This window comes from Streptomyces sp. NPDC031479, from assembly GCF_055581065.1.
Map to the genome: position 1 here is coordinate 1 of NZ_JBVIKC010000029.1, position 94,425 is coordinate 94,425.

General features: G+C 70.5%; 91 protein-coding genes and 15 pseudogenes. 44 read left to right on the forward strand and 62 right to left on the reverse strand.

The window, feature by feature from the left end:
• Positions 1-455 precede the first annotated feature (455 nt).
• The 6 genes from ACZ5D2_RS27015 to ACZ5D2_RS27040 all read right to left on the reverse strand — a co-directional run bounded on the left by ACZ5D2_RS27015 (position 456) and on the right by ACZ5D2_RS27040 (position 6,971).
• Positions 456-989: an RICIN domain-containing protein gene (locus tag ACZ5D2_RS27015; protein WP_371681436.1), complete on the reverse strand. Its 534-nt coding sequence runs from the start codon at positions 987-989 to the stop codon at positions 456-458.
• A gap of 796 nt (positions 990-1,785) precedes the next feature.
• Positions 1,786-2,880, reverse strand: a complete 1,095-nt coding sequence (locus ACZ5D2_RS27020; RefSeq protein ID WP_468932739.1) for an integrase — start codon at positions 2,878-2,880, stop codon at positions 1,786-1,788.
• A 449-nt stretch (positions 2,881-3,329) separates the two neighbouring features.
• Complete coding sequence (locus ACZ5D2_RS27025) at positions 3,330-3,707, reverse strand: helix-turn-helix domain-containing protein (protein ID WP_468932742.1); 378 nt, start codon at positions 3,705-3,707, stop codon at positions 3,330-3,332.
• A gap of 13 nt (positions 3,708-3,720) precedes the next feature.
• Complete coding sequence (locus ACZ5D2_RS27030; protein WP_468932744.1) at positions 3,721-4,785, reverse strand: tyrosine-type recombinase/integrase; 1,065 nt, start codon at positions 4,783-4,785, stop codon at positions 3,721-3,723.
• Positions 4,786-4,889: 104 nt separating this feature from the next.
• Complete coding sequence (locus ACZ5D2_RS27035; RefSeq protein WP_468932747.1) at positions 4,890-5,306, reverse strand: ATP-binding protein; 417 nt, start codon at positions 5,304-5,306, stop codon at positions 4,890-4,892.
• Positions 5,307-5,309: 3 nt separating this feature from the next.
• On the reverse strand, positions 5,310-6,971 hold the full coding sequence (locus ACZ5D2_RS27040) for a Mu transposase C-terminal domain-containing protein (protein ID WP_468932750.1): 1,662 nt from the start codon (positions 6,969-6,971) through the stop codon (positions 5,310-5,312).
• 274 nt (positions 6,972-7,245) lie between these two features.
• Between ACZ5D2_RS27040 and ACZ5D2_RS27045 the strand changes: the two genes are divergently transcribed.
• Positions 7,246-7,482, forward strand: coding sequence for a DUF3027 domain-containing protein (locus ACZ5D2_RS27045; RefSeq protein WP_331737768.1), 237 nt, complete (start codon positions 7,246-7,248; stop codon positions 7,480-7,482).
• Between the two features lie 335 nt (positions 7,483-7,817).
• Here the strand turns inward: ACZ5D2_RS27045 and ACZ5D2_RS27050 are convergent, their stop codons facing one another.
• From ACZ5D2_RS27050 to ACZ5D2_RS27060, 3 genes are read right to left on the reverse strand one after another with little or no spacing between them, the layout of a single operon-like run.
• Positions 7,818-8,084, reverse strand: coding sequence for a dihydrofolate reductase family protein (locus ACZ5D2_RS27050; RefSeq protein WP_468932752.1), 267 nt, complete (start codon positions 8,082-8,084; stop codon positions 7,818-7,820).
• Positions 8,081-8,434 carry a dihydrofolate reductase family protein gene (locus ACZ5D2_RS27055; protein ID WP_468932754.1) on the reverse strand — a complete coding sequence of 118 codons (354 nt, stop codon included), beginning with the start codon at positions 8,432-8,434 and terminating at the stop codon, positions 8,081-8,083. The genes ACZ5D2_RS27050 and ACZ5D2_RS27055 overlap by 4 nt, the downstream gene beginning before the upstream one ends.
• Positions 8,431-9,234 carry an alpha/beta fold hydrolase gene (locus ACZ5D2_RS27060; protein WP_468932757.1) on the reverse strand — a complete coding sequence of 268 codons (804 nt, stop codon included), beginning with the start codon at positions 9,232-9,234 and terminating at the stop codon, positions 8,431-8,433. The genes ACZ5D2_RS27055 and ACZ5D2_RS27060 overlap by 4 nt, the downstream gene beginning before the upstream one ends.
• A gap of 139 nt (positions 9,235-9,373) precedes the next feature.
• Here ACZ5D2_RS27060 and ACZ5D2_RS27065 point away from each other — a divergent pair, with 139 nt between their 5' ends.
• Positions 9,374-9,982 carry a TetR/AcrR family transcriptional regulator gene (locus ACZ5D2_RS27065; RefSeq protein ID WP_468172998.1) on the forward strand — a complete coding sequence of 203 codons (609 nt, stop codon included), beginning with the start codon at positions 9,374-9,376 and terminating at the stop codon, positions 9,980-9,982.
• Positions 9,983-10,323: 341 nt separating this feature from the next.
• Here the strand turns inward: ACZ5D2_RS27065 and ACZ5D2_RS27070 are convergent.
• Positions 10,324-10,695, reverse strand: a pseudogene (locus tag ACZ5D2_RS27070) (transposase); the annotation flags it as partial.
• Positions 10,696-10,809: 114 nt separating this feature from the next.
• Here ACZ5D2_RS27070 and ACZ5D2_RS27075 point away from each other — a divergent pair.
• On the forward strand, positions 10,810-11,310 hold the full coding sequence (locus tag ACZ5D2_RS27075; protein ID WP_331737778.1) for an RICIN domain-containing protein: 501 nt from the start codon (positions 10,810-10,812) through the stop codon (positions 11,308-11,310).
• 549 nt (positions 11,311-11,859) lie between these two features.
• Here the strand turns inward: ACZ5D2_RS27075 and ACZ5D2_RS27080 are convergent.
• The 4 genes from ACZ5D2_RS27080 to ACZ5D2_RS27095 all read right to left on the reverse strand — a co-directional run bounded on the left by ACZ5D2_RS27080 (position 11,860) and on the right by ACZ5D2_RS27095 (position 15,171).
• Positions 11,860-12,114, reverse strand: coding sequence for a GNAT family N-acetyltransferase (locus tag ACZ5D2_RS27080; RefSeq protein WP_468932762.1), 255 nt, complete (start codon positions 12,112-12,114; stop codon positions 11,860-11,862).
• A 226-nt stretch (positions 12,115-12,340) separates the two neighbouring features.
• Entirely contained in the window at positions 12,341-12,856 is a 516-nt protein-coding gene (locus ACZ5D2_RS27085) for a transposase (protein WP_468932901.1), read from the reverse strand.
• Positions 12,784-13,020: a hypothetical protein gene (locus tag ACZ5D2_RS27090; protein ID WP_371681536.1), complete on the reverse strand. Its 237-nt coding sequence runs from the start codon at positions 13,018-13,020 to the stop codon at positions 12,784-12,786. The genes ACZ5D2_RS27085 and ACZ5D2_RS27090 overlap by 73 nt, the downstream gene beginning before the upstream one ends.
• Before the next feature lie 804 nt (positions 13,021-13,824).
• Entirely contained in the window at positions 13,825-15,171 is a 1,347-nt protein-coding gene (locus ACZ5D2_RS27095) for a hypothetical protein (protein WP_468932764.1), read from the reverse strand.
• A gap of 57 nt (positions 15,172-15,228) precedes the next feature.
• On the opposite strand from ACZ5D2_RS27095, the gene ACZ5D2_RS27100 reads away from it, so the two are divergent.
• Positions 15,229-15,927 (forward strand): hypothetical protein, encoded by a 699-nt coding sequence (locus ACZ5D2_RS27100; protein WP_468932767.1) that lies wholly within the window; start codon positions 15,229-15,231, stop codon positions 15,925-15,927.
• 1,991 nt (positions 15,928-17,918) lie between these two features.
• On the opposite strand, the gene ACZ5D2_RS27105 is transcribed toward ACZ5D2_RS27100, so the two are convergent.
• On the reverse strand, positions 17,919-20,744 hold the full coding sequence (locus tag ACZ5D2_RS27105; RefSeq protein ID WP_468932770.1) for a hypothetical protein: 2,826 nt from the start codon (positions 20,742-20,744) through the stop codon (positions 17,919-17,921).
• A 42-nt stretch (positions 20,745-20,786) separates the two neighbouring features.
• Between ACZ5D2_RS27105 and ACZ5D2_RS27110 the strand changes: the two genes are divergently transcribed.
• The 3 genes from ACZ5D2_RS27110 (at position 20,787) to ACZ5D2_RS27120 (ending at position 24,319) form a co-directional block, all read left to right on the forward strand.
• A complete protein-coding gene (locus tag ACZ5D2_RS27110; protein ID WP_331737790.1) occupies positions 20,787-21,341 on the forward strand; it encodes an FmdB family zinc ribbon protein in 555 nt (184 codons plus the stop codon).
• Positions 21,342-22,068: 727 nt separating this feature from the next.
• Positions 22,069-23,811, forward strand: a complete 1,743-nt coding sequence (locus tag ACZ5D2_RS27115) for a type IV secretory system conjugative DNA transfer family protein (protein ID WP_468932774.1) — start codon at positions 22,069-22,071, stop codon at positions 23,809-23,811.
• Positions 23,804-24,319 (forward strand): hypothetical protein, encoded by a 516-nt coding sequence (locus ACZ5D2_RS27120; protein ID WP_331737796.1) that lies wholly within the window; start codon positions 23,804-23,806, stop codon positions 24,317-24,319. The genes ACZ5D2_RS27115 and ACZ5D2_RS27120 overlap by 8 nt, the downstream gene beginning before the upstream one ends.
• 32 nt (positions 24,320-24,351) lie before the next feature.
• Here ACZ5D2_RS27120 and ACZ5D2_RS27125 read toward each other — a convergent pair whose 3' ends face one another.
• From ACZ5D2_RS27125 to ACZ5D2_RS27155, 7 genes are all read right to left on the reverse strand, one after another.
• Entirely contained in the window at positions 24,352-24,864 is a 513-nt protein-coding gene (locus tag ACZ5D2_RS27125) for a hypothetical protein (RefSeq protein ID WP_468932777.1), read from the reverse strand.
• 302 nt (positions 24,865-25,166) lie between these two features.
• Positions 25,167-26,720, reverse strand: a complete 1,554-nt coding sequence (locus tag ACZ5D2_RS27130; RefSeq protein WP_331737802.1) for a type VI secretion protein — start codon at positions 26,718-26,720, stop codon at positions 25,167-25,169.
• Positions 26,720-28,246, reverse strand: coding sequence for an SCO6880 family protein (locus ACZ5D2_RS27135; protein ID WP_285543545.1), 1,527 nt, complete (start codon positions 28,244-28,246; stop codon positions 26,720-26,722). Before ACZ5D2_RS27135 ends, ACZ5D2_RS27130 begins: the two co-directional genes overlap by 1 nt.
• Entirely contained in the window at positions 28,247-30,079 is a 1,833-nt protein-coding gene (locus tag ACZ5D2_RS27140; protein ID WP_371681443.1) for a hypothetical protein, read from the reverse strand.
• 85 nt (positions 30,080-30,164) lie between these two features.
• Positions 30,165-30,965, reverse strand: coding sequence for a hypothetical protein (locus ACZ5D2_RS27145; protein WP_331737812.1), 801 nt, complete (start codon positions 30,963-30,965; stop codon positions 30,165-30,167).
• Positions 30,962-31,267, reverse strand: a complete 306-nt coding sequence (locus tag ACZ5D2_RS27150) for a hypothetical protein (RefSeq protein WP_285543551.1) — start codon at positions 31,265-31,267, stop codon at positions 30,962-30,964. Before ACZ5D2_RS27150 ends, ACZ5D2_RS27145 begins: the two co-directional genes overlap by 4 nt.
• A 12-nt stretch (positions 31,268-31,279) precedes the next feature.
• Positions 31,280-32,119, reverse strand: a complete 840-nt coding sequence (locus tag ACZ5D2_RS27155) for a hypothetical protein (protein ID WP_371681444.1) — start codon at positions 32,117-32,119, stop codon at positions 31,280-31,282.
• 366 nt (positions 32,120-32,485) lie between these two features.
• On the opposite strand from ACZ5D2_RS27155, the gene ACZ5D2_RS27160 reads away from it, so the two are divergent.
• The 3 genes and pseudogenes from ACZ5D2_RS27160 to ACZ5D2_RS27170 all read left to right on the forward strand — a co-directional run.
• The gene (locus tag ACZ5D2_RS27160) at positions 32,486-33,562 is read left to right on the forward strand and encodes a C40 family peptidase (RefSeq protein WP_371681445.1); all 1,077 of its coding nucleotides are present in this window, start codon (positions 32,486-32,488) and stop codon (positions 33,560-33,562) included.
• Positions 33,563-33,594: 32 nt separating this feature from the next.
• Positions 33,595-34,239: a hypothetical protein gene (locus ACZ5D2_RS27165; RefSeq protein ID WP_468932783.1), complete on the forward strand. Its 645-nt coding sequence runs from the start codon at positions 33,595-33,597 to the stop codon at positions 34,237-34,239.
• A gap of 80 nt (positions 34,240-34,319) precedes the next feature.
• A pseudogene (locus ACZ5D2_RS27170) lies at positions 34,320-34,768 on the forward strand (transposase); the annotation flags it as partial.
• A 6-nt stretch (positions 34,769-34,774) separates the two neighbouring features.
• Here the strand turns inward: ACZ5D2_RS27170 and ACZ5D2_RS27175 are convergent.
• The gene (locus tag ACZ5D2_RS27175; protein WP_468932786.1) at positions 34,775-35,965 is read right to left on the reverse strand and encodes an IS110 family RNA-guided transposase; all 1,191 of its coding nucleotides are present in this window, start codon (positions 35,963-35,965) and stop codon (positions 34,775-34,777) included.
• Positions 35,966-36,207: 242 nt separating this feature from the next.
• Here ACZ5D2_RS27175 and ACZ5D2_RS27180 point away from each other — a divergent pair, with 242 nt between their 5' ends.
• Positions 36,208-36,615 carry a transposase gene (locus ACZ5D2_RS27180; RefSeq protein WP_468932903.1) on the forward strand — a complete coding sequence of 136 codons (408 nt, stop codon included), beginning with the start codon at positions 36,208-36,210 and terminating at the stop codon, positions 36,613-36,615.
• Between the two features lie 652 nt (positions 36,616-37,267).
• Here the strand turns inward: ACZ5D2_RS27180 and ACZ5D2_RS27185 are convergent.
• Entirely contained in the window at positions 37,268-37,867 is a 600-nt protein-coding gene (locus tag ACZ5D2_RS27185) for a hypothetical protein (protein WP_468932789.1), read from the reverse strand.
• Positions 37,868-38,202: 335 nt separating this feature from the next.
• Positions 38,203-38,646 (reverse strand): hypothetical protein, encoded by a 444-nt coding sequence (locus ACZ5D2_RS27190; RefSeq protein ID WP_468932791.1) that lies wholly within the window; start codon positions 38,644-38,646, stop codon positions 38,203-38,205.
• Between the two features lie 338 nt (positions 38,647-38,984).
• Here ACZ5D2_RS27190 and ACZ5D2_RS27195 point away from each other — a divergent pair.
• Both ACZ5D2_RS27195 and ACZ5D2_RS27200 read left to right on the forward strand, forming a co-directional pair.
• Positions 38,985-39,470 (forward strand): annotated as a pseudogene (locus ACZ5D2_RS27195) (transposase); the annotation flags it as partial.
• Between the two features lie 293 nt (positions 39,471-39,763).
• Positions 39,764-39,907, forward strand: a complete 144-nt coding sequence (locus ACZ5D2_RS27200; RefSeq protein WP_468932916.1) for a hypothetical protein — start codon at positions 39,764-39,766, stop codon at positions 39,905-39,907.
• 6 nt (positions 39,908-39,913) lie between these two features.
• Here the strand turns inward: ACZ5D2_RS27200 and ACZ5D2_RS27205 are convergent.
• Positions 39,914-41,122 (reverse strand): annotated as a pseudogene (locus ACZ5D2_RS27205) (IS3 family transposase).
• 107 nt (positions 41,123-41,229) lie between these two features.
• Here ACZ5D2_RS27205 and ACZ5D2_RS27210 point away from each other — a divergent pair.
• The 3 genes and pseudogenes from ACZ5D2_RS27210 to ACZ5D2_RS27220 form a co-directional block, all read left to right on the forward strand.
• A pseudogene (locus ACZ5D2_RS27210) lies at positions 41,230-41,376 on the forward strand (aminotransferase class V-fold PLP-dependent enzyme); the annotation flags it as partial.
• 110 nt (positions 41,377-41,486) lie between these two features.
• Complete coding sequence (locus ACZ5D2_RS27215; RefSeq protein WP_468932906.1) at positions 41,487-41,942, forward strand: aminotransferase class V-fold PLP-dependent enzyme; 456 nt, start codon at positions 41,487-41,489, stop codon at positions 41,940-41,942.
• A 105-nt stretch (positions 41,943-42,047) separates the two neighbouring features.
• Positions 42,048-42,173, forward strand: a complete 126-nt coding sequence (locus tag ACZ5D2_RS27220) for a hypothetical protein (RefSeq protein ID WP_468932794.1) — start codon at positions 42,048-42,050, stop codon at positions 42,171-42,173.
• Between the two features lie 64 nt (positions 42,174-42,237).
• Here the strand turns inward: ACZ5D2_RS27220 and ACZ5D2_RS27225 are convergent, their stop codons facing one another.
• Both ACZ5D2_RS27225 and ACZ5D2_RS27230 read right to left on the reverse strand, forming a co-directional pair.
• The gene (locus tag ACZ5D2_RS27225; protein ID WP_468932797.1) at positions 42,238-42,732 is read right to left on the reverse strand and encodes a barstar family protein; all 495 of its coding nucleotides are present in this window, start codon (positions 42,730-42,732) and stop codon (positions 42,238-42,240) included.
• Positions 42,720-46,256: pseudogene (locus tag ACZ5D2_RS27230) on the reverse strand (RHS repeat-associated core domain-containing protein); the annotation flags it as partial. The pseudogene ACZ5D2_RS27230 and the gene ACZ5D2_RS27225, both read right to left, overlap by 13 nt.
• Positions 46,257-46,389: 133 nt before the next feature.
• On the opposite strand from ACZ5D2_RS27230, the gene ACZ5D2_RS27235 reads away from it, so the two are divergent.
• A complete protein-coding gene (locus ACZ5D2_RS27235; RefSeq protein WP_468932799.1) occupies positions 46,390-46,584 on the forward strand; it encodes a hypothetical protein in 195 nt (64 codons plus the stop codon).
• A gap of 125 nt (positions 46,585-46,709) precedes the next feature.
• Here the strand turns inward: ACZ5D2_RS27235 and ACZ5D2_RS27240 are convergent, their stop codons facing one another.
• Positions 46,710-47,279, reverse strand: a complete 570-nt coding sequence (locus tag ACZ5D2_RS27240; RefSeq protein WP_468932802.1) for a hypothetical protein — start codon at positions 47,277-47,279, stop codon at positions 46,710-46,712.
• A gap of 268 nt (positions 47,280-47,547) precedes the next feature.
• Between ACZ5D2_RS27240 and ACZ5D2_RS27245 the strand changes: the two genes are divergently transcribed.
• From ACZ5D2_RS27245 to ACZ5D2_RS27260, 4 genes are all read left to right on the forward strand, one after another.
• Positions 47,548-47,718, forward strand: coding sequence for a hypothetical protein (locus tag ACZ5D2_RS27245; protein WP_468932805.1), 171 nt, complete (start codon positions 47,548-47,550; stop codon positions 47,716-47,718).
• A gap of 226 nt (positions 47,719-47,944) precedes the next feature.
• Positions 47,945-48,283 carry a hypothetical protein gene (locus ACZ5D2_RS27250; RefSeq protein ID WP_468932808.1) on the forward strand — a complete coding sequence of 113 codons (339 nt, stop codon included), beginning with the start codon at positions 47,945-47,947 and terminating at the stop codon, positions 48,281-48,283.
• Between the two features lie 181 nt (positions 48,284-48,464).
• On the forward strand, positions 48,465-48,938 hold the full coding sequence (locus ACZ5D2_RS27255; RefSeq protein ID WP_468932811.1) for a hypothetical protein: 474 nt from the start codon (positions 48,465-48,467) through the stop codon (positions 48,936-48,938).
• A gap of 120 nt (positions 48,939-49,058) precedes the next feature.
• Positions 49,059-49,364 carry a DUF6233 domain-containing protein gene (locus ACZ5D2_RS27260; RefSeq protein ID WP_468932814.1) on the forward strand — a complete coding sequence of 102 codons (306 nt, stop codon included), beginning with the start codon at positions 49,059-49,061 and terminating at the stop codon, positions 49,362-49,364.
• A gap of 34 nt (positions 49,365-49,398) precedes the next feature.
• Here ACZ5D2_RS27260 and ACZ5D2_RS27265 read toward each other — a convergent pair whose 3' ends face one another.
• The 4 genes and pseudogenes from ACZ5D2_RS27265 to ACZ5D2_RS27280 all read right to left on the reverse strand — a co-directional run.
• On the reverse strand, positions 49,399-49,758 hold the full coding sequence (locus ACZ5D2_RS27265; RefSeq protein ID WP_468932817.1) for a hypothetical protein: 360 nt from the start codon (positions 49,756-49,758) through the stop codon (positions 49,399-49,401).
• A 114-nt stretch (positions 49,759-49,872) separates the two neighbouring features.
• On the reverse strand, positions 49,873-50,745 hold the full coding sequence (locus tag ACZ5D2_RS27270) for a hypothetical protein (protein ID WP_468932820.1): 873 nt from the start codon (positions 50,743-50,745) through the stop codon (positions 49,873-49,875).
• Positions 50,675-51,151 carry a DUF5954 family protein gene (locus ACZ5D2_RS27275; protein ID WP_468932909.1) on the reverse strand — a complete coding sequence of 159 codons (477 nt, stop codon included), beginning with the start codon at positions 51,149-51,151 and terminating at the stop codon, positions 50,675-50,677. The genes ACZ5D2_RS27270 and ACZ5D2_RS27275 overlap by 71 nt, the downstream gene beginning before the upstream one ends.
• Positions 51,152-51,383: 232 nt before the next feature.
• Positions 51,384-51,878, reverse strand: a pseudogene (locus tag ACZ5D2_RS27280) (DUF5954 family protein); the annotation flags it as partial.
• Between the two features lie 263 nt (positions 51,879-52,141).
• On the opposite strand from ACZ5D2_RS27280, the pseudogene ACZ5D2_RS27285 reads away from it, so the two are divergent.
• Positions 52,142-52,255 (forward strand): annotated as a pseudogene (locus tag ACZ5D2_RS27285) (IS5/IS1182 family transposase); the annotation flags it as partial.
• A 154-nt stretch (positions 52,256-52,409) separates the two neighbouring features.
• Here ACZ5D2_RS27285 and ACZ5D2_RS27290 read toward each other — a convergent pair.
• From ACZ5D2_RS27290 to ACZ5D2_RS27310, 5 genes are all read right to left on the reverse strand, one after another.
• On the reverse strand, positions 52,410-53,012 hold the full coding sequence (locus ACZ5D2_RS27290) for an alkaline shock response membrane anchor protein AmaP (protein ID WP_331737845.1): 603 nt from the start codon (positions 53,010-53,012) through the stop codon (positions 52,410-52,412).
• A gap of 68 nt (positions 53,013-53,080) precedes the next feature.
• A complete protein-coding gene (locus ACZ5D2_RS27295; RefSeq protein ID WP_468932824.1) occupies positions 53,081-53,779 on the reverse strand; it encodes a DUF6286 domain-containing protein in 699 nt (232 codons plus the stop codon).
• A 35-nt stretch (positions 53,780-53,814) separates the two neighbouring features.
• Positions 53,815-54,219, reverse strand: coding sequence for an Asp23/Gls24 family envelope stress response protein (locus tag ACZ5D2_RS27300; protein WP_468932827.1), 405 nt, complete (start codon positions 54,217-54,219; stop codon positions 53,815-53,817).
• The gene (locus tag ACZ5D2_RS27305) at positions 54,216-54,395 is read right to left on the reverse strand and encodes a DUF2273 domain-containing protein (protein WP_328923429.1); all 180 of its coding nucleotides are present in this window, start codon (positions 54,393-54,395) and stop codon (positions 54,216-54,218) included. The genes ACZ5D2_RS27300 and ACZ5D2_RS27305 overlap by 4 nt, the downstream gene beginning before the upstream one ends.
• Positions 54,396-54,457: 62 nt before the next feature.
• Positions 54,458-54,937 (reverse strand): Asp23/Gls24 family envelope stress response protein, encoded by a 480-nt coding sequence (locus tag ACZ5D2_RS27310; protein WP_468932830.1) that lies wholly within the window; start codon positions 54,935-54,937, stop codon positions 54,458-54,460.
• 212 nt (positions 54,938-55,149) lie between these two features.
• Between ACZ5D2_RS27310 and ACZ5D2_RS27315 the strand changes: the two genes are divergently transcribed.
• From ACZ5D2_RS27315 to ACZ5D2_RS27345, 7 genes and pseudogenes are all read left to right on the forward strand, one after another.
• Positions 55,150-55,758, forward strand: a complete 609-nt coding sequence (locus tag ACZ5D2_RS27315) for an RNA polymerase sigma factor (protein ID WP_468932833.1) — start codon at positions 55,150-55,152, stop codon at positions 55,756-55,758.
• Positions 55,749-56,408: an Asp23/Gls24 family envelope stress response protein gene (locus tag ACZ5D2_RS27320; RefSeq protein ID WP_331737851.1), complete on the forward strand. Its 660-nt coding sequence runs from the start codon at positions 55,749-55,751 to the stop codon at positions 56,406-56,408. Before ACZ5D2_RS27315 ends, ACZ5D2_RS27320 begins: the two co-directional genes overlap by 10 nt.
• Positions 56,409-56,415: 7 nt before the next feature.
• Positions 56,416-56,778: an Asp23/Gls24 family envelope stress response protein gene (locus tag ACZ5D2_RS27325; RefSeq protein ID WP_468932836.1), complete on the forward strand. Its 363-nt coding sequence runs from the start codon at positions 56,416-56,418 to the stop codon at positions 56,776-56,778.
• Between the two features lie 758 nt (positions 56,779-57,536).
• Positions 57,537-58,082: a hypothetical protein gene (locus tag ACZ5D2_RS27330; RefSeq protein WP_331737855.1), complete on the forward strand. Its 546-nt coding sequence runs from the start codon at positions 57,537-57,539 to the stop codon at positions 58,080-58,082.
• A 415-nt stretch (positions 58,083-58,497) separates the two neighbouring features.
• Positions 58,498-58,796, forward strand: a pseudogene (locus ACZ5D2_RS27335) (IS110 family transposase); the annotation flags it as partial.
• A gap of 413 nt (positions 58,797-59,209) precedes the next feature.
• Positions 59,210-59,554, forward strand: a complete 345-nt coding sequence (locus tag ACZ5D2_RS27340) for a helix-turn-helix transcriptional regulator (RefSeq protein WP_331737859.1) — start codon at positions 59,210-59,212, stop codon at positions 59,552-59,554.
• Positions 59,555-59,626: 72 nt separating this feature from the next.
• Positions 59,627-60,103, forward strand: coding sequence for an STAS domain-containing protein (locus ACZ5D2_RS27345; RefSeq protein WP_468932840.1), 477 nt, complete (start codon positions 59,627-59,629; stop codon positions 60,101-60,103).
• Positions 60,104-60,404: 301 nt separating this feature from the next.
• Here ACZ5D2_RS27345 and ACZ5D2_RS27350 read toward each other — a convergent pair whose 3' ends face one another.
• The 5 genes from ACZ5D2_RS27350 to ACZ5D2_RS27370 all read right to left on the reverse strand — a co-directional run bounded on the left by ACZ5D2_RS27350 (position 60,405) and on the right by ACZ5D2_RS27370 (position 63,771).
• Positions 60,405-61,220: a hypothetical protein gene (locus ACZ5D2_RS27350; protein WP_468932842.1), complete on the reverse strand. Its 816-nt coding sequence runs from the start codon at positions 61,218-61,220 to the stop codon at positions 60,405-60,407.
• Positions 61,221-61,315: 95 nt separating this feature from the next.
• Positions 61,316-61,771 carry a helix-turn-helix domain-containing protein gene (locus ACZ5D2_RS27355; protein ID WP_468932912.1) on the reverse strand — a complete coding sequence of 152 codons (456 nt, stop codon included), beginning with the start codon at positions 61,769-61,771 and terminating at the stop codon, positions 61,316-61,318.
• An 8-nt stretch (positions 61,772-61,779) separates the two neighbouring features.
• On the reverse strand, positions 61,780-62,562 hold the full coding sequence (locus ACZ5D2_RS27360; protein ID WP_331737863.1) for an SDR family NAD(P)-dependent oxidoreductase: 783 nt from the start codon (positions 62,560-62,562) through the stop codon (positions 61,780-61,782).
• Positions 62,559-63,260, reverse strand: a complete 702-nt coding sequence (locus tag ACZ5D2_RS27365) for an SgcJ/EcaC family oxidoreductase (RefSeq protein ID WP_468932846.1) — start codon at positions 63,258-63,260, stop codon at positions 62,559-62,561. Before ACZ5D2_RS27365 ends, ACZ5D2_RS27360 begins: the two co-directional genes overlap by 4 nt.
• 58 nt (positions 63,261-63,318) lie before the next feature.
• Positions 63,319-63,771 carry an SgcJ/EcaC family oxidoreductase gene (locus tag ACZ5D2_RS27370; protein ID WP_331737865.1) on the reverse strand — a complete coding sequence of 151 codons (453 nt, stop codon included), beginning with the start codon at positions 63,769-63,771 and terminating at the stop codon, positions 63,319-63,321.
• A gap of 96 nt (positions 63,772-63,867) precedes the next feature.
• Here ACZ5D2_RS27370 and ACZ5D2_RS27375 point away from each other — a divergent pair, with 96 nt between their 5' ends.
• Positions 63,868-64,359 carry a MarR family winged helix-turn-helix transcriptional regulator gene (locus ACZ5D2_RS27375; RefSeq protein ID WP_331737867.1) on the forward strand — a complete coding sequence of 164 codons (492 nt, stop codon included), beginning with the start codon at positions 63,868-63,870 and terminating at the stop codon, positions 64,357-64,359.
• An 18-nt stretch (positions 64,360-64,377) separates the two neighbouring features.
• On the opposite strand, the pseudogene ACZ5D2_RS27380 reads toward ACZ5D2_RS27375, so the two are convergent.
• A pseudogene (locus ACZ5D2_RS27380) lies at positions 64,378-65,226 on the reverse strand (IS5 family transposase); the annotation flags it as partial.
• Positions 65,227-65,385: 159 nt separating this feature from the next.
• The gene (locus ACZ5D2_RS27385) at positions 65,386-65,652 is read right to left on the reverse strand and encodes a hypothetical protein (RefSeq protein WP_331737868.1); all 267 of its coding nucleotides are present in this window, start codon (positions 65,650-65,652) and stop codon (positions 65,386-65,388) included.
• Between the two features lie 662 nt (positions 65,653-66,314).
• Here ACZ5D2_RS27385 and ACZ5D2_RS27390 point away from each other — a divergent pair.
• The gene (locus tag ACZ5D2_RS27390) at positions 66,315-67,094 is read left to right on the forward strand and encodes an ISL3 family transposase (RefSeq protein ID WP_468932852.1); all 780 of its coding nucleotides are present in this window, start codon (positions 66,315-66,317) and stop codon (positions 67,092-67,094) included.
• A 9-nt stretch (positions 67,095-67,103) separates the two neighbouring features.
• Here ACZ5D2_RS27390 and ACZ5D2_RS27395 read toward each other — a convergent pair whose 3' ends face one another.
• Positions 67,104-67,427, reverse strand: a complete 324-nt coding sequence (locus ACZ5D2_RS27395) for a hypothetical protein (RefSeq protein ID WP_331737872.1) — start codon at positions 67,425-67,427, stop codon at positions 67,104-67,106.
• Between the two features lie 102 nt (positions 67,428-67,529).
• Entirely contained in the window at positions 67,530-67,718 is a 189-nt protein-coding gene (locus ACZ5D2_RS27400; RefSeq protein WP_371681453.1) for a hypothetical protein, read from the reverse strand.
• A gap of 497 nt (positions 67,719-68,215) precedes the next feature.
• On the opposite strand from ACZ5D2_RS27400, the pseudogene ACZ5D2_RS27405 reads away from it, so the two are divergent.
• From ACZ5D2_RS27405 to ACZ5D2_RS27415, 3 genes and pseudogenes are all read left to right on the forward strand, one after another.
• Positions 68,216-68,626, forward strand: a pseudogene (locus ACZ5D2_RS27405) (ATP-binding protein); the annotation flags it as partial.
• Positions 68,627-69,623: 997 nt separating this feature from the next.
• Positions 69,624-70,631 carry a DUF2278 family protein gene (locus tag ACZ5D2_RS27410; protein ID WP_468932857.1) on the forward strand — a complete coding sequence of 336 codons (1,008 nt, stop codon included), beginning with the start codon at positions 69,624-69,626 and terminating at the stop codon, positions 70,629-70,631.
• 103 nt (positions 70,632-70,734) lie between these two features.
• Positions 70,735-71,183 (forward strand): annotated as a pseudogene (locus tag ACZ5D2_RS27415) (transposase); the annotation flags it as partial.
• A gap of 296 nt (positions 71,184-71,479) precedes the next feature.
• Here the strand turns inward: ACZ5D2_RS27415 and ACZ5D2_RS27420 are convergent.
• Together ACZ5D2_RS27420 and ACZ5D2_RS27425 are read right to left on the reverse strand one after the other, a co-directional pair.
• Positions 71,480-72,013, reverse strand: a complete 534-nt coding sequence (locus ACZ5D2_RS27420; protein ID WP_468932860.1) for a hypothetical protein — start codon at positions 72,011-72,013, stop codon at positions 71,480-71,482.
• Between the two features lie 263 nt (positions 72,014-72,276).
• Entirely contained in the window at positions 72,277-72,555 is a 279-nt protein-coding gene (locus tag ACZ5D2_RS27425; RefSeq protein WP_331737891.1) for an antibiotic biosynthesis monooxygenase family protein, read from the reverse strand.
• A 91-nt stretch (positions 72,556-72,646) separates the two neighbouring features.
• Between ACZ5D2_RS27425 and ACZ5D2_RS27430 the strand changes: the two genes are divergently transcribed.
• The gene (locus ACZ5D2_RS27430; RefSeq protein WP_468932863.1) at positions 72,647-73,219 is read left to right on the forward strand and encodes a TetR/AcrR family transcriptional regulator; all 573 of its coding nucleotides are present in this window, start codon (positions 72,647-72,649) and stop codon (positions 73,217-73,219) included.
• A 165-nt stretch (positions 73,220-73,384) separates the two neighbouring features.
• On the opposite strand, the gene ACZ5D2_RS27435 is transcribed toward ACZ5D2_RS27430, so the two are convergent.
• Both ACZ5D2_RS27435 and ACZ5D2_RS27440 read right to left on the reverse strand, forming a co-directional pair.
• Positions 73,385-73,696, reverse strand: coding sequence for a hypothetical protein (locus ACZ5D2_RS27435; protein ID WP_331737893.1), 312 nt, complete (start codon positions 73,694-73,696; stop codon positions 73,385-73,387).
• Positions 73,693-73,908 (reverse strand): hypothetical protein, encoded by a 216-nt coding sequence (locus tag ACZ5D2_RS27440; RefSeq protein WP_331737895.1) that lies wholly within the window; start codon positions 73,906-73,908, stop codon positions 73,693-73,695. The genes ACZ5D2_RS27435 and ACZ5D2_RS27440 overlap by 4 nt, the downstream gene beginning before the upstream one ends.
• 799 nt (positions 73,909-74,707) lie before the next feature.
• On the opposite strand from ACZ5D2_RS27440, the gene ACZ5D2_RS27445 reads away from it, so the two are divergent.
• The 4 genes from ACZ5D2_RS27445 (at position 74,708) to ACZ5D2_RS27460 (ending at position 77,694) form a co-directional block, all read left to right on the forward strand.
• A complete protein-coding gene (locus tag ACZ5D2_RS27445; RefSeq protein ID WP_331737899.1) occupies positions 74,708-75,382 on the forward strand; it encodes a hypothetical protein in 675 nt (224 codons plus the stop codon).
• A gap of 225 nt (positions 75,383-75,607) precedes the next feature.
• A complete protein-coding gene (locus ACZ5D2_RS27450) occupies positions 75,608-76,459 on the forward strand; it encodes a heavy metal-binding domain-containing protein (RefSeq protein ID WP_331737901.1) in 852 nt (283 codons plus the stop codon).
• Between the two features lies 1 nt (position 76,460).
• A complete protein-coding gene (locus ACZ5D2_RS27455) occupies positions 76,461-77,309 on the forward strand; it encodes a heavy metal-binding domain-containing protein (RefSeq protein WP_468932868.1) in 849 nt (282 codons plus the stop codon).
• Positions 77,302-77,694 carry a hypothetical protein gene (locus tag ACZ5D2_RS27460; protein ID WP_468932870.1) on the forward strand — a complete coding sequence of 131 codons (393 nt, stop codon included), beginning with the start codon at positions 77,302-77,304 and terminating at the stop codon, positions 77,692-77,694. The genes ACZ5D2_RS27455 and ACZ5D2_RS27460 overlap by 8 nt, the downstream gene beginning before the upstream one ends.
• A gap of 1,075 nt (positions 77,695-78,769) precedes the next feature.
• Here ACZ5D2_RS27460 and ACZ5D2_RS27465 read toward each other — a convergent pair.
• Entirely contained in the window at positions 78,770-79,429 is a 660-nt protein-coding gene (locus ACZ5D2_RS27465) for a DEAD/DEAH box helicase family protein (protein ID WP_371681457.1), read from the reverse strand.
• A 72-nt stretch (positions 79,430-79,501) separates the two neighbouring features.
• Positions 79,502-80,266: pseudogene (locus ACZ5D2_RS27470) on the reverse strand (IS5 family transposase).
• Positions 80,267-80,376: 110 nt separating this feature from the next.
• Between ACZ5D2_RS27470 and ACZ5D2_RS27475 the strand changes: the two are divergent.
• From ACZ5D2_RS27475 to ACZ5D2_RS27490, 4 genes and pseudogenes are all read left to right on the forward strand, one after another.
• Entirely contained in the window at positions 80,377-81,099 is a 723-nt protein-coding gene (locus tag ACZ5D2_RS27475) for a hypothetical protein (protein ID WP_331737914.1), read from the forward strand.
• Between the two features lie 444 nt (positions 81,100-81,543).
• Positions 81,544-82,476, forward strand: a complete 933-nt coding sequence (locus ACZ5D2_RS27480) for a hypothetical protein (protein ID WP_371681458.1) — start codon at positions 81,544-81,546, stop codon at positions 82,474-82,476.
• A gap of 45 nt (positions 82,477-82,521) precedes the next feature.
• Positions 82,522-82,725, forward strand: a pseudogene (locus tag ACZ5D2_RS27485) (IS630 family transposase); the annotation flags it as partial.
• 15 nt (positions 82,726-82,740) lie between these two features.
• Positions 82,741-83,612 (forward strand): annotated as a pseudogene (locus ACZ5D2_RS27490) (IS630 family transposase).
• 238 nt (positions 83,613-83,850) lie between these two features.
• Here ACZ5D2_RS27490 and ACZ5D2_RS27495 read toward each other — a convergent pair.
• From ACZ5D2_RS27495 to ACZ5D2_RS27520, 6 genes are all read right to left on the reverse strand, one after another.
• Complete coding sequence (locus ACZ5D2_RS27495; RefSeq protein WP_468932875.1) at positions 83,851-85,239, reverse strand: ATP-binding protein; 1,389 nt, start codon at positions 85,237-85,239, stop codon at positions 83,851-83,853.
• Complete coding sequence (locus ACZ5D2_RS27500) at positions 85,236-85,964, reverse strand: response regulator transcription factor (RefSeq protein ID WP_468932878.1); 729 nt, start codon at positions 85,962-85,964, stop codon at positions 85,236-85,238. The genes ACZ5D2_RS27495 and ACZ5D2_RS27500 overlap by 4 nt, the downstream gene beginning before the upstream one ends.
• Before the next feature lie 38 nt (positions 85,965-86,002).
• On the reverse strand, positions 86,003-86,662 hold the full coding sequence (locus tag ACZ5D2_RS27505) for a hypothetical protein (RefSeq protein WP_468932881.1): 660 nt from the start codon (positions 86,660-86,662) through the stop codon (positions 86,003-86,005).
• A gap of 8 nt (positions 86,663-86,670) precedes the next feature.
• A complete protein-coding gene (locus ACZ5D2_RS27510) occupies positions 86,671-87,486 on the reverse strand; it encodes a thioredoxin family protein (RefSeq protein ID WP_468932884.1) in 816 nt (271 codons plus the stop codon).
• A gap of 388 nt (positions 87,487-87,874) precedes the next feature.
• The gene (locus ACZ5D2_RS27515) at positions 87,875-88,447 is read right to left on the reverse strand and encodes a hypothetical protein (RefSeq protein ID WP_468932887.1); all 573 of its coding nucleotides are present in this window, start codon (positions 88,445-88,447) and stop codon (positions 87,875-87,877) included.
• Positions 88,448-88,667: 220 nt separating this feature from the next.
• Complete coding sequence (locus ACZ5D2_RS27520) at positions 88,668-89,588, reverse strand: CAP domain-containing protein (protein WP_468932890.1); 921 nt, start codon at positions 89,586-89,588, stop codon at positions 88,668-88,670.
• Between the two features lie 475 nt (positions 89,589-90,063).
• On the opposite strand from ACZ5D2_RS27520, the gene ACZ5D2_RS27525 reads away from it, so the two are divergent.
• Complete coding sequence (locus ACZ5D2_RS27525) at positions 90,064-90,417, forward strand: hypothetical protein (protein WP_468932893.1); 354 nt, start codon at positions 90,064-90,066, stop codon at positions 90,415-90,417.
• A 273-nt stretch (positions 90,418-90,690) separates the two neighbouring features.
• Here ACZ5D2_RS27525 and ACZ5D2_RS27530 read toward each other — a convergent pair whose 3' ends face one another.
• From ACZ5D2_RS27530 to ACZ5D2_RS27540, 3 genes are read right to left on the reverse strand one after another with little or no spacing between them, the layout of a single operon-like run.
• Positions 90,691-91,830: a GNAT family N-acetyltransferase gene (locus tag ACZ5D2_RS27530; RefSeq protein WP_331737937.1), complete on the reverse strand. Its 1,140-nt coding sequence runs from the start codon at positions 91,828-91,830 to the stop codon at positions 90,691-90,693.
• A complete protein-coding gene (locus tag ACZ5D2_RS27535) occupies positions 91,827-93,104 on the reverse strand; it encodes an ATP-grasp domain-containing protein (protein WP_331737939.1) in 1,278 nt (425 codons plus the stop codon). The genes ACZ5D2_RS27530 and ACZ5D2_RS27535 overlap by 4 nt, the downstream gene beginning before the upstream one ends.
• Positions 93,101-94,333 (reverse strand): MFS transporter, encoded by a 1,233-nt coding sequence (locus ACZ5D2_RS27540; protein ID WP_468932898.1) that lies wholly within the window; start codon positions 94,331-94,333, stop codon positions 93,101-93,103. The genes ACZ5D2_RS27535 and ACZ5D2_RS27540 overlap by 4 nt, the downstream gene beginning before the upstream one ends.
• Positions 94,334-94,425: the final 92 nt, after the last annotated feature.

Here is a 94,425-nt window from a genome sequence, read left to right on the forward strand (position 1 = left end):
CCCGCGGAGCGGGTACCTGAGCGCTGCGCGCTCAGGAGAGACCGGCTTCGCTGCGCTCAGCCGGGGCGCCTTCGGCGCCTGCTCCTCCGCTTCGCTCCGGAGCAGTGAAACGCCTCGCTGCGCTCGGCGAGGCTCGGCTTCGCCAAGCCAGGGTAGGGACTGGCCGGGCTCGCTGCGCTCGCCCGAGCGAACTACCTCGCTGCGCTCGGTAGGGGCTGCTTCGCAGCCTGGGGCCGGCCTTCGGCTGGTGGCTCTCCCGCTGCGCTCCGGGCTGCTCTAGTCCCCGTAGGCCCGCTATGCGGGCCGGAAGTCCCTCGCTTCGCTCGGGAGTGACCCCGTTTCACGGGGTACTCCTGGCCCGGCCACAGCCCTGGTGCGCGTGCATACGCACAAGGGCCATGCCGACCGTCACTCGGAGCAGCTGAGGCACAAGTCAGCTGGCCCGAGCCCGATTATTATCCCATGAAGTAGTTCCAGGTCTGGTTGGCGCCGCCGTTACAGCCCCACTGGCTGGCCTGCGCGCCCCAAGCGGTGCTGAAGCCAGCTATCTCCAGGCACTGACCGCTGTTCTCATTCTTGATCGGCACGGGCGGCATCGAGGAGTCATGTTCCCGCACATCCCAATGCTGGTTGGCACCGCCGGTGCAATCCCACTGCCGGGCCGACGCGCCGTAGTTGGTGCCCCAGTCGGCGATCTCCAGGCACTTGCCGCTGTACTGATTCCTGATCACAGATACCCCGCTTGGGTAGATCCCGATCCAGGTGGGCACAATGTCCCAGCGCTGGTTAGCGCCACCGGTGCATTGCCACTGCCGAACCGGCGCGCCGTTGTCAGTGCGCCAGTCCGCGACCTCCAGACACAGCCCGCTGGCACCGTTCCTGATCGTGGTGTGGCCTTCCGCATACGCCGACGCCGGAGTGGCTCCCAGGCCAAACACCAGCCCAGCCGCCACAGTGACGGCGGCGACTACCGATTTAGCACGATTCATACGCATAATTTCCCCCGTTTCGTTGGTGCGGCTCGCAGGTAGCGACTGTCACTACGAACTTGCTTGGAAAGCCCGACAGTTGACTCCCACCCCGGGACCCTTCTGACCCCGGCAAGCCGCCCGTACAGTAGATCATAAGTTCGATAGCCCTGTGTCACCGAACTTGCCCAACTGCCACCGAACTTGCCCAACTGCCCCTGAAGTTGGACCACTGCACGGTTCGTGCCAGAACGTTGACTCCATTAACCCGAACATCAATGAGCAGTGCCACAACCCTGCTGAACAATCGGGCATGCTAACGGCGACCAACGAACACGCCATGAGGAGAAACGCCCTCCCAGGCTGGCCCGCAACCAGGGCCGACCACCAGTCAATGACTCAATCTTCTACCCGGATGAACTCTAGAACCGAGGTTGAGTAGCAGATACCACGACTCAGCATTTATGTCGCGGATCAGTGAAACTGCACATTGAAGCGCATGCGGGAGGAACTGGCTGCGACACCGCGTCTCCCTGTCCAGCTCAACTCATCCCGGTGACACCACTTGCACCGCATCGCACTGTCCCCACGAGCCGCCCCTCACCAGCATGACCAGCATGACCAGCCCAGAACCGAACACTGCCCGGAAGGACACCAGCTGCGGCCTGCTGGACAACCAGCCGCGGTGTCGCACCAACCTGCGCAACCAGGCCCCGAACTCAAGACTCCGCAGGTCAGACAGCTGGCATCCCCGGACTCTGCGCAGCTTCACTGATCGGCGACAGGTGGGGTCAGAGCGTGACAGGAGCTCAGAGTGCTACTGGTAGTGCGCAGTTCCGCCGTAGGACATGCCCAGGGCCACGGTGAGCTGCTTGATGTCGAGTTCGTCGGCAAGGGTGAGCAGCCGCGTAGAGCGCAGGATCCGAGGGAGGAGGCCGACCGGTGCGAGGCTGTCTCGGATGTGGGCTGCGCCGGCGGGGTTGGTGGTGACTCTGGTGAGCCGGGTGACCAGCACGTGCGGGTTGTCGGTGTGGAGGGCCTGGCGGTGGGTGAGACAGGCTTCCAGAGCGCGCCATGTGGCGTCATCGAGGGCGAGATCGACGCTGCGTCCTGGGAAGCGGACTGTTCGGGAGGCTGTGGTGATGTCCGTGAGGGTGAGGTGGCGGAGTTCGGTGGTGGTGGCAGCGTGCAGCAGAGCCGCCAGGCCGATGAACGCCTCGTGCGGCAGGACACCTTCGCCGGCCCTCCAGCGGCGGTAGAGGACACGCTGCTCGTCGAGGGTGAGGGTCGAGCCGCTGAAGCCGCGTGGCTGCGGGGCCTGCATAGCCGCGGCGGGATCGTGGAGCACCAGGCCGGTCCGGTGGGCGTGGGCGAAGAACTGCCTCAGCCCCGCGAGCCAGGAAGCCCGGCGGGCCGGATTCCGGGCCAGGAACGCTTCAAGATCGCCTGCGTTCACGCCCGCCCAGGTGGTGTGACCCTTCGCGTGGAGGTGGAGCGCCAGGTCCCGGACGGTGTCGAGGCGGATCTCGATGGTCTTGAGCTGATTCGGTCGCAGCCCAAGATTCTCGGCATTCTCCCGCCGGGCCACCAGCACGTCCGCGAACGCACGCACGGCGGGGCGCAGCGGGGCGGGGACGGCCGCGATCCGGCGCTCACGACGGACCGCGGCCCGCGAGCTCAGGATGTCTGCGGGGGCTTCGAGGAGGTCGTGGGTGTGGAAGAAGCCCGCGAGCAGCCGGCCGAGCCAGGGGCGCGTGCGGCGGGCTTCGGTGAGCAGATCGTGCGGGTCGGTTTGGCCTGTGTCGATGACGAAGCGGGCCGTGTGAGCGAGGGTGTCCGCGCCGTAGAAGACGTTGCGGTGCGTTGCCAGGTGCGCGGTGAGCGCGTCCCACCAAGCCGGCGTGCAGGGCATCCTGCGGGCCCAGCCTGCCGCGCGGGTTCTGACCGTGTGCGGCGAGTATTCGTAGCAGCGCTTGCACATGCCCCGCGCCCACTGGGACGCCACGCCGCATCCCGTGCAGGCCTCAGGCGGCCGGGCCCTGGCCGGATCGGAGCACGGACGGCACCACTGGGTCGCCGCGTCCGGAATCCGCCGGCGCCCGCATCGCCGACATGGGCCGAGCGCCGGCCTTCCCGCGGCCCGGCGCCGGCAAGCAGCGCACATCTCCTCCGCAGGGCGTCTGCCAGCCCCGCAACCAGGACACGTCCGTAAGCACCAGGCACACAAGCCCGATCCTGGGCGCAGCCAGCGCAACTTCGTACAGCCAGGACAGCGGCCCTGCACGGCGCCAGGAACAGACGCTGACATGGATCTTGAACCCGCCAAGTAGGTGGAAGGACGGCCGACGAAGAGCCGCAGGGTCAGAGGGGAGGCAGTGACCGTCTCCCGGCTACTCGCGACGGACCGGGCGATGGCCTCCCGCCTGACAGCCCTGCCAGCGCGGTTCCCGAGGCCGGTACCGGTGCTGCCGGACCGAGCACAAGTAGATCTCCAGGAGCACAGTCCAGGGCCGTACACAGCGCGGCCAGGGTGGACAGCTTCACCTGGGACGGCTGCTTGGTGAACAGAGCCGACACCGAGGCTGCGGACAGCTCCAGTCCCGCCTTCTCAACCAGTAGCCGCCGTAGCTGGGTCCCGGTCCACACACCGCGCTCCGCCGCCGCCATCCGCAACCGCCACTGAACGCCTCCCGGAGGGTCCGGGTCCGCAAGCCCGGGTCCTGGTGGGGTCATGTCCATCGCCCCTCTCCGGTCAGACGGCCAGGGCGCGGACGGCCGAGTCGGTGGCCCGCTTCCAGGCGTCCTCGACGAACCGCTGCGACGGCTTCACGTACGCCATCGTAGAGGCGATATGCCGATGCCCGAGAAGCTGCTGGACCGCGATCAGGTCCATGCCGCGCTCGTACTGGTGCGTCGCGCACGCCCGACGCAGCGCATGAGGTGTGAACCGCTCCTCCCAGACCACACCCTCAAGATCAAGAATCCGGGCCAGGCGATCCCGGACCGTCCCTGTCTTCAGCGGCTCGCCTTCGTCGTCACAGAACAGCGCCGGGCCGACGGGGAACAGCGGCCGAACGTCCTGCAGATACCAGGCCAGGATCCGGTCCAGGCCCTCCAGCATCGGCGCCCACCGCGGCCGCGGCCCCGACGTGTTCGCTGCCTTACCGAACCGCACATGCAACTTCCCCGACGGCCCGAGCCGCGGATACACATCCGCCTGGTCCAAGCGCACCAGCTCACTCACCCGCACCCCGGACAGGTACGGCGTGCGCAGCATCGCGTAGTCCCGCGCCGCGAACCGGTATTCGGAAGCGACCGCCACCTGGGAACGGACGAAGGAGAAGAACGCCTCCAGCCGCTCCCGGCTCGGAGGTGGACCGACCGCCGCGTCGTCACTGGCATGCCGCACGCGGTTGAACCGGTCCAGCGCGCTCCCGCTGACCGGCACCCCGAACAGGGCCCGGACCTGGGGTCCGTACCGCAGCGCGACGAAAGCATGGAAGTCACGGAGCATCTGCAGGTACTGCCGGCGCGTCCCCGCCGCCAGACCCGCCACTGCCAAAGCGTGGAGCATCTCATCGACGTCCTCGGCCTCCACCGCCCACACCGGACAGTCGAAACGCCCCAGCACACGAGACAAGAGCGAGCGGTAACCACGGACCGTCGACAGAGCGAACCCCCGCACCACCCACGACCTCGCGAACGCCTCAGCACACTCAGCCTGGAACACCCACGGATCCGCCCCAGCATCCGGACCAGCCAGCCCGCCACCCACGAGGCGCAACCCGCCCCGCTCCCCCACAGCCACCAGCCACACCCCGAAGCTCGTCAGTTAAGGCAGCACCTGAACAACCACGCCACCACCGACAGACCCAACGAGACACCGCAGGAAAAGCAACCGCTGCCAGCGAAACAACCGGCTCATCCACACCACATCTTCGACAGCCACTGCGCCTCGTCACAGACCAGGACATGCGTCTCCTCCAAGGCGCCGCGCAGCATCCGGTCGAACTCGATCGGCTGCCCCGGAGGACGGCCCTGCAGACCCAGAGCGTGGAACAGCTCGTGGCGCAGGTCGCGGGTCGAGGGGCGGGAGCGGAACTGGATCCGGCGTGTCAGCTTCGGCGCGAGCTCGCGCAACGAGGTGTTCACCGCCAGCGACTTGCCACGGCCCGCCTGCCCGTAGATACAGATCATGGCTCTGGCCTCGATCGCGGCACGGATGTTCTCCCGCGCCATCAGCAGGGCACGCGTGGAGACGACCTGGGCGCCCGGCAGGCGCATGAAGTGGTCCTCCCGCTCACGCGGCAGCCGTCCCTGCCGCTCAGCAGACACCATCGCTCAACACTCCCCGCTGTCGTCACGCACACCAGCCGCTCCAGGCGGCCCGCCATCGGCTGCCTCCGCCTGCCCGGCGTCCGCCTGCGCGCCGGCCGCCCTGCGAGGGCGAACAACCGGACGCGCCCAGGAAGCCGGGGGTTCACGGGGAGGGATCAGGTCCGGGAGCGCCCGGGCCGCCAGATCCACGCCCCTGGCCCGGGAGATCTCCGCCTCTGCCTGAGAAGCCGTGACCGTGTGCCGCGGGCGGGGCACGGCAGCCGTGGTCGTGGCCGTGTAGCGGGTCTTGCGCAGCTTCTCCGCCGCCTTCAGATCCGCCTTCAACTGCCGGGCCTTCTTCTCCCTGACCGAACTCAGCGCACGACGCTGCTCCGCCGTCGCCGCCTGGGCCAGATAGGCGGTCCCGAGGTGCCGGCCCCACTCCTCGGTGGAGAACACCTCGATCTGCCCGTCGTAGTGCGGCAGATACCTCAGCCGGACCCGCATGCCGACGTGCCCGACCATCCACGGCGCGATGTAGGCACGACGTCGCCAGCTGATCCCGTTCGTGGTGATCTTCCGGACCCGGCCGTCGTCCTCCAGCGCGAAGAACGCCAGCCGCTCCTCCGCCACGTCCTCGACCGGCGCCGGATCCGCCTCCCATGCCGCCAACGGCGTCATCCCCTTTGCGAGGCCCTCGGGATGGTGGCTGGTGTTCCACCCCCGCACCCACCTCAGCAGGGCCTCGACGAACTCCGGATACGACATGAGGTCCTCCACCCGGTCCGGACGGTGAGCACCGACCGGCCGGGCCCTGCGGGTATAGCCGGGCAGGGAGACCAGGAACATCTCCTCGACCGCATCGTTCAGCGCCTCGATGGTGCCCTTGCGGTACGGCTTGTACGCAGGCAGATCGTGGACGGGGACCGCGAAGGCGCCCAGAGCTCGCTCCACCGTCCGACACAGGAACTCCTTGCCCCGGTCCACGCGCACCACCCCGGGCAGGCCGCCGAACGGGCCGTACGGCTCGGTGCGGCTGATCCCCGTGCGCAGCGCGGCCAGGACCGCGTCCCTCGCCGGCTGATGCGGGGTAACCGCCACGCCTACGATCGCCTTCGTCGCGACATCGATGAACCACGTCACCCACGGACACACCACAGAGCCTTCGACGTCCACACGTACTGGGATCCGCTTGTGATCACCCTCCCAGCAGGCGTTCCGGTGCGTCCGCGGACGCTTGCCGTACACGTCATACCGACGACGAGCTGCTTCACCGCCCTTCAGGCCCGCCCGCTCCCCCACCGACAAGTCCTGACGCACGGCACGCTGCAGAGCACGAAGAGAAGGAACCGAATCCGCGACACCGGCCTTCGCCGCCTCGGCGAGCAGCTCGCGGTGGACCGCGGCCACATTCCCGCCCCACACCGCAAGACGCGCGCGGACATCCGCGCTCACACCGGCCCGAGCCGGCGGCCGGGCCGACAGACGCCCCTCACGCCGGGCCACCGACAACCAGCTCCACACCGTCCGCTCGGACACGTCCAAAGCCGAAGCAGTCAACCGCACATGAGCAGAAGCAAGTTCGCCACGACCATCGAGGGCCATCAGGCGCGTGAGTGCCGCCTCCCGCCCCACACCAGCCGACACCACCCAATCGGTGAAGCCACCGGCATCGCTGTCCGCCATCAGCCCCTCCCGCAGACGCCCATCCCCGCCCCGGAAACGCTGTCCACGACCACGCACCTCAAGCCGACACGCCGCACCGCATCCCACCAACGAGTGACTGCCCTGTGCGACTGATGCCTACGACAGCCGGCAGTGGTGCGCCGGGCGTCGCAAAAATCGGCTGGCGGCCCCCTCTCGGCTCGGTGCAGATTGACCTTGCGAATCCGGGGAGAGCGTTGGGGGTCGGGTGATGGGTGGCACACCTTGGACGGGTAACGACCGTGGCCACAACGATGTGGTTCACGGGCGCTGGCTGCGGCTGCTGAACCGGTCCACCGCAGAGCCCGGCTACCGGGACGAGTGGTACTACGAGCAGTGCGGTGGGTGCCGGTTCTGGATCGCGCTCAGTGGAGAGCTCGGCCAGGACTGGGGCGCCTGCACCGACGCCGGGTCAGCCTTCGACGGGCGGCTGCGTTTCGAGCACGACGGCTGTGAATCCTTCACCGACCGCGAGGACGGAACATTCGGCTGACCACTGCATCTGAGCCGCAGTGGCCTCGGCCGCGTGAGACCACCCGTCGCAAGCCCTGCCGCACTGTTGACATACACGCCCGCAACCTTCGCCTTCAAAGGACAGCGGCGGCCCAACAGGCCGAGCAGTCAGGCCCTCCCACAAGCCCACACACGCGACAGCAAACCTTCAGCGGGAAACGACACCGGCCTTCAGTAGAAAAACGACACCCCACAACCCACCCACCAGCCAAAACAACCTACTGAAAACCCTGTCGCCAACCACTGCAACCCACACGTCGCGCATCATGACCCCATGGACGGCCAAGCGCGGCACAGCAGCCGTCGAGTAGCGGTCTAGGACGGTGTGATCCGGTACGTGAGGTGAGTTACCTGGGGGGAGTCGACCACCCGTGTGGGCACGAGGCTGAGATTCGGTGAGACGCCGTCGAAGAGGCGGACTCCCGAGCCGAGTAGGAGGGGTGCGAGGTGGATCTGGAGCTCGTCCAGCAGCCCGGCGGCGAGGTACTGCCGTACGGTGTCCGCACCGCCGGAGATCTGTACGTCCTTGTCCCCCGCGGCCTTGCGCGCCTGGGCCAGCGCGCTGTCGATCCCTTCGGTCACGAAGGTGAAGGTGGTGCCGCCCTGCCGCACCCACGTTCGCGCGGGGTGTGGGTGAGGACGAAGACGGGGGCGCGGAAGGGCGGCGGGTCGGGCCAGCCGACCTCACCTTCGGCGAACATCTGCCGCCCCATGATGTAGGCGCCGGCGCGGGTGAAGTTCTCCTGGACGATGTCGTCGTCCTGGTTGGTCTCCCCGCCCTTGATGCTCTGGCGCTCCCGCCAGCTCTCGACGCCGAAGACCCACTCGTGGATGCCCATTCCGCCGTCACCAAGCGGGTTGTCGGGGTGGGAGTTGGGCCCGGCGATGAAGCCGTCCAGAGACATGCCCAGACTGGCGAAGACATTGCTCACGCCTGCTCCCCCGTGGTGAAGAAGCCGGTCAAAACGGGGGCGAGGACCTCCGGGGCGATGCCGTGCTCCTGGCCGGGGAAGACCTGCAGCGTGAAGTTGTCGGCCAGTGACGCGAGTTCCCGCGCCCCGTCCAGCATGTGCGGTGCGCCCGCGTCCCCGCTGCCCACGAGGACAGGCACCGTCACGGACTGCCAGCGGTCGGCGGGCAGCGGCCGGCCGGACATGGTGTCGCCCATGACCTGGCCGTCGTAGGGCAGGGTGCGTGCGTTGGCCTCCATGCCGGACCAGAAGGGGGCCTGGCGCATTCCGGCGACGGCCTCGGCGGGCATGCCAACGGCCGCGGTCATGAAGTAGGCCACGGCATCGCCGTACGCCCCCTGCCCCACGAGCTCCGTCAGGTGGGCGACGTAGTCGACGGGAAGCGGCGGGCGGCTGTCGTCGGTGATGAAGGGCGGCTCGTACACGGCCAGTCGGGTCACGGCGCTGCCCCGGGCCACGGCTTCCAGGGCCAGCACGGCGCCCGAGGACATGCCGAAGAGCATCGCCTCGCCGCCCACGCGCTCGATCAGCGCGTCCAGGTCCTCCACCTCGCGCTGGACGTCGTACGCCGCGCTGTCACCGCTGTCGCCGCGGCCCCTGCGGTCGTAGGTGATCACGGTGCAGTGCTCGGCCAGCAGGCCGGCGAGGGCGGCGGAATCGCCGCGCGTCATGAAGGCGCCGCCGACGAGCACTACGGCAGACCCTGCGCCTTGCTGCTCATAGGCGATAGCCGTGCCGTCTGCGGAGAACACCTTGTCCATGAGAAGCCACTCCAAATGTCTGCGCGGTACGCAGGGCCAGAAACCCTGCGTTCGGAACTAGACGGTACAGTACCCATATGAGTACTGGTCAGTCCAGTACTCTTCTGTGGGGGCGAGACGGATGGAGAAGGAGTCGATGATGGACAGCCGTTCAGCGCGCAAGCACGAGGCGATCCTGGAGGCCGCGACCAGCGTCTTCCTCGACAAGGGGTACTCGGGGACGAGCATGGACGACATCGCAAAGCGGGCCGCGGTGTCCAAGCAGACCGTCTACAAGCACTTCGCGGACAAGGAGAAGCTGTTCGCCGAGATCGTCCTGGCCACCACCGACCGGCTCGACACCACCATCGACCTGCTGGCCGGCATCCCGACCGACGCCGCCAACCTGGAAGAGAGCCTCACCCGGCTCGCCCGCCAATTCCTGACGACCCTCACCCACCCCCAGGTCATCCAGCTGCGGCGCCTGATCATCGCCAACGCCGACGTCTTCCCCGACCTGGGAACCGAATGGTACGAGCGGGGCTTCCAACGAGGGCTCGCCACTCTCGCGGCGACCTTCCAGCGACTGGCCGACCAGGGACTGCTCCGTATCGAGGACGCCCTCCTGGCCGCTAACCACTTCTCCGGTCTCCTGCTGTGGATCCCGGTGAACAAGGCCATGTTCACCGGCAGCGCCCAGCACACCGACGCCGACCTCGACCATTACGCCGCAGCCGGCGTACGCGTCTTCCTCGCCGCCTACCGCTGACCCCGCAAAGCCCCCATCCGACCACCTCTTGAGAGAAGGCCGTATGACCTGGTCCGAACGCACCGTCATCCGCGACGGCGTCCGCATCTTGTGAACTGGCACGCCCATGGCAGCCGGTCGTCCTCCTGATTGGCACCGGACGGCAGCAACTTCGTCACCTCGTGACAGCCATGATCACTACAACCGCCCAGGCTGAGCAGGAGACAGTCATCCCGCCCTGGCTGACGCCGATCCAGTGCCACCGCCGCACCCATTCACAGGTGAGCAGCCGTGTGGAGCGCAGGACGCGCGGGAGGAGACCGACCGGGGCAAGGCTGTCACGGACACGGACCGCTCCCGCCGGGCCGGTGGTGACGGCCTCTGGCCGCCGGCGCCTTCCTCGCGCCGACGGCACGCTGGTGGGCACGCACGGCTGTCGAGTCCACCGAGACGTCCCAGCCGATCCGGCCCGCGGCGTCCTCGACCGCCTGGATCCGAGACAAAAGCATCGTCCACGTTCCACCAGCTGACCAGCAACGATGCCGTTTTCAGACCGTCTCCCACGGCCCGAACCACTCCGGCAGATCCCGCCACTGCACACCCGTCCGGACCCGATAGAGCACCCCGTTGATCACCCGACGGTGCTCTCTCCACCAGCCCGCACGAGCACCACCGGGAGGTAAGAACGACTCCAGCCACTCCCACTCCGCGTTCGTCAGATCCGCACAGCCCATACAACCAGCCTGACCCCAACACCCCACTCACATAAGGAGATCCGAGAAAGATCGCCTAGGCTTGCTGACCGGGCCAGGTACACCGGCCCGATCGTCACTCATGGGGGAAGTCGTATGAAGAAGATCCTCACCACTGCCGTGGCAACAGGCCTGGCGCTAGGGGGTTCCTTGCTGGCCGCACCCACGCAGGCCTCCGCAGCCTCTTGGCACCACATCGAGAACATCAACGGCCGGTGCCTGGAGGTCGAGAACGGCTCGAAGGCAGACGGCGCCCGCGTGCAGCTCTGGGACTGCGTGGGGCAAGCCGCAGCCAGCTGGCACCTCGTACCGACCGGATACGAGTCAGGCTGGTACTACATCGTCAACGACGCCACCGGCAAGTGCCTGGAGATCGAGAACGACTCGTGGAAAGACGGTGCCCGGGCACAGCAGTGGACCTGCAACGGGCAGAATGCAGCCAAGTGGTCCTTCTCGTGGAAGGACGGCCACTACCTGATCGGGGGCCTCTCCAACGATGAATTCCTGGAGGCCGAGAACTCCACCAGCTACAACGGCGCCCGTGTGCAGCAGTGGAGCCTGGAGGGCCAGCGCGGGGTCTACTGGAATCTGACGTGAGCCTGCCCCGCCGCCCGTGATCCACAGCCCTCACGGCACGCCGACGCCATAACCTCCGGTCAGCAACAGGACCTGCCGTCAGAATGATCTTGAGTTGTGGATCATGGTGCCGTGATACGTCGCCATGAACTGTCCGATGCCGAATGAGAACTCGTACAGCCGCTGCTGCCCCGGCCTGTTCTGGGGCAGCAGCGGCCAGACAACCGGACAATCCTCAAAAAAATCGCGTAGAAGTTCCACACCGGGCCGGAATGGCAGGACGTACCCGAGCGATACAGCCCGTGAGCCAGTCTCCACACCCATTTCCACCGCTGGGCAGCGGACCGAACCCCACAAACCTATGGCCCGCCAACCAGAAACAACACCGTGACCTGCCGGAAGTCCGGGCAGACCCTGGGCGGGACAAGCCCCTACACCGGTACCGGACTCACCGGCCGACCTCGCCGGAGCCCCCTTCGGCCGGCTCGTACCCGGAGCGGCCACCCGGCCCGAACAGACTGCCTCCGAACGGGTGTCCTCCGGCCGTACCCGGCGGACCCACTGGCGGCGCTACACAGTGGCGCGCCATTCGCCTTCGAGGCTGCTGAAGATCATGGAGTCGCGCCAGCCGTCGGGAAGCAGCGCCGTGTCGCGCAGGCGTCCCTCATACGTCATACCGATCTTGGACAGCACTCGGGAGGAGCCGAGATTCCTCGGGTCACAGGAAGCATGGATCCGGTGAAGCCCCAGCTCGCCGAAGCCGTGCGCGAGCAGCTGCCGACTGATTTCCGTGCCGATACCCTGCCCCCATACGCGGGAATGCACGATGTATGAGATCTCGCCCTGGCACTGCTTGTGGCTGCGAACATCAGCTCACCCATGCCCACCACATCCCGCCCGACGCGGGCGACATAAGGAAACCGGCGCTGAGGGATGTCCGACCAGGCCTTGACCGCGCAGTCCACGAAGTCCCGCGTCTGGACCTCCGTGTTCGGCCCCCAGGACTGATAGCGAGGGCCTTCGCCCGTGAAGGTGGACACGCGGTTGGTTGTCACGCGGCGAGCATGAGCTTAGCCGTGTGGTGTCGTCGCTCGTATTCGTTCGGGCTGAGGTGGCCGTTGGCGGAGTGCCGGCGGCGGGTGTTGCAGCGAGTCAGCCAGGCGAAGACGGTCCTCCTGCAGGCGACGGGGTCGCCGTAGCCGTGGGCGCCCTGGAGGGTCTCGCGCTTGAGAGAGGCGTGGAAGCTCTCGCAGGCCGCGTTGTCCGCGCTGCTGCCGACAGTGCCCATCGACCGGGTGACTCGCAGATCCGAGCACAGGTCGGCGAAGGCCCGGGACCCGTATTGCGCCCCGTGGTCGGAGTGGAACATCGCGCCGTCCAGGCCGCCTCGGGTCGCGGCCGCCATCCGCAGCGCGTCGGCGACCAGGTCGGTGCGCATGCGGCCGGAGCGACAACGACATGCACAACCGACAGGCCCGCAGCGCGCCGTCCGGGTCAGTGCCCCTCGCGGACTTCGAAAACGCCGCTGTCCCAGTACACGGACGGCTCCTCGGCATCGCTCGGCCAGTCGCTCTGCAGATGGCGGCGGCCGTGTCCCAGGGCCCCTACCCGGTGCGGGCTCAACCGCCCCGCCACCAGGTCGTCCGCCTCGGCGTCCGTGATCGGCAGCACGGTGCGGTACTGCGCGTCCTGCGAGGCGACCCCGTCGATGTACTCGGTGAACACGCTCACGAAGGCCTGCGAGCACAGGCCGCACCGCTGAACAGAGACGATGAAATGCGAGTCGTCCCGAATCATCCTCTCGAGCCGAACCCCGTCGCGGCTGCTGTGGTGCGCCCGCGCCACCGCAGCGTCCTCGGCGCAGCATGCCACGCACCCGAAACCCGCACGGTCACTACCGTCTTGCGAACCCATGGATCCCCCACCCCTTAGCCGTCCCTGACCGGCCCCCCACCCTAACAACCCACAGTGAGGCCCGGCCGCTGAACCAACGAGCATGCGCCGCCCGACCTGCGGGCAAGCAAGCCGTCTGGCGAGGCCGGACAAGTTCGCCGGCGGAAGCTGGACTTCTTCGAGAGCCCGCGGCCCGGCAGCGCTTCCACGGAAAGCTGCTCCTGGTCGGATGCACAGCGGCGGCCGCGCGTGGCGATACGCGCGGCCGCCGTGAGTGCGACGCGGTGACGTAACGCAACGCCCGACACCGCGCGGAGACGCCCCAGGTCAGCCGTTCCGCCCGTCGGCCTCGTGGCGCCGCCGACGTGGCGGACATTACCGAGCTCTCCCCCACCGAGGGCGACCCGGGACGGGGGTGCAGCCGCATCGCGGCTCGCGCCAGCGGAGCCAGCTCGGGAAACACCGCGGTGACATCGACCGGCCGCGGCGGTGTGGTCCGTGCGAAATCCATACTGTCGATCTTGTCACCGGCCACCGACAGCCCCGGCCGCCCCAACCGACGCCCACGCTCGACCGGCCGGGCAAGGCACGCTCGCTCGCTCGGTCACGGTGACGACGAGCCCGCCTGTGCGGCGACTGCCGTCAGGCCTCCCCCGTGAGCCGGAGGTGGGTGCGTGCGGCCTCTCTCAGGTGGTAGTCGCGGCCGCGTCCGCCGTGCCAGTCGAGGATCCGGCGTTCGGAGCCGGCCCAGGTGCGGAGGTGGGGGCGGATCCCGTCCGGGGTGATGCCGAGTTCGGCGAGCGTCGCCAGGGCTGTCGGGGAGGGAGCCCCGCAGCCGTCGTCGGCAAGTTGTTCCCGTACGAGGTCGAGGAGGACCGGCACACACCGTGCCTGCGGGTCCTCGGTGATGCGGTGATGGGCTCGCGCCGCCGCGAGGCGGGGTGCGGGCCAGGGGCTCGCCAGGGCGGCCTCGACCCGTGGGAGGAGGGGACGGGCCGCCGGTCCCAGGAGGGCGACCGAGCGGAGGTGGGAGGCCGGATCGGGATCCGCCGACAGGAGGGCGATGGCGCGGTCGGCCGGGCCTCCGACACGGGCCAGGGCGACGGCCGCCGCGACGGCGTTCCCGGCGGTGGACTGCCCACTGTGCCGATGTGCCATCAGGTCCCAGAAGTTGTGCTCGTCGGCCGGCGGCTCGTCGCCGTCCTCCTCGTGGGCGATCTCCCTCAGTGCCGCGATCGTTTCGGGGTCGGCCGATCCCGCGTCCCCGAGGGCCCGTGCCACGTCCGTTATGTGCTCGCGTGCGCGCAGCAGACGTCCGAGTTCCGGGTGGAGCCGCGGTGTGACGGCCGGTGTGAGGCGGGTGAGCGCGCGGTTGTCCTCGGTGAGGTACGGGGACCTCAGGACGGCCCGCCAGAGGTCGAAGCGCCCGGTCGAGGCGGCCAGGGCGCCGAGGGCGTCGGTCTCGTCCTCGCCGTCGGGATCGGTGACGAACTCCGTCAGGCGCTCGTCACCGAGCAGTCCGAGGATGAGCCGGGGGGCCCGGGGGGAGTGCGGTCCCGTGCCGGCGGCGAGGGGAAGCAGGGCGGCGGCGAGCCCGGGGTGGGCGGGCCGGCGGGTGAACGGCAGGAGCGCTTCGAGACTCCGGAACGTGGTCGGCCGCGCGTGGGGGACGGCGGCGCGCAGCAGGTCGACGGCTTCGTCCTCGCGGTCGCGCCATCGGGCGGTGAGCCGCCACGCCTGATCGGACCCCCGGCCGTGCCGGTCACCGGCGGCGATCCGCTGCCGGGCCACGGTGACCAGGGCCTTCGGGTCCGCGTCGAGGACCCTTGCCCCTCGTCGGCCGTGGTCGGGGAGGCCGACGAAGCGGGTCCGGTCCCGGCCCGCGCGGCAGCCGTGGGCACCGGCCTCCGCCAGAGCGCCGACCAGCCGGTCCGGGTACGGGGCCCCGGCTTCCTCCATGAGCAGTACGGCGGCCGCTTCCCGCAGCACCGGCTCGGGATCCGCCAGGGATGCGGCGGACCACCGCCGGACGGCGCGCTGCTCGGTGTGCTGCCGCTGGACGTCAACGAGCGGCTGCGCTCGCTCAAGGGGCGCAGCCTCACCTTCGACCGCACCGCGCCGGAGACGGCCCGTACGTACGCGCTGGGCCACAAGGTGTTCCACGACGCCGCCGTCGCACAGATCGGAGATCTCGCCCCGTACGCCCGGCGGTTGCACGACTGGGCCGACGACTACCGGAGCCGCGGCTGGCCGGCGGACACCCCTTCCTATCTCCTGCACCACTACACCGCCGCTCTCCTGCACTCCCCCGGCACCGCGGACCGGCTGGCCGCCTTCGCCCTGGACCCGCGGCGCCGGCACCGGCTCCTCGCGGGCGCCGCCATGGACGTCGCGCTGGCCGACCTGGACCGGGCGGCCCGCGCCACCCCGGGCTCCGCCCCCGCCGACCTCGAAGTCCTCGCCGCGGTGGCCGCGTCCCGCGAACTCGTCAGCGCCGGGTCGCGGCCCCTGCCCCGCACCGTCCTGCGGGCCTTCGTCGGCCTCAGTGACACCCGCCGGGCCCGTGGCCTCGCCCTGGCCTCCCGGTATCCGCAGACCAAGGCCTCCGCCCTGGCCGACGTCGCCCGCGCCCTCACCGCCGCAGGCGATCCGGACGCCCCGGCCGTCGCCCTTGAGGCCCGCGCGTGGGCCCTGGACGCCCTCATGAAGTCGCATCCGGCGGACGGGGGGCGAGGAGATGTGTGAATGGGCCGCCGCCGAAACCGCTGTCGCACTCGTCGAGTCCGGGCAGGGGAAGGAGGCCATGAGGCTGCTCACGCGGGGCGGCTGCGATCCCTTCGACTTCATCACCGCCGCCACCTCCTGTCCGCCACAGGACGCCGTGCTGAGGGGTGAGCTGCTGGACGAGGCGGAGTCCCGGACCGGGCGCACGCCGATCGGAGCCCTGCCTGTGCCAGGGGTAACGAGACTCGAAGCCTCGGCGCTCATCGCGCGCGTCGCCCCGGACCGGGCCGAGAGGATGTACGAGCGGATCGCGCGGCAGATGCTCTCTTCCGAAGCCCGGGCGGAGCAACTCGCCATCGCCGCCTCCGCCCTGGCCACGGCCAGACCCGCCGAGGCATCCGCCTTCGCGGAGCGGGCCCGCGCCGGGGTCACCGCCATGCTCCGTGCGGACGAGGGCGTCCCCGATGACGGGTGGTTCCCGTACGTCCTCGAACGGGTGGTCCGGGCCCTGCGGGACACCGGGAACGAGCACCTGGCCGAGCGGCTTCTGGAGGATGTGCCGCCGGAGCTCCTCGCCGGTCCCGTCGACACCGGATTCGACCTCGCCAATGACGCGGACCACGACGATCCCGCCGTCGAGGCACTGGCACATGAGGCACTCGCCCGGGCCGAGCGGGGCAGGGGGCCGGAAGCGCGGGAACTGCTGGATGAGGCGCTGCACCGGCATGCGCGGGGAGGTGATCCCGGCGGTTCGGGCCGGGTGCGCTGGCCGGTGTTCCTGGCCGGTGCGCTCGCCGCGGCCCGGCCCGTGGAAACGGGCGGAGATGAGCCGGGGCAGCCGATGGGCAGGCGTACGTACCGTGTGGGCGACAACCTGGACGCCGACGTCCGTGCGCTCGCCTCCGCGCTCCGGGATCCGGTGGAGCGGACCACGTCCTACGCCTTCGCCTCGCTCGTCCGCTCGGCGACCGGGCGGCCCGGCTCCGCCGCACGCCTGGCGCGCGCCGCCGCGTCGGCCGCGCGTGCCCTGCCCGTCTCCGTTGGGGCGGGGGACGCCAGGGCCCTCACCGCCCGGGCGCTGGCCCACACGGGCGACGGCCGGGGAGCGGCGGAGATGCTGGAGAGGGCCGTCACACCCACTGAGCGGCTTCTCCTCGCCCAGGCTCCGTACCGTCGCCGCCGGCTCGCGGTGCCGGCCGGGCTGGGCATCCACCTGCCGAACGAGGTCAGCCGGAGGATCGACGCGGAGCGGGAGCGGCTCACCGCACGGGCAGCCGCCCTCGGGCCCGGCCGTGCCGACCTTCTGCCGTGGCTCGGCGAGCTGCTGACGGCGGCCCCGGCCTCCGTGCCCGGCTGCCGGGAGCGGCTCCTGCGGGCCGTGCGCGAGACGGACCCGCCGACGTCGGAGCCCGCCTCGCGTTGGCTGCCCGACAACGACCTCACCCTCGCCCTGCTGGAGGCGGACCGCACGACGGATCGGCGTGCCGCGGTCCTCGACCGGCTGGACCGTGCGCAGCGGTACGCGGGGCGGGTCGACCCCGACCTCGCCGCCTTCGCCGGGTTCGCCCTCGTCCGGGCCGCGCTGGGCGACCTCGACGGCGCTCGGGAGGCAGTGGACCGCATGGTTCCCTCCCTGCGGGCGGAGGCCTGCGCCGTCGTGGCGGGACTGCTGGCCGGGCTGCCCGCGCACCTGCCGACCGGGGGCGCCGAACCTCCGCGGTACCCGTACCTTCCCGTACTCCGTTCCCTGGCGGAGGCAGCGGGGCCGGGGGGCGGCCCCCGGCCCCGCCGGCATCCGCGCCGCCCGGGCCTTCGCCCGGGACGCCCTGACCGCGGACCACGGCTGGTACCACGCGCTGCCCGTACTGGCGCTGCTCGCCCCCGGGGCGGTGCTGCGGGTACGGGACCTGTTCCTCGACCACGGGGGCGGTGCGGAGGAGCAGGGGTTCAGCGGGTGAAGCGCACTCCGCGGCCCGGCCGCCATGGCCCGCCCGACGGCCCCGGATCGCCCCTCACGTCGCCAGGCGCGCCCCACGGGCCGGGGCGGGGGCCGGGATCGCGACGCCGGGTGTCGGGGCCGCCGCCCCGGGGGCCGGCGGGGGGCCGGGCTGGGTTGCCGACAGGCGCGCCGCGTGGGTCTGGGCCGCGCGGGCCATCGTGTTCAGGGCCGTCACGTCCTCGGGGGCGAAACGGCCAGAGGTGACAGCGGCCGTGACCGCGGCGCCGGCCCGCTCGGCCACCGCCCCGTACGGCTGCGCCGCACGGCCGGGGCCCTCGGGGAGGTCGTGCGGGGGCAGTTGCCTCCAGGCCTCGCGCAGGGCACGAATGCGGGGGTGGTCCGAGCCCGCCAGTTCCCGGCCCATGTCGCTCTCTATCCAGGTCCGGAAGGAGCGGGTCACGTCCTCGCCGGCCCGGACCGCTTCCCGGGCCGTGGCGTACGGGGACGGAGCCGCGGGCTCGTCGTGGCGCCGGGGAGGGCCCTGGGGGCCGGGCTGCTCGGGGGTGCGGCCGGTGAGGCCCCGGCCGTCGTCGTCCGGGGGCCGGTGGGCCTCACGGTGGCGGGCGAGCTGGGAGCCCTGGAGGGCCGTGGCCATGAAGCCGGCGGAGACGTTGCCGCTCTCCGGCGGGGCCACCTTGGCGTCGAAGGCGGCCAGGCGCCTCATGTCCTCGCCGTCGAAGACGTTCCCGGGGAGCATGCGGGAGGCGGCGCCGGTCACGTCGACGGTGTGCCGGCGGCCGTCCGCTTCGAGCTCCAGCCGGTAACCGAGGTACTGGCGGTGGTCGTCGAAGACCAGCTCGCCCCGCACCGTACCGCCGGCCGTGCGGACGGTGGACTCCATGGAGTCGAGCGCCTGCGGGAGGCGGGAGACGCGGCCGAGGCAGGCCACGTACGCGTCGCCCTCGATGCCGAGGGAACGGCCCTCGTTGTCGAGTGCTTCGAGGCGGACCCGGCCGTCGGGCGCGGTCACCGTACCGACGGCCCCGAGGTAGCGGCCGCCGTGCGTCACGAGACGGCCGTCGCCGCCGTACTCGGCGTCGTGCGCGCGGCGCAGGGCGGTGTACTGGGCGTCGTTGTGCAGGACGAAGGGCGCGTCCTTGCCGACCATGAAGACCCTGGCTTCGGGGTCGGACTGGAGGATGATCTCCGCGTTGGCGATGGCGGCGCCGCCGACGCCCGCGATCACCCAGTCCTTTGCGACGGTCGGGTCGTAGTCGCCGTCGCCGATCTCGTCGCCCATCAGGACGCGGCCGGGCGCGACGGCGCAGGCCTGCTCCCAGGCCGCGGTGGCCCGGAGGGTCTCGGTCGCGCCCGCGACGCGCGGGTCCCGCGAGGCGTCCAGGGCTTCGTAGACGTGCGGGTCGGCGAGCAGTCCGAGGCTCGCCGCAGCCCGGCCTTCGCCGTCGGGGAGCGTGAGGAGGCGGTCGCGGGCCGCCTCGGCTTCGGGGGTGCCGGCGGCCGTGAGGGCTTCGGTGAGGACGTCGGCCGCTTCGCTTGCCGTCGGCACCCGGCGGTCGGCGCCAGGGATGATTTCGGGCGGGATGCCGGTGGCGACCAGTGGGGTGCCCTGGACCTCGACCTTCACCGGCGGGGAGCCGTCGGCCGGGATGATCTCGGCGATGAGGCGGCCCTCCGCGCCGATGCTCAGCTCGGCCCGTCCGTCGATGACGGGGCCGCGTGCGGCGGCGGTGTCCTCCCAGAGCTGGAGCGCGGCGAGGGGGACCCGGTCCTTCGGGCCGGCGAACTGGTAGGGGTCGCCCATGCCGCTCTGGCGGAGGTGGCGGACCTGGTCGGCGGACTGGACGATCGCGACGATGGGGTCGACGTGCCAGCGGCCGCGGGCGTCCACTAGCAGGGCGCCGGGGTCGCGCCCGGCGAGCGCGGCACCGCCGCCGATCATGATCTCGAACCGGGGGTGGCGGCCCTCGGGAAGGGCCGCCTGCCGGGCGCGGAGCTCGGCGAGCGTGCGGGTGCTGAGTTCGGTGCGCTGCCGGGCGGCTTCGGCGGCCGCCTGGTCCAGTTCCTCGCGGGGGACGGGTGTGCCGTCGGGGCGGAGGCCGGGCATGGGGTACTCGCCCAGGGCGGCCGCCGGCGGGGTCTGTGCGCGGGCGGCCCGGGCGGCCCGGGCGTCCCGCAGCGCCTGTGCGTCGGCCGGGTCGAGCCGATCGACGGGTACGGCGAGCACGTCCATCGCGTGACGCGCGTCCCCCTGCAGGTACGGACGGACGAACCTCAGGCGTGCCGTGGCCGCTTGCTGCTCGGCGATACGGCTGTACGTGTCGTCCGCCGCCGGGTCCGGCCTGAGCCCGGACTCGTCGACGAGGAGGGAGAACCGGTCGCGGGCCTCCTGGCGCTCGGGGGCGGTGAGCCCGGCGTCGGCCATCCTGTGCGCCAGGTAGTCGAACTCGCCCACCCGGCCGCGGTCCGCCTCCGACAGTTCGAGATGCGCGGGCAGTGCGGTACCCGCGGCCAGCAGGTTCTCCAGCGGGGCTCGCCCGCCCACCGCGGCCCGTTCCCGCACGGCGAGCAGTTCCCCCAGCTCGCGGGCCAGCAGCTGCCCGGTCTGTTCCTGCCGCAGCGTGTCCGCGAGCTGGACGACGTACCGGTCGGTCGTGGTGTTGGTGAAGGTGCGGGACGCCAGCTGCTGCGGCAGCGCCGCGGTGTCCAGGCGCAGCTCGATGGGCTTGCCGGCCGGGTCGCTCAGGAGGAAGAAGCGCCGGCTGTCCTGTTCGGTGAGGGTTCCGCCTCGCAGCTGTGCGGAGTAGAGGTCCCTCAGGACCGCGGGCATCGCTGCTTCGGCTGCGGCGAGCAGCCGCCCTTCCCCGGTGCTCAGGTCCACTGATCCCCCCGTTTGACCTGCCGATTCCGGTATGATCATGCCATGTTGATCACTCGTTCGGCGCAGGAATCGCACCTGTACATGGATCTGCATCCCTGTGGGTGCGGTGCGAACCGGTTCGACCGGGAGCACCGCGTGGAGGACCACGAGGGCGTCCTGGTCAGCGTGTACGAGGGCGCCTGCCCGGAGTGCGGCAGTACGCGCGTGTTCGAGTTCGTGTTCTCCGACGACCGGCCGGTCGCGCCCCCGGCCTTCGGCGGCCCCGAGCCGTCGCGGATCATCGATCCGGGGGAGTTCCTGTGGGTCAGCGAACGGCTCTCGACCGAGTCCAGCCTGCGGCTGTTGAACACCCCGCCCGCCGAGCAGCGCGAAATCCGTCCGAGCGTCGCGTACGGAGCCGCGGCCCTGGAGGAGGTCATCAAGTTCCTCCCGGAGGGCGCCGACCGGATCCCGCGGGACCTGTTCACCTCCAATCTCGGGCGGGAGAAGTACGAGAAGGACCCGTCACGGTTCACACTCAAGGACCTCACCGCCGCCCTGAAACTGGACAGGGACGTCCTGGCCGGCATCGACCACCTCAGCCCCCCGCTGGGCTGAGAGCCCTCCCGCGAGGCCGAAGGTCGCTGCCGCTCCGTCGGGGAGCGGCCTTCGACGCAGGCCCCGAGCCCGCCGCCGAGGCCATCGGACGCCTCCGGGATCCGCGGGCGGCGTGCCCGGCAGGTCCGGCCGGGCCGGCGGTATCCGGATCGGCCGTCCCGGTACCGCGACGCGCACACCGCCACGGAGGTCATCCCCTCCTCCGGCACCACCGCCCCGGCCCTGGTGACGCCGCAGGCCACCGCCGTGTTCACCGGCACCGTCACCGAAAACTCGGCCGACGCTGCCGCTCGGCGGTGGTGTGTCGGCGCAGGCGTGGCCGAAGGGCGGCTCCCCCGGCCGGCACCAGGTTCGTCAGTCCGGTTCCGCCCGGGTGCGCCCGGCACGGGCGACGCGGGCGCGGTCTCCGCGGCGGGTGGAGCACCGGTGGCGGCGGCCGTGGCGCAGCGGGTAGCGGTTGCAGGGGGCAAAGCAGCAGGTCGGCGGCGCGTGCCACGAGCACGCGGTCGAGGATCTCGTGCGCGGGAAACGGCCCGGCGCCCGGACCCTGCCCGCATCGGGTTGCGGCCCCGGCCGATACCCTCGCAGCGGGCTACAGGGCCTCGGCCAGGGCCAATTGAGGCCCGCGCCGCCCGTCGCGGCCGGGGCGGGGCCGGACGTCGCCCCCTCCGGTGCACCCGCCGCCCGGAGGAGTCCGCAGAAGACGAAGAAGAGGATGGTGGCCCGCGTGGCCGAACACAGGACATCGGCAACCGCCGGACTCGACGACAACTCCGTGCTCGCCCTGTACGGGATCGGCGCCGTGGCGGTGGTCGGTGGGGCCAGTCTGCTCGCGGGGCCGCTGGCCTCCTTCCTGTCGGGCCGCGGTTGGGCCCGTGCCACCGAGGACCTGCCCACGACCGCGCTGTCGGCGCTGGTCAAGGGACCGGCCAGCGTATACCAGCCGGCTCCGCCGAGCTGGCTGTTCTACGCCCTGATGGTGGTTCTGGTCCTGGTCCCCTTTCTGGTGTTCCTCAGGATCCTCAGGCTGTTCGGCTCGCGCGGCAGCACGGGCGGCGCGCAGTGGGGCGGCCCCGCCATCGAGCGCCGACTGGCCGCACCCGCGGACCCGTTGAAGCGGGCCAACCGGATCACGGCCGGCCGCGGCATGCGCACCAAGAAGATCCTGGCCGCGCAGCCCAACATCTCCGCCACCGTGTTCGGCGTGCCCGGCTCGTCGAAGACGACCGGACTGGTCCTGCCCAACGCGGCCGAGTGGCAGGGCCCGCTGGTCGTCACGACCACCAAGGCCGCCGACCTGGACGTCATCTATGCCCGCCGCCGCGCGTTCGGACCGGTCTGGGTCATCGCTCCGGCCGGCATCCCCGGCCGCGCCACCGACCACTGGTCCCCGGTCGACTACTGCACCGACGCAAAGGCCGCCGACCGCATGGCCTCCTGGATGGCCGAGGCGTCCGCCTCCGGTGACGACCAGCGGGCCGCACCCTGGATCGACCAGGCCAAGAACGTCCTCAAGGGCGTCCTGCTCGCCGCGAACCTCTCCGGCACCGGCATCAACGGCATGCGCCGCTGGCTCTCGCTCGGCAAGGACGCCGTCGACCACGTCCGTGCCGTACTCCTCCAGCACGGCTACGCCGAGGTCGCCGACGACTACGCCTCCCCCTGGCTGCGCCTGCACGAGGACGGAGTCGGCTCCATCCAGTTCAGCCTCAACGTCCTGGCCCGCGTCTACGCCGACGAAGAGGTACGGGAAACCTGCGCGTCCTCCGACTTCACCGCCGAGCAGTGGCTCGACCGGACCGGCACCATCTGCCTCATCGCCTCCGAAGCCGACGCCGACCGGTTCGCCCCGCTGCTCACCTCGCTCATCGCCTCCGCCATCCACGGCGCCGAGGCCCGCTACAACGCCACAGGCAAGACGCTCGACCCGGGTGTCGGGGTCCTCGTCGACGAGGCCGGCAACATGCTGCGCTACCCGCGGCTGCCGAACATCCTCACCACCGGCCGCGGCATGGGGATCACCGTGCTGACCGTGTGGCACGACCTGTCCCAGCTCCGCGACCGGCTCGGCGTGCAGAAGGCCAACACGGTGCTCTCGGCGTCCGGGCTGAGGATGCTGCTTCCCGGCTGCGGGGACCTGGAGACGCTGAGGTACTTCTCCGGCCTGTACGGGCGCACCGAGGTGCTGAAAACCTCCCACGGCCTGTCCCGGGGCCAGCGCTCCACCAACACGTCCTCGACCGAGACCGACCTCGCACCCGTCCACTCCCTCCAGCAACTGCCGGACTTCACCGCGATCGCCCAGTACACGAACCTGCCGCCCGTCAAGGTCCGGATGCGGCTGACGTTCCGCGACAGGGACGTCAAGAGGCTGCTGGCAGTCCCCGCGCCCACGCCGCCGGCCGAGGCCGTCGACCTGACCAAGGCGCCCGCGCCCGCCGCCGCCCCCGAGGAGTCCCGCCGTGTCTGAGCCGCCGATCCATCCCGCCGACCTGTGGGCCGCGCCTCCCGCCGGGCAGCGGAGCGGACCGCAACGATGGGTCTGGTCGGCCATGGAGCCGCCCGAGCGCCGTCTGCGGATGCGCGAGCTCGCCGAGTGGGTCGGCTGGCTGCGCGCGACGTTCGAGCTGCACAACCAGATCACCCACTGCTGGTACCTGCACCCGGTGGTCGTGGAGCACCTGACGGCCCTGTACGCGGCGTGGACGCGTACGTACGCCGACGAGCAGGAGCCTGCCCGCGAGCTTGCCGAGGCGGACTGGATCAACACCCTGCACGCCTTCACGCCGCGGTTCCAACTGGCCGCGTGCGCGACCGGCCGCCACCAGGAGGCTCCGCCCGTCCTTCCCCCGCCGCCGGGCGCCGACGACGCCTTCGAGGCGTTCCTGTCGGTGTCCGCGACGATCACGGCGCCCGCCGCGCATCCGGCGGCCGCCGAGCTCGACCGCCGCGCGGCCGAACTCGATGCCCCGTTGTAGCGGGGACATCGGCCGGACCGCTCCCGAGGCCGTCACCTCTGCGAGGTGACGGCCTCGGTCGTTCCCCCGGCACCGGTGGGGTACGCGGACACGGAGTTCTTCGCCGGGAGTGCGGCGATGGCGCGGTGGGTCCGCCGGGCCGTGTCCGAGGCGGGTCCCAGTACGTCGTTCACGGTGGCCAGCAGGCCGGCCGCCGCCGTCAGGGCCCGGGCCGGCGGGAAGCTGCGCCACAGGCTGTAGGCGCGCCGGCCCGCCTGGTGGGTGCCGGGGTCGTCCGGGCCCTGGAGCTCGCCGCGCAGGCGGAGGGCGTGCAGGTAGCACACCGGGCCGGCTTCCGGACGACCGGTGAGATCGGCGACGTAGCCGCGGATCTCCCGGACCTGGATGGTGTCGAGGTGCAGTTCGCCGGACTCGGCCGTGACGGCGGAGTCCAGCTCCTCGGCCAGCAGGACGGCTTCGTCCTCCCGGCCGGCGGCGACCGCACTGCGGATCGCGGCCGAGGCGTCGTCGAGGCGGACGGTGTCGACGGGCGGGGGCGCGGCCACTGCCGCGGGGGGCCCGGCTCCCCGGCGCCAGGGGTCTTCGGCGCCGGGGTCTTCGGCCCAGAGCGCAGGGCTGACGGCGCCCAGGAGTGGTACAGCTGCCCAGTCATGGTCGTGCTCTCCCGCTCCTCGGGTTCGTCACCGGGCACACCGGCCCGAGACCCGCCGCCGGGCGGAGCGCGACCGCCTCGCCCCTGTGGCCGGTGGGTCGCGCCCCGGCCGTCGTACGGGGCGACCCGGGTCAGCACGGTGCGGGCCCCGAACGGCGGTCCGCCGGGGCCGTGGGCCGCTCCGCGAGTGCGTACCTAGATCACCATGCGCTCGTCGGTCTCGAACAGCTTCATCTCGGTGCGGGAGAGGATCAGCTGTACCGCGTGAGAGCCGCCGCCCCTGCCCACCTTCCACAGGGCCCGGCCGCGCTGGGCCGCCCCCCAGGAGCCGATCAGGTCGCACTCGGCCGAGGTCAGACCGATCGCTTCGCGGGTGAAGGCGAGCGGGCGGGTGTCCTGGGCGAGCTGGATCCGGGTTTCGCAGCTGGAGATCAGGTCACGGGCGATGGCCACCGCTTCGGACCCGGCCGCGCCGACGCTCTCGAAGTCGGACAGCCGGTGCGTGGCCAGGACCTGGATCGTGCCGGTGGCCCGGGAGAGGCGCAGGTCTGCGTCGATCTTCTTGACCATCGCGGCGCCGCCGGACCTCATCTGCCGCCACAACTCGTCACGGATGACGATCCGGGGGGCCTGCCCGGGCCGGTCGATCGCCGACTGCGCCCAGGAGGAGACGCACGAGAGCACCATCGCGACGGTTTCGTCGCCGTACGGGGTGAGGGCGCTGATGTCCACGCTCTGGATCGGAGCCGCCCAGTCCAGGCCGAGGGACGTCTCCTCGTCGAAGAGCCCGCCCAGGTGTCCGGTGACCATGATGCCGAGGGCGGAGCGGATGGAGGCCATGGACTCCCGGGCCCGCTGGACGTCCCCGTCCCGGATCCGCAGCTCCCGCGCCATCGTCTCCGTGGGGTCCCGGAGCTTGTCGTAGACCAGGGGAAGCGTCGGAGTGCGCAGGGACGTCGTCCCGTACAGCTCCCCGGTCAGGTCCCGGACAGCGACGTCGAGGGCCTCCTCCTCCTGTGGCTCCAGGGTCCTGCGCAGCTGCAGCTCCAGCAGGGCCTTGAGGAGGGTCAGGCGGCGCCGGTGGATCTCCGTCAGCCGGCCCCGGAGCACAGCGGGGTCGCGGATCCCGTCGAGGCCCTGCCCGAGCGGCCCTGCGTCGAGCGGATTGAGGCGGCCCGGCAGCCCCGGACCGAGCCGGACCGGCTCGACGCCGAGGTGGCGGCACATCGCCGCGTACTCGCCCTTGACGTCTCCGGCGATGAGCGCCTTGTGGCCGAAGGCCATCAGCCGCAGGGCGAGTGCCTTGACGTGCGCGCTCTTCCCCGAGCCGGGGATGCCGGTCAGCATGACGTTCGGGTTGGTGACCAGGCCCTGCTTCACCCACACGGTGGGGTGCGCGGAGAACGCCGCCGTCGTCAGCACGTTGTGGCCGATGTACGCACCCACCGCGGGCAGGCTGGCGGCGTGCAGGAAGGGGAACGCGCCGGCCGCGTTGACGGTGGTGGCCCGCACCGCCTCCGGGCGCGGGAGCGAGGCGGCCCGGCCTGCGAACGGCCCCTTCCACCCCTTCTTGGGAGCGACCCGCATGACCGACGCGGGGTCTTCCAGCAGCTGTGCCTGCCGCCGCTCCTGAGGGCTGGGTGGCTCGGCCCGCCGGCTCGCGGGTACGGAGGCGAGTCCGGCCGCCTCCCGCAGACCGGTGTCGGCGAGAACGGTGTCGTCCGCGGCCTTGCGGCGGAGCAGCGCCATCAGAAGCCACCCCGCCGGTCGGGCAGGCCCTGGCCCAGGGGCAGCGCCCCGGCGACGAAGCCGACGTCCTGTGTTCCCCACATCCGGCGGAGTTCCAGGTTCGCGGCGCCCGCGTCCGCCTGGATCTCCGCGCAGGCGGTCTCCAGCTCGTCCACGTCCGTCACCGTCACCGACAGGATCGCCGTCATCCGCACCACGCCCTCACCGGCCGCGCGCTCCGCGTCCTGCCGGCGCGCGACCATCTCGGCGCGCCGCTCGTCCTCGCTCTCGTCCCTGCCGGTCTTCGCGCGCAGCTTCCGGGCCGCGTTCCGCTTGGTCGTCTCCCGCGCGAGTTCGGAGCGCGCACGACGCGGCCCGAGCGGTTCGTAGACGAGGGAGAGGCTGCGGCGGGCGTTCGCCCGGGGCCGGAGCAGGGGCTGCAGGAACGTCGCGTAGACCTGCGCCTGGGGCCAACTGCGCACCTGGTAGGACACGGTCCAGGCGCCGTCGTGCTGGTAGACGCCCATGCCCGTCTCCGCGTACGCGGGGCCGGCGAGCTCGACGTCGACGCCCGGCTCCACGCCCGTCCAGTCGGCCGCGGCGGCGGCCGCCCTGCGGGTGGCGAGCATGACCTGCGCGTCCGGGTCGTAGGCGGTGCGGATGGTCTGGGCGACCCCGCGCGGGTCCAGCCACTCCTCCACCTGCAGGCTCGCGCCGGACAGGGCCTGCCCCATCGCGTGCAGTTCGCGTACGAGGACGGCGGCCGCGCCCGCCTGGCCGCCGCCGGCGCCCTTGATCGCGAGCCGGGCGCGACCGGCGGAGAGGGTCACCGACAGGTACGTCTCCCGGGCGGAGGCGGACGGGCCCGCGCCCTCCATCACCTCGGTGAGCGCGGTCACGGCGGCCGCCGGCGCGTCCGTGCTGACGTGCCGGGCGGTCCAGGACGCCAGGGCGGCGCCGTCGTCCGGCAGCACCCGCTGGTGCACGCTCAGCCGCGTGACCGGGGAGTCCTCGGTGCAGTACGTCCGCAGCATCGAGGCCCACCCGGCAACGCGCGTGGTCTGCCGGTCGGTGTCGATCAGGGCCAGGCCCGGGTAGGTCACCCGGGCGACAGCCGTGTACGTCGCGGCGACCGGGTCGTGGACGACGCCGAGGTGGCCGCCCAGGCCGTCCGGTGCCTCCAGGATCCGCAGTCGGGCCAGCGTGCCGGGAAGGTCCATGGGCTGTTCGCCCGTGGCCTTGCTGTAGGGGGCGCTCGCCCCGCTGTGGAAGATGTTTCTGCGTGTGGCCACGGCGATTTGGTGCCTTACTGCGAGAAGGATCCATTCGTCGGCGGAGAGACCCATGACCCGGCCGAAGGCCAGGCCGACGAGGAGGAGGCTGACCGGAATGCAGATCAGGGCCGCCGTCCAGGAGCCCAGGTTGAGGGGCAGGAGCAGGAGCAGGGACGCCACTGCGAGCAGGGCGAACCCGGGGCCGCTCATGTGTCCGAACCATCCGCTGCGTTCGGACTGCCAGCCCCCGTAGGTGGGGTGACTCTGACTCATCTACGACTCCGGGGAAGGATCGGTACCGCTGGGCGCCGACAACGGCGGTGCAGGTTGTGGCGGAGGTACGGCCCGACGGCCGACCGGTGGCAGCTCGTGCTCCTTCGGGATCTTCGCCGAAAGCACCTTCACACCGTGTTCGGGGTACTCGGGCAGCGGCTCGGGCGCCTCTCGCCTTGCGCGGATGCCCTCGCCCGTGCGCTGGGCCACGACGGCGTGCCGTCCGCCGGGCTGCCCGTTGTCCAGGCCCGCGTTGGCGGCCGTGTTGGCCATCCCCGACTCCAGGGCGTCCTTTCCGACCGCCGCGAGCTGGAGTCCGACGGTGGCCGCCGACATGGCGCCGGCGAACCCCTTCGTCCCGGCGCTGCCCAGCACGGACCCGCCGCCACCGCCGCCGCCGTCGCTTCCGCCCTCACGTTCCAGAGCCTTGGTGTAGCCGCTCCCGCCGCCGACCGATCCGGCGCCGTCACCCTGGGGGCCGCCGCTCCGTGCCGAGGCGGACGACCCGATCGAGCTCATCAGGCCGGACATCATCGACGTACCGGCGCCGTTCGAGGTGAAAGTGATGAATTTGGCGAGGACCGGCCAGGAGAAGCAGGCGGTCAAGAAGATGACCACACCGACGATGACGTTCTGGATACCGGTGCTGTCACCCATCGCGAACAATCCGATCGTAAAGATCAGGACTATTACGGGTTTCATCAGGACCAGCGAGATCAGGGCGTTGCGGGCGGTAGGCCACCAGTTCTTACTGGAATCCGAAATCTCCCCGGTCAGGGTGATCGGCATCGTGACCAGCAGGATCATGATGCCTGCCTGCCGCATCAGCATTTCGACCCAGAGTGCGGCGATGGCGACGATGGTGATGACCCCGACCACGATGACCACTCCGACGGCAGCCGGTGCGAGAGCCTCGCCCGTGGCCACCATCGTGCCGCCGACCGCTGCCGCGCCGCCACCGCTCGCCAGGGCGGCGAAAAGCGTCCCGATCTTGCGCTGCATCGCTTCCGCCGCACCTCCCTCACTGCCGAAGCTGAAGGTGATCATCCATTCGGAGAGCTTGTCCGCGATCAGGAGTGCCTGCTGCGTGAAGAGCAGGTAGACGCTGGAGATGACCGCCCACTTGGCCAAGCCCGCCACCGCGGTACCGGCAAGCTCCCCTCGTTGCGAGATGGCCGTTTTGGAAAACTGGATCAGCATCAGGAAGGCGGCAACCATCGCACTGATTGCCATGGTGATTCCCAGCGGCTTGCCGATACCCGTCTGATCAAGCTTGATGGTGGAGGTCTTGTTGAAGAGGTTGGCGAACTCGTTCAGCAGCCACACCACGCCCTCCCCGATGTACCGGGCAGCCTCCTGTAGCGCGTCGCTTGCGAACTTTGAGATTTTTCCGGCAACCCAGTCCGACAGGGTGGGATTCAATGGGAATTCCTGCTCCCATTTATTCCGGCAGGCCTTGAAGACGCCGCCCTCGTTCACGCACTTGGTGAGGGCGGCATTCAGCTTCGGGTAGTTTTCGAGCTTCTGGTTGGCCTTGTTCGCCTCCTGCCACTTCTTGAGCGCCTTGAGCTCGAACTCTTTCTGTCCCTCCGCGTCACATTCGGCCGCTCCCGTGCCGTCGGCCCCTTCGCAGATGTCGCCGCCGGTGCCGACACCCGGAATTTCCCCCGGGTTGGCCGTCCGGCAGAGTTTTTGATCACGAACGGGGTCGACGTAGCAGTAGTGATTCTTTTGGTCGAGGCCGATCTGATAGCCGCCGCTGTTCTTCTGGAAATCCTTCGGAATGGGGTCGGGAGGGCCGACCTTGGAGTAGTTCGGGTCGTCCGCGGCCATGGCCGGCATCGAGGGCGCGCCCAGGCTGCACAGCAGCGTGGCGACCAGGACCGCCAGGACGCGCGCCAGGAGGTGACGAGCGGCTCTAGCCCTCACGGACCACCTGCCTCCACCCGTCCCGCCAGGCATAGGGCGAATCCGGCAGATAGGACACCGGGACGTGCGAATGCTTGACGTAGCCCGGCTGGTTGGTCAGCCGCCACCTGTCCCCCTGCCAGCGCAGGATCACGCTCGTGAGCTCGTCCTTGAGCGGTTCCTTGTCCGGCGCCCCGTCCGGACCCGTCGCGAACCGGTCGTAGGACATCCAGACCTCGACCACGGCGCCGGGCTTCTCGCCCTCCACCGGCAGCGAGGTCACATGGACCGCCTGCACCGTCGTGGTGAACGTGATACTGGACGTGGTCCCGCCGGAGGAAGGCAGCCCGACCTGCTCGCGGAGCTTCCTCACCTTGGACACCTCTTGGTCGACGTAGCCGTCGGCGTCCGGGGAGGCCATCGCCTCCAGCTGCTGCCTCGCCTTCTGGTCGTCGAGCCAGGCGTACTCCTCCCACCAGTACACCGCGGCACTCACCGCGTCGACTGCCGAGTACTTGAATCCCGTGGCCACGCCGTCGGCATGGCCGGTCGGCTTGAAGAGCCGCATCTTGGGGCCCGTATCCGGCGTCTTGGACACTTCGCCCGAGCCCGACGGGGAGGCCGGGCCGGAAGGATGCGCCGGGGGCGCCGTCGTGGCCGGGGCTCCGGCGGCCGGAGTACCACCACCGTCGTCGTCCAGCAGAACGGCCACCCCGTACCCGCCGCCGACCAGGACGCCGGCCGCGAGCACCCCCAGGCCGGCCAGCGTCAGCCGTGCGCGACGCGTCTTCGCGTCCTTGCCCTGGCTCACTTCTTACCGAACAGGTTGTACGCCATGAGGACCAGGGCCGACGTCGCACCGATGCCACCGGCTCCGACGAGCGACGCCAGCACGCCGGTCTTCCCCCGCGCGGCCAGCTGCGCGTTGCTGGAGTTGTGTCCGACGGCGATGGCCGCCCAGGACAGCAGACCGCCCAGCACCGCGATCGCGATGCCGACTCCGGCGGTCCAGCCCAGCACGGTGCCGACTGCGTCGTTCAGCTCGTCCGGGACCTTCGGCGTGAAAGCCGGGACGACGCCGTCGGCAAGGGTGAACGTGATGATCTTGCTCATGGGAAATACCTCTTAGACAGGGACTGGGCATACGGGGCGCAGGACCGCCGGCTGCGGGGCCGGCGGGAGCGGTTGGCCCCAGGAATCGTGGGCGGCTGCCAGCACAGCGGACGCGATCCGTGCGGCCGCCTGCCGGGTGCGGGAATGGACGCGTCCTGTGCGCAGGCCACTGGCCCGCAGGTGCGCGTCGTAGGGAAGGTGGACGACCTCGGCCATCCGTCCGGAGAGCATCGTGGCCGCGGCCCGTACCACCGAGGGCAGCCGACCCTCTCCGGTGGCGACGAACACCGCGACGGCGCGGTGAAGGGGAACGCTCTCGGCGGACATGGCCATGACGGCCTGCTGCAGGGCCTGCACACCGTCGGCGGAGGCGGCGGCGCACAGCACCGGCACCGCGTACGGCAGTGCCAGCCAGCCCCGCGTCTGCCCCTCGGTCCCCGCGCAGCGGGCCGCGAGGAGATCGTGGGTGATCGGGTGCGGCGTGTCGACCACGGCCGCCTGCCACCCGCCGATCGCCGCCAGTTGGTACCAGGCGGCGGGCTCCACCGGCAGGTCGAGGGGTGGGGCGTTCCACTCCCGGCAGTCGGTCAGGACGTCCCAGCCGCCCATGGGCGCGCAGGCCGACCGGACCCGTTCCGCGGAGGCCGGCTCGGTCGGCGGAAGCACGGCGAGCCCTCCGCCGGGCGCGGTGACCCAGCCCGGCCAGGGCGACGCGAGGCGCGGGGCGGTGTCGAGCACCACCGTCTCGCCCACGGCCGCGAGTTCGGCCGCCAGCAGGCAGGCCAGCGTCGACCGGCCGGCCCCGCCCGTCGGCGCCAGCACCGGCACCATCAGGCGGGCGGCGGCAGGCAAGCCGTGCAAAAAATCGGTACGTTTCCCCATCATTCCCCCCACAGAAGCGCAGCAAATAGTTGCATACGCAATTTCTGTCGCTCGAACAAGGGTGGATCAAGCGCATAGGAACCTTACATGCAACTTCTGACACCTCGACATGAGTGTCCGTTGACCTCAGCAGTTGGCAGAGATGGCATAGTGTCACGCATCATCTCGGACATTGCCCCGAGGGTCGTTCTGTTCGATACGACCTCGCGTCCACTTTGATGCAGCAAACGAACAAGTGGCCGCCGGGGGCATGCGCGGGCAGGGATCCGGGGGGATTGCTTCGTGGTGTCGAAGAAGTGGATTGCCGTTGCCGCGGGGGGTGCCGTCGCCACACCGGTGGCTGCCGGTCTCGGCATGGTGCTGCTCGTGGCCCTGATCGCCCAGGACGGAAGTCAGGGCGGAGGGCTGGGGGGCTCGTGGCCGACCGCGAGCAGCCTGAAGATCGGCGGCCAGGGCGGAGTTCCGCCCGAGTACGCCCAGCTCATCCTCGACGCGGCCGCCCGCTGCGATCAGGGCCTGCCGCCGGCGATCCTGGCCGCGCAGATCTGGGCCGAGTCGAAGTTCGATCCCACCGCGATCTCCCGTGACCCGGTCACCAAGGCACCGATCGCCTACGGGATAAGCCAGTTCATCCCCGATACCTGGGCCACCGAGGGCGTGGACGGCGACGGCGACGGCGACCGCGACGTCATGGACCCCAAGGACGCCATCCCCGCACAGGGGAAGATGATGTGTGAGCTGCTGGGCACCGCCAAGCGGCACCCGGACTACAACGGCAGCGCGATCGAGCTGGCCCTCGCCGGGTACAACGCGGGCTGGGGCAGGGTCGAAGAGTACCGGGGAGTCCCGCCCCGGTACTTCGCCGGCGGGCAGACGTACGACTACGTCAAGGAGATCATGGCCCAGTCGGTCAAGTACACCGAGGCCACGCCTGGCGGAGCGGTGGACCTCCCGTCCGGTTTCTCCCTCCCCGCCGACACGCCGCCGCAGGTCCGTACCGCCGTGGCCTGGGCCCTTCAGCAGAAGGGCGGCTGGTACCACCTGGGCGGGGACTGCACCAATGCCCTCGGCAACGACGAGGACCACTGGTGCGACTGCTCGTCGTTGATGCAGCAGTCGTACAAGGCCGCGGGGATCACCATCCCCCGCACGACCTGGGACCAGATCTATCTGCCGATCCACGTGGACCTGGACCGGCCCAAGCCGGGTGACCTCGTCTTCAACCCCGGATCCGACGGCAACGAGTCGTCCCCGGGACACGTCGGCATGTTCATCGGCGGGGCCGGCACCGGCTTCATCATCGAATCGCCCCGTACCGGAGTCCAGACCCGCATCGTGAGCTACGACAGCTGGCGCCACTCGACCAACTACATGACCAAGGTCACCGGTATCCGGAGGGTCGTGAACTGGTGACGGAAAGCCTCATCCCCGCAGGGAGCAGCACCTTGGACGAGCCCGTGCTCTACCACCCCTGGGGTGTCGTCAGCCCGGCCTTCTGGGCCGGCGCGGAATCCGCCGCCCCCTCCCCCGCCGTCGCCGTCGCCGTCGCCGTCTACGGCCATGTCGATGGCGACGCAGACGCGGACGCGGACGCGGACGGCGATCCGACGGCGGCCGAGGACGCCTGCCCGGACGTGGAGCAGGAACTGTCCTCGATCCGGGAAACCGCCGCCGCCGGACGGCACGAAGAGGCCCTGCTCCTCACCGAGGACCTCGACAGCGCCATCACCGCCGCACGGGGTGAGGTCCACCTGGACACCATCCAGGTCCGGGAGATCCGCGGCTACCTGGCCGGCCTGACAGGAGATCCCGTCACCGGGCTGGACTGGTACCTGCGCACCCTCCGCCTGCGCGCCCGCCTCCATGGTGTCGACTCCCGCGACACCGAGGCCGCGGCCCGCCGCGCCTACAGCCTCTGGCGCACCCTTCCCGTCGACGCCGCCCAGGACGCGGCCCCCACCCTCCTGGCCACCCTCACCGAAACCATGGGCCCCGACTCCCCGGCCGCCAAGTGGACCCGCCGCCGCAGCGCCGAACTCGCCGCCGCCCCACCTCCGGCACCCGACCACCCGGCTCCGGAACCCGACTGACGCAGCCTCGCGCTCCGCCTCTGAAAGTGCTCAGCCAGGTACGGCGCTAAGAGCTCGTAACAGGATCTTGCTGAAGTTGTCTGGTCGGGCGTGACCGGTATGAGGATTCGGCCGTTCGTGATGCTGTGAGTACTCGGCCGTGGATCGTGGACGACGACTTGTGGGCACTGATCGAGCCGTTGCTGCCGCCCTGGCCCGAGCGGTCACCAGGGCCGCGGCCGGTGCCGGACCGGCTGTGTCTGCAGGGCATCCTGTACGTGCTCTGCAACGACATCGCCTGGCAACTTCTCCCGCTGGAACTCGGGTTCGGCTCCGGACAGACTTGCTGGCGCCGCCTGGAGCGGTGGCAGCAGGCCGGGGTCTTCGACCGGCTACACCGCATCCTGCTCAGCGAACTGAACGCAGCCGGCCGACTCGACTGGTCGCGGGCCTGCGTGGACGGCTCCCACATCCGCGCGAAAAAGGGGGCGCCGACACCGGTCCGTCGCCGGTCGACCGGCGGAAGACGGGCAGCAAACACCTCCTAATGATGTTGTCAAGTCGCGGCTGTGACAGGGAGTTCGTTCTGGAAGCACCGTCCGTCACGGATCAGGGCCCACAGAACGTTCACCCTTCGCCGGGCCAGCGCGAGGACGGCCTGGGTGTGCCGTTTACCTTCGGCGCGCTTGCGTTCGTAGAAGCGACGGGATGCTTGGCAGCTGCGGATACTGATCAGTGCGGAGGTATAGAAGACTCTTTGCAGGCCGCGGTGGTAGCGCCCGGGCCGGTGCAGATTGCCGCTCACGTTGCCCGAATCCCGGGGCACTGGAGCAACACCAGCGAAGCTGGCCAGGCGGTCGGAGCTGCCGAATCGGCTCATGTCGCCAGCGGTGGCGGCCAGGAACTCGGCACCCAGCAGCGGGCCTATCCCGGGCATGCTGGAGATCGCCTCAGCGAGCTCGTGCTCGCGAAACCGGGCCGCAATGAGCTTGTCGATCTCCGCGATCTGCTCGTTGAGGCCCATCACCTCCTTCGCCAGGGTGTGGATCACTTGCGCGGTGATCTTTTCCCCAGGGACGGTGGTGTGCTGATGCCCGGCCGCCTCCAGGGCGGCCTCAGCGAGGGCATCGGCGCTGCGGACCTTGCGGTTCCTGAGCCACGTCTCCAGCCGGGCGCGGCCGGTGCGGCGCAGGGCGGCCGGGGTCTGGTAGCCGCTCAGCAGGATCAGCGGGCCGGCATTGCCGAGATCCAGGACGCGTTCCAGCGCGGGGAAGATACTCGTGAGTTGGCCGCGGAGGCGGTTGATCCGACGCGTGCGGTCCGCGTTGAGGTCAGAACGGCGGTCAGTGAGAATCCTGAGCTCGACGACATTCTCTTCGTCAGGCCGCAGGACCGTCAGGTCCCGGCGCATCCGGGCCTGATCGGCGATAACAGTCGCATCCTTGGCGTCGGTCTTACCCATGCCCCGATAGCCGGCCGATGCCCGATTGGCCGCCAGGCCCGGTATATAGACGAGCCGCTGCCCGTGATTGAGCAGCACGTTGATCCACAGTGCTGCCATGCCGTCGGCGACGTCGACCGCCCAGACCACGTCCTCGTCGAGGGCCAACACATCGCCGAGCAGGACCAGCAGTTCCGGCTCGTCGTTCAGTACCCGCCGCGACAGCAGCCGCTTGCCCTCGGCGTCCAGAACCACACAATGATGGTGGGTCTTGCCGATGTCCGTACCTGCCCAGATCTGGACCACCAGTTCCTCCGGTCGTTCGATGGACGCCGTGCTCCCGGACGACCTCGCCAGCGTGGTCCTACTCAGCGATCACCCGCAGGGGCCCGCAGCTCCTAATCAGCGGCCGGGTCGTCGTGAGACACCGGGCGGCGAGGTGTTTGGAACCATCGAGGGCAACCACCTGAAAGCCACACCCGGCGTCTCTGGGTCTCTGGACCTTACGACTGGCCCGTCCAACCCACGCAACAACGTAGGACCACCTGATCTGCGACGGACGCGGCATGCCGCTCAAGGTCATCACCACAGCGGCCAACGTAAACGATGTCACCCAGACCCTCGCCCTGGTCGACGGCATCCCGCCCGTCGCGGGCAGGCCCGGACGGCCCCGCCGACGCCCCGAAGCCCTGCTCGGCGACAAGGGCTACGACTCGAACCCGAACCGGGAAGAACTGCGTAGGCGCCGGATTTTGCCCGTGATCTCCCGCAAGGGATGCCCGAACATCAAGGACATGGGCAAGCTCCGCTACGTCGTCGAGCAGACCTTCGCCCTGCTCCACCAGTTCAAACGACTCGCCGTCCGCTGGGAACGCCGCACCGAACTCCACGACGCCTTCGTCTCCCTTGCCTGCAGCCTCATCTGCTGGCGCCGGCTCAAGAAGGCCCGCTCATGATCCTGTTACGAGCTCTTACAAACAACCCCCGTTCCGCGAGATGCAGAACGCTGCGGCAACCCCCACGCACTCCCCATCAGCACCATCAGCCGCATCGTCGCCCGCGAGACCACCCCCGCCGACGAACGCCAGCTCCTCGCATTCGTCCACGGCTGCGGCATCCAGGACCAGGACAAAGCCTGGCGCGCCGCATGGGCCAAAATCACCGCCCCCGACCTGCGGCCCGGCCAGATCACCGCCATGCGCCTGGACGGCCGCCACCAGGAGCAACACCGCACCAGCTGGTACGCCCCCCAGAAGAACGCGGCGTCCGACGCCACCGGCCTCCAGCCCGTACACCGCGACGCCGTCCGCGCCATCAGCGAGTGCCTCGCCACCGCCCCCTCCGGGCACCGCGCCGGGCCGCCGCGGTGCCCGACAGGGGCTACCCCTTCACTACCGTCCACGGCGGCCCGCTCGGGATCATGAGCATGCTGCGGATCCTGCGTGCCGTCGCACTCACGCACCCCGATCTCGAAGAGCTCGCCCGCACGCTCTCCGCAGACGCCAGCGCGCACTCGCCGACGCCGGTCCAGCAGGTGCCGGCACCGAACTGGATCCGTACCTGCCTTGTCGTCGACGTGGCCCGCCGCGCGGGCTCGGGTGACGTCGCTCAGCCGGCGAGGGGCCATTCCCACGGTTCCGCGTTGAAGCCGCGGAAGAGCTCGACGGCGGCGGGCTTCTGACCGGCCGGGATCAAAAAGGCGGTGCAGATCTTCTCCGACTGGCCCGGAGCGAGGGTCTTCTCGCTCGGAGTCGAGGGGCAGTCGTTCCACTTCGCCCGGCCCATCAGGACGATCAGGGCGCGCGTCCGCAGGCCCGACTCCGTCCGGATCATCAGGCCGCCGTCCATGTCGCCGAGCTTCATGGGCGTGCCGCTCTTGTGGGTGAGGGTCGACCAGACGAAGACGGGGATCTGCGGGCCGTCCTTGTCGTCCTTCTCCAGGCCGGAGTTGTCCAGGTCGGCCTGGGTGCCGGTGCGCACCTCCAGCGGGGTCACCGTGTACTTGGCGTCCTTCGAGTCGGTCTTCTGGCTCTCTTGGAGCCAGCTCTCCTGGCCCATGCGGAACGTCTTCTTGGCGCCCGCCTTGGCCGGCGGGGACGCCGGGCCGGCGCCCTTGGCGGGCAGGCCGTTGCAGCCGGTCACGAGGGCGGCCGCGGTGACGGCCCCCACCATCGCCGACGCGGTGCGCGGCCACGTACGCATGCTCATCTTGCCCTTCTCCGGGCCGGGCAGACCTCCGCCGCGGCCCGCACCTCAACGTTACGGAGCCGCCATCTTCTCAGAAGTGAACATGCCAAAGCGCCACGGGCCGGGGAACAGGCCGGCCAGTCCGGCGGCCAGGTGTGGTGCGCGACATCCCGCAAGTTCCTGACCTGCGCACACAACAGCGCCCCCGCCAAACCCTTCTGCGGGACCTGCCGCGAACAGCGACGGCCGCAGTACGGAAGCTGATGGACTCTCACTCCCCCGCCGGCGGCCCGGTCGAACTCCGGGCGGACGTCGGTCTTGCCGACCGGAGTGGGGAAGTCGGGGTGGCGGCGGCGCTACTGCACCACCGCCGCGCGCCCCACCCGGACGATCCGCGCCACCCCCGCCAACAACAACCGGTACCCGCCCGGATCGACCGCAGGGAGACCCGCAAGCAGGGACCGCCGCCGGGCCGCCACCGTGCGCGCCGCCCACCAGTCCACCCCCGGCCGCACCACCGGCAGAAGAGCCACCTCCTCCGCGCTGTAGAGGGCCACGGTCGTGACGCCGCCCTGCCGCTTGAAATCGACGTCCACTGACCCCACCGGCGAGACGTACCCCCGCTGCACCAGCACGTCGAAATCGACGCGGCGGACGCCCAGGCGTACCGCGGCCTGGTCCGGGCCCAGAGGCACGTGCCGGTCGAGGAGAGCGGGCAGGTCCCGGCGGCGGGCGAGGACGGCCACCTGGTCCGGGTGGACATCGGGGAACTCGACCTCTCCGCCGAGGCTCTGGTCCACTTCTTGTGGGCGGGTACGCAGCGTGACTGTTGCTCGTCGTTGGATGGCTGACGAGGTCGCCCGAAAATCGTCCTGCCGGGGAGGATCGGGGTCGACAGTTCTGTCCCGTGAGCGAAGTACGGCCGCAGCTGGATGAGCTGCTGTTCCGGTCGGTGGAGAACGTGTCGGTGGAGTTGGTCGAGGTGACCGACACCGGCGTGCGCGTGGAGGCCCAGACCACTGCCATTGGGGCGGCCTGTCCGGGCTGCGGGTGTTGGTCAGTGCGAATCCACGGCTCCTAGCTGCGGTTTCCCAGTGACCTGCCAACCGCTGGCAAGCTGGTCGTGGTGTCGTTACGAGTGCGGCGGTTCCTCTGCGTCGAGGAGGCATGTCTGCGCAAGACGTTTGTCGAGCAGGTGCCGGGGCTCACCCGTCGGTTCGGCCGTCGGACGGAGCGGCTGCGTTCGACACTGGTCTCGGTCGGGCTCGCGCTCGCTGGACGTGCCGGCGCGCGGATGTCGGATGCCTTCGGGGTGCGGGTCAGCCGGAACACCCTGCTGAGGCTGATCACCTCGCTGCCGGATCCGCCCGCCTCCACGCCCCGCGTGGTCGGAGTCGACGAATACGCCCAACGCAAGGGCCGGATCTACGGAACCGTGCTCGTCGACGTCGAGACCCGCCGCCCTGTGGACCTCTTGCCGAATCGGGAGGCGGACACCCTCGCGGCCTGGCTGTCCGAGAGGCCCTGGATCGAAATCATCTGCCGGGACCGTGCCCGCATCTACGCCGAAGGAGCCACCCGCGGCGCCCCGCAGGCTCTTCAGGTTGCTGATAGGTGGCACCTCTGGCACAACCTCGGCGAAACCGCTGAGAAGTGCGTCTTCAGGCACCGCGCCTGCCTGCGACCGGCACCGGCACCGCTCGAAGAGCTTCAGCACGCGTCGGAGCCGCCCGCGTTGTCGCCGTGGCGACCGGGCACCGGTTCGCTGAGAGGATCCGCGCCAAGCAGGCCACTGTCCACGCGCTCCTGGCCGCCGGCCACAGCAAGCGGTCCATCGCCCGGGAGCTCGGCATGGGCTTCAGCACCGTCCTCCGCTTTGCCCATGCTGCGGAGCCGGAACAGTTGTTCACCGGTTAGTTGCAAAGCCGCCCCACCAAGCTCGACGCCTTCAAGCCCTACCTCGACGAGCGGTGGCAGGAGGGCTGCACCAACGCCTGGAAGCTGTGGGAGGAGATCAAGGAACAGGGCTACCCGGACGGGGGCCTTGACCCCGGATGTTGAACACGTCTATGCGGCTTGGGTCAGGGTAGTTGCTGCTGGTCGGAGGGCGTTCTCGTAGGCGATTGGGGACCGCTGGCCGAGGCGGGAGTGCCTGCGGCGGGTGTTGTATCGGGTCAGCCAGCGGAAGGCGTCGAGTCTGGCCTCACGCTCGCTCGACCAGGCCTTCCGGCCTTTGAGTGTCTCCCTCTTGAAGGCGGCGTTGAAGCTTTCCGCGGCGGCGTTGTCCGGGCTGGAGCCGACCGCGCCTATGCTCTGCCGGACCCCTGCTGACCTGCAGAGTTCCGCGAAGGCCCTGCTCGACTATTGAGATCCGTGGTCGGTGTGCATGATCGCTCCGGCAAGGCTTCCACGGGTCCGCTCGGCAACCGTCAGGGCGTCGATGACGAGCTCTGTCCGCATGTGGTCGGCGATCGCCCACCCGGCCAGACGGCGCGAGGCAAGGTCGATGACGGTCGCGAGATAGAGCGGCTTCGAACCGCTGACCGGCAGATAGGTGATGTCGCCGACGTACTTCGTGTTCACCTCGGATGCGGTGAAGTCACGGCCGATCAGATCCGGTTCCTTCGCCGCGGCCTGGTCCGCGACGGTGGTGTGGTGCCGGCGGCGCAGACGGACTCCTTCGAGCCCGATGGTCCGCATGATCCTGGCGACGCGCTTGTGGTTGACCGCCGGGCCACCCTCGTCGCTGAGCTCGGCGGTGATTCTGGGGGCTCCGTAGGTCCCGTCGGAGTCCTGGTGGACCTTGCGTATCCGGGCCGCGATGCCGGCTCCGGCGGTCTGGCGGGCCGCTCCCGCGGATGCGGTGCGGCGCCAGTAGTAGAAGCTCGAGCGGGCCAGGCCGAGGATGTCGCAGAGCCGCTTCACGCCGTGACGGCGCTGGTGATCATCAACGAACTGGCAGCGGTTCACCAGCGCGTCTCCGTCGCGAAATACCGGGCCGCCTTACGGAGGATGTCGCGCTCTTCCTCCAGCTCCCGGATCCTCTTGCGGGCCGCGGCCAGCTCCGCCTGAACGTCGTCACCGCGATCCCGGGCAGTGGCCGGCGCTGAGGAGCGGGCGCCCGGGCGGCGGCCGTCGGCGGCCCGGATCCAGTTCCGCAGCGTCTCGGTGCACCCCGAGATCACCGGCGACCGACTTGATCGTCGCTCCCGGCCTCGAGCGGTACAACGCGACCGCGTCCGCCTTGAACTCGGCGGGGTAGCGCTTCATCCCCACGGGGACTCCGTTCTCCTGGACCATCAAGATCCAAGTCTCTCCGGTGTCCAAAATCCGGGGTCAAGGCCCCCACCGCCCTCACCCCCAACACCATCCTCGTCTCCGTCATGCACGCCAACAACGAGATCGGCACCCTCCAGCAGATCGCCACCACTGCCCAGATCACCGCCCACCGCGGAATCCTCCTGCACACCGACGCCGCCCAGAGCACGGGATACGGCCTCTTCGACGCCGACGAACTCGGCGTCGACCTCGCCTCCCTATCCGCCCACAAGCTCTACGGGCCCAAAGGCATCGGCGCCCTGTACCTCCGCGGCGGAACCCCCTTGATCCCCAGCAGACCGGAGGCGGCCAAGAACGCGGACTGCGCGCCGGCACCCTCAACGTCCCCGCCGTTGTCGGCTTCGGCGCCGCCGCCCACCTCATCACCAGCGACACCACTCCGGCCCTCCCCCAGATCCGCGCCCTGCGGGACAGCCTCCAGGAACAGCTGCTTGCCGCGATCCCCGGCGCCACCGTCAACGGACACCCCACCCGGCGCCTCCCCGGCACCCTCAGCCTCACCCTCCCGGACGCAGAAGCCGCAGACGTCCTCGACTACCTCCCCGAAATCGCCGCCGCCACCGGATCCGCCTGCAACACCGGCAGCAGCGCCCCCTCCCACGTCCTCACCGCCATCGGCCTCACCCGCCCCCAGGCCCGCCGAACCCTGCGCCTCGGGATCGGCCGCACCACCACGGCCACCGAGATCGAACGAGCCGCCGCCTTGATCGCGCAGTCCGCCGCCAGGCATCGGCCGATTCGTTCCAGCGCCGCCTGAACAAGTGCCTCGGGCGCCGACGGAACGGCCTGACCCTGCCAGCCCCGGTTTGACGCCGTCCTGGACCACCGCCCACGGCGACCGCCGCCTGCACCGGATTCTCTGGTGTCCGGCGCCTGCCTGACCCTCGGCGACCTGGCCGAGTGCTCCGACCTCACCGTGCAACAGATCGCGGCGCTCGCCACAGACCTGGTGTCCAAGGACGCAGCCGCCATCTCCCACCCGAGGTAGGACCCCGCACAGCCCTCGCCTGCCAACACAACAGTCCCACGGTCAGGTTGCAAATGGCTCAGGGCTAGAAGTTGGGTGGGGCCTGAAGTTCTCCAAGCTGTCGCGCGAGGCTGGATGCGGACTCCTTGTCGCATGACAGGACAACGGAGAGCTTGCTGAGCGTCACACCCTGGGGTCGCTTGGTGTAGGACCACCGCTGACCAGCGCGCCATAGTGTCTTGAAGAACTGCTCACGAGCAACGTCATCCCCAGAAAGGGCGCTCTCGGCGGATTCGATGATCAGGACGTGATAGTCCGACGAAAGCCATTGGAGGTCGCGAAGGCAATCGTAGAATGCATTCCAGTTCCATCCGAAATATTCGGGGAGTTTCAGCAATTCATCGAACTGCTGAAACGTCGAAATCTCATCGGCCATATCTTGCCCATTCAGGCGTGCCACGTAAACCTTGCCCGATGCGGGCAGGAGTTCATCAAGGCACATTCCGCCGCCCGTTGTAATGATGTGCATCCACGGGGCGATACGGATTTCCGATTCCTCTTCTGTCATCAGTTCACCCATCTGGGACTTTCGCCTACAATGTACGTCTGATAGTGGGTTGGAGTGTAGTAGGCGGACCTATCGCTGCCGAACACCCAACGCTCACCGCCTGGCTTGGGATTGTCTGGTGATGGGTAGGCCCCATATTCACTATAGGTGATCGGCTTGCCTGAAGGTTCGTGGGTGGGAAGTTGGTAGCCGCCATTTCTGCCGCTGTTTTCAAATGGCTCACTCCACCACTTCGGCCCATAGAAGCCGGGTCCGCCCCACCAGCCCCAACCCTCCTTACGGAAGTCTTGAAGGACTTCCATGGCCTCTGCAGGGATGGACTTGGGTACCCATCCGTCAATTTTGTCAACGTCCCCCAGCGTTTCTCCTGGGGTGAAGGTCGGGCAGCCTGCCAGCCCCATGGGGTCGACCCACGTGTGGGGATTTGGGACATAGGCCGCCGGGTTGGGCGCTGGGGTGAGGCCCATGGGGTCATGGCTGAGATAGTGGGCGGTCTCGGGGTCGTAGTGGCGGAAGTAGTTGTAGTGAAGGCCCGTTTCTGGGTCGAAGTACTGGCCTGGGAAGCGAAGGGGGGTGTACGCCCTGCTGGTGGACGCCCAGGTCGTGGTGCCCCACAGGGTGGTGCGGGTGTACCAGGCTAGTGCGCCGGACTCGTCGATCAGTTCTGTGGGGGCGCCCACCAAGTCGGTGATGATGGAGAAGAAGCGGGTGTCTATGACCTCTTGGGGCGTGTCCCGGTTCAGGAGGCGTTCTCGTTGGGTCAGGGGCTGCAGGCCCTTGTGGTCCCAGGTGAGGACTATCGAATGGGAGAAGTCCGGCGATTCTGTCGTCTGTTCGCACAGGGTCGCGCCGTCCCAGGTGAACGTGACGTGTTCGAGGACAGTCGTGCCGTCGGCGGCGAGGCGCTGCTTGGAAGTGCGGCGGCCGAGGGCGTCGTACGCGTAGCGCCATACAGTGCCGTCGGGGGTCGTCACCGAACGCAAGCGGTCTTCGGCATCCCACTCATAGCGCCAGGTGTCTGGTTTGCTGGACAGGCGCGTTTTCCGACGGAGCGTGACGCGGCCCAGTGTGTCGTGTTCGTAGTGCGTCCTGCCTGCGCGAGTGATCACCGTGCCGGTGTACTCGCGAGGTCCCACGGCCTCCTGGCCGGGGTGGGTCGACGGCCAAGAGGCGGTTGTCTGGTTGCCCGCCTCGTCGTAGGTGTACCGCTCGGTCCAACCCTCCGCCCGGACGGCAGTGACCCGGCCGGCCGGATCCACGTCAAAGGCCTTCGCGCCCACGAGCAGGTCGTCCAGGCCGATTAGGTTGCCGTCCGCACGGTAGGTGTAGTCGCGGCGCTGAATGCTGTGACCGGCGCTGGTGACGTGCTGGGTGGTGAGGCGGCCCCCGTGGTCGTATCGGGACGACAGTGTGACGGCGTCGCCGATCCGGCGGGTGATCTCCTGACCGACCGCGTCGTAGTCGAAGGCGATGGTGCGGCCGGACGCGGTCAGGGAGGTGCGGGAGCCGACCGCGTCGTGGGTCCAGGTGCTGACTGCCCCCGTCGGGGTCGTACGGGTGGTGCGGCGGCCGAGCTCGTCGTACGCGTACGCCGTCGTCCTGCCGTTGACGGTCTCGAACTTGAGTCGGCCGTACCGGTCGCGGAGGCGCGTGAGTGTGGCATCCGAGTTGACCGCTTCGGCGAGCTGGTCGCCGGAGTCGTACGCGAATGTCGTCACAGCGCCCGCGGCGTCCTTGCGGACGACTCGGTCCAGCTCGTCCCGCTCGTAGTGGATGGTCTGGCCGAGTGCGTCCGTCCGGGAAACAAGCCGCCCCGCCGCGTCCCTTCCGTACGTCAGCGTCCGGTCACCGAAGTCGGTCTCGGACGTGAGCCGGCCGACCGGGTCGTACACGTAGTCCCAGGTCAGGCCCTGGGGATTGGTGATCTGAGTGAGGTGGAGATCGGTGTCGTAGCTGAACTCGTAGCGGAAACCGTCCGGCCCGGTGCGGGCGGTCGGGACATCAAAGTCCGTGTATTCGAAGGTCGTGATCCCGCCGAGGACGTCAACGTGGGCGACGCAGTTGCCCTCGCCGTCGTAGGTCCAAGACTGCTCGCTGCCGTCGGCTTCGACCTGGCGGGCCAGCTTGCCCTCGACGGTCCACTCCAGGCGTGTGACGGCACCCAGTGGGTCAGTGATCGACACGGCTCGGCCGAAGGCGTCACGCTCGTAGCGCGTGGTCTCTCCTAGCGGATCCGTGATGGCCAGGGGCATACCAGCCTTGTCGGAAACGACTGTCGAGGTGTTTCCGAGCGCATCGGTGACGGAGGTGACGATGCCGGCCTCGTCGTAGGTGAAGTGTGTGGTTGCTCCCGACGGCCCTGTTACCGCCGTTCGGTTGCCGTTGGTGTCGAATCTCTGGCGCGTGGCATTGCCGTCAGTACCAACGATGCGTATGGGGAGCCCGAGTTCGTTGTACTCGGCTCGTGCTTGCCGTCCATCCGGGCGCTCCACGACGATCACGCGGCCCCGCGTGTCGAGGGTGGCGCGGCTCACGTGGCCCAGCGGATCGGTCCGTGACAGCAGTCGGTTGTAGCGGTCGTACTCAAGACGGGTGACCGCGCCCAGAGAGTCGATCTCGGCGACCACCTGTGAACGGTCGTTGATCAAGTGGCGCTCGGTGTGCCCAAGACCGCTGGTGAGGGTGGTTATGCGGAGCCCGGTGGCGGGATCGACATTGTCCCAGGTGAAGGTGGATTCGAGGTGTCCGTTCGTGCCTGACTGGTAGGTGCAGCGGTCCTGATCGTCGTAGATGTAGTCGAAGCGGCTTCCATTGGTGTCAGTCCACGAGGTGATGCGGCCGTGTTCGTCGCAGTCGAAGCTCAGGGGGCGGCCGGACGAGTTGGTGACTGAGGTGAGAAAGCCGTCGGTGTAGCCATATCGCAGGATCTCCTGGTCGGATCCGTCCCCGGCGGCCCCCATGAGGTGGAGGGCCGTCACTCGGCCTTCGCTCGTGGTGAGCTTCAGGTGGTAGCCGCTGTGGTGGATGATCGCCGTCGGAGCACCGGCCTCGTCGTGCTCGAAGGTGATCCAGCGGCCGTTGCGGTCGTCGATCTGGGCCAGAAGCGCAAGCTCGTCGCTGTGGTCGGAGAAGTGCCTGACCCTGCCTGTGCCGGGATCTGTGATGGTGTAACCGCCCGGGACCCGGTCCAGGGGCCACTGCCGACCATGCGAAGGCATGACCGGTACCCCCGGGGCCGGGTGAGGATAGGCGAGGAGGCTTCCCTCGTCGCAGCTGAAGATCACGCCCGCAGGATCGATCTCCAGCCGCTGGTCCACCGTGGACGACCACGTCGGCCCGAACCAGCACCCGGAGCGGCGCGCGGAGTCGAAGGTGCGCTGGAAGACGAGTGGAAGCGAGCCGGGGAGGGCGATGTCGATCTTTGGCAGCAGCATACGGCCGGTCGCAATGTCAACCGGGTCCCTCTTGCACAACGTCTCGCTGCACCGTTTGCTGCTGCTGTCCGGGTTCCGTTCGTGCTCCCGGCGGCTGGCGCCCGGCTTCATGTCGTCGAGGTTCGGAGTCCGAAACCGCTTCGGCTTCCGTCCCCTGGCGGAAGGTCGTGGCTTTCCGGATGACGCCTCGGATGGGCTGCGAGGTGAGTTCGCAGGCTACGGCGGCCCCCGCGATGTGCACGGGACCACGTGGCTGACCTGGGCCGAGCTGAGCACCACGAACTGGCAGGAGACCAACGCCTCAGGCACACGAACGCGCGCCTCAGCCGCAGGGAACGACACCGACTGGGGCCGCGTCTGGAGCGTCATGCGCATCCTCAGCGAGGTCCACGGAGCCGAGAACGTACGCCTTGTCGTCTGGTTCTACTGACTCGCGGCTGAGCACCTAGTGGCACTGCCCTGCAGGTCGAACGCTCAGCTCGATGCACCCTCTAGAGAGAGGTGGTCTCGGTAGTACTGCGAGTGCGGTCAGGCTCGTACTTTCGCAGCATCCGATCAATGGGGGGCGATGCGCCGAAAGGGTTTGTCACGAGGTCGTATGTCGACGATGATCACCTCATGACGATCAGAAAGGGCCATGCCGTCTAGGCGCCCCGCTCCGCTCTCCACCGCTCGCGCGCCGCTCACCACAGCGCCCGAACGCCGTGACCGCCCACCCAGGAGAGCCCGCCCGTGCAGAAGACCGCCCTCGTTCCCTACGCCCACCTCCCCCGAGCACACCACCACCGCCACGTCCTGACCAGCACCGTCGACGTCTTCGGCACCGCCCACTGGCTGCTTGCCGAACGCGCTCCGCAGCCCGGCGTCGACCTCCTGCCCTTCGACGCGCTGGTCGTTTCCGTGGATCCGGACGGCAACATCGAACTCACCGAGCTGAGCGCTGTGCGAGCCCGCTGGCCGCACCTTGACCGTCTGCCCGACGGCGGATTCGTTGTCGCCGCGTCTCGCACCCGCAGGCACGAGGACGCGAACCAGGTCCAGATCTTCGACGCGCTCGGCCGCGAGACCTCGTCCTTCTCCGTCGGGGACGCCATCGAGCACCTGCTCGTGGACGAGTCCGGCCATATCTGGGTCGGGCACTTCGACGAGAACCCGGTGGGAATCCGCCGCTGGAGCGCCACGGGCCAGCTCGCCTGGACGTCAGACGGCGCCCCCATCCCGGACCTCTTCGACTGCTACGCCCTGAACGTGTTGGGCACCGCGGCCTGGGCGTGCCCGTACACGGACTTCCCGCTCGTCGAGATACGCCCCAACCGCTCCGGCCGGCCCGTGAGAGTGTGGGCGAACCGCGTACGGGGCGGGCGCCCATGCGGTGGCCGTCCACGGCGAGCGGGTGGCTTTCTACGGCGGCTACGGCGAGGAGCGGGACCGACTCGCCCACGGAGAGATCACCGAAACATCCGTCGAGCCCACGGACGTCGGCCTGCTCACCCTGCCCGACGGCCCTGCCCCCGGCCGCCGGCGGGTCGTCGGCCGAGGAAGCAGGATCTACGTCCAGGCCTAGCCGTTCACTACGTGGGGCGTGTTCGACCTCAGCAGCTGACATCCAGCACTGGAAAGAGCGAAGGGCGCGAGGCGTGGCACTGTGCTTCGGATTGGTAGTGGACTTCGGCGACGATGCGAGGGCCGCTCGGGCAGCCTCGTGCGTTGAGCCGTGGCCGTACACGCTCCGCGCCGGTGCCTTTCGGATCCCTCTGCACCGGCCCATGCTGTCGACTGCCGGGCCATCTATGCAGGTCGCAGTTCTGCCAGTGGCTGTGGGCTTTGGAGTTGTGGCCGATGGAAGTCTGCCACGGTTCGACCTCACCGAGGCTGAGCTGGAGGAGCTCGGGCGTGGCCTTTACGGACTGCTCGCACGATTCGAGGGTTACCGCACCGCGATGGTCGGCTGGGACCCAGAGTGCTTCCTCAACGTCGACGACCTGGCTGCGGACTGGGCGGAGGAACTCTCTCACGGCACCTTGCCCGGCCTGGTCCTTGCCGAGCATCTCCGTACCCGGCTTCCCCTCGGGCCAGCCTGGGTTCCCTTCAGCCCGGGATACGTGTGGCTTCCTTACACGCAGCAGTGATTCCCCGCCGCCGACATCGACGGCCGCACTGTGCGCTTCAGTTGGCGATCAGTGCCAACTGAAGCGCACAGGCACACCTGTCGCACTGAAGGTTGATCGTTCTCACTAAACCTTGGTGACCAGTAGGTTCGTCTCATCGAAGGTTGAGTGACCTGCTCAGGGCAGGGGTGAAGGGGCGAAAGTGGAGGGAGCGGAGGCCGCTTTCCGGCTGGGGCGGGGAGCAACTGGGTTTCGTGACTCTGGCGACCCGCCTGCGCCGCAGACCGGCCACAAGGTGTGTCGTGCCGCCTGGCATGCCGCGGCTCGGGCCGCTCGCGGGCAGTTCGGGGACTTCAGGGAGCAGCAATACCCGCAGAACTTCCACAGCGGCACGATCAACGGCCGCGACGGCACGTACGTCGCGCTGTTCCATGCGCAGTACCCACTGGTTGGCTTCGTGGACACTCGGCGCTACCGGTACACCGACGAGTTCCAGGACCCCCCTGCCTGGGCGGCCGCCCTCGCCGCCTTCGGCTTCGCAGTCCTCGGCGCAACGGTGCTTTTGTCGCCAGCGGCTGAGGTGGACACCGCTGCGCTGACGGTTGCTGAGCACAGGCAGGTAAAGCACTGGAATCCGAAAACCCTCGGCGCGATGCTCTTCAACTCCTGGGACTGATGGCCGGTTCGTCCGTGACGCCATCGCTCGACCTTCAGTGAGACTGCTCAACCTTCAGCGCGACAGGACAACCACCGTGACCACCCCCGTGCCTGGCAGACCTCAGCCCGTGACCTGGAATTGCTGCGTTTCCTTGAACGCGTCCAGCTGCAGGATCTCCAGCGGACCCGCGACTGGATAGCCGCCGAGGAGCAGCATGCTGTGGTCGAGGCGGCGCGCAAGCCTGCGCCGCCGCCTCCGGAGTGGCTGATCGAGTACGGGATCGGGGCCGGACGGCCGGCTGCGCGGGTGCACGTCGGCAGCTGCTGGGATACCCGGACCCGCTGCAAGGCCGCGACCGCCGATCTTGCCCGGCGTGCCCTTTCCGAGGGCGTGGAGGCCTGTCCGGCCTGCCGTCCGGACACCGCCCTGGGGGTGATGGAATGACCGGCCTCCCCCACGGTGGAGGAATAGGACCAGGTCAGAGTGCGACGGTGATCGGCACGCCGAGCGCGACGGCCGCATGGCGGCACCCGGCGCGCGCGGCGACAAGCTCCGCCCGTGCCTCCACCCCCGGCCTCTCCCCGGCGGCCACCAACGCCCTGACGGCCGCAGCGTGGAGCTCCGCCCGCGCGAGCGGCCCCTCCCCGGGGAGAGCCGTGAGCTCGGCGGCATCCGCCACCGCGGCCACCAGCCGCGCCAGGTCCGCGGGCCCCCGCACCGACCGGTGCACATGAACGCCCAGCAGCCGGGGTGCCCATCCCGCGAGGGCGGCCCGGACCTGCTCGCACAACCCGTCGATGCCCGCGCACGGGCCGACGGGCGCCATGCCTGCGCTCATCACCCCATCGTGACTCCCACCACGGACAACACCCCCAGGGGGCGGGCGGGACCGAGGCCCGCCCGGGGTGCTGGTTTCACCGCCGAAACGCCACTGCGCACCCTGTTACGGATCTCAGCTGGTGAGCTTCTCGACCTTGCGTGCTGCTGTCTGGGCTCGTGTCCGGGCCCGCGCAGCCGCGTGTTGCGCCTCGCGATGGCGGGCGAGCGCGTCGGTGCTCGCCGCGCGCGCCGTCTCCAGTCGCTCCGTCGCGGCCCGCGCGTCTTCCTCGGCCGCCGTCAGAGCAGTGGCCGCGCGGTCCGCCAGCGCCTGCGCGGCGGCCTGCTCTGTCTCCAGGCGTTCTGCTTCGGCCAGCGCCTCGGCCGCCTCCGTCCGGGCCGCCTTCACGCGCTCGCGGCGTGTCTGCTCCGCCCGGGTGTCCGGCGCCGGTGGAGGCTGGGTGGGTTCTGTGGCAGGCCCGGCGGGCCGGGCCTGTGTGCGGCGGGGTGGGGTGGTGCCGGGCAGCGGTTCGAGGCCGGTGAACCCTTTCACCGCCTCCGGGGCCTTGACCAGACGGCCGGCCTCCCACTGCGCGGCAATCTCCGCATCTGCGAGCACCGTATGCAGGATCTCCTCGACCTCGTGCAGCACCGGCTCACTCACCGCCTGCCCGGCCTCGGCCGCCAAAGCGCGCGCCGTGCGGGCGAGGCGCCCGATCACCACACGCTGATCATGTGAGAGCTTCCGCAGCTGCCCGGCGTCCAGCCTCTGGTGCGCCGCACGGAGCGCCGCACCAAGCTCTGCCAGGCCATGCGCTTCCTTCGGCCGGCTGCGGGCCAGCAGCGCGGCCGTCCACGCCGCGAGCGTCGGCTTGCGCAGTGCCGCGATCGCCGCGGCGAGCTGCCTGTCTCCGGCCTTCCGGGCCCGGGCCGCGTACTCATCCCGGGCCGCGGTGAACTCCACCGGACGCAGCGCCCGCAACTCCGCCGCCACCGACTCCACATCCATGCCCGCCAGTCTCCCGCCCACAGCACAGCCGGGCTGTGCACGCCGCCGTGTCCTGTGTCATCGAGTCTGGTGAATGGCCATCCCCGCGAATCCGGGTGCGCATCTGTGTCCCCGGCCAGGGCGGGGCGGCCGGGGGTGCTCGCGGCGCCGGTTCACCGCTGCGGCCCAGCCCACCCTGGCGGTCCGCCCCGTCGAGCACGGGGCGGATCCGGCCGGGATCGTGTCGGTTGGTGTCCGTGGGGCGTGGCCCTTCGGGGCCGTCGGGGCCGTCGGGGCCGTCGGGGCCGTCGGGGCCCCAGCGCACCAGGCGCCGGATATGGCCGATCAGGTACACGGTGTCCCCGACTTCGAGGCGGTTGACGAGGCCGCCCCGGAGCCGGTCGGCGGCCTCGGCGCAGGTGGCCAGTTACCCGGCCGCGATGCCCGCGACGTGGCCGGCGGCGGTGAGGGTGCGGGCGTCTGTAGTGTCGCCTGGATCGAAGGGGATCAGGCCGTGCATCCGGGGCCACGCCCGGGTCAGGGCGAAGTCCAGGGACCGGCGCGCGTCGTGTGCGCTGACGTGCGGGCCGCTGACCGGCTTCCACCCTGTGCCGTTCCGCGGCCCGCATCGGGGTGACCGGCGCGTCGGGATCCAGCACCAGACCGGCATCGATCTCCGCCCGCCGGGCGCCGCGCGTCCAGTCGGGGACGGCCGGCTCCGGATCGGTCGGCCGGGGCTCCTCAATGCCGGCCGGACCCGCGGCGGCGTATTCCTCGGCCCGCACGATGCGGTACCGGGTGCCGGCCACGGTGAGATCGTCGACGCGCTCACCCTCCAGCCGGGCCACCGCCGCCAGCAGCGCACCCCGCTCCTCCCGGTCGCGCGCCTCGTCCTTCGCCCGGAACCACAGCAGCGAGTTCAGGCTGTCCCGCGCCTCCTGCGGGCAGCCGGCCGTCACGGCACTCACCACCAACCAGCCCGGTCCGCCGCGCCCGTCCTGCGCGGCCACTCCGAACAGCGGCCCCCTCACAGCCAGATCGGCCAGCTGCCTGGCGGCATCGGCGGCATCCGCCTCCACGACCAGATCGACCGGCACCCGTACCACCACCGGCCAGGCGCCGCCCGGCCCCGTATCGCGCCGCTCCACGCCCACAGGTCGGCGGTGACGGCCGTGTGGTCACGTTCAAGGCCGCTGACGACGGTGTAAGGGCTGGGGAGATCGTCGGCCGGAACTGCCGCGATCCACTCGGACAGCCGTTTCCCCCTGGAGGTGGGTGACATCTGCCCGAAGGGCGGACGTGCCCGGCGAGCCCGTCCGACTCGGGCATGAGGCCAGAACAGACTTGATCTTCAGTCGCTTTTCTGCCGGCAACGGTCCTGCGCGATGGCGGCAGACCCTCCGACCTGCTCGGCCGGAAGCAGGCCCACAACAAGTCCCATAAGCAGGTCCGCGCCCGCGTCGAGCATGTCCTCCTCCGCATGGAGACCTGGAAGGCCCTCCGCGACTGCCACCTCAAAGGCCACGGCGTGCCGCCGATCGGCGGACGAGGCGATGGGCCGACGAGGCCGGCCAGGGTCGGGTCCCACGCCGCCTACGGCCGCCGGCCGCGTCGGCAGGGCACGGCGGACGCGGACGGCTGTTCCGCAGCCAGCCTCCTCAGCGGGTCCGGCCGGGGTGGAGGCGCTACTCGGCGCGGTGGGCCTTGTGCGGGGTCACCCGGAGCTGCGCCTTCGCGGGAAGCGTCCGACCGGTGGACCGGCGGGCCCGTTCAAGCGGGCCGTCGCTCAGCGCCCGCAGGACGGGGCCGAGCTCGCTGTCGGGGGTGAGGGTGAGGTCGAGTTGGGCTTCGGGCCGGCTGGGCGGGCCGACCATGCGTGCACGGGCCCGGTGGACGCCGGGCAGGTGCCGGGCGTCGGCTGCGAGGGCGTCGCGGAGGGCACGCTCACGCAGTTCCACCCCGTCCGCGGCAGGGGGACCACCCACAGGGGTGTGGCCCGGGCGGGTACGGCGCGATTGCGCCAGCAGCCACCAGAGGGCGAGCAGGAGGACGACGGCCAGGACGGCGATGACGGCGGGCCACCACCATCCTTCGTCCGTCCAGCGGGTGCGGTCGGCGTCGTCGAGCAGGACTCCGCCGGGCGCGGTCAGGGGCCAGCCGTCGGGTGGTGTCAGGTGCCAGTGCCGGTATAGGTCGAAGCTGCCCGTCAGTATCAGGAGGCCGGTGCCGAGCAGAACGACGCCTGCCAGGGCCAGCAGGACTCGGTTGACAGCGGATTTCTTCTCCATGGGATCCCACTCCTGTCGCTGGCTCGTCGGCGGCCGTCCGCGGACGGAGTATTTCAGCGCACTTCAGATCATTTCGGTCGGGTTCGGACCTGCACGGCGAGCCGAGGAGCGCGGGCAAGGGCGAACCGGTCGAGCTCCTCCCGCAGAGCCACCACGAGATCGCCCTTTACCTCAGCGGCGGCGCGGAAACGCACGTCCGCGCGTGCCCGGACACGGTGCTGGAAGACACGGATCCTGGCAGCGCTGACGCCGGGGACGCGCATCGCAGCGTCCCGCAGCAGGAGGGCCGCGGCGTCGCGGTCCAGCACGGCGCGCATCTGGGGGTCGGGAGTCTTCAGGGGGAGCTGGTTACGCAGGCCGGGGGTGAGTGCCAGGACGACCAGCCAGAGGCCGAGGACGGCGATGACGGCGGCGCCGATCCGTATCGAGACGTCATCCAGAGGTCGGGTGGCCAGTTCGTCGGCAAGGCGCGTGCGCCAGGCTGCGGCCGGCCGGCCGGCCCGGACCCTGACGATGTCGAACAAGAGGGTCCCGGCCGCAGCTGCGACGAGCAGGGCCGTCAGGGCGGCGGGTACGCGGCGCACGGACCACGGGCGCCTGGCAGCCTGCTGCGGGCCGGCCGAAGGCTGCTTGGACGGCTGCCCCACCGTGCGGGAGGTGACCTGGCCGTCCGGGGTGTGCTGCTCCCCGTCGGTCGCGGTGGGCTGCTGGCGGTCGGTCGCGGTGGGTTGCCTCCGGTCGGCCGGGCGGTCTTGGTCCCGTTCCATGCCGGGTTCTCCTTCCCGTGGGGATGCGGACCGGTTCACTCCACGCGTCGATGTTCCAGGCCCTCGGCGGGAACCAGACGCTCGATGGCGAGTGTGACTTCGGTGATGCGCATCCCGGTCAAATGGGCGACCCGCTCGGTGACGTACTGCTGCACCTGACGGGAGGCAGTGGCGAGGTCTATCGGGTAGGGCATCTCCAGAGTCAGTCCCAGCCGTGCCGTGCCGCTGCCGGCCGTGACCGACGCGTGCGGAGCGGCCAGTTTCGTGTGAACGGCCGAGGTGTCCGTCTGCGTGGCCAGTGCCTCCTGTGCGGCGCGGACCGCGATGCGGGCCACCACCTTGTCCGGGATCACCGTGGCCCCGCGTTCGGCCATGGACAGGACCGGCCGGGAGGGGGCCGGCGCTCCCCGGAAGGGGGCGGGGGCAGGTTGCGGGGTCACTGCCGGTTCCGGGAACGCGTGAAGTCGGACATCTCCAGGTCACCCTGCAACACGCGGCCGATGATCAGGCCCACCAGGCCCAGGAACGCCACGAGCAGGAACGCCCAGAAGCCGCCGAAGAATGCGGCGAAGCCCAGGGCCATGCCGGCCAGCAGGCCCACGGTTGCTGCGCTCATTTCACTCACCTGAATTTCGCGTCGGTTGTTTCTCGGCTCGGCGAGTCCGGGGGATGCGAGCATCACTGAACGCGCCCCTCCCCCGCCTCCTCGTCCTCGTCGTCGGGCAGGTAGACGTCGTCGACCGCGATGTTCACCTCCACGACCTCAAGGCCGGTCATGCGTTCCACGGCCGTGATGACGCTGGTGCGGACGGCGGCGGCGATGTCCACGATGGCGACGCCGTACTCCACGACCACGTCGAGATCCACGGCGGCCTGCCGTTCGCCCACCTCGACCTTCACGCCGCGGGACACGCTGGAACGCCCGCCGGCGACCTTGTCGCTCACCGCCCCGAGCGTGCGGGCGATACCGGAACCGAGGCTGTGAATGCCCGGTACCTCGCGGGTGGCCATTCCTGCGATCTTTTCGACCACGCTGTCGGCGATGGTCGTCCGACCGCGCGTCTCGGGGGCCGTTCCTGCGCCGGTGCGGCCCGTGAGGGTGCTGCCCGCAGCAGGTGACTCACTCCCGCCCGCGGCGGGGTTGATGGTGTCCGACATGAGAACCTCCCCAGGGGGTCCATCCGGGCGCCGTACGGCGCCCTCATTCCTTAGGACACCTCGCGCCGGCATTCCTCACGCGGCTCGTGCAGCGCACACCGCCTACCATCGAGGAGTACGTACGCGAGCCGCGACCGGCGTCTTCGGTAGGAAGCGAGCGGCGAATGCGTAACCGGATCGGCCCCCAGCCCCCGCGCGGCGCAGGCCCCCCGATGCTGCCGCGAACGCTGCCGCGAACGCTGCCGTCCGCCGGCGTCGCCGCAGAGGAGGCCCTTGCCGACGCCCTGGACGACGGCACCCTGGCGGTCCGGGCCTCGGAAGGGGATGAAGACGCCTTCGCCATCCTTGTCCGCCGCCACAGCGGCCGGCTGCTCGCCCTCGCCCAGCATCTCCTCGGCAATCGGACGGACGCCGAGGACGCGGTCCAGGAAGCCTTCCTCAGCGCCTGGAGACGGCTGCCGGAATTCCGGCACAGCGCCTCGTTCGGCACCTGGATGTACCGGATCGTGACGAACCGCTGCCTCAACACGCTGCGCCACCCGCCCCACCCGCTGCCCCTGGACACCCTCCCCGAACCCGCTGCCGTGGCCGCGGACAGCTCACCGCCCCAAGTCGCCGAAACGGACGCAGCGGCGGCCGCCCTGACGAAAGCGCTCCTGGGACTGCGCCCCGAGCTCCGGGTGTGCTGGGTGCTGCGGGAGCTGCACGGCCTGCACTACGACGAGATCGCCCACGTGGTGGGCAGCAGCGAACAAACGGTGCGCGGCAGACTCTTTCGCGCACGACGCGCTTTGATGGAGGCGATGCGCCCATGGCGCTAGACGACCCGCACCCCACCTCCGACGACGAGCCCGAAAGGGTGGGCGCCGCCAGGGCCGAAGCGCCTCTGCGCCCCGACGCCGAGCATCTGGCCGGCGCCGAGCTGCTGCCCTGCGGACGCCCCCTCGGCCGCGCCTGGAAGCAGGCCCGCGACGCGGTCGACGCCCCAGATCCGCACAGCAGCCACTGCCCCTACTGCCGCGACGCCATCGAAGGTCTGACAGCCCTGGACCGGGCGACCAGGGCTCTGCGCGCCGAGGAACAGTCCGACGGCCAAAGCCTCGCCACCCGGGTCATCAATGCGGTCCGCTCCGAGGTACGGCTGGGCACCATGCTGCTACTGGACGACCCCGATCACGACCTGCGCATCTCCGAGAGCGCCGTCGCGAAAGTCCTGCGCCGGGCTGCCGACACGGTGCCCGGCGTCCGCGCCGCCAGCTGCCGCGTGGTCCCCGCGGAGGGCAGCCACGCCGTCGCCATAACGTTGGCAGCCACACTCGACCAGCCATTGCGAGGACGAGCGGAGGGAGTACGCCGAGCCGTCCTTCACGCGGCCGAGCAGGTCCTCGGCATCGCCGTCACCACCGTGGACGTGGAGATCGACGGCGTGCTGGAACCCTCCCGTGTGCCGTTGGTGAAAGGGCGGAGCTGAGCCGGTAATGGCCACCTCCCACCGCGAGAACATCCACCGAGCGGCAGCGAGGGCCGCCCTCGACGCTCCCGGCGTGGCCGCGCTCCAGCCCACGCTCGCCGACCGGCTGGCTCTGGCAGCGTCGCACGTGTACCGGTCCCAGGCCGAAGGAACCACCCCGTACCGCGAGGCGGCCGGCATCCGCTCCGAACTCACTCCGGACGGCGGTTGGCACGTGGAGGTGCGGTGCGTCCTGCACGCGGACCGCCGCGTCGTCGATGTCGCCCGGCAGGTCCGCGAAGACGTGCGGACCGCCGTCACCACCTACCTGGCCCGGCACGGCGCGGCCGTACCCGTCACCGTCATGGTCACCGTCACCCGCACCGTCTAGACCGATCGCTCGCGTCCGCTCGTTGCGGGTGCGTGATCAACGGACAGGGAAGGCACCACCATGACCACGACAGAGCAGATCGCCTTTGATCTGGCGATCCGCGACGAGCAGTCGCAGGGGCGGCATGTGACCTGTACAGGCGAAGGGACACCGCGGGCCGGGCCTGCTGACGGCCGTAATGGCATGAGCGCGACTGCGCCACACCGACATACCCAGCCGAGCCAACGGCGGCGCGGGCCGGCACCCGGCGGGTCCGGCCGGTTCCCGCCCGGACTCCCCGCCCGTCTCCTGCCCTCTGACACGCTCATGTCAGATGGCTCCCTACGCGAAAATACGGATCACACCTCCGGGCGGACCCGTGATCCGCACTGCGGAACGCCGAGCTGCCAGCCTCACAAGTCCCACAGAACAGCAGGTCAGAGCACTGATTGGTGAAACTCCTGCACGCGCTACACCGCCGCCCCTTTAGCACCGCAACCCCCGCCGATGCGACCCGCCACACACCCGGCTGTCCTGTGCCAAACGAACCTTGAGCGTGTGCCGTCGAAGGTTGGCGGGTTGACGCAAAAAAGACCTCTTCACCCCAGACAGCCCCGACTCGGCGCCCGTCTGATCGCCGACTGAATGTCCAGAGCGTCGCCTCGAAGGAGTAGGGCGGGCTCGCCCGCAAGGCTGATGGCGAGAGGACCGTGGGGGGATGTGTCGCGTGGGTGCGAGGCGAAGCATGGAGGCAACCGCACGCCGCCCCGGAGGTTGTCATGAATACCGCGAACACACTGCCCACCACGGCCAAGGCCACAGCCACGGTCTTGGCCGTGCCGCGCTGGGTGAACCTGGCGGCGCATGCCGTGCCGGTGGCCGTCCTGCCCGCGGGGCTGTGGCGGATGGCCATGGCCGTGGGCATCCCGGTGGGCTTCAGCGGCCAATTAGCCAAGGACTGGCAACCCGGGCTGGAGGCTTCCTCCTACATCACGCTGCTGACACTTGTCACCGAGGGGCTCGCGTTCATGACTCTCGGCCTGGTCAGGCCCTGGGGCGAGAGAGTGCCACGCTGGATCCCACTCCTGGGTGGCAGGCGCGTGAGGACCTGGGCGGCGGTTGTACCGGCACTGCTGGGGGCGCTCGCGGTCACCGCACTGACGACGGAGATGTTTTGGGGCAGCTGGCCGGCCGAAGCAGGCGGCTCCGAGGCCCCACAGGGCATCGCCGCGTTGATCATGAATGCGTGCTACGTGCCGATGCTGCTGTGGGGGCCGCTGGTCGCCGTCGTCGCGGTCTCATACGCACTGCGACGCCGGAAGTAGATGGCTCCTGAGGTCGCGGCACCTGGAGAACCAAGCGGCAGAACGGGGGCCTGCGAGCAAACGTGCCGGCTGCGCTCACGGGACGGACCCCTCAGACCCAGCACCCGGGGCCTGGCTCCCACCCTCGACACGCCTCTGACCAGCGCGCTTAACCCTCGGTGGCACGAACTCGCATCCATCAGGCTTCCCTGCGTTGTCAGTGGGACCGGGCGAGCCCTTCGTATGGTTGGCCCACCCAGGGGTGTCGGGTGTGGCCTTCGAGCTTCTGCCGCTTGTGGCTCGCATCGATTGGCCGCCCGACGCCCCACGACGACTCGGCTGCCCATGAGGAATTGCGAATGATCGCTCCGTAGGGAATCGACAGCGAGGTCGTCCGTCGGGAGGCACCCAGCACACCCCACCGCACGGAGGCGCCATGGCCGTGATCTGGACCGGCATCGACGCAGGCAAGACCCACACCACTGCGTCGCGATCGACGAAAGCGGCCGTCGGCTGCTGCCCCGACGCGTCGCCAACGACGAGCCCCAACTCCTCGAACTCCTCACCGACGTCCTCGCTCTGGGCGACGAAGTGACCTGGGAAACCGACCTTGCCGACGGCGGAGCCGCCCTGGCCATCGCAATCCTCGTCAACCACGACCAGCCGGTCCCCTACGTCTCGGGACGAGCCGTCCACCGCGCCTCCGAGAGCTACCGCGGTGAAGGCAGGACCGAGTTCCGGTGATCTCACCGACGAGGTCCGCTTGGACGACGCGCTGCTCATCGGGTGGGCGCGGCGGCGGGCCGCCCGTGGGGAGTCCAGGCACCGCCGGAGCATGAGCGCAGCGGTGCTCCCTGCCCGCCCGGCGCTCCACCCGCCCGGAACCGGCGGGCTGCCGGTTCCCGGCCCCGGGCGGCGCACGCCGGGGAACCCAGGTGGCCAGGCAGCCGCCCACCCGACAGCCCCTTGGCACGTGGAGGGGTCCTTCGGTCATCGCGGTGTTGCAGAAACCCGATCCAGCGGCGGGTGCCCTGGTCCTTGATGGCGTGGTGCTCGCCAGGAACGCGGAGGCCGGTGCCCTGGCTGCGGAGGTGGACCATGGATAGAGGTCTGGAAAAACCGGTATCCCGGATCCTATAATCGCGGGCATGGAGACGGTGGAGTCACGGACCAGCTGGACGTTCGTCACCAACCACGCCCGGATCCTCGCGATGCTCCTGCGGGACCCGGAGGTACGGATGCGTGACATGGCCGAGGCCTGCCGGATCACCGAGCGCGCCGTCCGTGCCGTGATCACCGATCTGGAGAGCGCCGGGTATCTCACCCGCGCCCGCCACGGCCGCCGCAACCACTACGAGGTCACCGACGGCACCCTCTTCCGCCACCCCGCCGAAGGGCCCCACGAGATCACGCACCTGATCAGACTCCTCGCCGACCTGGAGCCCACGCGGCCTCCGGCCGCGCAACCCTCCCCGGGCACCTCGCGGCCATGACGGCACGGCACTCGCAGATGCCCTGCAGTCCGCCCCGCACGAGCCGGCCCGGTCGCTGAAAGGAGGAAGGCCATGACCTACTCCGACCGCGAGCGCGATCCCGACACACCCATGGTCACCGTCGCCGTCGCCGTCCGCCCCGGGCCACAACGGACCCGGGCCGAGATCAGCGGCGAGATCGACGCGGACAACTGCGGCAAGGTACGGGACGCCCTGAACGCGGCCCTGGATGCCAGCACGGCCGGCCTCGACATCGACCTCTCAGCCCTGACCTTCTGCGACTGCTCCGGCCTACACCTCCTCCTCGACCTCCACCTCACCGCCACCACCACCGGCAAAACCCTCGTCCTCCACGCACCCCGCCCCCAGTTCACACGACTGCTCGACCTCACCGACACCGCCCCCCTCCTCACCATCCACACCCCACCCGCACACCAGCCCCACCCCCACGACGCGCACTACCCCATCACAGGCGGCGATACGACAAGGCCCACGCACCACCGGCCCCACGCCATCGACCCCGCCATCGCCTACGACCACGAACCCTGACCCACCCCACCCCCATCAGCCCGCGAAGCCACACCGTCCCGTACTCCCCCGCGGTCCTGGCACGCCCACCTCACCCCGGCCACCGGTGGGCACGCGGGCACGTGGGAGGGTCCCGGCACGCGGGCGCCGAAGGACGCACGTCGGGCAAAGCGCTCAGGGCCACTGGCGGGCGGACCTTCGCAGAAGCGCGGTCAGAACCTCGTAACTGACGCTGAGCGCGATCGGCCAGCTCAAGTCCGATGCGGGCCAACTGCAGGCGCCATTCGTCACGGCCTGGTCGTTCCCACGTCGGGTGGTCGAATCAGTGGGCCCAAGGCAGTCGTACGGCCTCGATCTCCAAGTCGTCGAGGAGGGCTTCGACGAGTGGGGCCGGGCCGGCAAGTTTGGTGGCCCACAGGTCGTAGTCCGTGCACAGGACCCAGGACCGGTCGTGGGCCCAGAGGTTGGACGGGGTCCACCACTCTTCGTCGGGGTGGTCGTACAAGACCTTGGCGTCCGCGAGCCGGCCGGCCCGAACGTGCAGGTTGTCGAAGTCCTCGGCCCTTTGGCCCAGCGGGGTGTAGTAGGCGAGGCAGCGGGTGTCCGCGCCCTGAGGGCTGTGCTCAGTGAGGATCTCGACCAGCCGGTTCCAGTCGGCACGGTCCAGGCTGCCCTCGGACGGACCGGTGATGCCGACCGGCCAGCCGCCCGGCTTGCGGAGCGTAGGGAAGGACGTGTGGCAGGGCAGTCGGCCCTCGGCGGCCACGGGATCTCCGGTCCGCCGGGCGAGCTCTGCCCAGCGCAGGCGTCGCCAGCGTGGTCCAGGGTGTTCGCCTCTGGGCGGGGCGAAGGTGTCCGAGAGATCGGCGAATACCTCCGCGGGGTCGAGGCCCGGGATGATCTCGGGGTCGGCGCTCTTGCTGTTCAGGAAGGCCCGCCGGTACTCGACGTACGACATGCCGAAGGGACCGAGTTCGTGTTCGTACATGGAGTGGAGCACCCAGGCCGCGTCGGGCAGTGCCGGCGGCATGAACCCGGTGAGCCCGTCGTCGTCGGCCAGTTCCCGCAGCCCGTCGGTCTCCGCGGATGCGGCGAGCGGCCACAAGGCGGTAGCCAGAGCAGCTGAGGTCTCGTACATCGGCTCAGGATATGGGCACGGAGTCCCGCGCTGCCCATGCTGATCGCGACCGCAGGGGCAGGCGTGCGGAATCGTTTCGTCGCGGCACGACTTCCCTATGGGGTTGCGTGAGCTGCCGGGCCTCCTGTTTTTTGGGGATCAAGGTGAGGATCGAGCGGTTGCACTGGTCCTCCTGGGCGTGTCCGGACTGTGGCAACGGCGCACGAAGGGGCCACTGCGGGTAAGACGGTTCCTCTGTGACGTGCCGAGGTGCCTGCGACGAACTTTCGCATGTCGGCGTCGGTGGCATTCGGGCTATGGTGCGGCGCGCTGGAGTGGTCGCGCAGCCCTTCGAGGCCTTCCTCCTGGTAGCGCCGCTGCCACTGGTAGAAGCAGTTGCGGCTGATCCCGTAGTACCGGCAACGTCTGCGAGACGTTTCCGGTGACCTCCTCGGCGTGCCGCAGGACCGCCAAGCGGTGCTGGGCCTGGCGCTCCTGCTGTTGTTGCGGTGAAGGGGGCATGGCAGATCTCCATCACGATCGGAGACCCATGTGTAACCAACGTCCGGCAGTTTTACAGTTAGCGGCTGAGCATCGCCAGGAGCGTGCGGCGCGGCAGGAGGCGGGTGGCGAGAACGAAGAGCGCGTTCGCCCTCCCGGGGACGACGGTGGGGCCGGTGCGACGGTCCAGGGCTCGCAGGGCGGTGCGTACGACGGCTCGCGCGCTCAGGACCATGGCGGCCGGGGCGTCCTGGTGGCGGCGGGACTCGGAGCCGGACTCCGGCTGAGGCTCCGACTGCGCTTCCGGCTCCGGCTCCCGTTCCGTGGAGGTCGGGCCAGGGCAGAGGGCCATGACGTGGACGCCTAGGGGGCGTTGCTCGTACCAGAGGGCCTCGGAGAAGGCGGTCACGAAGGCCTTGCCGGCGCTGTAGACGGCGAGGCCCGGGGCCGGGGCGTGCGCGAGGGTGGAGGAGACGTTGACGAGTGCGTCTCCGCGCCGGGCCCCGGAGAGGAAGGCGTGTGCCAGTACGACGACGGCGTCGCCGCCCAGGCGCATGGCGGCCAGTGCGTTCTGCGGGCCGGTTCCGGTGAAGGGGCCGTGGTGGGCGGTGGCGGCGTTGTTGACCAGCAGCTCGACGGGCCGTCGGACCAGCTCGGCGGTGACCAGCCCCTGCCCTTCGGGGGTCGAGAGGTCTGCGACCAGGTAGCGGTGGCCCGGGCCGAGCTCCTCGATGAGGGCGCGCAACCCCTCCTCGCCCCGGGCCACGGCGGTCACGGTCCAGCCGGCCGAGGCGAGTTCGCGGGCGAAGGCCCGGCCGATGCCCGAACTGGCCCCGGTGACCAGGGCCGCGCGGGCGGTCATTTCTCGGCCCCGGGCACCGTGCCGGGAGACAGCAGGAAGGAGACCTTCTCCATGACCGGCTGCCGCTGGGTGTTCTGGAAGGCGGCGATCCGCCACTGCCCGTCGCTCTCGCGGGTCAGCGTGTACGTCTGGACCTTCGACAGCTCGCCAGGCCGCCCGCCCGTGTAGGTGTCGCCGCGGCTGGTGACGACTGCCGCGTCGGGGCCGAGGAAGCGGATGCCCAGGATCGAGTCGGCCAGCTTCGTCCCCTTGACGAAGCCGCCGAAGAGGGCCCGGTGGGCCTCGGTGATGTCGGCGCGACCCTGGTAGTGGGTGCCGACGTAGGTCGTGTACGTGGCGTCCTGCGCGAAGAGGGCTCCGTACGCGTCGGCGTCGGCGGCGCCCCAGGCCGCAGCGAGCGAGGACAGCACCCCGCAGACGGCGTCGCGGTCGCCGAAGCTGTTGCTGAAGCCGGTGCCGGCCGGGGTGACGGCGGTGCACTCCGCGGTGCCGGTGACCTTGACGTCCGAGGTGGAGTCGAGCCACAGGTAGCCCCCGCCGGCCGTCAGGCCGAGGGTGAGCACGGTGGCGATCAGGGCGCGCTTGAGGGTGCGTCGCCTTCGGTGGGGTGACGCGGGCGGGGTGGCCTGGGTGTCGGCTCCGTCGCGCGGGGCGGTACTCGGGACAGGGTGAGGGGTGGTGGCGAGGTCGGTCGTCATGCGGGCTCTCCGTAAGGTCGTCGGGTCGGCGGGGGGTACGGGTCGGCGGCTGCGCATGTCAGCGCCCGGCGGCCGGGACGAGGCCCGGAGCGAACCGGTAGGACGCGGCCTCCATCAGCGGCTTGCGCTTGGTGTTCTGGAAGGCGGCGATCCGCCACTGTCCGTCGCTCTCGCGGGTCAGCGTGTACGTCTGGACCTTGCCGAGCTTCTCCGGGCGCTTGCCCTTGTAGGTGTCCCCGCGGCCGTTCACCACGGCCACGCCGGGCCCGTAGAAGCGGACGTCGAGGATCTCGTCCGCCAGCCGGGTGCCCTTGAGGAAGCCGGCGAAGAGGGTCCGGTGGCTCTCCACGATGTCGCGGCGCCCCTGGTAGAAGGTGCCGATGTAGGTGATGTACGTGGCGTCCTCGGTGAACAGCTCGCCGTAGGCCTCGGCGTCGTGGCGTTCCCAGGCGGAGGTGAGGCGGTTCAGCACGGCCTGGACGGAGGCGACGGACTCGCTGGCGGACTGCATGACGGACCACTCCCCAATTGGCTAGACTGATGCAGATACTGACTGAACACAGTATCTGCATGCGTGCAGATATAAAGCTAGGAGGCGATCCCGAAAATGGCAACAGGTGGCGGCGCGGACGCGCACGCGGTCTTCCGGCGGTACCTGGACGCCGTCGGACTCCAGGGTCTGGCCAGCGCCGAGGCGGCCGGCCTGCACACCTCCGAGTGGTACGCCCTCAGCCTCATCACCCTTGAGGGGGGCCTGTCCTCCGGCGAGCTCGCCACCCGCACCGGGCTGACCACGGGCGCGACCACCCGGCTCATCGACCGCCTCGAACGGGCCGGCTACGCCCGCCGGACCGCCGATCCGGGCGACCGGCGCCGGGTCATCGTGGAGCCCGTACCGGACGCGCTGGACCGCATCGAGGACGTGGTCGGCCCGGCCCGCCGACACATCGCCGCTGTGATCGGCCTCTACCCCCCGGAGCACCAGGCCGTGCTCTTCGACTACTTCGCCCGTGCCGCGCCCGCCTTCCGCGCGGCCACGGAGGAGATCCGCGGCGCCACCGCGCCCCGCCGGAGCAAGGGGCGACCGGCGGCGGGCTAGGGTCCGTCTCCAAATCGATCTTGCCCAGAGCAGGATTAACGCGAGTGTGACCGTGCTTCGTAGGAGGGGGCGGTCTTCTCGTATCGGGTGGCGATGCCGCGGAAGCCCTTGAGCTGATTGAAGCAGCGTTCGACAGTGTCGCGGCGTCGGTGGATCGCGAGATCGAGGCCTGTCGGCCTGCCGGCCTGCCGCCCTTTCGGCCTCGGTTTCGGCGGTGCCGCTTCTGGCCGTCCTTCTCCCGGACCGTGTGTCCGATACCGCGTTTACGCAGGTAGATGCGGAAGCCGCGCGAGCTGTAGGCCTTGTCGGCAATCACGTGATCCGGCCGGCAGCGGGGCCGGCCATGGCCGGTGCGGGGTACTCGGATGCGTTCGAGGAGAGGCCGTGCGCAGATGTCGTCGTGTCGTTGGCCCGGGGTCAGCAGGATGGCGAGGGGGCGGCCGCGGACGTCACAGGCGAGGTGGATTTTGCTGGTCAGGCGCCCTCGGGATCGGCCGCCCGGTTCGTCCGCCCAGCGCTTCCCCCTTTTCGGCCGGTGGCGGCGGCGTGCTGGTGGGAGCGGACGATGGTGGAGTCGATCTGGACCAGCCAGTCGATGTCACCGGCCGCGTCCGCCTGGGCCTGGATCTGCTGCAGAGCCCGGGTGAACACGCCGTTGATGGCGAAGCGGCGGAAGCGGGTGTGGACCGTTTTCCACAGGCCGTAACGTTCCGGCAGGTCACGCCAGGAAACCCCGGTCCGGATCTTGCAGACCATCCCGTTGATGACCCGGCGGTCCTCCGCCCGAGGCCGGCCCCTGCCGGCACTCGGCACCAGCGGAGCCAGTAACTCCCACTCGGCATGAGTCAGTTCATGACGACGTACCACGACACCATGATCCAGCATCGAACTACCTTTTGAAGACGGACCCTAGCCCGCACGGTGTGGTCGGGTAGCCGGATCACACGACTGTGACCGTGCACGGCATCTGGCCTGTTTGGACAACTTCAATGCGCAGCAACGGCTGGCCACCCGGCGCGAACCGGGTCACCATCGGGTGCGGAGCACCCCGTCGTTGTCGGGCAGGGCGGCGCAGAGCAGCGGGTGGCGTTCGTCGAGGTACATGGGCAGTGCGCAGGCCGCTCGTGCGCCGGCCACGAGGGCGGCGAGCTGCTGGTACTCGGTGTCGTCGACGATCGCGTGGCTGATCGTCCCGTCCTGTGCCTCCCAGACGAACTCTACGGATCCCTCCTCGGGCAGCACGGCGAGCACCGCACCGACGTCTGGGGCCAGGTCGGGCCAGACTCTCAGCACAGCGCGCGGACCTCCAGCCGGCACCAGGCGCCCTGATCGCGGAGCATGGCCCGCACCAGTTCCAGAGCGACCGTAAGAGAGACTTCCGCGCCGTCGTGGTGGCCGGTGAGATCGGGTGGGAAGAGCCCGACGAGGCCGTGCCCTGCATCGTGCCCGGCCTCACCCGTCGATTCGCTCGCCGGACGGAACGGCTGCGATCGACGCTCGTCTCGGTCGGTCTCGCGCTCGCGGGACGGGCCGGCGCCCGAATGCCGGACGCCTTCGAGTCAGCCGAAACACCCTGCTGAGGCTGATCACCTCGCTGCCCCATCCACCCACCGCCACGCCCCGCGTGATCGGCGCCGACGAATACGCTCAGCGCAAGGGCCGGATCTACGGAACCGTCCTTGTCGACGTCGAGACACGCCGGCCGGTGGACCTGCCGGACCGGGAGGCGGACACCCTCGCGGGCCTGGCTGTCCGAACGACCCGGGATCGAGATTATCTGCCGGGACCGGGCCTTTCTTCTACGCCGAGGGCGCCACCCGCGGCGTCCCTCAAGCCCTCCAGGTCGCCGACCGAGGGCACCTCTGGCAAACCTCGGCGAAGCCGCCGAGAAGTGCGTCTACCGGCACCGCGTCTGCCTCCGGCCCGCACCTGAGTCACCGCAGGAGCCAAATCAGGTGTCGGAGTCTCCCGCGTCCTCGCCGTGGCCAACGGGCCATCGGTTCGCCGACCGCACCCGCGCCAAGCACGCCACCGTCCACGCGCTGCTGGCCGCCGGTCACAGCAAGCGGTCCATCGCCCGGCAGCTCGGCATGGGCCTCAACACCGTTCTCCGATTCTCCCGCGCCACCGAGCCGGGGCGACTGTTCACCGGTCAGTGGCAAAGTCGTCCCACCAAGCTGGACGAGTACAAGCCCTACCTCGACCAGCGATGGCAGGAGGGCTGCACCAACGCCCGGAAGGAGGAGATCAAGGCACAGGGCTACCCGGGCGGCTACGGCAACGTCCGCGCCTACGTCATCCGGAACCTACGCGGCAAGCCCCAGCCGGTCGGCCCCCGGCCGCCATCCGCCCGCGCCGTCACCCGCTGGATCCTCACCCACCCCGACGCCCTGGCCGAGAGCGACCGGCTCCAGCTCAAGGCCGTGCTGGCCAACTGTCCTGAACTCGACGCACTTGCCGAGCACGTGCGCTCCTTCGCACACATGCTGACCCAGCTGCAAGGCCATCGACTGCCGGCATGGATCGGAGCGGCAACCGCCGCCGACCTGCCCAGCCTCCAGCGATTCGCCCGGCATCTGGAGCGCGACCTCGATGCCGTCACTGCCAGACTCTCGCAGCCGTGGAACTCCGGGGTCGTCGAAGGCCATGTCAACCGCATCAAGGTGCTGAAGCGCCAGATGTTCGGCCGCGCAGGCTTCGAACTCCTCCGCAAGCGGGTCCTGCTCTACTCCTGAACTTGCTGTTTAGCCTTCGGCGTCCGGCGAAGATGATTCATTTTCGGCGGCGAGGGTGACTTGGGCGGTCCATGACCAAGGCTCCTGGGGCGGATCCCAGCTCACTTCCACCTCGGTGTCGTGGAAGTCGTGCGCGAGTTCCGTCACCATCACCGCCGCCGCAGCCCGCGCGTCTGGCGGGTCGGTGTTGATCGGCACGTCCAGCCGTCCGCAAAGATTTCCGCTTTCGGTGAGGACGCTGGTGCGCCAGCCTTCCGGCGTCGCGAACAGGAAGATCCCCTTCGGAACGCCCCAGGCGGGCCGCCTCTTCTTCTCCTTCTTGCGTCTCACCATGCAGCCCATCCAACATCGTCGAGTTCATGGTGACGAGTCTGGGTGGAGGATCAACCGCCGCGGCACGGTTTGGTGCCGCCTTGCACAGCAAGCCGAGACCCTTCAGGACAGATCGTCGACGAGCCCGAAGCCCTCCGGGAACTCCTCCAGGAACTCACGGCGAGCGGGGTTGGTCTCGGCAGCTGCCATCGCCCCGAGCAGGGCGATCAGCTCCTGCTGCTGATCACTCGACAGCGTACTGACCACGTGGGCGACGCCCTCCATGACCTTGACCGCATCGTCCTGATCCATGTGCTCGTCTTCACTGCCCTCGATGAACCACAGGACATCGACCAAAGCCTCGGCCAAGGCACGAGTCAGGGACGAGTACGAAGACGTCACGACGGTCTCCCAGTAGATCAACAGCAGAGTCCGGCCATCCCACCACACACCACTGACATCACGATCCGTGAACCTCCACGGAAAGCGGACCAGAACCCCAAGAAGTCGTCATAGCCACTGCGCCCGCGCCCGCGTACAGGACCGCGTGGTGGGCCACTCCCCCCCCTGCCACGCGGCTGTGCCCCGCAGGCCGGCCGGACAGGGAGCCGAACTCGCCCACCACAGCGGGTGCGCCCTCCACCCCTGGCTGGTCCGTTACGCCCGGGCGAGTGACCAGCGGCGGACCGGCGGGCGCGTACCGCACCCACGCCAGAACGGCGCTTGGTCAGCTGCGGGGGCTGAAGCCTCCCAACCGTGCCAGGAACGAGCGCGTCCGCCCGACGTCCGGCCCGGGGGCTGCCGCCACCGCCCTCGGCACCGAAGCAGCGATGGCCGGATACCGGGTCAAGTACGTCCTCGCGACCAAGCTGGTCAACGAGCTGGTCGAGGCCGCAGACGAAAAGCAGCTGACCAAAACCATCGCCCGCTACTGCCGCGTTGACCTTTTGTGCATCGACGAGCTCGGCTACATGGAGCTCGACCGCCGCGGCGCCGAACTCTTCTTCCAGGTTCTGACCGAGCGGGAGGAAAAGAACAGCGTGGCCATCGCCTCAAACGAGTCGTTCTCCGGCTGGACCAAGACCTTCACCGACCCACGTCTCTGTGCTGCCATCGTCGACCGCCTCACCTTCGGCGGCAACATCATCGAGACCGGCACCGACTCCTACCGGCTCGCCACCACCCGCGCCCGCGCCGAACAGCAGCAGGCGGCCGGCTGAGCAGCGAGGGCCCTCAGCCCCTCAGTTCTCCAGGAAGCGCTGACGCCACCACCCACACGCGCCCCACGGGCTTGCCAGCACGAGGTGAGGGCTGAGGGGGACAGTCCGGCGGTCGAACTCGGCATCGAGCCTGCCGATGAGACGGATCCGGCGAACCGGAATACCTCTTCTGGGCCGCCAACGCTTCGCGCGCAGCCCCTTCGGACGCCTACGCGGCATCGGCCTTTCGGATCAGCATGCCGTCATCCTGCCACGGGCCGGACTGCCTTGGCACGTGATCAAGGAGAGCCCGAACCACTTCCGGTGCTCTTACTTCTCAACAACATTCCTGCGCCCTCTGGACGACGAGTGATGCTGGGACCCACCGACAAGTGCTCTCGCTTCCCGACCTACGCAGCCAGGTGACCTTTCAAGAGCTGGCTGAAGACGGCCAAGCCGGACTTCCCGTCGACCCTGAAGTGCGGCCGAGTCGCCTACGACCCAGAGGGGCCGCAGGGCAAGGCGGGTGAACATTGGGCGATTTTGTGTCCCGCCCAGGCGCGGTCGGGGGATATCCGTGAGGAGGATCGGCGGTCGGCAGGACTGCCTGCGCGAGCGACGGGGGTGAGACATGGCGGTCATCTGCGACTGGAACGTGGACAACCTCTACGGGACCGGTGGCCGCTGCAGGCCCGAGGACGAGGCTGCGTACGCGGCCAACCAGAACTCATCGGCCACAGCATCCAGGTCAGCCATGCCCTGCTGGCCCGCGTCAAGCACGCCTCCACCGGGGCCGTACACCCTGTGGCCTCCGTCAGCGGCAACCCCACTGCAGGCCGGGAGAAACCCGCCTCCGACCACGCCCCCGGCCTCGCCACCCTCCGCTACCCGTGAAACACGGTGCCGTATCTGGCGGACCTGCCAAGCGCCGAAGTCCTCCCGGCCGTCCCCCTTCCCGCCCCCGTCGGCACGACCACACCCCGGCCGTGCCGCTCCCACCGCATCCGAAGGATGACCCATGCCACTGAAAAAATACGGTGTCCTGGCCGCCCGCGCAGTCGACCGGCGCCGGGAGGGATCCAGCGACACCCCGCACTACCAGATCCACCTCACCGACAACGCCGGCACCCACTACCGGGCCGCCGTCAACGTCGAGTCCCAGCAAGCACCCTCGGAGCTGCTGTACCTGGCTGACGACGACTTCCGCCACCCGGTGACCGAGCTGCTCCCGCCAGCCGGCAGCGGATGGACGGCTCTGGCATCGCAACCGGGGAAGGCCAGCCTGGACTTCATCCGCGGCAACCTGTTCGATCCCGCCTCGATGCGACTGCTCCCGCCCGACCTCGAGGGCGCCGACAACGACCTGGCCGACCTGCTCGACCACTACGTGCAGCGGGCCATCGCCGACCCCACCGCCACCCTGTACATGTTCGGGCAACGGTTCGGCCCCGAGGCGAACATTCCCGACAAGGTGTTCGGGTTCCGGCCCGGCAACGGTGTCCACGACATCCACATGAACCAAGGCAACAGCGGAAAGTTCCGCTCCGACAACGGGATCTGGCAGGACGGCGCCCTGCTCGTACACCTACCCGCCGAAAACCGCTGGGTCGGGGTCTTCCTTGCCTTCCAGTCCCAGGCCTGGCACACCGACGACACCACCGGCCACCCCATCGACACGGCCCCGCCCCGCCCCCGCGACCGCGAGGAACCCCTGCGGATCATGGCGGCACTGGTCAACCCCACCAGCTCGGCACCCGCAGCCGAAACCGTCACCCTTCTCAACGCCTCCCCCACGCCGGTCAACCTCCAGGGCTGGCACCTCGCCGACCGCAGCCAACACACCCTCCCGCTCCCCGTCGGCCTGCTGCAGCCCGGCACCACCCTCACCATCACGGGCGGCAACGGATTCCACCTGGACAACCAAGGCGGCACGATCACCCTCCTCAACCCGGATGGCCTCAAAGTCCACGGCGTCGCCTACACCGCGCGACAAGCCGAACGTGAGGGACAGACCATCACCTTCTGAGAGGGAGGTTCGTGACTCTTTGAGTGATTCTGTCGTCGCCTAATGGTATGAGGCGGGGGCGGAATCCTCTGGTCCGCCGCCTGCGGCCTGTTGGGGTGGCGGGGTGAGTGAACGCAAGCCGTATCCGAGTGACTTATCGGACGAGCAGTGGTCGTTGATCGAGCCGGTGATCACGGCGTGGAAGGGCCGGCATCGCTCGGTCAGTGGCCATCAGGGCGCCTACGAGATGCGGGAGATCGTGAACGCGATCCTCCATCAGGGGCGGACCGGCTGCCAGTGGACCTATCTCCGCACGATCTGCCGCAGAAGAGTGCGACGTACTACTACTACTTCGCCGCCTGGCGGGACGACGGAACCGACCAGGCCATCCACGAGCTCCTGCGCTGCCAGGTCCGTGAGGGGGCCCGCCGATTAGAGGACCCGACCCTGGTGGTGCTGGACACGCAGAGTGTCCACGCGGCTGCCGGAGTTCCTGCCGCCACGACCGGCCGGGACGCCGGGAAACGGGTGCCGGGGCGCAAGCGGGGCCTGGCCGTGGACGTGCTCGGCATCCAGGAGGACGCCGCCCAGGCCATGGCCGACGGCCTCCGCACCCAGATCGACGAACTGCAAGTTCGGCTGCGGGAGGCCGAGACCCACCTCGAACACCTTGCGATCACCCGGAAGACCGTCACTGCCCTCGCCGACCGAATCCCTGCCCGGGCCGGCTCGCCGGACTTGCCCGAGCACCCGAGGTCGACGCCGGCAGCTTCACCAGGAAGCAGTAGCCGACCGAGCACCGCTACCAGCAGCCATGCCCCAGTCTCACCCGGAAATGGACATGCACGAACCGCCCTATGAAGTGGCTGTTACGCCTGAACGCGCCGGCGGCGGTAGTAGGAAATGGCGACTGCTGCCACCAACGGGCCCCAGGCCAACAGCGGTGCGTAGCAGACAGCCAGCAACCAGTCCTTAGCCGGCGAACCCATGGAGGGGCTGGAGCCGAAGATGGCAACGAGTCCGCCGCAGGTCGTGATTGCGATCAAGGCTGCCGCACCGAGCAGCGCCGGTACAACAGCTGCCAATGGGGCGACCCGCTGTCCGCCCAGCAACGGGATCCAGCGGGGCACGGTCTCACCCCACGGCTGGATGAGACCGAGTGTCAGCAGCGCGATGCCTTCAGAGACGAGGGTCAGCGAGGTGATGTACACCGGTTCCCACCAGAGAAGGGGGCCGTTGTTGTCCACCGGGAGCCCCGCGACCAGAGCGATCCGCCACAGCCCGGAAGGCAGTGTGATGATGGGCACGAGATGGGCCGAAATCCGCGCCCACCGGGGCACGTTTGGCAACGTTCCGGTGCGCACTCGTCTCCGCTCCCGGATTTCGGGGCCCTGCTTCGGCATGAGACGTCCTTCACCTTCCTGGGAATTGCGCTGTCATCCAGGGACAAAGACGCCGGCGAGTCTGCACTGCCCAGGCCCGGCAGCTCCGCGCGTCCATCGAGGACCTCACCGCCCGCCCCGGCGAACTCGACGCGGAGACCGAAAACCTGCGCATCACCCGCAAGACCCTCCTGAACATCCCAGCACCGGAGCCCGCCGCCGATCCGCCGCGGCCCCTCCGGCCTGATCCGCCACCGGACGGGCCGGGCAGGTGGTGGAGTGGGTCAGGCCGCTTCGAGCGCAACGATCGTGCGGGGGCGTGATTCCCGCTCGTCGTAGGTGACGTCCACTCCCGCTTCCTGAACGGCGGCGAGCGCCGCGATCCGTGCTTCCTCGGACTCCCACTGCACGATCGAGATCACTGCGTCGCCGGACACCCAGCACTCACCCGAGAGGCATCCCGGTGTGCGCAGCATGACCTTGCGGACTTGGTGGACGCGCGAGATGAACTCATCACGGTGGGCAGGATGCGGATAGTGGTACGCCACCATTCCTATCTTCATGATGCTCTCCTTCGCTCGGGATCGCCGCAGGCGTTATACGCTTGCGTATAAGTAAGGCTAGACCGGATGTACGGTTGCGTATATTCGGTGGATGAGTGAGGTGGGACACATCGTGGGCACTCCCCGGACACCGCGCGACAGATGGGTGGAGGAAGGCTTGCGGGCGCTGGCCGACGGCGGTCCGGACGCCGTCAGGGTCGAGGCGCTGGCGAAGCGGCTCGGCGTCACCAAGGGCGGGTTCTACGGGTACTTCGACGACCGCGACGCTCTGCTGGAAGCGATGCTCGACACCTGGGAGCGGGAAAGCACCGACGAGGTGATCGAGCGGGTCGAGCGAGAGGGCGGCGACCCCAAGACCAAGATCCGGCGCGCGGGCGTGCTGACCTTCTCCAGTGACCGGCTGCTTCCCATCGACCTCGCGGTCCGCGACTGGGCCCGGCGTGACCAGGCGGTCTCCGAGCGCCTGCGGCGGGTGGACAACCGGCGTATGGCCCTGCTGCGCGAGATGATCGGCACCTTCTGCGCTGATCCCGACGAGGTCGAGTCCCGCAGCCTGATCGCCTTCTGCATGGCGATCGGACAGCACTCCCTCGCCGCCGACCATGAAGGGCGCACCCGGGCCGAGGTTCTCGACCGTGCCGCCAGCCTGATCCTCAACCCCTGAATCCCGAGCAGTCCTCGATCTGTGCCGACCACGGGCTGGCGCGTATCCCTCCCCTGCCTACCCGTCGGGGGCGCCTCCGTCACAGGGACGCCCCACCGGCCAACCCGGGCCGGAAGCCGCGACTGGCGTTGTGCTCGGCGCATCACCGCGTCGGATGCAGCCTCGTCAGCAGCGGTACCCGTTGGGAACCTGGAGGAGAGCCACGAAGATCCATACCATGACCGCTGCGCCGGCCGCGCTGCCCAGGAGGGCGACCGTGAGGTTCCAGCGTCCTGCATACCCGATGAGCACCCCCCACCACACCCCCGCCGCGATCGCGAGCAGGGCTCCGTAGAAGATCAGTGCGAGCCCGTTGGCGGCGCCGTTCACCCCCACGTCGCACGCCCGCCAGGCGGCTGCCAGCAACAACGACCCGAGCACGCCGGTAGCCAGACCGGCCACGGGGGCGACCGCGCAGCCCCACTGTCCCCGCGTCACTTACGGTTCCTGACCTGTGGGACGTTCTCTCCGTTGCGCTGCGCCGGCTCCATCTGGTCCATCGTGTCGTTGATTCCTTGCCGGAGCTGTTCCTCGGTCAGGCTGTCGCCGTATTTTTCGTAGAGTTCGATGCCGACGCGCATCGTGATCTGATCGCCTTGGTCGTCATCCCCGGTGAGCGGCGTTTCTCCAAGGGAGGCGCCCTTGATCAAGGTGTCTGCGTCGAAGCCGGCCGCCCGGCCGCCGCGTTGATGTCGGAACCGTCGTTGCGCCCGAATTCGTACCACTCCGGTTCGTCAAGCAGGGACCGTATTCGCCCGACCGTGTCCGACTTCGCGTTCCGCTTCATTTCCCACATCCTGCGGTGCCGGTCCAGAAGGGCGGGCAGGTCCCGGCGGCGGGCGAGAGCCGCCGCTTGGTCCGGGTGGGCGCCGGGGAACTCCGGGGCGCCGCCGAGGTAGACGGGGAGACCGGCTCTCACGAGGTGGCCGACCGCCGCCGCGGTCACCCGCGGACGGCACCGCAACGGCTCCCCCAAAGCCTCTGTCAGCCGCTCCGCCGCCACCCCGGCACCGATCGGACCCCGCGGCGCCGCCCGCAAAATGGGTGCTCAGTCACGGGAGCGGAGTCCGCACCGCCCTGCACTCCGCTGGTGGGAGTGCCGGGCATGGGTTGAGCAAGGGTCACCTGGGCTGGCCCCAGTTGGGGTAGGTCACCGTGCCGTCGTCGTTGCGGAGGTGGAAGCGGGCCTCGGAGGGGCGCCAGATTCCGATGTTGGCGGCCGGACCACCGTCCCAGTTCCCCGCAACAGGCGCGTCGCCGGCCTGCCGGGCAGGTCCCCGGTGACGATCACGCGGTCTTCGTCGTGACTGATTTACGCCGTCGGCCTCGTACCGGCCCGGAGAATCTCAGGAGCAACAGGCGGTGAGGGAACGTGCGGTCGGTGGTGGTGGGATGCGCCGCCGCCGTACGGCGGTTCACCGGCCCCCCAGTACGGCGAGAGGCTCCACGATGACAACGAACCGCGTCCGGCGCTACGCAGCCCGCGCGCTGACCATGACGATCGCGGCCTGCGCCGTCGCGGCGGCGGCCACCCTTCCGGCGTCGGCCGCCGACCAGCCCACACGGCAGCTGCTCATGGCGGACTGCGCCTCGGGCGAGGGCAAGTGCACGTTCAACTCGCCCCGGCTCGAGGAGGCGTACCTGGGCGAGTTCCGGCAGGTGTCGAACTCCCTCTTCAACTGCAGCACGTCGGACGCCACTCAGGCGATGACGTGGGACGACACGGTGGGATCCACCGACTCCCTGGGCGTCTCCGTCACCGCCGGAGGCAAGATCGCGGGCATCGTGGACCTGAGCATAACCGCGAGTTACAGTCACAGTTGGTCGAGCTCCCACTCGGAGAGCAGCTCGCTCAACATGACGGTCAAGCCCGGCGAAGTGGGCTGGATCTCGCGCGCCCAGGTGATGCAGAAGGTCTCCGGCACCTGGCAGACCCACTACGACAGCCCCAAGTGGGGTCACTACTACTGGTACTTCCAGGACACCATCACCGGCCCGGTCCAGAACGGCACCGACGGCAAGAGCAACGCGGTCGTGGTGAAGAGCCGGCAGATGACCGCCGCGGAGAAGCGTTCCTGCTCCGAGGGGTCCCGCACGGGCGGCACGTTCGTCCAGGAACGCTGAGCCACCGCCCGCGCATGACCCGGCCCCCCGTCCCGCCCCGGACGGGGGGCCGCCGCGCCCGCGTGCCGAAGTTCACGATCTTCACCCTTTCGGATGATCACGCCGATAAACTGCCCGGCGGTGCGCCGCAGTCCGCGCGACGTGCCGTGCACGACGACACGCACGCACACGCGTCCGCCGCACAGCCGGGCGCCGAGAGCCGGAAGGGCGATGGCGCGGAGGCCGATGACACACCCGCACGACGACGGTCCGGCGCAGACCGGTGCCAGTACCTGGAACTCCTTCCTGTCGGCCCCGGAGCTCGCCGCCGTCACCTCCGCCGGGTTCGACCCGCTCGGGCACGTCCTCGGCACCACCGTCTTCGCCATCGGCTACACGGGCGCCTGGGGCTGCCCCGGTGCGTGGCCGGCCCCGTCCGCCGACGGTCACCCGAAGCCCTCCCGCTGGGCCTCCACCTACGAACCCCTGGCCAAGGCGCTGTACACCGCCCGCAAACGGGCGCTGATCCGCGCGGTGGACGAATGCCGCGCGCTCGGCGGGGACGGGATCGTCGGGGTGAGCCTGGACTTCGACCACATGCAGTTCGGGGACCTCGAGTGCACCGTACGGGGCACCGCCGTCCGCGCCCGCTCACGGATCCGGCCCCGCCTGCCGTTCACCTCCCACCTCGGCGGCCAGGACTTCGCCCGGCTGATCCACTCCGGCTGGGTGCCCACCGGACTCGCCTTCGGCCTTGCCGTCTACGCCCGCCACGACGACTGGCGCACCACCCGCAGGACCCGCTGGACCGCCCCGAACGAGGAGGTCGACGGCTACACCCTGCTGGTCAACCGCGCCCGCCACGAGGCCCGCACCCGGCTGGCCCGCGACGCGGCCGCCGCGGGCGGCGAGGGGGTCGTCGTCGGCCGGACGGAGCTGACCCTGGGGAAGGACGAGTGCGCTAGCACCTACGGCTACGCGCACGACCTCAGCGCGCAGGCGGCGTTCGTCGGCACCGCCATCGCCCGGTTCGGCCGCTCCGCGCAGCCCGCCGGACCCGGGCCGTTGACCTTCATGAGACTGGAGCGGGAGTACTGACATGACCGAGCGAACAGGTCCGGCCCTGGCCGCCGCCGAGGCCGCCGCACAGGACGCGATGCGACGGCTCGCGCAGCCCCCGTCCGACGGCGAGCGGGGCGCCTTCTTCACCTCGGACCTCACCGTGAACGAGTTCCTGCTCGTGCGCGAGGCCGGCTTCCGGCCGCTGGGCCTGGTCCTCGGCTCCTCCGTCTACCACGTGGGGATCCAACTGGGCCGCTGGACGAAGAACCAGGAACTGACCAAACTCTCGCAGGCGATGTACCACGCGCGCGAACTCGCGATGAGCCGGATGGAGGCGGAGGCGAGCGCACTGGGCGCGGACGGGATCGTCGGCGTGCGGCTCGACATCGAGTTCAAGGAATTCGGTTCGGACGTCGCCGAGTTCATCGCGGTCGGCACGGCCGTCAAGGCGGACGGCGCGGACCCGGGACCCGCCGGGACCTGGCTGAACAACAAGGGCCGGCCGTTCACCTCCAACCTCTCCGGCCAGGACTTCTGGACGCTGGTCCGCGCCGGGTACGCCCCCGTGGACCTCGTGATGGGGTCGTGCGTCTACCACGTGGCGCACCAGCGGTTCACGCAGGCGCTGGGCTCCGTCGGCCGCAACGTCGAGATCGAACCGTTCACCCAGGCGCTGTACGACGCCCGTGGACTGGCCATGGGCCGCATGAAGGCGGAGGGCGAGGCCCTGGACGCCGAGGGCATCGTGGCGGTCGACCTGCGCCAGCACGGGCACAACTGGGGCGGGCACACCACCGAGTTCTTCGCGGTCGGGACGGCGGTGCGCCCGCTGCGCGACGACCACGTGATCGAAAAGCCGACCCTGGTGCTGGGCCTCGATGGCTGACGCGGAAGTCGAACTGCTCGCCGCGGCGCTGCGCCGCGACAGTGCCGACCTGGACCTCTACGGGGCCGTGCTGACGGCGAAGCTGTCGGACGCGCTGCCGCCGGGCGCCGTACGGGTCGTGCGCCGGCGCTCTGTCGGGCAGCGGCTGGCCGGGCGCCCGGGGACGGTCGCCGAAGTGGGCATCCTGCTGGGGGACCTGCGGTTCTCGCTGGCCACGCACGAGGGCCGCACGACGGCGGAGATCCGCCACGAGGTGCGGGACGTCGTCCTGTCCCGGCGCCCGGTGGGCCTGGACGCCTGGCTCGCCGCCCTGGCGGACGCCCTGTCCGAAGCAGCCGCCTCGAACGCCCGCGCCCGCACCGCGGTGGAACGCTTCCTGACCTGAAGCGGAACGGCCTCCCGGGGGCCCCGGGACGCGGGCGGCCCCGTACGAGCAGTGTCGCCGCCCAGCCCCCGGTCAGCGGGCCGTTCTGTGCTGGTCGGTGCGGCGGGCGAACGCATGGTCGGCACGACGGCGGTGGTAGACGGCCTCCGGCCGGATGCCCGCCTCTGGCGCCGCCTGGCACAGCTCCTCCACAGTTGGCAATCTCATCGCGCCCCCGCAGCGCAGCCGCAACCGCAGCCGCCGCGGCATGCTTGCAAAGCGCGGCCATCGCCGATGGTCTCGGCAGCGGGAGCGGTTGCGGAGCAGGAGCCGGGCCGGGTCACTGACCCGAGCGCCCGGCCCCCAGCCCGTTGTCGCCCGGTCCATGAGGCCGGTGTGAACTCCACGTCCATACCGCCGCAGCCTGCCGCGATGTCCAGCAGCCGGTCCGGCTGCGCCTCATCGACGGCCAACCCCAGCGCAGCTTCATCGCCGTCCACTCCGCCCCGTACCGGCACAGCGCGTCCGGCGCCGCCGGCAGCCACTGCGCCGGATCCTGGTCCGCCTTGCTCCTGTTCGAACGAGCCGGTATCGCGACCAGTGAAGACGGCTGCCCGAGGTCGTTGGCGTACGCCTTCCGCCGCGCCGCCGTCCACGACGGCGCCCCAGCTGGCGGGGAATGAGCATCCAGATTCGGTTGACGTGTCCTTCGACCACGCCCGAGCTCCATGGCAGGGTGAGGCCGACGATCACGGCGTCGCGGTCGCGGCGATGCCTGCGGCGAGTGTGTGGAGGCCGGGGAGGTCGTCTCGCCGGACGGCATCGGGCCACTGCGGCAACCGTTCGCCCTGGCGCTCCGTGAGTATCTGCCCGAAGGACCGGACGTGACCGTTGAGAGCGTCCAGCTCAGGGCAGTGGACCAGAACGGCCTTGAGCCGAAGGTGCTCCGTCTCGGTGAGGTTCTCCGGCCGGCGCAGGAGGGCTGGGCTTCCATTTCCAGTGCGAGCTGCGAAGGCACACGGCCGATGAGTCGGATCCTCTCACAGGTCACCTGAGGGCCGAAGCGTCCATCGACTGGGCCTGTTGCGAAAGTGGATCAAGAGGTGGGGTCGGCCTCGGAGGATGTCTGGTCTGGCCAGCCTCGTGACAGTGCGAGGCGGCCGGATCGGAGGGCCTCGCGTTGTTCGGCGACCCATTGCGTGACCTGGTCTGCGGAGTCCGTGATGGGCTGGTCCGTGGTGTCGATCAGGTGGGTGGACCATCGCCGGTCGTCGGCCGTCCACTCGGTCCAGTGTTGCCAGGCCATCTCCGGCCAGCTGTCGTTGATGATGACGTCGGGTCGGTATCGGGGGTCCCGCGCGTGCTTGCGGTGCCAGTCGGCCCATCCGAGAAAGGCGTCGACCGCCGGCGGGTCCCACCGGCCGGGGTCGCGGTGGGTGAGTCTCCGGCGCCGGATCTCGTCGGACACATCGACCAGGCATACCGCGATGCCGTCCAGCAGTGGTGCCGAAGGCACCGCCAGGACTTCCCCGAGCGGGGACTGGCCGGTCAGCAGGAGATCAAGCCCGCGGTCCTGGTACTCCAGCGCGCGACGCACCCACATCTCGGTCATGCGGTTGCGCCATTGACGGTCGGCGCCTTCCGGCACGCCGAGTTCGTCGAAGTCGTGCACGACGACCTTCTCAAGTCGTTCGCCCACGGCGTTGGCGAGCGTGGTCTTGCCCGAGCAGCTGGAGCCGGTCAGTTTGAGCAGCATCGTGCCAGGGTGGCAGGTGAGGCGGATCCTCCCCACGTGTTTTTTGGGGTTTCCTGCCGCAGACCGGACTGGTCAGAGCCATTCGTCGATGGCTGCGACCAGCACGGTCGCTTCGAAGCGGACGGCGGGTCTGCCGTACCTCGTAGCGACGGCCCGGTGCCGCTTGAGCCGGTTGATTCCGCACTCGACCGCGTGTCGCTGTTTGTAGTCGTCCTTGTCGAACTTCGGAGGACGGCCGCCGCGCGATCCGCTCCCGAGCCGGTTGCGCACCCGGTCCACGGGGACCGGGATCGTTGCATTGATCCCGCGTCTGCGCGGGTAGGAGCGGTTGCTGTAGGAGTCGTACGCCTTGTCGGCCCGTACCCGGTCCGGCCGCGTGCGCGGCTCGCCGAGACCCAGCCGGGGCACCCGAATCGCTTCCAGCACTGGCTTGAACTGCGGTGAGTCGCCCCGCTGCCCGGCCGTGATCACCACTGACACCGGCTTCTGTCCCTGCTCGACGGCAAGATGGATCTTGGTGGTCAGCCCGCCGCAGGAGCGCCCGAGGCCGTGGTCGGCCGGCTCGACGGACACTCCGCCGGGCGGCTCCTTCTGGAGATCCCCCTATTCGCCGCCCCGGCGGCGTGCTGGTGGGCCCGGCAGACGGTGGAGTCGACGTTCACACGGCCCGTATCGCTCCGGCACATCACGCCATGGGGCGCCGGTCCGCGTCCGCCGCCGTATGCCGTCTATCAGCTGCCGCCGCCTCCACACCTGCGGACGACCCGGCTTGACGCCCTGCGGCAGCAACGGCTCAAGCCGGGCCCACTGGCCATTCGTCAGATCACCACGTCCCACAGCAAGTGATCGTCTACGAACAAGATCTACTTTCGCAACAGGCCCTAACCCCCAGCCCCGGAGCCGACCCGCTGCGGAGCAGCCGCGCCGCGCTTCCTACGATGCACGGCATGAAGACACTCCTCACCGCCGCCGAGGTGTCGGACGCCGGCCGGGTGGCGCGGCCCCTGGTCCTGGGCGCCGTCGTGCTGGCGGCATTGTGGTGGGGAACCCGGGGCTGGAGGCAGGGCTCGGCACACCGGCGGTGGACCGTGATCGCCGGCATGATGGCCGCGACCGTCGCGAGCGGTACGTGGGCGGTCGCGGAAGCCCGCCAAACCGGACCGGCCAAGCCCGAGCAGGCCGTCTCGCAGTATCCCCGGGTCCGGCCCGGACCGGCGCCCGAGTGGGCAGGCCGCCTCCGGCTGCTCACCGGTCCCGAAGCCAACCAGGCCGACGCCCAGTGGCCGCCGTTGATGCCGGGCGACCGCTGGTTCTACACCGCGACCCGTGAATCGGCACCGACCGCGGTCCTGTACGTACGCGCCGCGACCGCCGATCCCGTGTGGACGATCCAGCGGCTGATCCACACCGCCCAAACGCCGGGCGGAGAGAAAGGCCCCGAGCCGTTCGGCGAGAACGGGCCGGACGGCCGGATCTGGTGCGCCCGGGGCGAGGTCCCCCACGAAGGAGGCGACCCCGTACCCTCCGCCTACTGCTATTGGGGCGGCCAACTCTCCGAAGGCGCGGTCATCCTCCCCCACGAGACAGACCTCAACACGGCCGCCGCGACGACCCGCACCTTCCGCGCAGCCCTCGCTACCGGCAGCAAACCTCCCGCGCCTCAGGCATAGACCACACCGTGCACAGCACACCTCGCCAACCCGTCATGACGACTGCTCAGATTCACTGACCGCGACAGCCGGTGGCGGCGTTCCTCGTACGCGGGTCTCCCCTTGGCCGGCCGGAGCGGCAATGCCCCTCCCGGTCCGGCAGCGGATCGACGACCATCACGGGTGTCGTGTCTGCCGGGTGTTGTGGTGCTGCGCCCGCTCCGACCTTGGCTTATTCGTGGCCTGGGCTATTGCGGAGGGTGATCGCTTCGGGAATGATTCCCCGCCGTGACCATCTTCCTCGCCGTTGCACTCGGCGTGTTTCTCATCGTGCTTCTACGCTCCGTCACCCGTGGCGGTGTCGCCCGATGGATCGAAAAGCGCTTCGTGGCGTCCACTTACGGCCTGCCGCCTCGTGAGGCGCTCGACAGCCGGCGCGCCGGTCCCCCACCTCCGGCGCACCGAGTGCAGGAGAGGCAGGACATCGCCGACGCCGCGTGGCAAGGGGACTGGCGGACTGCCGACCGGTACGTCCGGGACGCGGGAGAAGACTGGGACGCGCGCTGGGACCGGCTGGAGCTCCTGCAGCACGTCGCCCGGAAGGACAGTTCCTGGCTCGATGCCTGGCGCGCCGCCGAGCCGGGCAACTGCGACGCGGCGACCCTTCATGCAAGCCTCATGGTTCACCGGGCCTGGGAGATCCGAGGCACCGCCTTCGCCCACGCGGTCCTGGACCAGGACATGGAGCGCTTCCGCGCCATGCTCCCGGCCGCGATCGAGGAGGCTCGCAAGGCCGCGCTGCTCGACCCCGCGAACCCGGGCCCCTGGGTCGTCATGGTCACCGCCGCCCGCGGAGCCCGGTACGGCCACAAGGAGTTCAAGTCCCTCTGGGAGGGCCTCGTCGCCCGCGCGCCCCACCACTACGAGGGGCATTGGCAGGCCCTCCAGTACTGGTGCGCCAAGTGGTTCGGCAGCAACCGGCGGATGATGCGATTCGCCCGCCAGGCGATCCGCAAGGCCCCGGCCGGCAGCCCTCTCGCCGGGATCTACCTGCACGCGCTGAGCGAACGCGACGGCCGCCCCTTCCCTCCCGGGCTGCCCGTCACTCCCATGGCGAGGAACCTGCTGAAGCGGACCGCCGCTTCGTTCGACCAGGTCGCGCCCGACGACGAGCGCCTGCCGGCCCTGCGCCACCTGCTGGCGCACTACATGCTCCGGTCGATGATGTACTCCCCCGCCCTGGAGCAGTTCCGCCGGATCGGCCCCTGGTGCGGTGCCGAACCCTGGCGCAGTGCGGGGAACCCGGTCACGGCGTTCGAAGCGGCTCGCGGCAAGGCCGTGAGGCTGTCCCGCGCACGTCCCACCCCGACGGCGCAGATCTACGGGATAGCCCGCTAGTGTGATGCGCCGGGAATCTCAGGGTTAAGTCTGTAGCCTGTTGCCATGTCGCCGGGTCCTCGTGCCATTGAAGTCCGCCTGTCCGATGAGGAACGTGCGGAGTTGTCGCGTTGGGCGAGTGGGGCGGTGGCGCCGCGGTTCGCGGAGCGGGCGCGCATCGTGCTGGCGTGTGCGGGCGGAGCGCCGAACGCGCGGGTGGCGGTGGAGGCCGGCGTGACCGCCGCGACGGTGAGGAAATGGCGTGGGAAATTCGCCGCTGAGGGGATGGCCGGGCTCGAGGATGCCGCGCGCATCGGTCGGCCGAAGGCCGATCTGGTTCTGAGTGAGGCCGAACGGGACCAGCTGATCCGGTGGGCCAGGCGCGCGAAGACCGCCCAGTACCTGGCGCTTCGCGCGAGGATCGTACTTCGTTGCGCGGAAGGCGGGACGAACAAGCAGGCCGCGGCCGAACTTGGTGTCGACACCTCGACCGTGGATCGCTGGCGCGGTCGTTTCATCGCTGACCGTTTGGACGGTCTGGCCGATGAGCCCAGGCCGGGCCGGCCATCCTCGATTCTCCTCGGCCAGGTCGAGGACGTGATCGTGGCGACGCTGGAGTCCACTCCGGGCCGGGACACCCACTGGTCACGGGCCTCGATGGCTGCTCGCACGGGGCTGTCGAAATCGACGGTCGGCCGGATCTGGAAGCGGTTCGATCTCAAGCCGCACCTGCAGGATTCCTTCAAGCTGTCCACCGATCCGCAGTTTGTCGACAAGGTCGTCGACGTCGTCGGGCTCTACCACAATCCGCCGGAACGGGCGGTGGTGTTATGCGTGGATGAGAAGAGCCAGATCCAGGCTCTGGACCGCTCGCGGCCAAACACCCCCGCTTCCACGCCCACTTCACCCCCGCAGGCTCGTCCTGGATCAACCAGGTCGAGCGGTGGTTCGGTCTCCTGACCGACAAGCTCATCCGCCGCGGCGTCCACACCTCGGTGAAAGCACGGGAAGATGACATCCGGGCCTGGATCGAGACCTGGAACGAGGACCCGAAACCCTTCACCTGGACGAAGAGCGCCGACGAGATCCTCAAGTCCCTCGCCGACTACCTCACCAAAATCACCCCATCAGCCACCAACAACCAGCCGCAGACTTAACCCTGAGATTTCCGGCGCATCACACTAGTGCTGTGACCGGGAAGGTCTGCCGGGTTGCTCGTTGTGCCGGTCGGATGTGACGACTTCGACTGCCGGGGCCCTGGCATCGGCGGGGGACGCTGGTTCCGGGGCTTCGTCCGCGGACCGCACCGCCGCTGAGGCCGAGTGAGCGCATGGCTCGGTCGAGCCGGGGCCCGGGGCGCCGGACCCCGGCGGGCGGTGGGGTCCCGACGAGGGGTCAGCGTCTGCGGCGGCGGGCGAAGCGGGTGCGGTGTCCCGACCGGGCGGCGGCGGCCAGGGCGAGGGTCACGGTGATGTGCGCCCCTCCGAGCGGCCCGCGCGTGACGCGTACCGTACCGCCCGTCGCGGCCGCGGCCCGGCGCGCGATGTCGAGGCCCAGTCCTGTGGAGCCGGTGCTGCTTCCGCGGGACAGCGCCCGGTCCGGTTCCGGGATACCCGGTCCGCCGTCCTCGACGACCAGCTCCACGGCCTGGGCCGTGCGTACGACGGCGACGGCGAACGCGGTCCCCTCCGGGGTGTGGCGGAAGACGTTGCCGATGAGGGCGTCCACCACGGCGGCGACGTCGTCGTCCGAGAGGCCGACGGCCGTGGGCTCCTGGGTGATGTCCAGGGAGCACGAACGGTTCTGCTGCTCCGCGAGGACCGCCCAGAAGGCGGTCCGGCGCCGGACGACCTCGGCCGCCTCGCTGCGCGGGCCCGCGCCCGCCGCGGCACCGGTCCCGCGTCCCGGGGGGCGTTCCGTACCGAGCAGGCCCTGGGCCATGGGGCCGACGGCGAGCGGAGTGCGTGCCGCGGCGATGATCGCCTGCAGTTCGCTCTCCAGCTCGCAGACGGCCGCCTCGACCCTGGCCGACTCCGGCGTGCCCGCCATCCGTTCCGACGCCAGGTGGAGTGCGGTCAGCGGGGTGCGCAGCCGGTGCGAGAGGTCGGCGACGAGTTCGCGTTCGACGGCGAGCAGTTCGTTCATGCGCTGGGCCATCGCGTTGAACGCGACGCCCGCGTCACGCAGTTCCCGGGGGCCCATGGGTTCGACACGGGTGTCCAGGTCCCCCAGCCCGAGCGCGCGCGAGGCCTGCGCGAGCCGCTTCGAGGAGCGGACGACCTTGGCCCCGAGCCGATCGGCGACCAGTACCGAGCCCGTGATCAGCCCCACGGCGAGGAAACACATCACGGCCCACGACTGCGCCACCCCCCGGGTGAGTTCCGCCTCGGGCACGAAGTTCTCGATGACGGCGACCTTGTCGCCCGGCAGCACCACCGGCTGCAGGCAGACCCACCCGCCGGGAACCTCCTGCGAGATCGACTCCCGCCCGCGCTGAGCCCGTTCGAGCAGTTCCCCGGGAGCCTTGGACCCTCCCGGAGAGCCCGCCCCCGGCAGGTGGACGACCAGGTGGTCCGCCGCGTCCAGGCCCGCCGCGGCCTCCCGCAGGGCGTCCGGATCCGTGGTCAGGGCGAGGACCGGCGCCAGGGCGGCGCCGCGTTGCTGTGCCGCCGTCACACCCTGTTCCTTGACCAGCGACATCACCAGGGCGGCCAGCGGTATGAGGAAGGACAGGGCGACCATGGAGGTCACGGCGAGGGCCACACCGGCCAGGGAGCGCCTCAACGCGGTGCCACCAGCTTGATGCCGACCCCGCGCACGGTCAGCAGGTAGCGCGGGGCGGCCGCCCGTTCGCCGAGCTTGCGGCGCAGGGAGGACAGGTGCACGTCGACGGTCTGATCGTCCACGTACGGCTCGCGCCACACCTCGGTCAGCAGACGGCGTTTCGAGACGACCTGGCCGGTGTGGTGCGCGAGGAACGCCAGCAGGTCGAACTCACGGCGGGTCAGGCGCAGCTCCTGTCCGGCCAGGTGCACGGTACGCGCTCCCGGGTCCACCGCCAGCTCGCCCACGACGGTGGGCCGCAGGGGCTCCCCGGCCTGCGCGGGCACCGCGCCGCGGGTGACACCGACGGCGGCGGGGGGCGCGCCGCCGGTGCGGCGCAGGACGGCGGAGAGGCGGGCGAGGAGCTGGCCCCCGGAGAAGGGTTTGACGAGGTAGTCGTCGGCGCCCGCGTTCAGGATGTTGATGATCTCGGACTCGTCGTCGCGGGCGGTGGCCACGAGCACCGGCACGGAGGAGATGCCGCGGATCATGCGCAGGGCGTCGCCTCCGTCCAGGTCGGGCAGTCCGAGGTCGAGGACCACCGCGTCCACGGGCGCCTGCGTGACCTCGCGCAGCGCACCGAAGCCGTCGGCGGCGCTGCGCACGGCATACCCCTGCTCGGCCAGGACTTCTATCAGTGACTGGCGGATGCTGGGGTCGTCTTCCACGACCAGGACGCTCGGCATGCGGACACCTTAGAGGCTCGTTCCGGTGGTGGACGCGGTCAGGGCGTGACGAAGGCCGGACCCGCGTCGGTGACGCGGACCCGCACGGGGCGGTCCGACACCGGGATGGTGCAGCCGTCCCGCGTGCTGCAACTCGCGTAGCCGATCAGCACCGTCGCGCCGCCTCCGCTGCCGGACGCGCGGACGGGGAGGGTGGTGGTGACCGGGCCGTCGGGGTACACGGGAAGCGGGGAGTAGACCCCCGGGACCCGGATCGGCCGCACGGGTTGCGCCGCCGTGAGCGGGCCCTCCGCCGCGAGGGCGCCGGTGACGGCCATCGCGGTCGGCCGGCCGACGCCCTCGACGCCGGTGGGTGGGAGAGCGGTGCTGTAGAGGTGGAATCCGGCGGCCTCGGGGGCGAAGACCGCGGTGAGGGTGCCGGTCCCCTTCGAGGGCTGCCAGGCGGAGACGGAGAGCGTGACGGTGACTCCGTTCTCGGAGAAGCGTGCCGTGGGCGGGGGTCCGTCGGCCGCGGCTCCGGAAGCGGACGTGACGGCGGCGGTGCGGGCGGCCGCAGCGGTGGAGGGGGTGGAGGCTGAGGCGGCTCCGGAGCCGGAGCCGGAGCCGGAGCCGGAGCCGTCCGTCACCGTGCCGATCAGCAGCAGGGCCGCCGCCACCGACAGGCCGGCGCCGACCGGGAGGGCGGCGGCCGTGCGCACCGGCCTTCTCACGGGGCCCACTTGCGCAGGAAGGAGTCGATGCCGTCCGCCGTCAGGGCCGGGTTGCCCGTGACATGGGTGTCGACCCGTACGGTGCCGGATGGCGAGACGACCACCAGCACGGGCATCGTGTAGGTCCCGCCCGAGGGGCTGTACTTGCGCAGCAGCGCGGAGTTGGCGGAGCTGTTGGCGCCGATGTCGACCTTGACGAGGTGGTAGTCGTCCGCGAGGAGCCCGGAGGTCGCCGGCTGGGCGAACACCTTGTCGGCGGCCTTGCAGTTCCCGCACCAGTTGGCCCCGAAGTCGAGCAGGACCATCCGGCCGTCGGACTTCGCCGAGCGCAGGGCCGCGTCGATCAGTGCCTGTGCGTCGGCCGAACCGTCGTAGCCGGGGCCGGGGACCCTGGCCGGGGCCGGCGCGGGGGTGGCGGAAGCAGGCTTGGCGCTGCCGGAACCAGAACTGGAACCGGACCCCGACCCGGAGCCGGTGGTACTGCTGCCGCCGTTGCCGGCGGTGCCGGATGACGAGCCGGCGGTGGCGGGCGCTGATGCCGGGACGGACGCGGAGGCGGATGCGGATGCGGACGGCGGAACCGAGGTGGTGGCCGACACCCCGGGGGACGCGCCCGGTGTCGTCCGGCCCGTGGAGAGCGCCGGCGCCGGCTCCCCGGCGCCGGCCGGCCGGGCGGACCCGACGGGGGTGGCGGAGGGCCCGCACGCGGTGGCCAGCCCGGCCACGACCACGGCGGCGACCACCGGGAGGCGCCGGGCGAGGTACGGACGGGAGGGCGCCGTGCGGCGTCCGGAACGGACGGATCGGAGCATGCGAGAGCTCATGGCGAAGACCCCCAAGGCAGGTTCGGACGGCGGGACGGGCGCGGCGCGTCCCGGCTCGGTGAAACCGGGGCCGCCGCTGCACGGGGCTCGTCCCCCCGGTGCCTACGGCCGCTCGGCTGACGTGAGCATAGGGCCGGCGGGGGCCCGTGGAACCGGCTCGGCGCGATCTTGAGGTTGCCCTAAGGAACTGCTCACCTTCCGCTTCACCTCGACCCGGCCCGAGGGGGCACGAGGTCGCGAACCGGCCCGTACCGACGGGGCACCGAGCGGAACGGACCGGGCGGCCGGGCAGCCGGGCGGCCAGCCAGCCGGGCAGCCGGGTCGTCAGGCGGGCAGGCGGGCAGGCGGGCAGGCGGGCAGGCAGCCTGTCGTGCCGTCAGAAGGAACTCTCGTGGACGCTCGCCTTGGCCGACGGGTTGATCGTGGCAGTGATCACCGACCGGTGGTCGTCGCCGCTGAAGGTGACGGTGAGGGTGTCGTCGGAGGCCTGCGAGGTGGTCGTCCGGAAGCCCAGGCCGGGAACCGCGGAGATCAGGCACACGCCCCGGCTCCCGTACCGGACCGTGACCTTGCCGCCCTGTGAGGGGACGGTGTGCAGACCCGCCCCACCCTCTTCGCAGTCGACGCCCGACCGGGGCGCGCTGGTCCGGGGGGCCTCCGGGGAGGCCTTGGCGGGGGTGGGGCTGGGAGAGGGGGCCGCCGACGAGGGCCGCTGCACCACGGTCGGCGAGGGGCTGGTGGAGGCGCTCGCGGTCGGGGAGGCCTGTTCCGGTCCGGGGCTGCCCGCCTGCCAGGCGGGGGGCGTGTCGATGACGACCGGGGCGGAACGCGCCACGGGGGGCTTGTGGCTGGTCGACCCGACCACGAACTGGACCGTGGCGAGCACGGCGGTCACGCTGGCGGCCGTGCACGACAGCCATATGAGCAGGTAGCGCGGAGTTCGGGGCACGGGCCCATAGTGGCCGACGGGAGCCGGTGGGCGTGAACCGGTGCCTCCGCCATCCTGGCACCGGTCACGCGCCGGGGCGCTCCGGGGCGCTCCGGGGCGCTCCGGGTGAACGCGGACGTCCCCCTGGCCGCCGGGCCAGGGGGACGTGACCTTCCGCGGACCTGCGGGCAGGTGCGCGGGGGCCGCTTGTGGGGGGCTTGTGGAGAGCGGCGGGAGGGAGTTACCTCGCGGTGCCGAAGTCCTGGGTCCACCAGGGGCCGCCGTCGCCCTTGTGGACGCCGATTCCGATCTCCTTGAAGGAGCAGTTGAGGATGTTGGCGCGGTGGCCGGAGCTGTTCATCCAGGCCGACATGACGGCGGCGGCGTCGCTCTGTCCGCGGGCTATGTTCTCGCCGAGGCCGGACCACTTGTAGCCGGCCGCCTCCACCCGGCTCGTCATGGTGGACCCGTCGGGCCCGGTGTGCGACATGACGCCGCTACGGGCCATCGTGTCGCTGTACGCACGCGCAGCCGCGCTCAGCTTCGCGTTGGTCGTCAGGGGGCCGCAGCCGGCGGTGGCGCGCTCCTTGTTGACGAGGGCGAGCACGGCGGACTCGGCGTCCCCGTTGACCGTGCCGGAGCCCGATCCGGAACCAGAACCAGAGCCCGATCCGGAGCCGCCGGAGGAGCCGCCGGAGCCGGTGCCCTTCGTGGAGGTGGTGCCCTGGGCCGGCTTGCCGGGCCGGTCGACGCCCGAGGTGTCCGGCGCGCTGTCGGGCCGCGTGGCGTCGTCGTCGGGTGCGGCCGATCCGTTCGCGCCGGAGTCGGGCGCCCCGGACGGGCCGGCGCCGGCACTCGCAGAGGCGCTCGCGCTCGGACTCGCGCTCGCACTCGCCGAGGCAGAGGCGGAGGCGGAGGCTCCGGCGCTCCCGGCCGGGGCCGTACCGGCGGTGTCCGTCGCCGCCTTCGACGACCCCGCGTCGGACGCGGCTCCGACTGCCTGCCGGTCCGTGCGGTCACCACCGCCCGAGTCGGCCACAGCGACCCCGACCGCCACCACCGCGGCGGCCGCGGTGACGGACAGGACGATGCGCGTACGCGTCGCCTTCTTCCGGCGGGCCTCGGTTCGGGACGGGGTCGCGGGGGTTCGGCTGCGGCTCATGCCGGTAACACCTCACTGGAGAGGGGACGGGAAGTACGGCCGAGCCTAGGCAGGTGACCAGGGCGCATTGCGCCGTGGAGGGGCTTCTTCAGGTTGCCCTAAGGAAGCCCGCAGGATCGACACAGGGACGATCGGGGACATTGCACCCAACTCCGGCCGCCCCCATCACGTTCACGGTGACGTCCGTCAGGTGCCCGCGGTACGGGGCCGTGGCTCGGCTGACCACGGGCGGTGGGGACCGGCAGGGTGGTGGGCGTACGCAGCACTCCGGGGAGCACATGTGACCGGTGACCGCACTGCCGGCCCAGAGCCGTGCCTGCCCGGGTGGCCTTCCTCTGGTCCGAGACCGGGGTGCCGTCACGACAGGCCCGGTGTCCTGGCTGCGGAAACTGCGTAGTTGCCGAGTTCGCGGTGCGGGTATCGTCCGGTCTCCCGACCCGCCGCACCGGCGGCCTACGTTCAGAGAGCGACGCAGATGACCGGCCGGCAAGCAACGACGACCCTGTGGCGCCCCACCGGCCCCAAGGAGCTGGATCTGGTTCGGGAGCTGAACTGGCGTGCCTGGCCGCCCCGCCTGCCCGAGCAGCCGATCTTCTACCCGGTCCTCAACGAGGACTACGCGGTCAGGATCGCGCGGGACTGGAACGTCAAACACGACGGCGCCGGCTTCGTCACTCGTTTCGAGGTCGAGTCGGGGTTCTTGAGCCAATATCCCGTCCAGCAGGCCGGCGGGCAGACGATCCTGGAGCTCTGGGTTCCGGCCGAGGAACTGGACGAGTTCAATGCCCACATCGTCGGCGAGATCCAGGTGGTCCACGAGTTCCGCTGAGGCGGGAAGGCCTGCTGACCGGGCATTCCGGCCGGGTGCGATGATCCCGGCGTGGCTGGTGTCGTCACCGTCGCAGGACCGTGCTGCGCCTGACCGGCGCTCCGAGGACACCGGTCGGGCGGGCGCCGGCACGGCCCGCGAGCGCGAGACCTACCGCGGCCGGCATCGGCCGCGGCTGCTCGGCCCGCTGACCGTGCCGGCGGGTCAGCACCGGTACCCGCTCCACGATGGCGGGTCGTCGGCCTCCCGCGGAGGGTGCGGCCGACCAGGGGGTCAGGCGGGGATGGTGGCTTCGGGGTGGGTGGCCAGGCGGGCCAGGGGTTCGGCCTCCCGAGGGTGGCGGGCCTTGACGTAGGCGATCTGGCGGCGCGGTACGCAGCCGCGCAGCAGTTTCGCCCGGTCCGAGCCGGTGGAGTAGTGGATGTGCGTGAGCCCCTCGGCCATCGCCGTCCGCAGCAGCTCGTAGTAGACGAGCCCGAAGTAGAGCGGCAGCCTGCCCTGTGCCTCGTAGTCGAACCCGGCCTGGCGGGCGTACATCTCGCCGCGGTGGGTGAAGGTGAGGGCGAACCCGGCCGGGTTCCCGTCGAGGTGCGCGGTGGTGACCCGGGCGGCCTCGCCGGCGTGGCGGGCGACGCTGTGCAGGACGGCGGTGAAGGCGTCCGCGTTCGCGGGGGTGCCGTACTTGGCGTAGAGGGCGAGCTCCAGGGGGGCGAGCTGCTCGATCAGGGCCGGGGTGAGCGGCTGCGTCCGGTAGGTGACCCCGGCCTCGTCCAGGGCGCGGAGTTCGCGCCTGATCTTCGTACGGCGTGACCGGTCGAAGCGGGCCAGGTAGCTGTCGAAGGAGCCGTCCTCCGGGACCGGCAGGGAGTACGCCGTCTGGCCCGGCAGTGCCGTGTACCCGCGTTCCGTGAGCACGCCCCGCAGCAGGTGGTCGTCCTCGTCGACGTACAGGAAGGACACCGCCCGCAGCCCGGCCTCCCGGGCCTCCTCCTCGGCCCGGTGCACCAGGGCCGTGAGGGTGGCGCGTCCGCCGTCGGGGGCGGGGGCGGTCCCGGCCTTGGTGTGGGAGGGGTTGCGGCCCCCGCACGCCAGGGCGGGCAGCAGCCCGGCGGCCCAGGGGGCCTCCTCGCCGGTCAGGGTGCGGTGGACAGTGTCCACGACCCTGGCCGGGCTGCAGAAGACGTACGGCGTGTCGTGGTCCAGCGGGTACGCGGGCAGGACGCCGGTGGCGGGTCCGTCGTCCTCGTGGGCCGTGAGGTAGTACGGGGCGCCGCCCGCGGTGGCCTCGGCGTGCCGCAGCCAGGGGGAGGCGGCGTAGAAGCCGCGGGGGCCGAGCAGGGCGTCCCACCGCTGCGGGTCGGTGTCGCGCAGGGCGCGGTGGACGCGCACGCGGGGCCCGGGTGCGGCGGTCACCGGCCGTCGCCCGTCGCGGGGGCGATGACGGGGGTGAGCTGGCCCAGGGCCGCCTCGGCGCGGCGGACCGCGTCGCCGGTGGTGTCGCCGACGGCCACGACGTAGCCGAGGAGGTCGAGGTTGCTCTCGGCGGGCCGTACCGGGTCGCCGGGGTGGACCTCGAGGTCGACGTCGACCACGCCGGGGACCCGGCGGGCCAGGTCGGCGCCGCCGATCCCGGTGAGCGTGCCGGCCTGGCGGGCGGAGAGGTAGCGGGAGGCGGCGGCGCGGTCGTGGGTGGTGGTGAGGTCGGCGGCGAGGCCGGCGTGCAGCCGGACGACCTCGCGCTGGAGGTAGAGGCCGGTCGCCTCGCGGATGAGCTGGGTGATCTCCGCGCCGGGCATGCGGCCGTTGACCTCGACGACGTACGGGCCCTTCTCCGTCATCTTCACCTCGACGTGTGCGGCGCCGAAGTCGTGGCCGACGGCCTCCAGTGCCCGGCGGGCCAGTTCGGTGCACTCGGCGCGGACGGGTTCCGAGAGCATCGAGGGGAAGGTGTCGCCCATCTCCACGAAGTGCGGGTGCGCGCCGAGGGCCTTGTCGGTGACGCCGAGGAACCGGCGCTCGCCGTCGGCCAGGACGGACTCGACGCTCACCTCGAAGCCGAGGAGGTACTCCTCCACGAGTGCTCCGGGGCGGCGGGGCTGGCCGCGGAAGTCGGTCGGGGAGGAGCTGATGTCCCGGTAGGCGGCGCCGACCTCCTCCGGCGTCCGGCACAGGGTGACGCCGATGCTGGCGGATTCGGTCATGGGCTTGACCACGACCGGGTAACCGAACCGTTCGGCGGCGGCCAGCGCGTCTTCTTCGGCGGTGGCCTGGTGGAAGCCCGGCACGGCGACGCCCGCCCGCTCGCAGGCCTGGCGCATCAGCAGCTTGTCCCGGCAGTTGCGGGCGGCCTGCGGGGACAGGCCGGGCAGGCCGAAGTGCGCGGCGACTTCGGCGACGATCGGGATGTTGTAGTCGGTGACGGTCATCACGCCGCGCAGCAGGCCCTGTTCGTGGAAGGGCAGGAGGGCGGCGACGACGGCGTCGGCCGAGTTGGTGTCGGTGCGCACGATCTCGTCCACGTGCCGGGAGAAGATCTCCTCGGCGATCCCGACCACCCGGTAGCGGTCCGGGTCGTTGCTCACCAGGACGGTGTGGAAGCCTAGCTCATGGGCCGCGCGCAGCGGGGTGAGGCCGAAGTTGGACAGCTGGCTCTCGACGACGGCGATCACGCCGGGTGCGGTGTTCATGTCTGGTTTCCTCCAGGGTCGGGGGTCGGGGCCGGGGTGGGGTCCGCCTCGGCGGCGGGGGTGGGGGACGGGACCGGGGACACGGCCCGGGTGATGGCCCGGCGGGCGGCCAGGCTCAGCAGGAGGGCGGCCAGGGTGAAAGCGGCGGGCATGCACAGCGCCGCGCCGGGGCCGGCCCGGTCCGCGACCAGGCCCGTGAGGGCGGAGCCGGCCGCACCGCCGAGGGCGATGAAGCTGCCGACGCCCGCGAAGGCCTGGGTGGCCCGGCCCTGCGCGGTCATCTCCCCGATGAGCTGGAACTCCTCGGCGCCGGCCGGGGCCATGGGGAGCCCGCTGAGCACGAGCAGGACCCCGAGCAGTACCAGTGCCCCGCCCGCCGGGAGGCCGGGCGCGAGGGCGCGTACGGCGGGCAGGGCCGCCAGCGCCAGGGTCAGCACGATCAGCAGGCGGAGGTAGCGCCCGTACGTCGTGCCCCCGAAGGTGCGCGCGCCGTAGAGGAGGCCGCCGACCACGCTGCCCGCCGACTGGAGGGCGACGAGGGTGCCGGCGAGTTCGGGTGCCGAGCCCTGGTCCTGCAGGGAGGCGGTGACCGCGACCACGAGTCCGCTGGACAGTGCCGCCGTCAGGGCGATCGCCACGAGGACGGCGGTGGCGGCGGCCCGGACGGGTGCCGGTTCCGGTTCCGCCTGCGTCGGGTCCGCGGCGTCGGGGGTCGTCGCGGTCCGGCCCGCGCGCCCCCGTACGGCGGGTGCCTGCCCGTACACGAGGCCTCCGGCGCCCAGCAGGACGGCGGTCACCAGCAGTGCGCCGCGGGCACCGGTGAGGGTGGCGAGGACGGTGACGGCGGTCGGGCCGAGGATGAAGAGCAGTTCGCTGAGCGTGGCCTCGAAGGAGTAGGCCCGCTGCCTCAGGGCCGCGTCCTCGGTGAGGGACGGCCACAGGGCTCGCATCGACGCCCCGACGGGGGCCGTGGCCAGCCCGGCCGCGCAGGCTGTGGGCACCACTGCGGCCGGGGTGCCGGCCGCGGTCAGGGCGGCCGCCGCCAGGGCGAGGCCCGCGAGGGGGCCGGAGACCCGCAGGACGCGGCTCGGGCCGGCCCGGTCCATCAGCCGGCCGGTGAAGGGTCCCCCGACCGCGCTGCCGACGGCGTAGGCCGCGCCGGCGGCGGCCCCGGCCGCGAGGGAGCGTCCGGACTGGACGCAGGCGAGCAGCAGGGCGATGGGGACCATGGTCCCGGCCAGGCGCGGGGGGGGGGGGGGGGGGGGCGGGAGGGGGGGGGGGGGGGGGGGGGGGGGGGGGGGGGGGGGGGGGGGGGGGGGGG

What these genes read in the sequence shown, in the direction of transcription:
- ACZ5D2_RS27015 (WP_371681436.1), bottom strand. Translation starts at nt 989, where the DNA reads ATGAATCGTGCTAAATCGGTAGTCGCCGCCGTCACTGTGGCGGCTGGG.
- ACZ5D2_RS27020 (WP_468932739.1), bottom strand. Translation starts at nt 2,880, where the DNA reads ATGCCCTGCACGCCGGCTTGGTGGGACGCGCTCACCGCGCACCTGGCA.
- ACZ5D2_RS27025 (WP_468932742.1), bottom strand. Translation starts at nt 3,707, where the DNA reads ATGGACATGACCCCACCAGGACCCGGGCTTGCGGACCCGGACCCTCCG.
- ACZ5D2_RS27035 (WP_468932747.1), bottom strand. Translation starts at nt 5,306, where the DNA reads ATGGTGTCTGCTGAGCGGCAGGGACGGCTGCCGCGTGAGCGGGAGGAC.
- ACZ5D2_RS27040 (WP_468932750.1), bottom strand. Translation starts at nt 6,971, where the DNA reads ATGGCGGACAGCGATGCCGGTGGCTTCACCGATTGGGTGGTGTCGGCT.
- ACZ5D2_RS27060 (WP_468932757.1), bottom strand. Translation starts at nt 9,234, where the DNA reads ATGGACAAGGTGTTCTCCGCAGACGGCACGGCTATCGCCTATGAGCAG.
- ACZ5D2_RS27065 (WP_468172998.1), top strand. Translation starts at nt 9,374, where the DNA reads ATGGACAGCCGTTCAGCGCGCAAGCACGAGGCGATCCTGGAGGCCGCG.
- ACZ5D2_RS27075 (WP_331737778.1), top strand. Translation starts at nt 10,810, where the DNA reads ATGAAGAAGATCCTCACCACTGCCGTGGCAACAGGCCTGGCGCTAGGG.
- ACZ5D2_RS27110 (WP_331737790.1), top strand. Translation starts at nt 20,787, where the DNA reads ATGTTGATCACTCGTTCGGCGCAGGAATCGCACCTGTACATGGATCTG.
- ACZ5D2_RS27130 (WP_331737802.1), bottom strand. Translation starts at nt 26,720, where the DNA reads ATGGCGCTGCTCCGCCGCAAGGCCGCGGACGACACCGTTCTCGCCGAC.
- ACZ5D2_RS27135 (WP_285543545.1), bottom strand. Translation starts at nt 28,246, where the DNA reads ATGAGTCAGAGTCACCCCACCTACGGGGGCTGGCAGTCCGAACGCAGC.
- ACZ5D2_RS27140 (WP_371681443.1), bottom strand. Translation starts at nt 30,079, where the DNA reads ATGGCCGCGGACGACCCGAACTACTCCAAGGTCGGCCCTCCCGACCCC.
- ACZ5D2_RS27150 (WP_285543551.1), bottom strand. Translation starts at nt 31,267, where the DNA reads ATGAGCAAGATCATCACGTTCACCCTTGCCGACGGCGTCGTCCCGGCT.
- ACZ5D2_RS27185 (WP_468932789.1), bottom strand. Translation starts at nt 37,867, where the DNA reads ATGAGCATGCGTACGTGGCCGCGCACCGCGTCGGCGATGGTGGGGGCC.
- ACZ5D2_RS27225 (WP_468932797.1), bottom strand. Translation starts at nt 42,732, where the DNA reads ATGGGTGAACTGATGACAGAAGAGGAATCGGAAATCCGTATCGCCCCG.
- ACZ5D2_RS27240 (WP_468932802.1), bottom strand. Translation starts at nt 47,279, where the DNA reads ATGGCCGGACTCGTCCACGAGCAGGTGCTCGATGGCGTCCCCGACGGA.
- ACZ5D2_RS27250 (WP_468932808.1), top strand. Translation starts at nt 47,945, where the DNA reads ATGCAGGTCGCAGTTCTGCCAGTGGCTGTGGGCTTTGGAGTTGTGGCC.
- ACZ5D2_RS27265 (WP_468932817.1), bottom strand. Translation starts at nt 49,758, where the DNA reads ATGAGCGCAGGCATGGCGCCCGTCGGCCCGTGCGCGGGCATCGACGGG.
- ACZ5D2_RS27270 (WP_468932820.1), bottom strand. Translation starts at nt 50,745, where the DNA reads ATGGATGTGGAGTCGGTGGCGGCGGAGTTGCGGGCGCTGCGTCCGGTG.
- ACZ5D2_RS27290 (WP_331737845.1), bottom strand. Translation starts at nt 53,012, where the DNA reads ATGGAGAAGAAATCCGCTGTCAACCGAGTCCTGCTGGCCCTGGCAGGC.
- ACZ5D2_RS27295 (WP_468932824.1), bottom strand. Translation starts at nt 53,779, where the DNA reads ATGGAACGGGACCAAGACCGCCCGGCCGACCGGAGGCAACCCACCGCG.
- ACZ5D2_RS27305 (WP_328923429.1), bottom strand. Translation starts at nt 54,395, where the DNA reads ATGAGCGCAGCAACCGTGGGCCTGCTGGCCGGCATGGCCCTGGGCTTC.
- ACZ5D2_RS27310 (WP_468932830.1), bottom strand. Translation starts at nt 54,937, where the DNA reads ATGTCGGACACCATCAACCCCGCCGCGGGCGGGAGTGAGTCACCTGCT.
- ACZ5D2_RS27315 (WP_468932833.1), top strand. Translation starts at nt 55,150, where the DNA reads ATGCTGCCGCGAACGCTGCCGCGAACGCTGCCGTCCGCCGGCGTCGCC.
- ACZ5D2_RS27320 (WP_331737851.1), top strand. Translation starts at nt 55,749, where the DNA reads ATGGCGCTAGACGACCCGCACCCCACCTCCGACGACGAGCCCGAAAGG.
- ACZ5D2_RS27325 (WP_468932836.1), top strand. Translation starts at nt 56,416, where the DNA reads ATGGCCACCTCCCACCGCGAGAACATCCACCGAGCGGCAGCGAGGGCC.
- ACZ5D2_RS27330 (WP_331737855.1), top strand. Translation starts at nt 57,537, where the DNA reads ATGAATACCGCGAACACACTGCCCACCACGGCCAAGGCCACAGCCACG.
- ACZ5D2_RS27340 (WP_331737859.1), top strand. Translation starts at nt 59,210, where the DNA reads ATGGAGACGGTGGAGTCACGGACCAGCTGGACGTTCGTCACCAACCAC.
- ACZ5D2_RS27345 (WP_468932840.1), top strand. Translation starts at nt 59,627, where the DNA reads ATGACCTACTCCGACCGCGAGCGCGATCCCGACACACCCATGGTCACC.
- ACZ5D2_RS27350 (WP_468932842.1), bottom strand. Translation starts at nt 61,220, where the DNA reads ATGTACGAGACCTCAGCTGCTCTGGCTACCGCCTTGTGGCCGCTCGCC.
- ACZ5D2_RS27360 (WP_331737863.1), bottom strand. Translation starts at nt 62,562, where the DNA reads ATGACCGCCCGCGCGGCCCTGGTCACCGGGGCCAGTTCGGGCATCGGC.
- ACZ5D2_RS27365 (WP_468932846.1), bottom strand. Translation starts at nt 63,260, where the DNA reads ATGACGACCGACCTCGCCACCACCCCTCACCCTGTCCCGAGTACCGCC.
- ACZ5D2_RS27370 (WP_331737865.1), bottom strand. Translation starts at nt 63,771, where the DNA reads ATGCAGTCCGCCAGCGAGTCCGTCGCCTCCGTCCAGGCCGTGCTGAAC.
- ACZ5D2_RS27375 (WP_331737867.1), top strand. Translation starts at nt 63,868, where the DNA reads ATGGCAACAGGTGGCGGCGCGGACGCGCACGCGGTCTTCCGGCGGTAC.
- ACZ5D2_RS27395 (WP_331737872.1), bottom strand. Translation starts at nt 67,427, where the DNA reads ATGGTGAGACGCAAGAAGGAGAAGAAGAGGCGGCCCGCCTGGGGCGTT.
- ACZ5D2_RS27400 (WP_371681453.1), bottom strand. Translation starts at nt 67,718, where the DNA reads ATGGATCAGGACGATGCGGTCAAGGTCATGGAGGGCGTCGCCCACGTG.
- ACZ5D2_RS27410 (WP_468932857.1), top strand. Translation starts at nt 69,624, where the DNA reads ATGCCACTGAAAAAATACGGTGTCCTGGCCGCCCGCGCAGTCGACCGG.
- ACZ5D2_RS27420 (WP_468932860.1), bottom strand. Translation starts at nt 72,013, where the DNA reads ATGCCGAAGCAGGGCCCCGAAATCCGGGAGCGGAGACGAGTGCGCACC.
- ACZ5D2_RS27425 (WP_331737891.1), bottom strand. Translation starts at nt 72,555, where the DNA reads ATGAAGATAGGAATGGTGGCGTACCACTATCCGCATCCTGCCCACCGT.
- ACZ5D2_RS27430 (WP_468932863.1), top strand. Translation starts at nt 72,647, where the DNA reads ATGAGTGAGGTGGGACACATCGTGGGCACTCCCCGGACACCGCGCGAC.
- ACZ5D2_RS27445 (WP_331737899.1), top strand. Translation starts at nt 74,708, where the DNA reads ATGACAACGAACCGCGTCCGGCGCTACGCAGCCCGCGCGCTGACCATG.
- ACZ5D2_RS27450 (WP_331737901.1), top strand. Translation starts at nt 75,608, where the DNA reads ATGACACACCCGCACGACGACGGTCCGGCGCAGACCGGTGCCAGTACC.
- ACZ5D2_RS27455 (WP_468932868.1), top strand. Translation starts at nt 76,461, where the DNA reads ATGACCGAGCGAACAGGTCCGGCCCTGGCCGCCGCCGAGGCCGCCGCA.
- ACZ5D2_RS27460 (WP_468932870.1), top strand. Translation starts at nt 77,302, where the DNA reads ATGGCTGACGCGGAAGTCGAACTGCTCGCCGCGGCGCTGCGCCGCGAC.
- ACZ5D2_RS27465 (WP_371681457.1), bottom strand. Translation starts at nt 79,429, where the DNA reads ATGCTGCTCAAACTGACCGGCTCCAGCTGCTCGGGCAAGACCACGCTC.
- ACZ5D2_RS27475 (WP_331737914.1), top strand. Translation starts at nt 80,377, where the DNA reads ATGAAGACACTCCTCACCGCCGCCGAGGTGTCGGACGCCGGCCGGGTG.
- ACZ5D2_RS27500 (WP_468932878.1), bottom strand. Translation starts at nt 85,964, where the DNA reads ATGCCGAGCGTCCTGGTCGTGGAAGACGACCCCAGCATCCGCCAGTCA.
- ACZ5D2_RS27510 (WP_468932884.1), bottom strand. Translation starts at nt 87,486, where the DNA reads ATGCTCCGATCCGTCCGTTCCGGACGCCGCACGGCGCCCTCCCGTCCG.
- ACZ5D2_RS27520 (WP_468932890.1), bottom strand. Translation starts at nt 89,588, where the DNA reads ATGAGCCGCAGCCGAACCCCCGCGACCCCGTCCCGAACCGAGGCCCGC.
- ACZ5D2_RS27525 (WP_468932893.1), top strand. Translation starts at nt 90,064, where the DNA reads ATGACCGGCCGGCAAGCAACGACGACCCTGTGGCGCCCCACCGGCCCC.
- ACZ5D2_RS27535 (WP_331737939.1), bottom strand. Translation starts at nt 93,104, where the DNA reads ATGAACACCGCACCCGGCGTGATCGCCGTCGTCGAGAGCCAGCTGTCC.
- ACZ5D2_RS27540 (WP_468932898.1), bottom strand. Translation starts at nt 94,333, where the DNA reads ATGGTCCCCATCGCCCTGCTGCTCGCCTGCGTCCAGTCCGGACGCTCC.